Raw genomic sequence first — 113,743 nt, forward strand, 5'->3', positions numbered from 1 at the left:
GCCGTGCGTGCGCAGCAGGCGGATCTCGCCCGCCCGCCCGAACGCGGCCTCGACGCCTTCGAGCGCGAGGTTCACGGCCGTCTCGTATGCGGGCCGCACATCGTCCGGAATGAAATCGTGCGCGAGCAGGTAGTCGCGCGGCTCATAGCCGAACGTCCTGATGTCGAGCACGGGGCGCGCGACATACGGCTGCGTCGCGCCGACCGCATGGATCCGGCCGATGAAGCGGCCGAGCCATTCGAGCGTGTCACTGCGATCGAGATCGGGCGCGCGGCCGCCGCGCCGCTCGAAGATCGAGAAGCGGAAGCCGTCGAACGCATGCAGCGTGCGGCCGTCGAAGGTACGCGCGGGCACCGCCGGAATCTCGCGCGCGGCGAGTTCGGCGACGAACGCGTGCTCTTCGAGGATCGCTTCGTCCGACCAGCGTGCCGGACGGTAGAACTTCGCGACGACCGGCGGCCCGTCTTCGATACCGACCTGATAGACGCGGTTTTCGTAGCTGTTGAGCGCGAGCAGGCGCCCGTCGGTGCGCAGGCCGGCCGGTATCAGCACGCTGTCGAGCGCGTCGAGCACGCACTCGGGCGTGAGTCCGGCGAACGGCGGGCCGGCGGGAGAAGCGGGAGCGGAAGTGACGTCTTTCATGCCCCGCATTGTGCCGCCAGCCGGGCTGAAAGACGAGCGCCCGGTGCGATGGTGGCGCTTAGTGAAGCGCCGCGCCGGCCGGCAGCACGGATTCGCCGGTGTCGATCAGGTCCTCGAGAAAGAACGGCTCGGTGTTGAGTTCCTTGGACTCGCCCGGTACGCCCGCGTACCAGGTCACCATGGCCATGTCGCCCAGGACGCGCTGGACGATGCCGCGCGCGCCCTTCGGCACCGCGATATGGGTAGTGCAGACAATCGACCCGACATGCATGATGGTTCCCCACTCTTGAATCTTGAAACCCGGCCCGCTGGGGGCCGGCAAATGCACGATCCGCGCGCTCTCGTCGGAGCGTTGCGCGTAATCCCATTGTTCACGGTTTATCGAAGCACGAAAAGAAGAAGAAGCAGGCGAAGTGCCGCGAATTCGTCGAATGTCTCCAATCAACCACTGCGCCGGGGTAGACGCTTGCCCGCCCGGTTACCCCCATCATACCCTGTCGAATGTGACTGGCCGCCGAATCCCCGGCATCACCGCGGCGCGTACGTGGCGGACGCGCCGGGTGCACCGTGAATCCGGTATCGGGTCACCCGGCAATTTCGCGCGACTGCGATTGCCGAATCACGCGACGCCGTCATCACCTTCCCCCTGCCTCGAACGCAGCCCGCACAGCAACGGTTGCTTGCGCATCGCCCTCCGACCTTCGCCATGCGATGCGCCACCGACTTGTGTTGCATCCGATGCAGGCCTTGCGGTACCTTTGATGCTCATTCGCGTTCAAGCGCATTCCGACACGATGCATCCGCTCACGTCCGCCCTCGCAAAATCCCGGCCGCAGTTCGACTCGCGGCCGCAGGCGTGCGCGCATCCGTCGGTCCTTCCTCCTCCTGTCGCACCGCCGCTCGTCGGCGCCGCGCCGCCCCCTCCGGCGGCACGCGCCGGCTGACCAGCCGGCTTTTCGTTTCGTCTTCCATTCGCCCGCAGGCCCGCATTCGTGCGTCGTGACGTACGGCGTGTTGCTGCGCGCGCGGATGGAACATTCCGATCCGTTCGACAGGTGGATTCACATGGTTTCGTTCAAACGCGCGCTCGCCGCGCACGGCGCAACGTCGCTCTTCGTGCTGCTGTGGAGCAGCGGCGCGATCTTCGCTGAACTCGGGCTACGTCACGCCTCCGCGTTCGTCTTTCTCACCGCACGTTTCGCACTGGCATCGCTCGTGCTGCTCGGGCCGGCCCTCCTGCGCAAGCGCTGGCTGCCGCCGCGCGGCGAACGGCGCATGGCCGCGCTGAGCGGCTTGCTGATGATGGGCGGCTATTCGATCTTCTACCTGCTCGCGCTCGAACGCGGGATCGCGCCGGGCGTGCTCGCGACGATCCTCGGCGTACAGCCGATCCTCACGCTCGCGATCGTCGAGCGGCGCTGGCAGCCCGTGCGCATCGCGGGGCTCGCGCTGTCGCTGGCCGGTCTCGCGCTCGTCGTGTTCCGCGGCACAGGAGACGGCGGCCTGTCACTCGCGGGCATCGCGTGCGCGCTCACCGCGCTCGTCGCGCTGACCGCCGGCTCGTTGCTGCAAAAGCGCGTACGTGCGGCGCCCGCCGACGTGCTGCCGCTGCAGAATGCGATCGGCCTCGCGCTGTGCGTGGCGATCGTGCCGTTCCGGCCGGTGTCGTTCGACCTGAGCTGGGCCTTCGTGATCCCGCTGCTGTGGCTCGGCATCGTGATTTCGGTGATCGCGCAACTGCTGTTCTACCGGTTGATGCAGCGCGGCGATCTCGTCAACGTGACGAGCCTGTTCTATCTCGTGCCCGTCGTCACCACGCTGATGGATGCCGCGTGGCTCGGCAACCGGCCCGAGCCGCTCGCGCTCGCCGGCATGGGCGCGATCATCGCGGGGCTCGCGCTCGTGTTCCGCGCGCCGGCCGCCCGCGTGCAACCCGACCGCGCATGAGCGGGCGTGCCGCCGCGCCCGCGGGGGCGGCGGCACGCATCGGACACATACGACGAATCCGCAAAAATCGAAAGGCGCGAGAAAGATACGCGCAAGGCGTTCGTCTAACTTGCGGGAAAAGTGCGCGATTCACGGGGCTTTCCGCTGATTTTTAATGGTTCGGATAGCGAAAAGCGCTGCCGGTTGCCTATACTCGAGTTGACCGCCCCGCTCGCAATCGGGCCGGAACCATACTAGAAACACCCGGCATGGGGCCGGAGCAAGCGTGCACGCGCCCGCTCCGGTCGACCTTGGAGACACGCATGACGACCTACTTCACGATCGGCGACTTCATCCTGTTGATTCCGATGGCGCTGGCCGGAGCGCTATTTCTCGGCGCGGTGCCGTGCGCAACTGAATTCCGCCATAACCTGCTGCGCGTGCTGGGTGTCATTCTCGGCGTCGGCGTCGCGGTATTGCTCGTCGAAGGCCTGCCTGCGCTGATCTAGCGGCGCACCATCCGTGCGTGACGTGCATCGCTGCACTGCAGCGATGCGATGGGCTGCGCACAAGCCATTGATACGGCAGGCGATGTTTCGCATGCCGTATCGACTCCCGGTCAGATCGCCTGATCGGTGGACGGCTTTTCCCACAGATTGATGCCGCCTTCCGTCGCGTAACGATCGATCTCCGCGAGCTCTTCCGCCGAGAATTCGAGGTTCTTCAATGCGCCGACGTTTTCACGCACCTGCTCCGCGCGGCTCGCGCCGATCAGCGCGGACGTCACGCGGCCGTTGCGCAATACCCAGGCGAGCGCCATCTGCGCGAGGCTCTGCCCGCGCCGTTCGGCGATCGCGTTGAGCTTGCGCACATGGTCGAGGTTGTCCGCGCTCAGGTGATCCTGCTTCAGCGAGCCGCCGCCCGGCTTGTTAACGCGCGCGTCGGCCGGCACGCCGTTCAGGTACTTCGACGTGAGCAGCCCCTGCGCGAGCGGCGTGAACGCAATGCTGCCCGTGCCGATCTCGTCGAGCGTGCCGAGCAGTTCGGTTTCGACCCAGCGATTCAGCAGGTTGTACGACGGCTGGTGGATCAGCAGCGGCACCTTGTACTGCGCGAGCAGCCCGGCCATCTCGCGCGTCTTCGCCGCCGAGTACGACGAAATGCCGATGTAGAGCGCCTTGCCCTGCTGCACGGCGGATGCGAGCGCGCCCGCCGTTTCCTCGAGCGGCGTGTGCGCGTCGAAGCGGTGCGAATAGAAGATGTCGACGTAGTCGAGCCCCATCCGCTGCAGGCTCTGGTCGAGGCTCGCGAGCACGTACTTGCGCGAGCCGCCGCCGCTGCCGTACGGCCCCGGCCACATGTCCCAGCCGGCCTTCGTCGAGATCAGCAACTCGTCGCGATACGGCCGGAAATCTTCCTTCAGCAACCGGCCGAAGTTGGTTTCCGCGCTGCCGTACGGCGGCCCGTAGTTGTTCGCGAGGTCGAAGTGGTTGATGCCGAGGTCGAACGCGGTGCGCAGGATGTCGCGCTGCGTCGAGATCGGCGTCGAGTCGCCGAAGTTGTGCCACAGGCCGAGCGACAGCGCGGGCAGTTTGAGCCCGGATTTGCCGCAGGTGCGGTATTGCATGTCGGCATAACGTTCGGAAGCTGCTTCGTAGGCCATGAGTCGGTTCCGTCAGGACATCGGGAGAAGGGACGCGCGCCGGCCGCGCTTGCGGCGCGGCGGCGGCGAAGGAGTCATACGACGACTATGGTAGCGAAAGCGGCCGGAACGCGCTCGCCGGCGCGACGATGGACGCGGCCGCGGCCGTCGCCTACACTGCGGCGTCTCGAATCACCGTTTCTGCGAGGTTGGTATGTCCCGGGTCATCTCGGTTGCGCTGCTCGTCGGCGGCGTCGTGCTGCTGTATTTCGGCGGCCAGTCGTTCCATTCGATCAACGACAACGTGTCGCGCTTCTTCACCGGTTCGCCCGCGACGAAGACGATCCTGCTGATCGTGGGCGGCGCCGTCGCATCGTTCATCGGCCTGATCGGCCTCGCGATGCCGGGCGGCAAGCGCTGAGCGCGCAGCCGCGCGATGCACGCACGGCCCCGTCATACGCTCGGGCCGCGCCAAACGCAACGGGCGGCCAGGCCGCCCGTTGTTCCATGCATCCGCGATGCGCTGCATCGCGTCATCACCGCGGCCTTGAAGGCCGCCCGCTGCGCGCCTAGAACGGCACTTCCGATTTCGCTGCCGAGCGCGTGCCGGGCACCGGCCGGTTGCTCGCGCCGTGATACGTGTACACGAGCGAGAACTTCACCTGGTCGGAACGGTTCTGCCCGGCCGAATGCAGCGTGTTGCTGTGGAAGAACACGACGTCGCCCGTCTGCAGCGACGGGCACGTGGCCGCATCGATCATCTTCCGGTTCTCCGGCAGGTCGCTGCGGAAGAACTTCGCATCGTCGAACGCCTCGGGCCCGAATTCGGCCGTATGCGACCCCGGTACGAGCCACAGGGCGCCGTTCTCGTTCGTTTCCGGCCCGAGCGCGAGCCACACCGACACCATGTCCGGACGCTCGAACGACCAGTAGCGGAAATCGCGATGCCAGCCGGTCAGGCTGCCGTACGCGGGATGCTTGGTCATCATGCAGTTGTGATGCGCGCGCGACAGCACCGGTTCTTCGCCGAAATACTCGCGCATCCACGCGCCGATTTCGGGTGCGATCGCGCGCTCGGCGAAGGCCGGATCACGCGAGTACGCGTCGAGCAGCCGCCGCACCGTATGCCCGCCCGGCGCATGCTTGGACTCGGGCGCGCCCGGATAGCGCAGGTCCGCCTCGAACTCGATCGGCTCGGCCGCCTCCCGCAACTGGCGCTCCGCGACCTGCCTGAGCGCCGCGCACTGCTCGTCGCTGACGAGGCCACGCGCGACGACGAAGCCGCGCTCGCGCAATTCCGCGACTTGCGCGCGGATCGATTCCGACTGCAATGGAGACGACATGGGATGCCAGACGCTTATTGTGTGAATGTGACGATTGTAAATCGGCGCCGGATGCCGCGAACAGCACCATTGTCGTGCGCAGGGGCATGCCAATCGCGAATTTGATCCGGCTCAAGGGAACTGTGCGGCGCGGCGCCGGCCTCAGCGACAGGCGGTATGCGGCACACGCCTTGTGGCACAAGGGTTTATCGCGACTTTTGCCCGTCATGAATCCCCTGTAGCCTGTCGCGGCCTGTCAATTCTGGCGGGCGCGGCGCGCAGCGGGCTTCGGTAAGATCCGTTGCGCAATCCGAGGCCGTTCATACCAGTGCGCTCCCAAGGGCGCCATCCATACAAGCGAAGCATCGTTCACATGCCATTCCGTCTGACTTCCCGTCTCAGCCGCGCTGCGAAGCGCGTCGTGCCGCCCGCTCCTGCCCGCTCGCTGCGCCATCACCGCGCACGCACGCAGGCGCTGGCCGAGCGCACGCCCGCCCATAGCCGGCTGGACGGCATCCGTGCGTGGTTCCACGCATTTTTCTCGATGATGAGCACGCAAGCGTTCTCGCGCCGTGCCGGCCTGCGCTCGCTGCTGCAGAAGCCGTCGTCGCTGCGCGCGCTCGCGCTGCGCCGCACGCTCGGCCCGCAGCGCCGCGTCAACCGCCCGCGCCGCCTCGCGGCCAGCAACGGCTGGTTCGGGTTCGGCGCACGCTGAGCACACGCCGGCGGGCACCGCCGCGCGACGATCGCCGTCGCGCCGCTGCCCGCGCCGTTGCCCGATCGCCGCGGCGATCGGAACGCATAAAAAAACCCCGGCAATGCCGGGGTTTTTCATTTGAGGCGAACGACGCTTACGCGACGCGTGCCGTCGGCTCGACGCCGGCCGCTTCGGCCAGCGCGAGCGCCTTGTCGGTCGCTTCCCACGAGAATTCCGGCTCTTCGCGGCCGAAGTGACCGTAAGCCGCGGTCTTCTCGTAGATCGGGCGCAGCAGGTCGAGCATCTTGATGATGCCCTTCGGACGCAGGTCGAAATGCTCGCGCACGAGCTTCGTGATCACCGCATCCGACACGCGGCCCGTGCCGAACGTGTTGACCATCACCGAGGTCGGCTCGGCCACGCCGATCGCGTACGACACCTGGATCAGCGCGCGCGACGCGAGGCCGGCGGCGACGATGTTCTTCGCGACGTAGCGGCCTGCGTATGCAGCCGAACGGTCGACCTTCGACGGATCCTTGCCCGAGAACGCGCCACCGCCGTGCGGGGCGGCACCGCCGTACGTGTCGACGATGATCTTGCGGCCGGTCAGGCCGCAGTCGCCCTGCGGGCCACCGATCACGAATCGGCCGGTCGGGTTCACCAGGAACTTGATGTCGCCCTTGATCAGGTCGGCCGGCAGCGTCGGCTTGATGATTTCCTCGATCACGGCTTCGCGCAGCGCCGGCAGCTCGATGTCCGGTGCGTGCTGCGTCGACAGCACGACGGTGTCGATCGAATCGGGCTTGCCGTCGACGTAGCGGACCGTCACCTGCGACTTCGCGTCCGGGCGCAGCCATTGCAGGCGGCCGTCGCGGCGCAGGCTGGCCTGGCGCTCGACGAGGCGGTGCGACAGGTAGATCGGCAGCGGCATCAGTTCCGGCGTTTCATCGCACGCGTAACCGAACATCAGACCCTGGTCGCCCGCGCCCTGGTCGAGGTTGTCGTCGTGTGCGCGATCGACGCCCTGGGCGATGTCCGGCGACTGCTTGTCGTACGCGACGAGCACCGCGCAACCCTTGTAGTCGATGCCGTAGTCGGTGTTGTCGTAGCCGATGCGCTTGATCGTGTCGCGCGCGATCTGGATGTAGTCGATGTTGGCCGTCGTGGTGATTTCACCGGCCAGCACGACGAGACCCGTGTTGCACAGCGTTTCCGCCGCTACGCGGGAATACTTGTCCTGCTCGAGGATGGCATCGAGGATCGCGTCCGAGATTTGGTCCGCGACTTTGTCCGGATGGCCTTCAGAGACGGATTCGGACGTGAAGAGATAATCGTTTGCCACTTTTTCAGGCTCCTGTGTGGTTACGGTTGGTTTCACGTAGCCAGCTTCGTTGGGCCTGAAGCGGCGACGCTTTAGCGGATTACCAGGACCGGGCAGCGCGTGTCACGCTAACCGGCTTCGCCCCGCAAGTTGTCAGTTAACTCGGCGAAGCCCGTATTATAGCGGCTTTCCTGAATTGTCACAGAGCGCCGCCCGTGCTGCATCTTCCGCTGTCTCACCACCCTGTTTGCAAAGCGCCGGCCAGCCGGTCCCACGGAGGTTTCGCATGCTAGGTCGTCTAGCCACGCACCTCGCCATTGGCTTGCTGAAACTGCTCGCCCTGTTGCCGTACGGCCTGACCGCACGGTTCGGCGATGGTCTCGGCTGGCTGCTCTACAAGATCCCCAGCCGGCGAAAGCGCATCGTACACACCAATCTGAAACTCTGCTTCCCTGACTGGAGCGACGAACGCCGCGAGGAAATTGCCGGGCAGCATTTCCGCCATGCGATCCGCAGCTACGTCGAACGCAGCGTGCAGTGGTTCGGCTCGGAGAAAAAGCTCGCGAAGCTGATCCAGGTCGACAGCGCGGTCGACCTCGACGATCCGGACCTGCCGCCGACGCTGTTCCTCGGCCTGCATTTCGTCGGCATCGAGGCCGGCTCGATCTGGCTGAACCGTTCGCTGCATCGCCGCTGCGGGTCGCTCTACCAGCCGTTCTCGAACGCGGTGCTCGAGGAAGAGGCGAAGAAGGCGCGCGGGCGTTTCGACGCCGAGATGGTCGGCCGCGCGGACAGCGCGCGCGTCGTGCTGCGCTGGCTGCGCGACCGCAAGCCGGTGATGCTCGGCGCCGACATGGACTACGGGCTGCGCAATTCGACGTTCGTGCCGTTCTTCGGCGTGCCCGCGTGCACGCTGACGGCGGTCGGCCGGCTCGCGAAGACGGGCCGCGCGCAGGTCGTGCCGTTCATCGGCGAGGTGCTGCCGAACTACAAGGGCTACCGTCTGAAGGTATTCAAGCCGTGGGATCACTACCCGACCGGCGACGACGATCTCGACGCGCGGCGGATGAATGCATTCCTCGAGGAACAGATTCCGCTGCTGCCCGAGCAATACTATTGGGTCCACAAGCGCTTCAAGACGCGCCCGAACGGCGAGCCGAGCCTGTACTGAGCCATGCTCGCGGGCGCGTTCACGTGCGTGCCCGCGCTCTCGCTATCTTGGGCACGCCTTTCGCGCGCGCCTGCCACAAGTCGTAAGCGGATTGCTGGGCGAGCCACAGATCCGCGCGACCGCCGTTCTCCTCGCCAAGCCACGCCTCGATGCGCAACGCCATTTCCGGCGAGATCCCCGCATGACCATGCAGAATGCGCGACAACGCCGCACGCGTGACGCCGAGTTGCGCCGCGGCCTCGGTGACGGTCAGGCCGAATGCCGGCAGCACGTCGTCGCGCAGCGCTTCGCCCGGATGCGGCGGATTGAAGATGCGAGTCATCGCTTGAATCACCTCAGTGGTAGTCCTGGTAATCGACCAGGACGGCATCGGCGCCGTCGAAACTGAACGTCAGACGCCAGTTGCTGCTCACGCTCACCGCGAAATGGCCGTCCAGTCCACGGGCAAGGCCGTGAAACCGCCAGCCCGGCACGTTCATGTCGAGCGGCCGGCTCGCGACGTCGAGACGTGCAAGCTGGCGTCGTAACCTTGGCGCATGGTCGGGCCGGATGCCGGCCTTGTTCCCGCTCGTGAAAAACGCTTCCAGCCCCTTGTGCTGCCACGACTTGATCATGGATCTCCCACGTTCGAGTCGCGATGCCGACAGCATGGCCCATGCGTATAGCCACACTATACGAATCGCTTGATTGCCTTGTCAATTTGACCTGTACGAAAGTACGCGTCCACGCCATCCCGTGTTTTCGCCAAACCCTGCTGGCACCACGACAGGCCCGTCACACCGCATCAATCTGCCCGTCTATCGCACACGCGACCAGTCGACCGATCGACAGATGCGCCCCATTTCGCCCCCACCCGCCCCCGCCCGCGCAGGACGCCCCTGTCGGCTGCATGTATCATTTGCGGTTGAGATCAGCACGACGAACGAGGCCGCCCGGCATGGCGCGGCGTCGCGCGCGCCGCGCTGACCGCTTGTTCGCCATGGAAATCCGGACCCAGTGAAACTCTCGTTCACCAAGATGCACGGCGCGGGCAACGACTTCGTCGTGCTCGACGGCTATTCGCGCGCGTTGCCGCCGCTCACCGAAGCGCAGGTGCGTGCGCTCGCCAACCGCCACTTCGGCATCGGCGCCGACCAGCTGCTGCTCGTCGAGAAACCGACCGTCGACGGCGTCGATTTCAAGTACCGGATCTTCAATTGCGACGGCGGCGAAGTCGAACACTGCGGCAACGGTGCGCGCTGCTTCGTGAAGTTCGTCAGCGACCGCGGCCTGACCGACAAGCGCAGCGTGCGCGTGCAGGTGATGAAGGGCCTGATCACGCTGACGATGCAGGACAACGGCGAAGTCGTCGTCGACATGGGTGCGCCCGTGTTCACGCCGGCGCAGGTGCCGTTCGACGCAGCGGGCCTCGACGGCCGCACCGAGGGGCGCGACACGCTGTGGCCGCTCGACGTCGGCGGTGCGACGCGCTGGATCTCGACGGTCACGATGGGCAACCCGCACGCGGTGCAGGTCGTCGACGATGCCGAAGCGTATCCGGTGCTCGAAGAAGGCCCGCTGATCGAGCACCACGCGCGCTTCCCGGAGCGCGTGAACGCCGGCTTCATGCAGATCGTGTCGCGCAGCGAAGTGAAGCTGCGCGTGTACGAACGCGCGGCGGGCGAGACGCTCGCGTGCGGCACCGGCGCGTGCGCGGCGGTCGCGGCCGGCATCCGGCGCGGCCTGCTCGATTCGCCGGTGACCGTGCACACGCACGGCGGCACGCTGACGATCAGCTGGGACGGCGCGCGCGACGAAGCCGCCGCGCTGATGATGGCCGGGCCCGCCACGACCGTGTTCGAAGGCGAGATCGACCTGCCCGCCTGACCCTGCAACGTCCTTGATAACTGAACGCTCCCGCCACATGAACGATCGCGAAGTCGCCGACTACCTGCTCGCCAATCCCGAATTCTTCGCGCAGCACGCCGAGCTGCTCGCGACGATCCGCCTCGCGAACCCGCACGGCAAGGCCGCGATCTCGCTGCAGGAGCGGCAGATGGAGATGCTGCGCGACAAGAACAAGCATCTCGAGCGCCGGCTCGCCGAACTCGTGCGCTACGGCCACGAGAACGACAGCCTGTCCGCGAAGTTCAGCCGCTGGACCGCACGCGTGATCGCGGAACGCGATCCGTACGCGCTGCCGCGCACGATCGCCGACGGCATCGCCGAAGTCTTCGACGTGCCGCAGACGGCGCTGCGCGTGTGGGATGTCGCCGACACCTACTCGCAAGCCGACTTCGCGCGCCAGGTCGGCGAGGAAGTGCGCCTGTTCACGAACGGGCTGTCGACGCCGTACTGCGGGGCGAACACGGGCTTCGAGGCCGCGCAGTGGCTCGCGCCCGCGGTCGCCGCCCCGGCCGCGAATGCGGCGGAAGGCGCGGAAGCCGCGTCTTCCGCCGGCGACGGCTCGGCCGCATCGGTCGCGCTGCTCGCGCTGCGTGCGCCGCTCGCCGGCAACGATGCGCCCGCGTTCGGCCTGCTCGTGCTCGGCTCGCCCGACCCGCGCCGCTTCCACGACGGGATGGCCACCGACTTCCTCGCGCAGATCGCGACGCTCGCGAGCGCCGCGCTCACGCGCCTGCTGCCGCACTGATCCTGCCGCACGCGATGACAGACGATCCGATCGCCGCCTACCTGTCGAACCTGAAGCACGTCAGGCAGCTGTCGGAACACACGCTGCGCGGCTACACGCACGAACTCGACGAGCTGAAGAAGCTCGCGAACGGCCGGCCGCTCGACGCGCTGACGGCCGCCGACATGCGCGGCGCAGTCGCGCGCGCACATTCGGGCGGGCTGTCCGCCCGGTCGATCTCGCACCGGCTGTCCGCGTGGCGCGCGTTCTACCGCTGGCTCGCGCAGCGCGTCGAGATGCCCGCGAACCCGGTCGCCGCGGTGCGCGCACCGAAACGCGCGAAGACCTTGCCGAAGGCGCTGTCGGTCGACGATGCATCGGCGCTGATGGACGCGCCGCTCGCCAACACGACCGAAGGCATCCGCGATCACGCGATTCTCGAGCTGTTCTATTCGTCGGGGCTGCGCCTTGCCGAGCTGATCGGTCTCGACGTGATGTACACGCAGGCCGACGGCTACCGCTCGACCGGCTGGCTCGACCTCGCCGAAGCCGAAGTCACCGTGCGCGGCAAGGGCAACAAGGAGCGCAAGGTGCCGGTCGGCCGCAAGGCGATCGATGCGCTGAATGCATGGCTCGCGGTGCGCGGCGAATTCGTGAAGCACGATCCGCATCCGCTGTTCGTGTCCGTGCGCGGCAACCGGATGTCGCCGGGCGTCGTGCGCGAGCGCGTGAAGCGCGCGGCACTCACCGCGGGCATCCCCGCCAACGTTCATCCGCACGTGCTGCGCCATTCGTTCGCCACGCACGTGCTGCAGTCGAGCGGCGACCTGCGCGCGGTGCAGGAGCTGCTCGGCCACGCGAGCGTCTCCGCGACGCAGGTCTACACGTCGCTCGACTTCCAGCATCTCGCGAAGATTTACGACAGCGCGCACCCGCGCGCGAAGAAGCGCGACTGACGCGCGTCCCGTGTTACCCGCCGCGCGCGGCGACCGGCCACGGCCGGCTTCGCGCACGGCCCATTTCGATCTCATCATGCAAACCGTCACCCTCAAGCCGTCCAAGGAAAAATCGCTGCTGCGCCGCCATCCGTGGATCTACGCCAATGCGATCGACCGCGTCGACGGCAAGCCCGCGCCCGGCGCGACCGTGATCGTGCGCGCGCACGACGGCCGCTTCCTCGCGCGCGGCGCGTACAGCCCGCAATCGCAGATCCGCGTGCGCGTGTGGAGCTTCGACGAGAACGAGCCGATCGACCACGCGTTCTTCAAGCGCCGCGTGCAGCGCGCGGTCGCGCACCGCACGACGATGGTGTCGGGCACGGGTGCGGTGCGGCTCGTGTTCGGCGAAGCCGACGGGCTGCCGGGGCTGATCGTCGACTATTACGTCGCGGACACCGCCGAAGCCGGCGCCGCGCCGCGCGGCCAGCTCGTCTGCCAGTTCATGGCCGCGGGCGTCGAGGCGTGGAAGGACGCGATCGTGAAGGCGCTCGTCGGCGCGACGGACTGCCCGAACGTGTACGAGCGCTCGGACGTATCGATCCGCGACAAGGAAGGGCTCGAACAGACGACCGGCGTGCTGGCCGGCGATGCGCCGCCCGCGACGCTGATCTCGACCGAAAACGGCGTGCGCTATCACGTCGACGTACCGAACGGCCACAAGACGGGCTTCTACGTCGACCAGCGCGACAACCGCGCGCTGGTGGCGCAGTACGCGGCCGATCGCGACGTGCTGAACTGCTTCTGCTACACGGGCGGCTTCTCGCTCGCCGCGCTCAAGGGCGGCGCGAAGCGTGTCGTATCGATCGACTCGTCGGGCGATGCGCTCGCGCTCGCGCAGCAGAACGTCGTCGCCAACGGCTTCGACGCCGAACGCGCGACCTGGCTCGACGCCGACGCCTTCAAGACGCTGCGCCGCCTCGTCGACGAAGGCGAGCGTTTCGACCTGATCGTGCTCGATCCGCCGAAGTTCGCGCCGACGCGCGACAGCGTCGATCGCGCGGCGCGCGCATACAAGGACATCAACCTGAGCGGCTTCAAGCTGCTGCGTCCGGGCGGCCTGCTGTTCACGTACTCGTGCTCGGGCGCGATCGACATGGACCTGTTCCAGAAGATCGTCGCGGGTGCGGCCGCCGACGCGAAGGTCGACGCGCGCATCCTGAAGCGGCTCGGCGCGGGCGTCGATCACCCGCTGCTCGCCGCCTTCCCGGAAGGCGAATATCTGAAGGGCCTGCTGTTGCAAATCGTCTGATCGCCCCGATCTACGCGCGTAACCGTCCGCCGGCCGCGCGCGTGCGCCCGGCGGATCCGCGCTCCCGCCTGTCGTTCGGACGACGGGCGAGGGCTTGACAGGTATGTTTCAATGGATGGTTGTGCGCCCCGGCTGGCAAAGCCCCGGGCGCGACGCACATCCTGGTTTTGACCCCGATTCACGAACCACAGGCGATTGACATGGCCACTCCCGTCACCATCCTCACCGGCTTCCTCGGCAGCGGCAAGACGACGCTGCTCAAGCGCATCCTGAACGAACAGCACGGCATGAAGATCGCCGTGATCGAGAACGAGTTCGGCGAAGAGAACATCGACAACGAAATCCTCATCCAGGATTCGAACGAGCAGATCATCCAGATGAGCAACGGCTGCATCTGCTGCACGATCCGCGGCGACCTCGCGCGCACGCTCGGCGAGCTCGCCGCGAAGAAGCGCGAAGGCAAGCTCGACTTCGACCGCATCGTGATCGAAACCACCGGCCTCGCGAACCCGGGCCCGGTCGCGCAAACCTTCTTCATCGACAGCGAGATCGCCGACGATTTCCTGCTCGACGCGGTCATCACGCTGGTCGACGCGAAGCACGCGAACGCGCAGCTCGACGAGCACGAAGTCGTGCAGCGCCAGGTCGGTTTCGCCGATCGCCTGTTCATCACGAAGTCGGACCTGGTCGACGACCAGACGGTGGCCGGCCTCAAGCATCGCCTGATGCACATGAACCCGAAGGCCGCGATCAAGGTCGTGAACTTCGGCGAAGCGGACATCAAGGAAATCTTCGACCTGCGCGGCTTCAACCTGAACGCGAAGCTCGAGATCGACCCCGACTTCCTCGCCGAAGACGATCACGCGCACCACCACCACGATCACGACCATGATCACGATCACGCCAGTTGCGACCACGATCACGGTCAATGCGCGCACGATCACGACCACGGCCACCACCATCACCACCACGCGCACCACGACGACAAGATCAAGTCGTTCGTGTACCGCAACGACCGTCCGTTCGACCCGAACAAGCTGGAAGACTTCCTCGGCGGCATCCTGCAGATCTACGGCGAGCGGATGCTGCGCTACAAGGGCGTGCTGTACATGAAGGGCGTCGACCGCAAGGTCGTGTTCCAGGGCGTGCACCAGATGATGGGCAGCGACCTCGCGTCGAAGTGGCTGCCGGTCGAGAAGAAGACCAACAAGATGGTGTTCATCGGCGTCGACCTGCCGCAGGACCTGATCACCGACGGCCTCGACGCCTGCCTCGCCTGACGCGCGCGGGCAACCGCCGCACACGCCGCCGCGAGGCCGCCTCGCAGGCGGCTGCGGCGGCCGCGGGGCGCCCTTTTCGGGCAGGGTTTCGCCGTCATCGCTTTTTCGCGATTTGCGCGTTATATTTTCTAGATATTGGCGCAGCCGACGGGGATCGACCCGATACGGCGCCCGCTTGCGATTCAGTTACAATACGTGCCCGCTGGAGTACGGCAACAAACAGGCCCGGTTCTTGCTGAACCAGTTTTCCGGGCATCGCAACCGCGCCGGATCGCCAATCCGCCTCCCGGCCGCGGCCGATGCGATGTGCCGCGCAGCACACCGGTTCGCAGCGCGCGCAACTCCGCGCCAGGCCTATCCTGGTATTTGAGAACCGGTTTTCCAGAGGCTTTCGGCCCCGCGGCGGCAAATCGCAAATGATTGCAAGGGCGGTTGCGGGTAATCCCAAAGTGCAGGCAATATCTATCGATTTGCCGCACATTGAAGAAGCAAGCAGATGACGAAGAAACTCTTGACCGAAGCCGAAATCCTGAAGATGAGCGACAAGGATTACATGAATGAGGATCAGCTCGCCTTCTTCAAAAATCGGCTCGAACAGTTGCAGGCGGACATCCTCAAGAATGCAGGCCAGACGACCGAGAACCTGCGCGAGACGGTGATCGTGCCCGATCCCGCCGATCGCGCGACGATCGAGGAAGAGCACGCGCTCGAACTGCGTACGCGCGATCGCGAACGCAAGCTCCTCAAGAAGGTTCAGCAGTCGCTCGCCCGCATCGATTCCGGCGATTACGGCTGGTGCGAGGAAACCGGCGAGCCGATCGGCATTCCGCGCCTGCTCGCGCGTCCGACCGCCACGCTGTCGCTCGAAGCGCAAGAGCGCCGTGAGCTGCGCCAGAAGCTGTTCGGCGACTGATCGAGCGGCGTTCCGCTCAGACACGCTGCTTCCCGAAAGCGCGCGGCCTGCCGCGCGCTTTTTGTTTTTCCGGCACCGGTTCCCCGCCGGCCGCCGGCCGCCGATTTGCCCACCCCGCCTCTTGATATCCCGGCGCCCGCCCTAAAATGAAACGGACGCGCGCCGGGCCGCTTCCCGGCGCACTGCGAGTTACGCGGCGGCGCCTCGCGCCCCCCGACTCTTCCCCGTTTTTCTCAAGGAACGCAGATGGAGCAATTTCACGGCACGACCATCGTTTCGGTCCGGCGCGGCGACAAGGTCGCGCTCGGCGGCGACGGCCAGGTAACCCTCGGCAACATCGTCATGAAGGGTGGCGCGCGGAAAGTGCGGCGGATCTACAACAACCAGGTGCTGGTCGGATTCGCGGGCGGCACCGCCGATGCGTTCTCGCTGCTCGACCGCTTCGAGGCGAAGCTCGAGAAGCACCAGGGCAACCTGACCCGTGCGGCCGTCGAGCTCGCGAAGGACTGGCGCACCGACCGGATGCTGCGTCGCCTCGAGGCGATGCTGATCACGGCCGACGCCACCACCACGCTCGTCATCACCGGCAACGGCGACGTGCTCGACCCCGAAGAAGGCATCTGCGCGATCGGCTCGGGCGGTGCGTATGCGCAGGCGGCAGCCCGCGCGCTCGCGGAGAACACCGAGCTGTCGCCGCGCGAGATCGTCGAGAAGTCGCTCGAGATTGCCGGCGACATGTGCATCTACACGAACCACAACCGCATCATCGAAACGATCGAGTAAGGACCGCACCATGAGCACCATGACCCCTGCCGAGATCGTCTCGGAACTCGACAAGCACATCATCGGCCAGGCGAAGGCGAAGAAGGCCGTCGCGGTCGCGCTGCGCAACCGCTGGCGCCGCCAGCAGGTCGCCGACCCGCTGCGCCAGGAAATCACGCCGAAGAACATCCTGATGATCGGGCCGACGGGTGTCGGCAAGACCGAAATCGCACGCCGCCTCGCGAAGCTCGCGGATGCGCCGTTCATCAAGATCGAAGCGACCAAGTTCACCGAAGTCGGCTACGTCGGCCGCGACGTCGACAGCATCGTGCGCGACCTGATCGAGATCTCGGTCAAGCAGACGCGTGAAACCGAGATGCGCAAGGTGCGCAGCAAGGCGACCGACCAGGCGGAAGACCGCATCCTCGATATCCTGCTGCCGCAACCGCGCGCGGTGGGCTTCGGCGGCAACGCCGAGCACGCGAACGACGACAACAACGTGACGCGCCAGACGTTCCGCAAGCGCCTGCGCGAAGGCCAGCTCGACGACAAGGAAGTCGAGCTCGATCTCGAGCAACCGTCGGCCGGCATGGACATCATGGCGCCGCCGGGGATGGAAGAGATGACCGAGCAGATCCGCTCGATGTTCTCGAACCTCGGCAGCGGCAAGAAGCAGCGCCGCAAGGTGAAAATCAAGGAAGCGCTGAAGCTGCTGACCGACGAGGAAGCGGCGAAGATGCTCAACGACGAGGAAGTGAAGACGAAGGCCGTACAGAACGTCGAGCAGAACGGCATCGTGTTCCTCGATGAGATCGACAAGATCACGTCGCGCAACAACGAAGGCAGCGGCGGTGAAGTGTCGCGCCAGGGCGTGCAGCGCGACCTGCTGCCGCTCGTCGAAGGCACGACGGTCAACACGAAGTACGGGATGGTGAAGACCGATCACATCCTGTTCATCGCGAGCGGCGCGTTCCACCTCGCGAAGCCGAGCGACCTGATTCCGGAACTGCAGGGCCGCTTCCCGATCCGCGTCGAGCTCGACTCGCTGTCGGTGAACGATTTCGAGGCGATCCTCGTCGCGACCGACGCAAGCCTCGTCAAGCAGTACCAGGCGCTGCTCGCGACCGAAGACGTGCAGCTCGAATTCGCCGACGACGGCATCCGCCGCCTCGCGGAGATTGCCTATTCGGTCAACGAGAAGACCGAGAACATCGGTGCGCGCCGGCTGTACACGGTGATCGAGAAGCTGCTCGAGGAAGTGTCGTTCTCGGCCGGCAACCATGCGGGCGAATGCGTGACGATCGACGCGAAGTATGTCGATCGCGCACTCGGCGAAGTGGCGCAGGACGAAGACCTGTCGCGCTACGTGCTGTAACGCGCGCGGCGTCGAATGCGAGACGGGTGGCCCGGCGGGCCGCCCGTTTTCATTGGTGCGCCGGGCGGCAGGCAGCCATGCGCCGCCCGTCCGCCTGCGCGATCGCGCGCCGTATCCCGCGGCACGCGTCGTACGGAATCGCCCCCGCCGTGACGACCACGGCGCGGGGCGCCCCGCTTACTGCCGCACAGGCTTCTTCGCGAGCTTGCGCTGCAGCGTGCGGCGATGCATGTTCAGCGCACGCGCGGTCGCTGAAATATTGTTGTTGTTCTCGGCCAGCACGCGCTGGATGTGCTCCCATTCGAGCCGGTCGACCGACAGCACGACCGGATTCTCGAGCGCTTCGTCGGCCTGCACTTCGGTCGCGTTGGTCTGCAGCGCGGCCAGGATCGACTCGACGTTCGCGGGCTTCGCGAGATAGTTGTCGGCGCCTTCCTTCACCGCCTGCACGGCGGTCGCGATGCTCGCGTAGCCGGTCAGCACCAGGATCCGCGCGTCGGGCTGCAGGTCGCACAGCGGCGCGATCAGGCTCAGGCCCGAATCCTCGCCGAGATGCAGGTCGACGGTGATGAACTGGAACTTGCCGCCCGCGGCGAGCCGCAGCGCCGCCTCCTTGTCGTGCGCCTGCTGGACCGCGTAACCGCGCCGCTCGAGGCCGCGCGCGAGCGTGCCCGCGAACACCTCGTTGTCGTCGATCACCAGGAAATTGTTCTCGCTCATGTGGTTTCTCCGTCTACGTGTTGGTTGAGGCGGCCGCTGCCGCGACGCGCACGACCGGCAGCCGCAGCACGGCCCGCGTGCCGCGCGCGGCGGTCGCACCGGCCGGGCGGCTGTCCGGCGTGCCGGTTGTCCGTTCGGCGCCGCGCTGGCCCGCGCGCTGTGCCGATCCCGCCGCGGCGTGACCATTCGCCGCACTGCCCGCCCGCCCGTTGCCGCCCGCCGCGCGCGGCACGACATCGGACAGTTCGATCTCGCCGCCGAGCCGCGCGGCCGCGCTGAACGCGAGATACAGGCCGACCCCGTGCCCGCCCTGCGTGCTGTCGACCGGCATCGCGCCAAGCGACTCGCGCAGCGAGGCCGGAATGCCGGGCCCGTCGTCGCATACCTCGAATTCGATCTTGTCGGCCGCGCCGGCGTGCGCGACCTTCGCGGCCAGCGTCACGCGCTGCGGGCTCGCGCGCGCGGCGTTGTCGAGCAGGATCGTCAGGATCTGGCCGGCCGCGACCGTGTCGTCGAGCGCGACGCCCGCCGGGCGCGCGCCGAGCAATTCGAACTGCACGTGCGGATGCCGCAGGCGCCAGTGCTCGACGAACGTGTCGAGCCAGTCGTCCACCGGCTGGCGGCTCGCGGGCGCGCTCGCGCGGCTGCGCAGGCGCGCCAGCGCCGACGTGCAGAGCGTCATCTGCTCCTCGAGCACCTTCAGGTCGGCCTCGTAGCGGGCCAGCCCCGGATCGTCGCGGGCCGCGTCGCGCAGCTCTTCGGCGAGCATCGCGATCGTCGACAGCGGCGTGCCCATCTCATGCGCGACGGTGGCGGCCTGCACGCCGAGCGCGACCGCCCGCTCGTCGCGCAGCAGGTGCTGCTGCGCCTCGCCGAGCGCCGCATCGCGCTGGCGCAGCGCATTCGACATGCGCGCGACGAACCACGCGATCAGCCCGACGCTGACCATGAAGTTCGCCCACATCCCGGTACGGTAGTAGTCGAACAGGTTCGCGGGATTGTCCATGTTGAGCGGCACCGAGTCGAAGCCGAGCGCCGCGTAGCACGCGACCGCGAACGCCGCGAGCCAGATCATCAGGTGCCACGGCAGCACGGCCGCCGCGATCGCGAGCGAAGGCAGGTACAGCGACACGAACGGATTGGTCGTGCCGCCCGACAGGAACAGCAGCGCGGACAGCGCGCCGAGGTCGACCCACAATTGGCCGAGCAGCTCGAAATTGGTCTCGGGCCGCGCGCGCAGCACGCGCACCCAGGTCAGCGCGTTGAAAACGATTTCGAGCGCGATGACCATCAGCATCGCCGGCAACGGCAGATGCACGCCGAAATAGGTCTGCACGACGCCGATCGTCACGAGCTGGCCGATGATCGCGAGATTGCGGAGCCAGAACAGGTGACTGAGGTTGACGCGCCCGGTGGTGGTGATTCGTTGCATCCGCGCAGTTTACCCGTTTAGCGGGCGGCGCCTCTAGCGGGGCCGGATCGGCACGCGGCGAACGGGACGCCCCACGTGCGCGGCCGATGCGGTCAGCCGGCCGCGCCGGCCATCCGCTGCGCGATCTCGTCGGCCAGGCACTCGGGGCAGCGGCAGCGTGCGCCGGCCGCGGGCGGCGTACCGCCGGGCAAGACCGGCATCGACGCGCACCAGCATTCGAACGGCTGCGTGCGGGCGCCGCAGTCGAAGCTGCGCCCGCAGTGCGGGCAGCGCGCGCGGCGCGGGGCGGAACGGGCGGCGGCGGCGGAATCGGTCATGGCTAAAGCGCTCGAGCGGGCGGGAAGCCGCCCTACGCGACAAGCATAGCGCGGCGAACGGATTTTGCACGCCGGCCGTTCGGCCGAGGGCCATTTCCAATGCACGCGAACCACCTCGCCGCCACCGCCCGCGCAGCACTGCCCGTCGCGCGGCACACATCGCGCCGCGCCATAGCCGGCGGGCCGCCGCGCGCGGTGCGCGGGCCGCGCCGCCGGTGTTCCGGCCCGTCCAAAAACCCGATGCTGCGCTGCGCCACTCCTGTACAATTCGCCGTGTTTCAACCGTTCCCAGCCAGAGCCGCCGCCATGTCCGAGCCCATCGACCTCTCGCAGATCGCCCCCACGCTGAAAGCAGAAATCCTCGCCGAGGCACTGCCGTACATTCGCCGTTACCACGGCAAGACCGTGGTCATCAAATACGGCGGCAACGCGATGACGGAAGAGCGGCTCAAGCAAGGCTTCGCGCGCGACGTGATCCTGCTGAAACTGGTCGGCATCAATCCGGTGATCGTCCACGGCGGCGGTCCGCAGATCGATCACGCACTGAAGAAGATCGGCAAGGCCGGCACCTTCATCCAGGGCATGCGCGTCACCGACGAAGAGACGATGGAAGTCGTCGAATGGGTGCTGGGCGGCGAAGTGCAGCAGGACATCGTGATGCTGATCAACCACTTCGGCGGCCACGCGGTGGGCCTGACGGGCAAGGACGGCGGCCTGATCCACGCGCGCAAGCTGCTGATGCCGGACCGCGACAACCCGGGCCAGTACATCGACATCGGCCAGGTCGGCGAAGTCGAGGCGATCAACCCGGCAGTCGTGAAGGCGCTGCAGGACGACGCGTTCATCCCGGTGATCTCGCCGATCGGCTTCGGTGAAGACGGCCTGTCGTACAACATCAACGCCGACCTCGTCGCGGGCAAGCTCGCCACCGTGCTGAACGCCGAGAAGCTGCTGATGATGACCAACATCCCGGGCGTGATGGACAAGGACGGCAACCTGCTGACCGACCTGTCCGCGCGCGAGATCGATGCGCTGTTCGAAGACGGCACGATCTCCGGCGGCATGCTGCCGAAGATCTCGTCGGCGCTCGACGCCGCGAAGAGCGGCGTGAAGTCGGTGCACATCGTCGACGGCCGGATCGAGCACTCGGTACTGCTGGAAATCCTGACCGAGCAGCCGTTCGGCACGATGATCCGCTCGCATTGAGCAAGCGCAGCAAGACCGCCACACCCGACTTGCCGGCCCCGCTGCGGCGCCGGCGCGTGTCGCGCAGCCGGCCCCGCGCCGGCGCGCCGGTGTGGCTGTTCGATCTCGACAATACCCTTCACCACGCATCGCACGCGATCTTTCCCGAGATCAACCGCGCGATGACGCAGTACATCATCGATGCGCTGCAGGTCGAGCGCGCCGAAGCCGACCGCCTGCGCACCGGCTACACCGAGCGCTACGGCGCCGCGCTGCTCGGCCTCACGCGCCATCATCCGATCGACCCGCACGACTTCCTGCGCGTCGTCCACACGTTTTCCGACCTGCCGGCGATGGTGCGCGCCGAGCGCGGCCTCGCGCGCATCGTCGCCGCGCTGCCGGGCCGCAAGCTGATCCTGACCAACGCGCCGGAGAACTATGCACGCGCGGTGCTGCGCGAGCTGCGCATCGAGCGGCTGTTCGAGCGCGTGATCGCGATCGAGCACATGCGCGACCGCCGCACGTGGCGCGCGAAGCCCGATCACACGATGCTGCGCCGGACGCTGCGCGCCGCGAACGCACGCATGGCCGATGCGATCCTCGTCGAGGATACGCGCGGCCACCTGAAGCGCTACAAGCGTCTCGGCATCGGTACGGTGTGGATCACCGGCCACCTGCCCGGCCATCTGCCGGTTACCGGACGCCCGCACTATGTCGACCAGCGCATTCGTTCGTTAAAATCGCTGCGACTGGGCACACGATCGGGGCGACAAAAATGCAGCCGACTTACCCGCAGGACCAAGCCGTAAAGGAAGACCAGGCCACATCGTCCCGCGCGCGCCCGAAACCGGGCGAGCGGCGCGTGATGATCCTGCAGACGCTCGCGGCGATGCTCGAGGCGCCGAAACCCGAGAAAATCACGACGGCCGCGCTCGCAGCCCGGCTCGACGTGTCGGAAGCCGCGCTGTACCGGCACTTCACCAGCAAGGCGAAGATGTACGAAGGGCTGATCGAGTTCATCGAGCAGGCGCTGTTCGGGCTCGTGAACCAGATCGTCGCGAAGGAGCCGAACGGCGTGCAGCAGGCGCGCACGATCGCGCTGACGATGCTCAACTTCGCCGCCAAGAACCCCGGCATGACACGCGTGCTGACCGGCGAAGCGCTGGTCGGCGAGGACGAGCGGCTCACCGAGCGCGTGAACCAGTTGCTCGACCGCATCGAGGCGACCGTCAAGCAGTGCCTGCGCGTCGCGCGCACGGAGGCGAACGCGCCGCAGGACGGCGCGACGCCGTTCGTACTGCCGGCCGACTACGATCCGGCCGCCCGCGCGAGCCTGCTCGTCAGCTACGTGATCGGCCGATGGCACCGCTTCGCGAAGGGCGGGTTCCAGAAACCGCCCGGCGAACAGGCCGATGCGCATCTGCGGCTGATCCTGCAGTGAGATGACGCGGGCGCGGCGGCTCCGCCCGCGCCCCGAATCCGCGCGCCGCGATTTCCGCTATACTTTGCCGACTGTCGCCCCTCGGGCGGCAGCCAGACACGCGCCGATTTGCTGACTCGATTGCGGGCGCGCGAACCAGCCAGGGCCTTGATTCGTCCTCGCCCCGGCGGTTCACTACAAATGCGGCTAAAGAGGTCGTCAGCCGCGCATCTCCGACTCCGCGCATCGCCGACACCATTTAGCTGCCCAGTCATAAGGCGGAACGAATGGAATCGATCGGCATCGTCGCTCCACAGACCATGCACTTCGCCGAACCGCTGCGCTTGCAAAGCGGCAGCGTGCTCGGCAACTATCAGCTCGTCGTCGAGACGTACGGCGAACTCAACGCCGCGCGCTCGAACGCGGTGCTCGTCTGCCACGCGCTCAACGCGTCGCACCACGTCGCCGGCGTCTACGCGGACGATCCGCGCAGCACCGGCTGGTGGGACAACATGGTCGGCCCGGGCAAGCCGCTCGACACCAACCGCTTCTTCGTGATCGGCGTGAACAACCTCGGCTCGTGCTTCGGCTCGACCGGCCCGATGAGCGTCGACCCGTCGTCCGGCAAGCCGTACGGCGCGAGCTTCCCGGTCGTCACCGTCGAGGACTGGGTGCACGCGCAGGCGCGCGTCGCGGATGCATTCGGCATCGAGCGCTTCGCCGCGGTGATGGGCGGCAGCCTCGGCGGGATGCAGGCGCTCGCGTGGAGCCTGATGTATCCGGAGCGCGTCGCGCACTGCATCGACATCGCGTCGACGCCGAAGCTGTCCGCGCAGAACATCGCGTTCAACGAGGTCGCGCGCTCGGCGATCCTGTCCGATCCCGATTTCCACGGCGGCGACTACTACGCGCACGGCGTGAAGCCGAAGCGCGGCCTGCGCGTCGCGCGGATGATCGGCCACATCACGTACCTGTCCGACGACGACATGGCCGAGAAATTCGGCCGTGCGCTGCGCCGCGCCGACGGCGCGCTCGACGCGTACAACTTCAGCTTCGACGTCGAGTTCGAGGTCGAGTCGTACCTGCGCTACCAGGGCGACAAGTTCGCCGACTACTTCGACGCGAACACCTACCTGCTGATCACGCGCGCGCTCGACTACTTCGACCCGGCCAAGGCGTTCGACGGCAACCTGAAGGCCGCGCTCGCGCACACGCAGGCGAAATACCTGATCGCGAGCTTCTCGACCGACTGGCGTTTCGCGCCGGCCCGCTCGCGCGAGATCGTGAAGGCGCTGCTCGACAACAAGCGCACGGTCAGCTACGCGGAAATCGACGCGCCGCACGGCCACGACGCGTTCCTGCTCGACGACGCGCGCTATCACAACCTGATCCGCGCGTATTACGAACGAATCGCCACCGAGGTGGGTGCATGAACCAGCAAGCGCTGAATTCCCTGTCCGCACGCGCGGACTTCCGCACGATCGCGCGCTGGGTCGAACCGCGCTCGACGGTGCTCGACCTCGGCTGCGGCGACGGCTCGCTGCTCGCACTGCTGATGGAAGAACTGGACGTGACCGGCTACGGGATCGAGCTGAACGACGCGGGCGTGCTCGCGAGCGCGAAGAACGGCATCAACGTGATCCAGCAGAACCTGGAAGACGGCCTGCGCCTGTTCGAGGACCACAGCTTCGACATCGCGATCCTGTCGCAGACGTTGCAGACGATTCACCAGACGGCCGCGATCCTGCGCGAAACCGCGCGGGTCGGGCGCGAATGCATCGTGTCGTTCCCGAATTTCGGCTACTGGCCGCATCGGCTGTCGGTGCTGAACGGCCGGATGCCGGTGTCGAAGTCGCTGCCTTACCAATGGCACAACACACCGAACGTCCGGGTGCTGACGATCGAGGATTTCGAGGCGCTCGCGCCCGAAGTCGGCGTGACGATCCTCGACCGCGTGGTGCTGCACGAAGGCCAACCGATTCGATGGGGAGCGAACTGGCGTGGTAGTCTTGCTGTCTACCGCGTCAAGCGCAGCTGAGCCGGGGAGCCGTTGACGGACGCCGTCGGCCCGCACGCACGTGCGGCCGAGCCGCTGCGCGACCCGCGCCGCCGCCTGCGCTGCCGCCGCAATCAGTCAACGCTATCCAGTTCCAGTCCATGTCGAAAACGCCACACGAGGCGCCCGCACTCACCGCTCACGAGGATCACCCCGGCTGGCGCGCCTACCTGAACACGCACATGCTGATCTGCGTGTTCCTGGGCTTCACGTCGGGTCTGCCCCTCTTCACGCTCGTCTACCTCGTACAGGCCTGGTTGCGCTCCGAGGGCGTGAACCTGAAGGAAATCGGCCTGTTCGCGCTGATCCAGTTCCCGTACACGTGGAAGTTCCTGTGGGCGCCGCTGATGGACCGCTACGTCCCGCGCCTGCCCGGCTGGCGGCCGGGCCGCCGGCGCGGCTGGCTGCTGCTCACGCAGCTGCTGGTCGCGGGCGCGATCGCCGCGCTCGGCTTCGTGTCGCCGCGCGACTCGATCTGGACGGTCGCCGCGCTCACCACGCTCGTCGCGTTCTTTGGCGCAAGCGCCGACATCGTGATCGACGCCTATCGCCGCGAGCTGCTGCGCGACACCGAGCAGGGCCTCGGCAACGCGATCCACGTGAACGCGTACAAGCTCGCCGCGCTAATCCCCGGCTCGCTGGCGCTGATCCTGTCCGACCACCTGCCGTGGGACGTCGTGTTCGCGCTCACCGGCGCGTTCATGCTGCCGGGCATCCTGATGACGCTCGTCGTGCGCGAACCCGAAGTGATCGGCGCGCCGCCGCGCAACCTGCGCGACGCGATCGTGCTGCCGTTCCGCGAATTCATCCAGCGCGACGGCTGGGCCGGCGCGCTGCTCGTCATCGCGTTCATCTTCCTGTTCAAGATCGGCGACACGATGGCCACCACGCTGTCGACGTCGTTTTTCCTCGACATCGGCTTCTCGCGCACCGAGATCGGCATCGTCGCGAAGACCACCGCGCTCGTCGCGAGCGTGGCCGGCGGGATCATCGGCGGCGTCTGGCTCGTGAAGATCGGCATCGGCCGCGGGCTGTGGATCTTCGGCGCGCTGCAGATGGTGTCGACGCTCGGCTTCGCGTGGCTCGCGCAGCTCGGCCCCGGCTCGCCCGTGCTCGCAGTGCTCTACGACTTCACCGTATCGACGAGCCATGCGATCGCGTCAGTGCTGTCGGTGTTCGGCATCGCGGTCACCCCGCAATTCAGCCCGATGACCGTTGCGCTCGCGCTCGTCTACGGCGTCGAAACCTTCACCACCGGCCTGACGATGGCCGCGTTCGTCGCGTACATCGCGAGCACGACCGACCCGCGCTATACGGCCACGCAGTTCGCGCTGTTCACGAGCCTCGCGTCGGTGCCGCGCACGCTCGCGTCGGCCGCGAGCGGCTTCATCGTCGCGAAGATCGGCTGGTTCGACTACTTCATCGTGTGCACCGCGCTCGCGATTCCCGGCATGCTGCTGCTGTTCAAGATCGCGCCGTGGAACGGGACCGCACGCAATGGCGAGGCCAGCCGTGCGCAGTAACGCCCTGCACCGCCTCGCGCGCGTTGCGGCTTCGTTGAGCGTCGGCGCCGCGGCGCTCGCCGCGGGGTTCGCCCATGCGACCGACACCGCCGCGGGCTCCGCGCCGGCCGCGGCTTCACCGCCGGCAAATTCAACGCCCGCCGCCCCCGCCCAGCCGGCCACCGCCGAACCCGCGCAGCCGACCGGCGCCGCCGCGTCGACGAAGGCGTATGCGCAGACCTCGCAGCAGATCCGCTACGGCGACACCATTGCCTTTCGCACGCTGATTCCGTCGCCGCTGCTCGAGCAGCTCACCGCGAACGAATACGCGCAGATCGTGCAGGCCGCCGCCGACAGCAACCGCCTGCTGCCGGCGAACCAGCCGCGCGTGAAGCGCCTGCGCGCGATCGTCGCGAAGCTCGCGCCGTATTCGGTGAAATGGAACGACCGCGTGAAGAGCTGGGCGTGGGACGTCAACGCGATCCGCTCGCGCGACATTCGCCTGACCTGCCTGCCGGGCGGCAAGGTGCTCGTGTACGGCGGCCTGCTCGACCGCGTCCGCCTGAACGACGACGAGCTCGGCGTGCTGCTCGCGCACGGCATCGCGCATGCGCTGCGCGAACACGCGCGCAGCAACTTCAGCGCGACTTCGCAGACGTCGCTGCGCGCGGCCGCGTTGCCGCCGCTGTTCGGCGTCGGCGAACCGCTGCCGCAGGCACTGAACCTCGGCGAACGCCTGCAGTCGCTCCACTACGACCCGACCGACGAGACCGAAGCCGACGTAATCGGCGGCGACATCGCCGCACGCGCGGGCTTCGATCCGCGCGCGGCGATCACGCTGTGGGACAAGCTCGCGGTCGCGACACGCGGCAACAAGGCAACGGGCTTCATCTACACGCACCCGTACAGCACCGCCCGCCGCCAGGACCTGCTGAACCGCCTGCCGGATCTCATGCCGCTGTACGCGAAGGCGGTGGGCAAGCGCGTCGACACGCTGCCCGACTACGCGGGTATCAGCGCACAGCGCCGCAAGGTCGTGCGGCGCTGAGCGCCACGCGCGGCCGATCGCTACGCCACCCTATGCATCCACGTCCGCCGCGACCGGCCGGGTGCCGCTTTCGCGCATCCAGCGCACCTCGTCACCCGGGCTGCGGCCGAACAGCCGCTTGAACTCGCGGCTGAACTGCGACGCGCTCGCATAGCCGACACGCGCGGCCGCCGTGCCGGCGCCGACCCCGTCCTGCACCATCATCAGCCGCGCCTGGTGCAGCCGCGCGGCCTTCACGTACTGCATCGGCGACGTCGCCGTCACGTGCTTGAACTGCGCATGGAACACCGCGAGGCTCATCCCGGCCTCGCGCGCGAGCGTCTCGACGTCGAGGTCGGCCTTCAGGTCCGCATGGATACGCCGCAGCGCCTTCGCGATACGGCCGAAGTGGTGCTGCTGGACGAGCGCCGCGCGGATCGCGTCGCCCTGCGCGCCGGTCAGCACGCGGTACGCGATCTCGCGCATGATCGCGGGGCCCAGCACGCGCGTGTCGTGCGGCGACGCGAGCGTTTCGAGCAGCCGCAGCACGGCGTCGGCCAGCGGTGCATCGAGCGGCGTCGAATCGACGCCGAGCGGCTCGCTGACGGATGCGCCGAGCGTCTCGTCGAGCAGGATCGCGAGCTCGGCGATCACCGCGAGGTCGATGCGGATCGAGATCGCGAGAAACGGCTCGTCCATGCTCGCGAAGGTCTCGCATTCGAACGGCAGCGGCACCGACAGCACCAGATACTGCTGCGCGTCGTAGACGAACGAGCGATCGCCGAGATAGCCGAGCTTGCGCCCCTGGCACACGACGACGATGCTCGGCTCGTACAGCACCGGCATGCGCGGCGCGGGACGGCTCACGCGAATGAAGCGCACGCCGTCGAGCGCCGCCGGCGTGTCGCCGTCGTTCGGCGCGAGACGCGTGTGCAGCTCGATCATGCGGCGCCGCACATGGTCGTCCGAGTCGGCAAAAAGGGGCTGGAAGCTCATCGGCGCGGTCCTGTCCGGCAAGAAAATCTGGCTCGAAATGTAGCACCTTGAAAGCATTTTGGCGGCCGTTGGCGCGCAATTCGAGAGGAATAGGCAAATCTTCCAGACCTTCGTGTATTTCGCCGCGCCGCCGCGCTCCTTACGATGACGTCCTGCCTCGCCGCATCGCCACATGGTGCGACGGCAGTCTGTTTTGCCGGTTATCCATCCCGGACAAGGAGCCCCCTGCATGAGCACTACCTATGCCTACGCAGCGACCGATTCGCAGTCGCCGCTCGCCCCGTTCGAATTCCAGCGTCGCGCGCTGCGCGACCTCGACGTCCAGATCGACGTCCTCTACTGCGGCGTCTGCCACTCGGACCTGCACCAGGCCCGCAACGAATGGCGCAACACGATCTACCCGGTCGTACCGGGCCATGAAATCGTCGGCCGCGTGACCGCGACCGGCCCGCAAGTCTCGCGCTTCAAGGTCGGCCAGCTGGTCGGCGTCGGTTGCCTCGTCGATTCGTGCCGCACCTGCCCGAGCTGCGCCGAAGGTCTCGAGCAGTATTGCGAGAACGGCTTCGTCGGCACCTACAACGGCCAGGATCGCGTGACGGGCGACATCACGTTCGGCGGCTATTCGACGCAGCTCGTCGTCGACGAGGCGTTCGTGCTGCGCGTGCCCGAGACGCTCGATCCGGCCGGCGCCGCGCCGCTGCTGTGCGCGGGGATCACGACCTACTCGCCGCTGCGCCAGTGGAACGTCGGCCCCGGCAAGAAGGTCGGGATCGTCGGTCTCGGCGGCCTCGGCCACATGGGCGTGAAGCTGGCGCGCGCGATGGGTGCGCACGTCGTGCTGTTCACCACGTCGCCGTCGAAGATCGAGGACGGCAAGCGGCTCGGCGCGCACGAAGTCGTGATCTCGAAGGACGAAGCGCAGATGAACGCGCACCTGAACAGCTTCGACTTCATCCTGAACACGGTCGCCGCGCAACACGACCTGAACCCGTTCCTGCACCTGCTCAAGCGCGACGGCACGATGACGCTGGTCGGCGCGCCGGAGCACGACCATCCGTCGCCGCAGGTGTTCAACCTGATCTTCAAGCGCCGCCGCCTCGCGGGCTCGCTGATCGGCGGGATCGCGGAAACGCAGGAGATGCTCGACTTCTGCGCGGAGCACGGGATCACGTCGGACATCGAAACGATTCCGATGCAGCAGATCAACGCGGCCTACGAGCGGATGCTGAAGAGCGACGTGAAGTACCGCTTCGTGATCGACATGGCGTCGCTCAAGCAGTAAGCGCCGAAGGCGATACGCACGATCGCCGCCCCAAGCGAAACGGGCCGCATGTTCGACATGCGGCCCGTTTTTACATCCGGCTGCTGCGCGCGCGGCGCAGCGCGGAACGTCACTCGCGGAACATCACTTCTTGTAGTCGTAGTCCACCGTCAGCGGCGCATGGTCGCTGAACTTGATGTCCTTGAAGATCGACGTGCTTTTCGCGGTGCCGGCGATACCCGGCGTCGCGATCTGGTAATCGATCCGCCACCCGACGTTCTTCGCATACGCCTGGCCGCGGTTGCTCCACCACGTGTACTGCTCCGGGCGCTGATCGAGCGTGCGGAACACGTCGACATAGCCGACATCGTCGAACAGCTTCGTGAGCCACTCGCGCTCTTCCGGCAGGCAGCCCGAATTCTTCTGGTTGCTCTTCCAGTTCTTGATGTCGATTTCCTTGTGGACGATGTTCACGTCGCCGCACAGGATCACCTCGCGCTTTTTCTTCAGCGCGGCGAGGTGCGGCATGAACTCGTCCATGAAGCGGTACTTCGCCTGCTGGCGCTCTTCGCCGCTCGAGCCGGACGGCACGTACACCGACACGACCGACAGCTTGCCGTAGCGCGCCTCGACATAGCGCCCTTCGGCATCGAATTCGCTGCTGCCGAAGCCGATGATCACGTCATCGGGCTCGCGGCGGCTGTACACGCCCGCGCCGCTGTAACCCTTCTTCTCGGCATGGTGAAAATAGCTCTTGAAGCCGTGCGGCTCGACGAATTCGGCCGGAAGATCATCGGCCGAGACCTTGATTTCCTGCACGCACACGCAATCGGCGTTCTGTTCGCCGAGCCACTCGAAGAAGCCCTTCTTCGCGGCGGAGCGGATGCCGTTCAGGTTGGCGGTAATCACTCGCATCATGTCGGATTCCGTTCAGTTCGATGTTTTTCAGGGGGGCAGCTTAGCGGATCTTCACGCCTTCGAGCTCGGGCTTCGGCGGCGGGAATTCCAGCTTCATGTCGGTCATCGTGCGCAGCAGCAGCTCGGCGATCATCACGTTGCGGTGCGTCTTCGAGTTCGCCGGGATCACGTACCACGGCGCATGCTCGGCGGACGTCGCGGCAAGCGCGTCGCGGTAGGCGGACTGGTACGCGTCCCAGTGCTTGCGCGCGTCGAGATCGGAGATGTCGAACTTCCAGTGCTTGGTCGGATCGTCGATGCGTGCCTGCAGCCGCGCGCGCTGCTCGTCCTTCGAGATGTGCAGGAAGCACTTGATGATCGTCGTGCCGTTCTCGACCAGCATCGTCTCGAAATCGCGGATCTGCCGATAGCGGCGCTCGCATTCCTTCGTGTCGATCAGGTCGAGCACGCGCGGCACGAGCACGTCTTCATAGTGGCTGCGGTTGAAGATCGCGAGCTCGCCCGCGGCCGGCGCCTGCGCATGCACGCGCCACAAGAAGTCGTGCGCGGCCTCGATCGGCGTGGGCGCCTTGAACGACACGACGCGCAGGCCGAGCGGATCGACCTCGCGGAACACCGCGCGCACGGTGCCGTCCTTGCCGCTGGTGTCCATCCCCTGCAGCACGAGCAGCACGCGCTTCTTCTGCTGCGTGTGCAGGCGCTCCTGCTGCACGTCGAGCTCGGTCGACACGACCGACAGCCGTGCGCGGTCGTCGTCCTTCGAACCGGACGAGAACGGCTTCGCGGCCGGGTCGAACGCATCGAGCTTGAATGCTGCGGCTTCCTTCTCGCGCGTGCAGTACGGCACGCGGAAATCGTCGAGCGACGGTTGTTTCGCCATTCGTTCCTCCGTTGGACGCTGTGGTGCATACGATAACGCATCCACCAAAACGCAACGGGCCGCCCCGATCCGGTTCGGGGCGGCCCGTCGTCATGCGCGGTTCAGGCGCGCGGTCATGCTCAGCCGAGCTTCTTCTTCAGCAGCTCGTTGACCTGCTGCGGATTGGCCTTGCCCTTCGTCGCCTTCATTGCCTGGCCGATCAGCGCGTTGAACGCCTTTTCCTTGCCCGCGCGGAATTCCTCGACCGACTTCGCGTTCGCCGCGAGCACTTCGTCGATGATCGCTTCCAGCGCGCCGGTGTCGGAGATCTGCTTCAGCCCCTTCGCGTCGATGATGCGGTCGGCCGCGCCTTCGTCGGTCGCCTTCTCGTCCCAGATCGTCGCGAAGATTTCCTTCGCGATCTTGTTCGAGATCGTGCCGTCGGCGATGCGCTGCAGCACGAGCGCGAGCTGCGCGGCCGAGACCGGAATCGCGTCGATCTCGATGCCGTCGCGGTTCAGCTGCGACGAAACGTCGCCCATCAGCCAGTTCGCGGCGATCTTCGCGTTCGCGGTGCCGGCCTTCGCGACCACGGCCTCGAAGTACGCGGCCATCGCCTTGCTCGACGTCAGCACGCCCGCGTCGTACGCGGACACGCCGTATTCGTCGGCGAAGCGCTGCTGCATCGCGGCCGGCAGCTCGGGCATCCCGGACTGCACGCGCTCGATCCAGTCCTGGCCGATCACGAGCGGCATCAGGTCGGGGTCGGGGAAGTAGCGGTAGTCGTGCGCGTCTTCCTTGCTGCGCATCGAACGCGTCTCGCGCTTGTCCGGATCGTAGAGGCGCGTTTCCTGCACGACTTCGCCGCCGTCCTCGATCAGCTCGATCTGGCGACGCACTTCGTAGTTGATCGCTTCCTCGAGGAACCGGAACGAGTTCAGGTTCTTGATTTCCGCGCGCGTGCCGAACTTCTCCTGGCCGACCGGACGCACCGACACGTTCGCGTCGCAGCGGAACGAGCCTTCCTGCATGTTGCCGTCGCAGATGCCGAGCCACACGACGAGCCCGTGCAGCGCCTTCGCGTAGGCCACCGCCTCGGCCGCGCTGCGCATTTCCGGCTCGGTGACGATCTCGAGCAGCGGCGTGCCCGCGCGGTTCAGGTCGATCCCCGTCATCCCGGCGAAGTCTTCATGCAGTGACTTGCCGGCATCTTCCTCGAGGTGCGCGCGGGTCAGGTTGACCGTTTTTTCGTACGCTTCCTTGCCGGCCTTTTCGTTGGCGGGCACCTGGATCGTGATCTGGCCGCCCTGCACGACCGGAATCTCGTACTGGCTGATCTGATAGCCCTTCGGCAGATCGGGGTAGAAATAATTCTTGCGCGCGAAGATGCTGCGCGGCGCGATGGTCGAGCCGATCGCGAGGCCGAAGCGGATCGCGCGTTCGACCGCGCCGCGGTTCAGCACCGGCAGCACGCCCGGCAGCGCCAGGTCGACCGGGCAGGCCTGCGTGTTCGGCTCGGCGCCGAACTGCGTCGACGCGCCCGAGAAAATCTTCGAGACGGTCGACAGTTGCGCGTGCGTCTCGAGACCGATGACGACTTCCCATTGAGTCATGCTTATACCCCCGCCGGAACTTGCTTGTGCCAGTCGGTCGCGCGCTGGAACGCGTCGGCGACCTGCAGCATCCGGGCTTCGTTGAAATAGTTGCCGATGATCTGCAGGCCGACCGGGCGCTTCGCATTCGCGCCCGCGCCGAAGCCGCACGGCACGCTCATGCCGGGCAGGCCGGCGAGGCTCACCGACAGCGTGTAGATATCCGCGAGATACATCTGCACCGGATCGTCGCCCTTCGAGCCGAGATCCCATGCGACCGTCGGCGACGCCGGGCCCATGATCACGTCGCAGGACTTGAACGCTTCCTGGAAATCGTTCGCGATGATGCGGCGGATTTTCTGCGCCTGCAGGTAGTACGCGTCGTAGTAGCCGTGCGACAGCACGTACGCGCCGACCAGGATCCGGCGCTTCACTTCAGGCCCGAAGCCTTCCGCGCGCGACTTCTTGTACATGTCGAGCAGGTCGCCGTACTGCGCGGCGCGGTGGCCGAAGCGCACGCCGTCGAAACGCGACAGGTTCGACGACGCTTCCGCCGGCGCGATCACGTAGTACACGGGGATCGACAGTTCCGTCTTCGGCAGCGACACGGGCACGAGCGTCGCGCCGAGCGCTTCGTATTGCTTGAGCGCCGCGTCGATCGCCGCGCGCACGTCGTCGGCGAGGCCCGCGCCGAAATACTCGTTCGGCAGGCCGATGCGCAGGCCGGCGAGCGGCTTGCCCGCATCGTTGCCGGCGGCCCACGGCTGGCCGAGGTGGCGCGTGAAATCCTCTTCGTCGCGCTCGAGGCTCGTCGAGTCGCGCTCGTCGAAGCCGGCCATTCCGTTCAGCAGCAGCGCGCAGTCGGACGCGCTCTGCGCCATCGGGCCGCCCTGGTCGAGCGACGACGCGAACGCGATCATCCCGTAGCGCGACACGCGGCCGTAGGTCGGCTTGATGCCGGTCACGCCCGCGAACGACGCGGGCTGGCGGATCGAGCCGCCGGTGTCGGTGCCGGTCGCGGCCGGCGCGAGGCGCGCGGCCACGGCGGCCGAGCTGCCGCCCGAGCTGCCGCCCGGCACCGCGTTCGTGTCCCACGGGTTCTTCACCGCGCCGAACGCCGAATTCTCGTTCGACGAGCCCATCGCGAACTCGTCCATGTTGGTCTTGCCGAGCGTGACCATGCCGGCCGCCTGCAGGCGGGCGACGACGGTCGCGTCGAACGGGCTCTCGTAGTTCGCGAGCATCTTCGAGCCGGCCGTCGAGCGCCAGCCGCGCGTGACGAAGACATCCTTGTGCGCGATCGGCAGGCCGGTGAGCGCGCCGCCCGCGCCGCGCGCGAGCTCGGCATCGGCGGCTTTGGCCTGCGCGAGGGTGAGATCGGCGTCGACGTGGACGAACGCGTTCAGGTCGCGCGCGGCTTCGATCCGTTTCAGGTAGAGCTGCGCGAGCTCGACGGCCGAGCATTCCTTGGCGGCGAGCGCGGCGCGCAGTTCGGTCAGGCTTTTTGCGTGCATTGAGTGGTTTTCCTGGGAATTCTGGGTGGCGCGCGGCGCAGCGGCGGCGGCGCGCTTGTCATCGAATGCTTACTCGATCACCTTCGGCACGAGATAGAGGCCGTCCTGGACGGCCGGCGCCGGACGCTGGTTGTCGTCGCGATTGACGACTTCCGTCACGGCGTCGTCGCGCAGGCGCTGCGCGACTGCCTGGATCTGTTCGATCGGGTGGGCGAGCGGCGCGATGCCGGCGGTGTCGACCGCCTGCATCTGCTCGACGAGGCCGAAGAGTTCATTGAGCTGGCCGAGCATGTGCTCGGCGTCGGCGTCGGCCATTTCGAGTCGCGCCAGGTGCGCGATGCGTTTCACATCGGTCAGGGTCAGGGCCATGCGATCACCGGAAAAACAAGGCTGCGCAGCGCATCAAAAGCAGCGCTGCGGCGGGGGGTTGGAGGGTGCGATCCCACCCTCAAAAATCGGGGCCGAAGCGGCAAAAATACCGCCCGTTTCGATTCAAATACCGTGAAATTATAAGGTATCATTACGCGTTCGACCCAAACCCGGCAGCCTTTTCCCGCACCGTTTCGCCCCGCTTCGGCAGGCCGTGCGTGCATCGTGCGATCCCCGGTAGACATCACTCGCAGCTTCGTGCGCCGCGGCGGCCGCTTCCGCCACGCTTCCCGAGGCTGTTATTTTTTCCGCTGCCGCCCTCAGCGCTCGCTATGCAGGGCCGGCCCAGAGCGAAACAGGATTCTGAATGTTCGGTTTTTTGCGCAGCTACTTCTCCAACGATCTCGCGATCGACCTCGGCACCGCAAACACCCTGATCTACATGCGCGGCAAGGGCATCGTGCTCGATGAGCCCTCCGTCGTGTCGATCCGCCAGGAAGGCGGCCCCAACGGCAAGAAGACCATCCAGGCAGTCGGCAAGGAAGCCAAGCAGATGCTCGGCAAGGTGCCGGGCAACATCGAGGCGATCCGCCCGATGAAGGACGGCGTGATCGCCGACTTCACCGTCACCGAGCAGATGATCAAGCAGTTCATCAAGACGGCCCACGAGTCGCGCATGTTCTCGCCGTCGCCGCGCATCATCATCTGCGTGCCGTGCGGCTCGACCCAGGTCGAGCGCCGCGCGATCAAGGAAGCCGCGCACGGCGCCGGCGCCTCGCAGGTCTACCTGATCGAAGAGCCGATGGCCGCTGCGATCGGCGCGGGCCTGCCGGTGTCGGAAGCCACCGGCTCGATGGTCGTCGACATCGGCGGCGGCACGACGGAAGTCGGCGTGATCTCGCTCGGCGGCATCGTGTACAAGGGTTCGGTGCGCGTCGGCGGCGACAAGTTCGACGAGGCGATCGTCAACTACATCCGCCGCAACTACGGGATGCTGATCGGCGAACAGACCGCCGAGGCGATCAAGAAGGAAATCGGCTCCGCGTTCCCGGGCTCCGAAGTCAAGGAAATGGAAGTGAAGGGCCGCAACCTGTCGGAAGGCATTCCGCGCAGCTTCACGATCTCCAGCAACGAAATCCTCGAAGCGCTGACCGATCCGCTGAACCAGATCGTGTCGTCGGTGAAGATCGCGCTCGAACAGACGCCGCCGGAACTCGGCGCCGACATCGCCGAACGCGGGATGATGCTGACGGGCGGCGGCGCGCTGCTGCGCGACCTCGATCGCCTGCTCGCGGAAGAAACCGGCCTGCCGGTGCTCGTCGCGGAAGATCCGCTCACCTGCGTCGTACGCGGTTCGGGCATGGCGCTCGAGCGCATGGACAAGCTGGGCAGCATCTTCTCGTACGAGTGATCGTCCAGGCAGTTCCCTGACATGACGCAACCGCGGCGTGGCCGGCTCGCTCGTTTAGAACGAACCGCCGCGCCGTTTGCGCGTCTGAGCATCATTTAACCGATCATTCGCGCCCGGCGCCGACCATGGAATACAGTCCGCCGCCCCTCTTCAAGCAAGGTCCGCCCGCGCTCGCGCGGCTCATCTTCTTCGTTGCCCTCGCCATCGCGCTCCTCGTCTCGGACGCGCGCTTCAGCACGCTCGAAATCGTCCGCGGCGCGCTCGGCACCGTGCTCTATCCGCTGCAGCGCGCCGCGCTCGTGCCGCGCGACCTGTTCATGGGCGCGGCCGACATCGCCGTCACCGGCGCGTCGCTGCGCCACGAGAACGACGACCTCCGCAAACGCAACCTGCAGCTGTCCACGCAAGCCAACCAGGCCGCCGTGCTCACGCAGGAGAACGCGCACCTGCGCGCGGTGCTCGAACTGCGCCAGCACATCGCGACACAGTCGACGCCGGCCGAGATCCAGTACGACACGAGCGATCCGTTCACGCAGAAGATCGTGATCGGCCAGGGCTCCCAGCAAGGCATCCAGAACGGCGCACCCGTCGTGAGCGAAAACGGCGTGGTCGGCCAGGTCACGCGCGTGTTCCCGCTGCAGTCCGAAGTCACGCTGGTCACCGACCGCGATCTCGCGATTCCCGTGCAGGTGCTGCGCACCGGCCTGCGCAGCGTGATCTACGGCACGCCGAAGGGCGATTCGCTCGATTTGCGCTTCGTGCCGACCAGCGCGGATCTCGTCGTCGGCGACGAGCTCGTCACGAGCGGCCTCGACGGCGTCTATCCGCCCGGCCTGCCGGTCGCGAAGGTCGTGCGCGTCGACAAGCTCGCCGATACGGCGTTCGCGCGCGTGACCTGCGCGCCGATCGCCGCCGTGCGCGGCGCGCGCCAGATGCTCGTGCTGCATTACCAGAACGACATCCCGCCGCGCCCGGCCGAGCCCGATCCGGCCGCAGACAAGAACGCGAAGGGCAAGAAAGGCGCGAAAGCCGCCGCGAAGGGCGAGAAGAGCGAGAAGGCCGACAAGGCTGACGCGAACGCGAAGCCGGCCGCCGCGGCCCAGCCCGGCGCAAAGCCTGCGGCGCCGGCCGCCCCGGCCAAGCCCGCCGCCACGCCCGCGAAGCCCGCGGCCGGGCAATCAGGAGCCCAGCGATGAATCGCCCGCAATACATCCTGCAGCCGGTCAATCCGTACTTCATCGTCTTCAGCCTCGCCGCCGCGTTCCTGCTGAACCTGATGCCGTGGGGCCGCCTGCCCGGCGTGCCCGACTTCGTCGCGCTCGTGCTGCTGTTCTGGAACATCCATCAGCCGCGCAAGGTCGGGATGGGCGTCGCGTTCGCGCTCGGCATCCTGATGGACGTGCATGACGCGGGGCTGCTCGGCGAGCATGCGCTCGCCTATACGCTGCTGTCGTACGGCGCGATCACGATCCACCGCCGCGTGCTGTGGATGCCGATCGGCGTGCAGGTGCTGTACGTCACGCCGCTCCTGGTCGTCGCGCAGCTCGTGCCGTTCGTGATCCGCCTCGTGATGGGCGCCGCGTTCCCGGGCTGGCGCTACCTGGTCGACGGCTTCGTCGAAGCCGCGCTGTGGCCGATCGCGAGCCACCTGCTGCTGATGCCGCAACGCCGCCCGGTCGATCCGGACGATACGCGCCCCATCTGAGCCAGGGGCCTGCCTTGAATACCCGCCGCCTCCACGCCCGCCGCGCGCCGCGCTCCGGGGCGGCACCGCGCCCGCACTGCGTGCGCGGGCCAGATCGCTCCTAACCGCATGACCGAATTCAACGACACCCAACAGCAGCTCTCGAAGTTCCGCCTGCGCGTCGCGGCGGCGGGCGTGTTCGTGTTCGTCTGCTTCGGGCTGCTCGCGAGCCGCTTCTTCTACCTGCAGCTGATGCAGCACGGCAAATACGCGCTGCAGGCCGAGGAAAACCGCATCTCCGTCGCGCCGATCGTGCCGAACCGCGGGATCATCACCGACCGCAACGGCGTGATCCTCGCGAAGAACTATTCGGCGTACACGCTCGAGATCACGCCGTCGAAGCTCGACGACACGCTCGACAACACGATCGACAAGCTGTCCGAGATCATCCCGATCGACGCGCGCGACCGCCGCCGCTTCAAGAAGCTGCAGGAAGACTCGAAGAACTTCGAGAGCCTGCCGATCCGCACGCGCCTCACCGACGCCGAAGTCGCGCGCTTCACCGCGCAGCGCTTCCGCTTCCCCGGCGTCGACGTGCGCGCACGGCTGTTCCGGCAATATCCGCTCGGCACGACGGCCGCGCACGTGATCGGCTACATCGGCCGGATCTCGAAGCGCGACCAGGATCGCATCGACGCGATGAGCGACGACAACGACAGCGATCAGGAAAACTACGATCCGCGCCGCGACGCGAACAACTACAAGGGCACCGACTACATCGGCAAGATCGGCGTCGAGCAGAGCTACGAGACCGAGCTGCACGGGCTGACGGGCTTCGAGGAGGTCGAGGTGACGGCCGGCGGCCGGCCGGTGCGCACGCTGTCGCGCACGCAGGCGACGCCCGGCAACAACCTCGTGCTGTCGCTCGACATCGGGCTGCAGCAGGTGGCCGAGCAGGCGTTCGCCGGCAAGCGCGGCGCGCTGGTCGCGATCGAGCCGAAGACGGGCGACGTGCTCGCGTTCGTGTCGTCGCCGAGCTTCGACCCGAACTCGTTCGTCGACGGCATCGACCAGCAGACCTGGGACGAGCTGAACAACTCGACCGACAAGCCGCTCCTGAACCGCCCGCTGCACGGCACCTATCCGCCCGGCTCGACGTACAAGCCGTTCATGGCGCTCGCCGGCCTGACGCTCGGCAAGCGCACGCCGGGCTGGGGCTTCCAGGATCCCGGCTACTTCACGTTCGGCGGCCACACGTTCCGCAACGACGTGCGCTCGGGCCAGGGCTGGGTCGACATGAACAAGGCGATCATGGTGTCGAACGACACCTACTTCTACATGCTCGCGCGCGACCTCGGCGTGAACTCGATCGCGAACTTCATGAAGCCGTTCGGCTTCGGCCAGATTACCGGGATCGACATCCAGGGCGAGGCGCGCGGGATCCTGCCGTCGACCGACTGGAAGAAGAAAGCGTTCAAGAAGGCCGCGCAGCAGAAGTGGTTCGACGGCGAGACGATCAGCCTCGGGATCGGCCAGGGCTACAACTCGTTCACGATCCTGCAGCTCGCGCACGCGACCGCGACGCTCGCGAACAACGGCGTCGTGATGAAGCCTCACCTCGTGAAGGAAGTCGAGGATCCGATCACGCGCGGGCGCCGCCTGACCGTGCCGAAGGAAAGCGAAACGATCCCGCTCAAGCAGGCCGACATCGACGTCGTGAAGCGCGGGATGGAGAACGTGATCGAGAACCCGTCCGGCACCGCGTACAAGGTGTTCCGCGGCGCGCCGTACCTCGCCGCCGGCAAGACCGGTACCGCGCAGGTGTTCTCGCTGCAAGGCTCCAACTACAAGGGCCACCTGCTCGCCGAGCACCTGCGCGACCACGCGCTGTTCATCGCGTACGCGCCGGTCGACCATCCGCAGATCGCCGTCGCGCTGGTCGTCGAGAACGGCGGCTGGGGTGCGCAGGCCGCCGGCCCGATCGCGCGCCGCGTGCTCGACTTCTTCCTCGTCGACCGCCAGAACCCGCAGAACGAGGCCGCGGCCGTGGCTGCCGCGGCGTCGGCGACCGAACCCGTCAATGCGCCGGTGATCGGCGACGCGAACAAGCCGGCTGCCGTCGCGGCCGGCTTCACCGCGCTGCCGCAGCCGGTCGTGCCGACCGCGGCCAGCGCGGCGGAAGCAGCATCGGCCGCGGCCGCCTCCGAAGCGTCGGCTGCCGCCAGCGCCAGCGCTGCCACACCGGCCAGCGCCAGTGCCGCTGCGCCGAGGGCCGCGAGCCTGCCGCCGATTAGGCGCCCGCACCGGCCACGCCGGCCCGCCAGCGATGCGCAGCCGCTCGTCGCCACGCCGCGCGACGACAATCACCGTGCAACGGCCCCCGCGAAGGCGGCGGACGCCGGCACCGCTCATTAACGGAGAAAGGCATGCAATTCGACAAGCGCGCCTGGCTCGACAAGATCAAGCAGATGTTCGCGGGCTTCGACCGCCCGCTCGCCCTCATCGTGTTCCTGCTGCTGTGCGTCGGCATCGTCACGCTGTACAGCGCGGCGATCGACATGCCCGGCCGCGTCGAGGACCAGTTGCGCAACATCCTGCTGACGTTCGTGCTGATGTGGGTGATCGCCAACATCCCGCCCACGACGCTGATGCGCTTCGCGGTTCCGCTCTATACGTTCGGGGTCGCGCTATTGATTGCGGTCGCGCTGTTCGGGATGACCAAGAAGGGGGCGAAGCGCTGGCTGAACGTCGGCGTCGTGATCCAGCCGTCGGAAATCCTCAAGATCGCGACACCGCTGATGCTCGCGTGGTACTACCAGCGCCGTGAAGGCGGGCTGCGCTGGTACGACTTCATCGTCGCGTTCGGGATCCTGCTGGTGCCGGTCGGGCTGATCGCGAAACAGCCCGACCTCGGCACGGGCCTGCTCGTGTTCGCGGCCGGCTTCTTCGTGATCTATCTCGCCGGCCTGTCGTTCAAGCTGATCGTGCCGGTGCTCGTCGCGGGCGTGATCGCGGTCGGCTCGATCGCCGTGTTCGAAGAGCGCATCTGCCAGCCCGAAGTGCAGTGGCCGCTGATGCACGATTACCAGAAGCACCGCGTATGTACGCTGCTCGACCCGACTTCCGACCCACTCGGCAAAGGCTTCCACACGATCCAGGCCGTGATCGCGATCGGCTCGGGCGGCGTGCTCGGCAAGGGCTACCTGAAAGGCACGCAGGCGCACCTCGAATTCATTCCGGAGAAGCACACCGACTTCATCTTCGCGGTGTTCTCCGAGGAATGGGGGCTCGTCGGCGGGCTCGTGCTGCTGACGCTGTACATGGCGCTGATCGCACGCGGGCTCTATATCGCCGCGCAGGGCGCGACGCTGTTCGGCCGCCTGCTCGCGGGCTCGCTCACGCTCGCGTTCTTCGTCTATGCGTTCGTCAACATCGGGATGGTGAGCGGCGTGCTGCCGGTCGTCGGCGTGCCGCTGCCGTTCATGAGTTATGGCGGCACCGCGCTCACGACGCTCGGCATCGCGATCGGGATGATCATGAGCGTCGGGCGGCAGCGGCGGTTGATGAAGAGTTGACCGCGCGGCACGCACCGCATAAAGAAAAACGGCGCATCGGCGCCGTTTTTTTTCGACTGCGGATGACAAGCGCGGCCACGCAGTGCCGCGCGGCGCGCGCCCCGGCTCACGGCGGCGGTGCGTGCGCCCCGCCCGGCTCCGCGCCGGCGCCCGATGCCGGCCCCTGCGCCTTCAGCCGCGCACTCAGCTCCTTGAATTTCAGCCCGGCCGTCTCGTCGCCCTGCGCGGCCGCCGCCGCGTAATACGCCCGTGCGATGTTGAGGTTCTGCGCGACACCGTCGCCACCGCGCTCGTAGAACGACGCGGTCACGTACTGCGCGGTCGGCTCGCCCGCGTCGGCGGCCTGCTTGTACCACGTGAACGCCTGCCGGTTGTCGCGCGGCGTGCCGCGTCCGTCGAGGAACTGGTTCGCGAGCGACAACTCGGCCTGCACGTGCCCCTGCTTCGCCGCCCGCAGGAACCAGCGGTGCGCTTCGGCCGGATCGCGCGCGACGAACTCGCCGTCGTCGAACATCCGGCCGTATACATACTGCGCATGCGACATGTTCGCGTCGGCCGCGCGCTTCAGCCAGCGCAGCCCTTCGTCGACGTTCGCGGTCACGCCTTCGCCCGTCAGCAGCATCATCGCGTAGTTGAATTGCGCGAGACGGTCGCCGCGCTCGGCCGCGTCGTGGAACTGCACCAGCGCCGCACGAAAGTCGCCGGCGTTGTAGTCGGCGACCGCCGACTGCGTCTCGTGCGACGGATCGGGCTTCGCCTGCGGCGCGCCCTGCGCGGCAGCCGCGATCCACACGACCCACAGGCCGAGCACCGCGCCGACCTGCCGGCGCCTCCCGATCCCACCCTGCGCGCGCCCACGGCACGCGCCATCGCCACCGTTCATGACCGCACCTCCTGCAGCGCCTGCCGCGTTGCCCGCAACAACCAGCTGACGTCGGCCGACACCGTGATCATCCGGTAGCCGGCCTCGCGATACTGGCGCGCGGCCGCCGTATCGCCCGCGAAGATCCCGACCGCGACGCCGGCCTGCCGGCCGGCCGCGAGCACGCGCGCCATCGCGGTTTCGACGTCCGGGTGACGGATGTCGCCAAGGTGCCCGAGGCTCGCCGCGAGATCGGCCGGGCCGACGAACAGGCAATCGATGCCGGGCAGCGCCGCAATCCGCTCGACTTCATCGACGCCGCGCGCCGATTCGATCTGCACGATCACCGCGACCTGCGCATTCGCCGTCTGCACGTAGTCGCGACGCATGCCGAACGCCGCCGCGCGCACCATGCCCGCGACGCCGCGCAGCCCGTCCGGCGAATCGGGCGACGGATAGCGCGTGAGCCGCACCGCGTGCGTGGCGTCGTCGAGCGTCTCGATGCAGGGAAACATCAGCGTGCGCGCGCCCGCATCGAGCGCACGCTTCACGAGCCACGGCTCACGCGCCGGCACGCGCACGACGGGCTCGCTCGGCAGATGGGCGGCGGCGATCGCGCGCAACTGCGATGCAACATCGCGGCTGTCGTTCGGCGCGTGCTCCATGTCGATGCAGAGCCAGTCGTAGCCGGCATGTGCGAGCGCTTCCGCGACCGACTCGCTGCCGAGCGACAGCCACAGGCCGTACAGCGGCTCGTCGCCGTCGCGCAGGCGTTGTTTGAGGGAATTGGTGAGCGTGCTCATCGATACGGCCTCCTGGACGGAACGGCAAGCGAACGGGACAAGCAACGGGCAAAGCGGAGCGCGACACACCGGGCAGCGAAGCACGGCGGCGCCAGGACCGGGCCCTGGAACGTTGGTCGGCCATGGGCGGCCGATCTGACAGCGCCGACCGCACGACCCGCGCACGGCGGCGTTTTTCGGCGCCACGCAACGATCATAGCGCGGCGTTACGCGAAATGTGGGAACGGACGGGGAGCGAGGCGGGACGGGGCCGCGGGGTGCGGCGTCAGGCAGCCCGCGCCGGGTGGCGGGGCGGCCGGGAAGGCGGGATTAGCGGCCGGGCTGGCGCTCGACGTCGGCCCAGCAGTTCGGCGTTTCGTACAGGCGCACGCGCTCGAGCCGCAGGTTCACGCCGTAGTGCGCGTCGTACACGTTCGCGAGGATGTCGAACGCGATCGCCGCGAGGTTCTCGACGGTCGGAATCCGGTCGATCACGACCGTCTTGTGGTCGGCCATCTGCTCGAGGAACGAGCGCACGACGTCGTCTCGCGCATAGACCAGGAACGCGTGGTCCCACTTGCCGACCAGGTGCTCCATCGCGAGCGCCTTCACGTCGGCGAAATCCATCACCATGCCGCGGTCGGGCGCCCCCTCGGTATCGACGAGATCGCCGCGCAGCGTGACTTCGAGCACATAGCGATGGCCATGCAGGTTCCGGCACTGGCTGCGGTGGTCGGGAATGCGGTGGCCCGCGTCGAATTCGAGTTTTCGGGTAATCAGCACGATGTCAAAAGCCGGGGCTCAGGGAATGTTCAGATATTTGTGGGTCTGCATCGACAGCCGCCACTGCGGATGACGCTTGCACCAGTCGATCGCGAGCTTCGTATTGAGGTCGCGCGACGGGCCGTCCATCGGCTGGACGAGGTAATACTCGAAGTCGAGCTTCGCGTAGTCGGCCAGCCGCTGGTTGTCCTGCGGGATCACGACCTTCAGCTCGTTGCCCTTCGTGACGACGAGCGGCGCGTCGGCCTTCGGGCTCACGCAGATCCAGTCGATCGATTCGAGCACCGGCAGCGAGCCGTTGGTCTCGATCGCGATCTCGAAGCCGGCCGCGTGCAGCGCGTCGACGAGCGGCTGGTCGAGCTGCAGCATCGGCTCGCCGCCCGTGCAGACGACGAAGCGGTGCGCCTCGCCCTCCGGCCACAGGCCGGCGATCGTCGCGACGAGCGCTTCGGCATCCTTGAACTTGCCGCCGTTCTCGCCGTCGGTGCCGACGAAGTCGGTATCGCAGAAGCGGCACACGGCCTCCGCACGATCCTCTTCGCGGCCCGACCACAGGTTGCAGCCGGCGAACCGGCAGAACACGGCCGGCCGGCCCGCGTTCGCGCCCTCGCCCTGCAACGTGTAGAAAATTTCCTTGACCGCGTAAGTCATCGTCCTTCGTCCGGCTCGCGCCGCTCGTTGTCGATCAGAATCCGTTAATCACCAGGCGCTGCCGTTGCCGCTGCATCACAGCGGCGCTTCGGTCACCCGCTCGCCCTTCAGGTAGGCCTCGTAGCCGCGCTTGCGCAGCTTGCAGGCCGGGCATTCGCCGCAGCCGAAGCCCCAGTCGTGCAGTTCCGCGCGCTCGCCCACGTAGCACGTGTGCGTCTCGACGCGGATCAGTTCGACGAGCGCTTCGCCGCCGAGCTGTTCGGCGAGCTGCCAGGTTTGCGCCTTGTCGAGCCACATCAGCGGCGTCTCGAGCACCATGCGCGTATCCATCCCGAGGTTCAGCGCGACCTGCAGCGCCTTCATCGTGTCGTCGCGGCAGTCGGGATAGCCCGAGAAATCCGTCTCGCACATCCCGCCGACCAGCACGCGCAGCCCGCGGCGATAGGCGATCGCCGCGGCGATCGTCATGAACATCAGGTTGCGGCCCGGCACGAACGTGTTCGGCAGGCCGTTGGCCGTCGTCTCGATCTCGATCGTGCGCGTCATCGCGGTATCGCTGATCGCGCCGAGCACCGACAGGTCGATCATGTGATCGTCGCCGAGCCGGTCCGACCAGGCGGGAAAGTCACGCTTCAGCGCTTCGCGCACGCCTTCGCGACATTCGAGCTCGACGCGGTGGCGCTGGCCGTAATCGAAGCCGAGCGTCTCGACCGTCTGGTAGCGTTCGAGGGCCCATGCCACGCACGTGGCCGAGTCCTGCCCGCCGGAAAACAACACGAGCGCGCCGTCTTTAGCGTCTGTCCGAATCACCGTGATACTCCGTGAATGTGTAGGCTCGCGTCGCGCTGCGCCCCGGGGCCGGCTGCCGCCGGGCGGCCCGACGCGTGCCGGCCAGAGCCGGCTCGACCAGTATAGGCAGCGCAATCGGCCGCGAACGCGGCGGAGCGCTTATACCGCCCATCGCGCGGCATCGTTGCCGCGCGCCACGGCGGCGCCACGCTGGCAGCCTGCCGTGCGCATGAAGCGATGCGCTAAGTTATTGAGCGGGCACGGATTTTATCATGCCCTCATGAACACTGCCGGGCACGCCATCCCACGCCACTGGTCACGCAAACCCCACCACAAACGAAAAACCCCAAGAACCTTCCGATTCTTGGGGTTTTAATTCTGGTGGCCTGGGTCGGAATCGAACCAACGACACGCGGATTTTCAATCCGCTGCTCTACCAACTGAGCTACCGGGCCAACGAAGAAGAGAAAGTATATCCACCCTTCGTTACTTGATCAAGTACTTTCACGAAATATTTTATACGGCGCCTTCGGACGGCTTCTTGCCGAGCTCGACGCCGAGCTGCTTGAGCTTGCGATACAGGTGCGTGCGCTCGAGGCCCGTCTTCTCCGCGACGCGCGTCATGCTGCCGTTTTCGCGCGCGAGGTGATATTCGAAGTACGCGCGCTCGAACGCATCTCGCGCTTCGCGCAACGGGATGTCGAACGGGATCGCGGCCGTCTGGCCCGCAAGGCCGAGTGCCGAAGCCATGTCGTCGCCGAGCGTCGGCAGCGCGGCCGCGGACGCCACCGCAGCGGGCCCCGCCGCCTGCCCCGCACCGGCCTTCGCCGCCGCGTTCGCGGACACCGGTGCCGCACCGCGTGCGAGACCGTGCTCGACGGACTTCAGCAGCTTCTGCAGCGCGATGGGTTTCTCGAGGAAATCGAGCGCGCCGATCTTCGTCGCCTCGACGGCCGTATCGATCGTCGCGTGCCCGGACATCATGATCACGGGCATCGTCAGCAGCCCCTGCGCCGCCCACTCCTTGAGCAACGTCACGCCGTCGGTATCGGGCATCCAGATATCGAGCAGCACGAGATCGGGCGCCTGATTCAACCGGTATTCCCGCGCGGCCTGCGCGTTCTCCGCCGCCTCGACGACGTGTCCTTCATCGCTGAGGATCTCCGAGAGCAATTCCCGGATGCCCATTTCATCATCTACCACCAGGATGGTTGCCATTTACGCTGCCTTTGTCTGCTCACTTGCTTTTGTCTTGGCGGGGGCCGCCCCGTCCTGCACGCCCGATTCGGCGCCTGGCGCATCGCTCGCCATCTGCAGGAACAGGATCGACACCTGCGCACCCTCGACGGTCTCGCCGTGCATGCGATTGCGCAGATCGATCCGCGCACCGTGCTCATCGACGATCTTCTTGACCGTGGCCAACCCCAGACCCGTGCCCTTCGCCTTCGTCGTCACATAAGGCTCGAACGCGCGAGTCAGGATGCGCGCCGGAAAACCGGGCCCGTTGTCGGACACGGTAAGACGTACCGCGACGCGCGTTTTGCCCTCGGCGTCGGGATCGCCATATTCTACTGTCTTGGTTTCGATCAACACACGCGGATGCGCCGACTCCGCGACCGAATCCTGCGCATTCTGCAGCAGGTTGTGAATCACCTGGCGCAGTTGCGTCGCGTCACCGCGTATCACCGGCAGCGACGGCGCGAGCTCGGCGACGATCGCGCTCTTGCCTTCGCCCACACCGTACAGCCCGAGCACCTCGCTCGCCAGTTCGTTCAACTGCAGGTTCGAGAGCACCGCCGGCGGCGTGCGCGCGTATTCGCGGAAATCGTCGACCATCCGCTTCATCGCGGCGACCTGATTGACGATCATCGTCGCGCCGCGCTTGAGCACATCGGCATCGGGCGGGGCGAGCTTGTCGGAGAGCTTCATCTGCAGCCGCTCCGCCGACAGCTGAATCGGCGTCAGCGGATTCTTGATCTCGTGCGCGAGCCGGCGCGCGACCTCACCCCATGCAACTGAACGCTGCGCGGAAATCACGTCGGAGATGTCGTCGAACACGACGACGTAACCGGACGTCTGCGGATCGTCGGCCTGCCCCTCGACCGTCGATACGAGGCGCGTGCCGCGCACGAGCAACGTCAGCGGATCGGCTTCGCCCGGCACCTCGATCGCGAACTGCTGCTGCCAGTGGCCGCGATCGCCGCTGCCGCCGTCGGACGCCGCCTCGCGATCGGCAAACGCCTTGCGCACCATCGCGCCGAACCCGGCGGCCACGCCGATCCGGTCGAGCGTCGTGCCGATCAGCGTGTTGAACGGCTGCCGGAAGATCCGCTCGGCGCCGCGATTGGCCGTCGTCAGCCGGAACTGCCGGTCGAGCACGAACACGCCGGCCGTCAGGTTCGCGAGGATGCTCTCGAGATACGTCTTCGAATGCTCGAGCGCGACGCGGTTCTTCTCGACCGCGAGCCGCGCTTCGGACAACTGACGCGTCATCGCGTTGAACGACTGCGTGAGGAAGCCGAGCTCGTCGCGCGTCTTGATCTCGCGCTTCGGCGTGTAGTCGCCTTCGGTGACCTCCTTCGTGCCCTGCGCGAGCAGGAACAGCGGCCGCGCGAGCTGCTGGCCGAGCGCGAGCGCGAGCATCATCGCGATGAAGGTCGCGAGGAACAGCGCAAGCGTCAGCGTGCCGATGTACATCTTGCGCAGCCCCGTGCGGCCCAGCGACTTTTCCTGGTACTCGCGATACGCGCGCTGCACGGCGTCCGCGTTGTGGGCAAGCGTCGGCGGCACCGGCTGCGTGAGCTGCAGGAAGCGTTCCGCCGGCTGCAGCAACGACGTCGATGCATCGGGAATTGGCCGCACGACGCGCAACCGCAGCGCACCCTTCGCGCCGTGCGCGCGCGGGTCGCCGTCGACTTCACCCTCGATCGCCGCGTACGCGCCGTGTTCGCGCGCCTGGTTCAGCATCAGCGGCGTCGGCAGGTCGTCCGGAATCAGTGCCGCGAAATTGCCCGACGCCTGCGCGACGATGTGCAGGTCGGGCGCCGCACCCGAGCCGCCGCGGCTCGGCTCGACGATCGTCGCGTCCTGCACGCCGAACTGGTCGCGCAAGCGCAGCAGCGTGAGCGTCGTGCCGTTGGTGTTCGCATCGACGCTCGCGAGCTGGTCGGACATCAGCCGCGCCTTCGTCTGCAGATCGGACAGCGACGCATCGAGCATCCCGCGGCCGAGGTTCAGGCCGGCCGTCAGCGCCGTCTCGACGTTCACGTCGAACCACGACTCGATACTGCGCGACACGAACTGGTACGACACGATGTAGATGATCCCGCCCGGCACCACGCCGACGAGCGCGAAGAACACCGCGAGCTTCGCGAGCAGCCGCGTGCCGAACTTGCCCTTCCTCAGGCGCACGACGATCATCCCGATCAGCCCGAGCACCACGAGCAGGAACACGAGCGCGACGACGATGTTCGTCGCGTACAGCCACGAGTAGTAGCGGTCGAAGAATTCGGTGTTCGCGCTCGCGGCCGCGAGCAGCACGAGCAGCAGCAGCGCGGTCAGCGCGACGGTCGAGACGATCACGCGAATGAGGAGGCTCTTCCCGCTGGCCGCGCGGCGCACTTTATTTAGCACGTTCGGTCACCGTGAAGTTGAAGCGCTTCCAGTCGGACCCGAGCGTCCAGTCGCGGTTGTTCACGGCATCGACCTGGAACGGCTTCGGCATCAGCGCCGTATCGAGCTGCATCCGCACCGACGCCGTGTAGGTTTCACCGGCGCGCACCTGGTTGCGGTCGATCACGTGCCACGACGTGATGTGCCTGACGACCGCGAGCGCGTCCTTCAGCGACGGGAAACCGAGCTGCAGGCCGCCCGTCGACACGCGATACTCGCGCGTGAGCGGCTGGAACGACAGGCGGATCGTCTGCGTCACCGCCACCGGCTGCTCGTCGAACCAGTACCAGCGCGCACGGCTCAACTCGAAGTCGGTCGTGAAATAAAGCGGAATGCCCTTGTTGACGGCATCCTCGAGGTTCGGGTTCAGTTCGAAATCGAAGCGTGCGTCGAGCGCCCAGCCGCTTCCGTCGGACTGGAGCGACGCGCGCTGCACGGCGATCGACTCGGCATGCGCCGGCCGGACGACGGCCAGGCACAGCGTCAACGCGACCATCAGGACGGCCGCGAGCCGAAGTGGAAAAAGGTGTTTGATCGTCACCGTTTCTGAAACCGCGCGTAGAAAAATCCGTCGTGATCGGTGTTCTGGTCGAGTGCGCCGGCGGCCGCCCCTCCCTGCACTCCGCCCGGCAGCAGCTGGCCGGGGGCGTCCAATCGTACCGCATCTTCACAGGCCGCTTCAAACCAGCGGGCCTGCAGTTCGCCTTCCTCGGGGAAGACCGAACAGGTCACGTAAAGCAGTTCGCCGCCCGGCTTCACGAGCGGCCACAACGCCGCCAGGATGCGGCGCTGTTCCGCGACGAGCGCGGGGATGTCGGCCTCGCGGCGCAGCCAGCGAATGTCAGGGTGCCGACGCACGATGCCGGACGCCGAGCACGGCACGTCGGCAAGGATGCGGTCGAACGGGCGCCCGTCGTACCACGCGTCGGGGGCACCCGCATCGCCGACACGCACGTCCGCTTCGAGCGACAGTCGCACGAGGTTCTCGCCGATCCGTGCCGCGCGCGCGGCGTCGCTTTCCAGCGCGACGACTTCCGCATCGGCCAATTCGAGAATATGACCGGTCTTGCCGCCGGGCGCCGCGCATGCGTCGAGCACGCGCATGCCGTCGCGCGCACCGAGCCATTCGGCGGCGAGCTGCGCGCCGGCGTCCTGCACCGACACGACACCGTCGGCAAACCCCGGAATGCGATCGACCGGCAGCGCCGACGCGAGCCGCACCGCATGCCGGCCGATCGCAGTCGCGTCGATCCCGTTCTCGCGCAGCGTCTCGAGATACGCGTCGACGCTCGCGCGGCGCGCGTTCACGCGCAGCGTCAGCGGCCCTTGCCGCTCGCCGGCCGCGAGGATCGCCTGCCATGCGTCGGGCCACGCGCGCTGCACCGACGCGACCCACCACGCGCGGTAGTTCCAGCGCGCGACGACATCGTCCTGCAGCGCCGCGACGAGCGTGTCGCGCTCGCGCAGGAAACGGCGCAGCACCGCGTTGACCATCCCCTTCGCGAACGCGCATTCGCGGCGCGCGCCGATCACGGTCACAGCCTGGTCGACCACCGTGAACGCCGGATACGCGGCCTCGTCCGCCGGGTCGAGCAGCAGCGCGAACGCACCGGCGAGCACCGCGTGCACGTAGGCGGGCGGCGCCTTGCTGATGAGCCGGCCGATCAGCCAGTCCGCACTGCCGAGACGGCGCATCGTCCGGTAAGCGACGTCCTGCGTCGCCCCGCGCGCGAGCGCCTGCGCACCGGACGGCATCTGCGCGAATACCGCCGACAGCGCCGCCGGCAGCGCGGTGCCGCGCCGCACCGCATCGACCGCCTGCGCGGCCGCGTCGAGTGCGAAGCCGAGCGAATCGGGCGCGAGATGCAGCGCGGACAGGCGCGCCGGGCGGCCGGAAGAAGACGGAGCGGTAGAACGGGTTCGTGTCATCGGAGCAAATTCGGCAAACAAGCGCGGCCAACGGGCACAGCAAGCCAATGCGGCAAACGGCGGGATCGCGGCGCCCGTGGGCTCTGCCATCCCAAACCGGGCATTGTAGCGTGCGATGCTGCAGGCCCTTTGGCCCCTTTACGGCACGCGCAAATGAAACACCCCGCAGCGCGAAGCGTGCGGGGTGGTGTGACGGTCCCCGCGCGGCAACTGCCGCACGGTGTGCCGTGGCTTAGTCGAAGCGGCCGGTACGCGCCATCTCCATCAGGCGCGCGATGCGCTCCTCGGTGGCCGGGTGCGTCGAGAACAGATTCTGCAGGCCGCCACCGTGCAGCGGGTTCATGATCATCATCTGCGCGGTGGCCGGATGCTGCTCGGCCGCCTGGAACGGGATGCCCGCCGCATAGCGATGGATCTTGTCGAGCGCGGTCGCGAGCGATTGCGGATCGCCGGAAATCTGCGCGCCGCCGCGGTCGGCCTCGAACTCGCGAGCCCGCGAAATCGCCATCTGGATCAACGCGCCTGCGATCGGTGCGAGCAGCGCGACCGCGATACCCGCGATCGGGTTGGCCGGCCGGCCGTTCTCGTCGCGCCCGCCGAAGAACATCGCGAAGTTCGCGATGGCCGAGATCGCGCCCGCCATCGTCGCGGTGATCGTCGAGATCAGGATGTCGCGGTGCTTCACGTGCGCAAGCTCGTGCGCCATCACGCCGCGCATCTCGCGCTCCGACAGCACGCGCAGGATGCCCGTTGTCGCGGCGACGGCCGCGTGCTCGGGGTTGCGGCCCGTTGCGAACGCGTTCGGCGCATCCTCGTTGATCAGGTAGACGCGCGGCATCGGCAGGTTCGCGCGCGTGGCCAGCTCGCGCACCATCCGGTAGAACTGCGGCGCCGTGTTCTCGTCGACTTCCTGCGCGTTATACATGCGCAGCACCATCTTGTCCGAGAACCAGTAAGAGAAGAAATTCATGCCGAGCGCGAACAGCAGCGCGATCGTCATGCCCCGCGAGCCGCCGATCATCCCGCCGATCACGATGAACAGGGCCGTGATCGCGGCCATCAGCATCGCCGTTTTGACCCAATTGAACATACCCACTCCTTATCCGTCAGGGAACCCGCCGCGCATCAAAAGGGCGCGGCGTAAAATTGTAAGCGTTTTGTTAGATAAGGTCTTGCCGGAAAAATTCAATCTCACCGTTGCGATGTTGCAAGACGAAGACCGAGGCCGACGAAAGCGCTGCCGACCGTGCGGTCAAGCCATTTCTTGACGCCCGGCTTGCCGGAGAAGCGTGCCGTGACACTGCCCGCGACCCACGCGACGAGGCTGGTCCACACCGTGCTCATCACGACGAACACACCGCCGAGGGTCAGGAACGCCCATGCCTTGTGCGGGCTGTCGGCCGACACGAACTGCGGGAAGAACGACACGAAGAACAGCACGACCTTCGGGTTCAGCACGTTGGTCCAGAAGCCCTGCATGAACAGCTGGCGCAGCGGCTTCGCGGCTTGCGTGGCCGCCGTGCCCGACGGCTCGGCCGCCTGCTTCGCGATGATCATCCGCACGCCCAGGTAGATCAGGTAGGCGGCGCCGACCAGCTTGATCACCGTGAATGCGGCAGCCGACGCCGCGAGCAGCGCGGTCAGGCCGAATGCGCAGGCGAGCGCGTGAACGCAGCAGCCGGCCGAAATGCCGAACGCCGACATCAGCCCCGCGCCGCTGCCCTGCGCGACGCTGCGGCCGACGATATAGGCCGTATCGGGGCCGGGCGTGACGTTCAGCAGGAAGACTGCCAGCACGAAGAAGCCGAAATGGGTGATGCCGAACATGAAAACCTCGAAACCGGGGAGCGCAGGGAAATTCTACGCGCGCCTGCCGCGCCGCGCGACTCGACCATCCGGCCGATTGCGCACGCCCGGCAGGCCGTGTCGAATGGCGGTCAGGCAGCGTCAGGCAACGTCGGTCAGCGCGAAACGCTGGCCCGCGGCGAGCGGCGAGCCGGCCAGGAATTCGCGCGCGGGCAGCCGCTTGCCGCCCGGCTTCTGCAACTGCGTGACGCGCAGCGCACCGCTGCCGCACGCGACGACCACGCCTTCCGGCGCGGCTTCGACGATCGTGCCGGGCGCCGCGTCGCCGCGCGCCGCCACCGGCTCGGCTGCCCACAGCTTGATCGCCGCGCCGTCGAGCGTCGCGACGCCGCCCGGGAACGGATCGAACGCACGCACCTGGCGCGCAAGCACGTCGGCCGGCTTGCGCCAGTCGAGCGCCGCTTCGTGCTTGCCGATCTTTTCCGCATAGGTCACGCCGTCGGCCGGCTGCGGTGTCGCCGGCAGCACGCCGTCGCGCTCGAGCTGCACGAGCGCGTCGACGATCAGTCGCGCGCCTTCGGCGGCGAGCCGGTCGTGCAGCGTCGCGGTCGTCTCGTCGGGCGCGATCGCGATGCGCGCTTCCTCGATCATCGCGCCGGTGTCGAGGCCGATGTCCATCTGCATCAGCGTGACGCCCGTCTCGGCATCGCCGGCCTCGATCGCGCGGTGGATCGGCGCGGCGCCGCGCCAGCGCGGCAGCAGCGACGCGTGAATGTTGATGCAGCCGGCGCGCGGAATGTCGAGCACTTCCTGCGGCAGCAGCAGGCCGTAGGCGGCGACCACCATCACGTCATGCGGCGTCGAGCGCAGCAGCTCGATCGCGTCGGCCGCCTCGGCCGGGTACTTGCCCGCGCGGCGCAGCGACGGCGGTTGCGCGACGGGCATCCCGTGCTCGACGGCATAACGCTTCACCGCGCTCGCCTGCAGTTTCATCCCGCGCCCGGCAGGGCGATCGGGCTGGGTGAGCACGAGCGGCACCGGAAAACCGGCCTCGTGGATCGCGGCGAGGGCAGCCGCGGCGAATTCCGGCGTGCCGGCAAAAACTACGCGCAACGTATGGGTCATGACAGCGTTCGGGGTCGGGCAAGGCGAACGCGCGTTACATCGCGCGTTCGAGTTTCTTCATCTTCGTCTTGATGCGCGTCTGCTTGAGCGGCGACAGGTATTCGACGAACACGCGCCCCATCAGGTGATCCATCTCGTGCTGGATGCACACGGCCAGCAGGCCCTCGCAGTCGAGCTCGAAAGTCTCGCCCTGCTCGTTGAGCGCGCGCACGCGCACATGATCGGGACGCTCGACTTCGTCGTAGATGCCGGGCACCGACAGGCAGCCCTCTTCATAGATCTGCTTTGCATCGCTCGACCACACGATCTCCGGGTTGATGAACGCGCGCAGCTCGTTCTTCTCCTCGGAGACGTCGATCACGATCACGCGCTCGTGCACGTCGACCTGCGTGGCGGCAAGGCCGATGCCCGGCGCCGCATACATGGTCTCGGCCATGTCGGCGACGAGCTTGCGGATCCGGTCGTCGACCTTGTCGACGGGCTTCGCGACCTTGTGCAGCCGCTTGTCGGGGTAATGAAGAATATTGAGTAAAGCCATGGCGTTCGGTATTCGGTGGAGCGGCGTGCCGCATCGGCCATCCGGCCGGCTGGCGCTGCCGCCGGGATGCAATGAAGATGAGGCGGACGCGCGGCGAATCAATGCCGCGGATCACGCCTCCTGCAATTGGCCGGGCGCCTGCGCGCGCGGCCCTGTCGAGTATTTCGGATGATGAAAATTTTATCATGGCGCCACGCGGTCCGCTGGCCACCGCATTCGAGGGGCGCCTCATGTCGCCGCAAGCGCTGAGCCCCTCCGCCGTGCGCGCGTGGCTGCAGCTTGCGCATGCGCCCGGCCTCGCCCCGGCCGCACTGCAGGCACTGCTCGATGCGTTCAGCTCGCCGGACGCGCTGCTGCGTGCGCCCGACCACGCCATCACCGCCGTCACCAGCGCCGCCGCCGCCCTGGCCGTGCGCGCAAGCGAGCGCGGCGATCTCGACGCGCGCACCGACGCCGCGCTCGCGTGGCTCGACGCGCCGGGCAATGCGCTCGTCACGCTCAACGATCCGGCCTACCCGCCGCGGTTGCGCGACCTGCACGATCCGCCGCTGCTGCTATATGTAAAGGGCCGGCTCGACCTGCTGCATGCGCGCAGTCTCGCCGTGGTCGGCAGCCGCCACGCCACGCCGCAAGGGCTCGCGGACGCAACGCACTTCGCACGCGAACTGTCCGATGCCGGGCTGCCGATCGTATCGGGCCTCGCGCTCGGGATCGACGCCGCCGCACATCGTGGCGGGCTCGACGGCCGGTCGGGCACGGTCGCGGTGATCGCGACCGGCGCCGATCTCGTCTACCCGGCGCGGCACCGCGCGCTCGCCCACGAGATCGCCGCGCACGGCGCGATCGTGTCGGAATGGCCGCTCGGCACGCCGGCCCGCGCCGCCCACTTCCCGCAGCGCAACCGGCTGATCGCCGCGCTCGCGATCGGCGCGCTCGTCGTCGAGGCCGCGCCGCGCTCCGGCTCGCTGATCACCGCGCGGCTCGCGAACGAACTGGGGCGCGATGTGTTCGCGATGCCGGGCTCGATCCATGCGCCGCTGGCGCAGGGCTGCCACGCATTGATTCGCGACGGTGCGAAGCTCACGGCGGCGCCGCTCGACGTGCTCGAGGAATACGGGCTGGGTGAATCGAAGGCCGGCACGGCGGGCGGTGCGGCGTGTTCCGGGCATCCGTGCGCGGGCACCGGCAGCCTCCGCGAAACCGAAACCGCCACTCAGCGTGCCGCGGCCGATGTTATCCACAATGGCGATGCCGTTCCGGCCACCGCGTCCGCCCCAGACGAAGCACCGTCGCCGGCGCCACCGCTGCCCGCCACCACCCCAGCCGAGCAGGCCGTGCTTGCCGCATTGGGATACGGCCCCGTCACCTACGAATGGCTCGCCGAGCACAGCGGCCTGCCTGACGACGTACTGCACCGCGCGCTGCTGGCGCTGGAACTGGCCGGCCGCGTCGCCAGCCACCCCGGCGGGCGCTTCACGCGGCTTGACGCAGCGCGCACCTCGCCCGTGGACGGCGTGCTACATTCCCCCGCATAGGGGCGGCCAGGCCGCCGACGATACCCAAGGAAACCCATGCCCGCGCTGAATCTCGACACCGATGCGGATCGGATCGCCGAGCGCCTCGCCGATCCCGGCACGTTGCTCGTCGCCTGCCTGTGCGCCGAGTGGTGCGGCACGTGCCGCGACTACCGGACGGCCTTCGACCAGCTCGCCGACGCGCATCCGGATGCCTGCTTTGCCTGGATCGACATCGAAACGCATGCCGATCAGCTCGACGATCTCGACGTCGAGAACTTCCCGACCATCCTGATCGAAGATACCCACACCGCCCGCTTCTTCGGCACGGTGCTGCCGCATGCGGCGATCGTCGAGCGGATGCTGTCCGACCTGAGCGCGGTACCCGGTGCGCCGCACGCACCGAAATTGCGCAACATCCTGGCCGTCGAAGCCTGAATTCGCGAGCCGGCCGGTGGTTTAGCGCGCGTTTGCGCGCCCCGCCGCGCCGGGCGCTTGCCGCCGTTGCGCCCCCCCTCTATGATGAGCCGCTTTTTACGCGCTGAGCCGCCATTGCTGCGGCGTGTGCTATAAAGCGGTCGTAAAAGGGACCCACAACCGGCGAACCCGGTCTACCAACACACACCTGTCATGTCCAAAGCACTGATCATTGCGGAAAAGCCTTCTGTCGCGAACGACATCGCACGCGCTTTGGGCGGCTTTACCAAGCATGACGAGTATTACGAGAGCGACGATTTCGTCCTTTCGTCCGCTGTCGGCCACCTGCTGGAAATCGCCGCCCCGGAAGAGTACGAGGTCAAGCGCGGGAAATGGAGCTTCGCGCATCTGCCCGTCATCCCCCCGCATTTCGACCTGAACCCGATCGCAAAAAGCGAGTCGCGCCTCAAGGTGCTCACCAAGCTGTTGAAGCGCAAGGACGTCGACCGCCTGATCAACGCATGTGACGCGGGGCGCGAGGGCGAGCTGATTTTCCGCCTGATCGCGCAGCATGCGAAGGCGAAGCAGCCGGTCCAGCGCCTGTGGCTGCAGTCGATGACCCCGCAGGCGATCCGCGACGGCTTCGCGAACCTGCGCAGCGACGCGGACATGCTGCCGCTCGCCGACGCCGCACGCTGCCGCTCGGAAGCCGACTGGCTCGTCGGGATCAACGGCACCCGCGCGATGACCGCGTTCAACAGCAAGGGCGGCGGCTTCTTCCTGACGACAGTGGGCCGCGTTCAGACGCCAACGTTGTCGATCGTCGTCGAACGTGAAGAGAAAATCCGCCGCTTCGTCCCGCGCGACTACTGGGAAGTGAAGGCCGAATTCGCGTGCGCGGGCGGCTTCTACGAAGGCAAGTGGTACGACCCGAAATTCAAGCGCGACGAATTCGATCCGGAGAAGCGCGACTCCCGCCTGTGGAGCCTGCCGGCGGCCGAAACGATCGTCGCCGCGTGCCGCGACCAGATCGGCACGGTCTCCGAGGAATCGAAGCCGTCGACGCAGCTGTCGCCGCTGCTGTTCGACCTGACGAGCCTGCAGCGTGAAGCGAACAGCCGCTTCGGCTTCTCCGCGAAGAACACGCTCGGCCTCGCGCAGGCGCTGTATGAAAAGCACAAGGTGCTGACCTACCCGCGTACCGACGCGCGCGCGCTGCCGGAAGACTACCTGTCGACGGTCCAGTCCACGCTCGAGATGCTCAAGGAGAGCAACAACTACCTGCCGCATGCGAAGCAGGTGCTGGACAAGGGCTGGGTGAAGCCGAACAAGCGGATCTTCGACAACTCGAAGATCAGCGACCACTTTGCAATCATCCCGACGCTGCAGGCGCCGAAGTCGCTGTCCGAGCCGGAGCAGAAGCTGTACGACATGGTCGTGAAGCGCTTCCTCGCCGTGTTCTTCCCGGCCGCCGAATTCCGCGTCACGACGCGGATCACCGAAGTCGCCGGCCATCACTTCAAGACCGAAGGCAAGGTGCTGGTCGAGCCGGGCTGGCTGCAGGTGTACGGCCGCGACGCCGAAGGCGCGGATGCGAACCTCGTGCCGGTGCAGAAGGACGAGAAGGTGAAGACGGACGAAATCGCCGCCGTCGCGCTCGTCACGAAGCCGCCCGCACGCTACTCGGAAGCGACGCTGCTGTCCGCGATGGAAGGTGCCGGCAAGCTCGTCGAGGACGACGAACTGCGCGAGGCGATGGCCGCGAAGGGCCTCGGCACGCCGGCCACGCGCGCGGCGATCATCGAAGGCCTGCTCGGCGAGAAATACCTCGTGCGCGAAGGCCGCGAACTGATCCCGACCGCGAAGGCATTCCAGCTGATGACGCTGCTGCGCGGGCTCGGCGTGAAGGAACTCACCGCGCCCGAGCTTACCGGCGAATGGGAATACAAGCTGTCGCAGATGGAGCGCGGCAACCTCGGGCGCGAAGCGTTCATGCAGGAAATCGCCCGCATGACGCAGCAGATCGTGAAGCGCGCGAAGGAATACGATTCGGACACGATCCCCGGCGATTACGCGACGCTCGAGACGCCGTGCCCGAACTGCGGCGGCCAGGTGAAGGAAAACTACCGCCGCTTCGCGTGCACGAAGTGCGAGTTCTCGATCTCGAAGATCCCGGGCAGCCGGCAGTTCGAGATCGCGGAAGTCGAGGAGCTGCTGCGCGAGAAGACGATCGGCCCGCTGTCCGGCTTCCGCAGCAAGATGGGCCGCCCGTTCTCGGCGATCCTCAAGCTGTCCTTCGACGACGAGACGAAGAACTACAAGCTCGAGTTCGATTTCGGCCAGGACACCGGCGGTGAGGAAGGCGAAGCGCCCGACTTTTCCGCACAGGAGCCGGTCGGCGCGTGCCCGAAGTGCAAGGGCCGCGTGTTCGAGCACGGGATGAGCTACGTGTGCGAGCACTCGGTGGCCAACCCGAAGACCTGCGATTTCCGCTCGGGCAAGGTGATCCTGCAGCAGGAAATCACGCGCGAGCAGATGGGCAAGCTGCTGGCCGACGGCCGCACGGATCTGCTGCCGAACTTCAAGTCGTCGCGCACGGGACGCAACTTCAAGGCCTTCCTCGTGAAGCAGCCGGACGGCAAGATCGGCTTCGAGTTCGAGAAGAAGGAGCCGAAGGCCGCTGCCGCGAAGAAGACGGCAAAATCGGCGACGAAGGATGCCGAAACCGTGACGGAAGGCGCCGAAGAGAAACCGGCACCGGCTCGCAAGACCGCCGCCCGCAAGACGACGGCGCGCAAGACGGGCTCGTGACGGCCTGGCGGCCGGGCTCCCCGGCCATGCCGAACTCTGGCAGGCAGCCATAAAAAAACGCGGATCGATTGCTCGATCCGCGTTTTTCTTTGTGCCGGCGGCAACCGCCGCCAGGCCGTCGTGCCGTTACAGCGGCGACGGCGCCGCAACGCGCGTGCGCGGCGAACGCGGCAGACGCGGCGACAGGTTCGGGTCGGCCGCTTCCGGCTGCTCGGCACGCGTCTCGACACCGATCGGCGCGAGCGCCGAACTCTGCGCGGCCCACTGCTCGCCCATCGTCGCGTCGGTCGAGTGGCTGAAATGCTCGACGAGGTGGTCGATGAACGTCCGCACCTTCGCGGGCAGATGGCGCCGGCTCGGGTAAGCGATGTTGATCTCGACCTGCGGCAGCCGGAAATCCGGCAGCAGCCGCACGAGCGCGCCGCGCGCGATATCGCCGCCGATCAGGTAGCTCGGCAGAATCGCGACCCCCATTCCGAGCAGCGCGAACTGGCGCAGCATCGCGGTGTTGTTCGCGACGATCACATTGGTCGGGCGCACGCGCACTTCGCCGTCCGGCCCCGTGAACACACGCTCGTCACCCCAGTATTCGGTCGGCAGGCTCAGGCTCGGGTGCTCGGCGAGATGCTCCGGATGGGTCGGCACGCCGTGCTTCTCCAGGTAGCTCGGCGTCGCGCACACGGTCATGCAGCCGGTGGTCAGGCGCCGCGTGACGATGCTCGCGCTGCGCATCTGGCGCGTGACGACGATGCCGACGTCGAAGCCTTCCTCGACGAGATCGACCTGCCGGTCGACCAGCGTGAGATCCGGCACCACTTTCGGGAAATTCTCCGTGTACGACTGCAACACGGGCGCGAGGTTGTGCAGGCCGAACACGACAGGCGCAACGATGCGCAACGTTCCGACCGGCTCGTGATTGCGCGCAACGACCATCTGCTCGACGTCCTCGAGCTCATCGAGGATCTGGCGAGCACGCTCCAGATAGACCTGGCCCGACTCCGTCAGGGAAAGGCTGCGCGTGGTGCGGTTCAGCAAACGCGTGCCGAGCCGGCCTTCCAGATCGGCGACGTGACGCGTCGCGACCGCGTTGGAGATATCCATTGCACTCGCGGCCCGCGCAAAACTGCCGAGATCTGCAACCTTGACGAACACGCGCATCGACTGCAAATGATCCATAAACGACTCCTGCCGCTGTTACAACTTCAAAAAGATGAAGCAAATGCGTAATTCTCCTACGACAGCGGAAATGATGCAGAGTTGCTCAACAAGGCCCCGGTTGACGATAAAAATAGTCAAAAATCCTCGCCTTATGCGGATAGTTGATCCAATTATTCTGATTGGAGCAACAATTGGGTGAACCTCGTCGAGTAAGTGGCCGAATCAGGAAGGACGTATTTGATGCGACACAACAGCGCACCCTTCCGCCCGCCGCGCAAGCGGTGCCGGGTCAGGCCGCCGCCAATTGCGGCGGAGCGTAACAACCTGTTAAAAAGACCCCATGAAGGCGGCCGACGTAGCATCATGTCGGCCCCGGCCGGGCGGGACGGGTGCGCGACGTGCGCCGCCGCCACCGCCGCTTTCAACGCGCGACACCCGCTCACCATGAAAATTGCCATCCTCGACGACTACCAGGACGCCGTCCGCAAGCTGAACTGCTTCGAGATGCTTGCCGACCACGACGTGAAGGTCTTCAACAATACGGTGCGCGGATTGGGACAGCTCGCCAGCCGTCTGGCGGAAGTCGAGGCGCTCGTGCTGATTCGCGAACGGACCCCGATTTCGTCACAACTGCTCGCCAAGCTGCCGAACCTGCGCATGATCAGCCAGACCGGCCGCATTTCGAGCCACATCGATCTCGAGGCGTGTACCGACCGCGGCATCGCCGTGCTCGAAGGCACGGGCTCGCCGATTGCCCCCGCGGAACTGACCTGGGCGCTCGTGATGGCCGCCCAGCGCCGCATTCCGCAATACGTCGCGAACCTGAAGCAAGGCGCGTGGCAACAGTCGGGCCTGAAGACGTCGGCGATGCCGCCGAACTTCGGCCTCGGCCAGGTGCTGCGCGGCCAGACGCTCGGCATCTGGGGCTACGGCAAGATCGGGCGGCTCGTCGCCGGCTACGGCAAGGCGTTCGGGATGAACGTGCTGATCTGGGGCCGCGAGCATTCGCTCGAGGCCGCGCGCGCCGACGGCTATACGGCCGCCGAAAGCCGCGAAGCGCTGTTCGAGCAGAGCGACGTGCTGTCGCTGCACCTGCGCCTGCATGACGACACGCGCGGAATCGTGAAGCAGGAAGACCTGATGCGGATGAAGCCGACGTCGCTGCTCGTCAACACGAGCCGTGCCGAATTGCTCGAGGAAAATGCACTGGTCAACGCGCTGTCGCACAACCGCCCGGGGATGGTCGCGATCGACGTGTTCGAGAGCGAGCCGATCCTGCAGGGCTACAGCCTGCTGCGGATGGAAAACGTGATCTGCACGCCGCACATCGGCTACGTCGAGCGCGAAAGCTACGAGCTCTACTTCAGCGCGGCATTCCGGAACATCCTGGCGTTCGACCAGGGCGACATGTCGAGCGTCGTCAACCCGGAAGCACTGACGCCGCGCCGCGTGCGCTGAGCGCCGCGGGCCGCGCCTGCCGCGCGGCCCCGCTTCCTGCTCTTCCTGCTTCCCGTCTTCAGGCGGCCACGCGGCCGCCCGTCATCGCGCCGACGCGCGTGAGGAAATGCTCGCCGTCGCGCCGCCCGAGGTCGTACGCATGCCGCATCTGCGACGGGCTCGTGTAATCCCAACTCGAAATCGGCACCTTGCTCGACGGCTGGACGTACAGCCGTCGCTGCTCGCCGTGCGCGACCGTGAACATCTGCGGGCGCGGGTACAGCCGCGTGACGAGCACCAGCACGTCGCCGGGCGTCGGGTCGAGCGCGTCGACCGGCACGTTGTCGACCATCCCGCCATCCAGCACGGGCCGGCCGCCGCGGCGCAGCACCGGCGTGAACGGCGGCGTGCAGGACGACTGCAGGATCAGGTCGGCGAGATCGTCGACGCGCGTGCAGGCCTGCGCGCGCACGAATTCCGGCCGAAAGCCGAGCGAGCGCCCGAGCGTCGGGTGCAGCGTCTTGCGCACGTACTTCTCGATGTTGTACGCGACGAGCCCGGCGGCCACCGCGCTGCGCGCGCCGAGCCAGCGCGGCACGTGCGACACGCCGATGCGGATCTCCGGCGCAGCGGCAAGCTTCGCGAACGGCTCGCCGTAGATGTCGAGCAGCGCCTGGCAGTAAATCCGGTAATGCGGAAACACGGGCTCGCGCCCGAACAGGTTGCCCCAGTACGCGTTCTTCCGGTTGTGGCGCAGCGCCTCTTCGTAATAGCGCATCACCCAGGCGGCGTCGCGCGTATACAGCATGCACGCGGTCGCCGCGCCGGCCGAGATGCCGGTGATCACGCGCGGGCGCAGGCCGAGCGCCGGCTGGGCGACGTCCCAGAAGCCAGCCTGCCACCAGCAGCGATTGCCGCCGCCCGCAAAGACGATCTGGTCGAACATCGCGCCGCTCAGCTGACGAGCGCGTAGGTCGACGTCGCGTGAACGGCCATCTTGCCGTCCTCGTCGAACAGTTCGACTTCGCCGAATACGAGATTGCGGCCCATCCGCAGCACGCGTGCGGTGACGAGCACGTCGCCCTTGCGCACGGGCCGCATGAAGTTCGTGTTCAGCGATACGGTGGTCATCGGCCGGAACTCGCCGAGCGCGACCGAGATCGCGACCACCATCGCGGTGTCGGCGGCCGCCGTGAACACCTGACCGCAGATGATGCCGCCCGAATGGCGGAATTCGCCGGAAAACGGCAGGCGCAGCGTGACGCTGTCGTCGCCGATCGACACGGGGACCAGACCGAGCGAGCGGACCCAGGGGGCCAGCAGGCGATCCAGCAATTCGCGGACTGCGTTTTCGTCCATCTTCGGGAAGCCCAGAAAGCGTTGCGCGACCGCCGCGCAACACGTGTGGCGTCATCATACCGGGAGCGCGAAAACTGCGATCGCTCGTGATCGGGCCGGCAACTGCCGTCGTGGTGACGAAATATTTTCAGGAAATTTGCAGAAAGGGCTTGCAAGACCCGAAATACCCGTGCATAATCTCTCTTCTGTTGGGGGCGTTAGCTCAGTTGGTAGAGCAGCGGACTCTTAATCCGTAGGTCGAGTGTTCGAGTCACTCACGCCCCACCAGGAATTCCGAAGCCCGGTTAGCGAAAGCTAACCGGGCTTTTTCCTTTTCCGCCGCCGCACGCGCGGCGTGCGCCCTGTCGCAGTACGCCATCGCACGCCTGTTCCACATCGTTTCCGCTAGAATCGTCCGACAAATATCACACGACCGGCGCAGGCACTGCCGTTTGCCCGCCGGCACTGAGAGAACATGGGACGTCAGACATGGAAGCATGTAACCGAGACGCGACCATTCAGAGAGCCTGGTTGCGCCGATATCGGCCGGTCCGTGAGGACACGCCATTCCCCCGATCACACCGGCATCCGCAGTGCGACGCACGAACCGGATCCGGCCATGCCGGGTAAGGACGCACTTGTCGCCATGGCGCTCGGCGTCGTACTGCTCGTACTGGCAGGCGTGCTCGCCGTCATGACCGGCCAGGCGACCGGTCATCTGGTCCGCACGCCGGGCACGGTCGTCCGTATCGTGCAGGACAGCGACGCGATGCGCGCGTACCGGCCGATCGTCGCGTATCTCGCGAACGACGGTCAGCGCCGCGAGGTCGCCGGCAATACCGCGTCGACCACCCCCGCCTACGACATCGGCGAGAACGTCGAGGTCCTGCTCGATCCCGTCCATCCCGAGCGCCCCGCGCTGATCGACGATTTCGCGCAACGCTGGTTTCCGGCGGCGGTGGCGGCGCTGCTCGCCGTCGCGTCGTTCGCGATCGGCGCCCTGCTGATCGCCGGCAAGCGCCACCGCATGCAATCCGATGCGCCGCCCGCCCGGGCCGAGCGCAAGCAGGCGCGACGCCGCTGGGATATCGCGATCGTGCTGATTCCGATCACGATCGGCACGGGCTTCATTGCCGGTGCCGGCGCAGCCGGCCTGCGTCAGTGGCAGATCGCCCACCACTACGCGCGCTCAACCGGCCACGTCGTCGAGATCGCAAAAAATGCGCGATCGGCCCGCTCGCGCACGTCGCTGTATTCGGCGATCGTCGCGTTCACGACCGACAGCGGACGCCGGATCACGTTCGCCCAGGGCGCGGCGGCGTCGCATCCGGGCCTGCAGGAAGGCGAAGCGGTCAACGTGCTGTACGACCCCGTCACCCCCGAGCGCGCGGTCGTCGACCGCTTCTGGGATCGCTGGGGCCTCACGGCCATCCTGCTCGCAATCGGTGCGCCGTTCCTCGCGGCCGGGCTGTTCGTCGCCGCGACGCTGTGGCCGGAGCATCGGTCGCACGAGGTCGCCCCATGATGCTCGCGCGCCGGCCGCACATCGCGTGGCACGACAAGCGGTACGGCGCGCGCGTCACCGCTCCCTGAACGCCTCCACCTTCGCGCGGTTCCCGCATGTGCGCATGTCGCACCAGCGGCGCCCGACGCCGCGGCCGCGATCGACGAAGAACCACGTGCACCGGCCGCACTGCCTCACCCGCGCGAAATCGTCGCTGCGCAGCAGTTGCTCGAAGCCGAGTGCGGCCGCGTCGACCCAGCGCGACGCGGCACGCGCGTCGGGCCGCCACGCGAACCGGCCGTCGACCGCATCGAATGCGCTGCGCCCGATCGCCTCGCGAATCGCGACGGCGAGCCGGTCCGCCGCGCGCGCGCCGGTCGTGCCGCCGCCTCCGGCCGTCAGGTGCGAGATTGCCGTGTAGGCATCCTCGCGAAAGCGATGCAGCGCCGCCAGCGCGTCCGCGTCGTCCTGCCGCGCATGACGCAGCAGCCGCGCCAGATCGGCCGGCGCCAGCAGCCCCGATCGTTCCGCCCACGCATGCACGGCCGGCCAGTCGACGAGCTTGTCCGCGTCGCGCGTCTTGCCCGTATCGGCCACCGTGTTGAGGAAATCGAGCGCCGGATGGCCGCCGACGAAATCGGCTGAACCCCATGCGTGCGCGGCCCGCGCGGACTCGTGTCGAGTAACCATTTATTTTCACCTATCGGTTTCATACCCGGGCAATCAGGAGTAACCTATTAACAACCAAAACAGGTTAGCACGGAGAGGCCGATGCTCGAACTCGCCAACCGCTTCATTTTCGAAGGCCACCGGATTGCCTGGGGAACGATCGGCGAAGGCCCGCCGCTCGTGCTCGTGCACGGCACGCCGTTTTCGTCGCAGGTGTGGCGCCGGATCGCGCCGTGGCTCGCGCGGCGTCATCGCGTGTTCTTCTACGACCTGCTCGGTTACGGTCAGTCCGACATGCCGGACGCGGACGTGTCGCTCGGCCGCCAGAACAGGCTGTTCGGCGCGCTGCTCGACGAGTGGAACATCTCGCGCCCCTGCGTACTCGCGCACGACTACGGCGGCGCAACCGTGCTGCGCGCGCACTTTCTCGACGGCGTCGCCTATGCGGATCTCACGCTCGTGAATCCGGTCGCGATCGCGCCGCAGGGTTCGCCGTTCGTGCGTCATGTCGCGCAGCACGAAGCCGCCTTCATCGGATTGCCCGCGTATGCGCATCACGCGCTCGTGTCGGCGTATCTCGGCAAGGCGGTCGCGCGGCCGCTGAGCGACGACGCGCTGTCGATCTACCGCGCGCCGTGGCTCACGCCCGACGGGCAGGCCGCGTTCTATCGCCAGATCGCGCAGATGCGCCAGCGCTACATCGAGGAAGCCGAGGCCCGTTACGCGCCGCCGGACTTTCCGGTGCGCATCGTGTGGGGCGAGGACGACGCGTGGATTCCGCTCGAACAGGGGCAGGCGCTGGCCGATCGCATCGCACACGGCCAGCTGATTCGGGTGCCGGGCGCAGGCCATCTGGTGCAGGAAGATGCGCCGGAGGCGATCGTCGCGGCGGTGCTCGACGCATCAGGGCAAGGTTGACGCCCGCCGAAGCGCATGTCGCATGTCGCATGTCACGTGTGCCGCGTCAGAACACCGGCACGCCCTGCGCGAGCGTCGAGATGAATTTCGCGGTACGCGGATCGCGCGGATCGCCGAACAGGTCGCGCGACGCACCGGCTTCGACAACGCGGCCTTCCGCGAGAAACACCGCGTCGTGTGCAATCGACGCGGCCAGGCGCAGGTCGTGGGTGGCCATCAGCATCGTCGTGCCTTCCCGTGCGAGCTGGCGCAGCACCTCGACCACTTCGACGGACAGTTCCGGATCGAGCGCGGACGTCGGCTCGTCGCACAACAGCGCCTGCGGCGACGGCGCGAGCGCACGCGCGATCGCGACGCGTTGCTGCTGGCCGCCCGACAGCGCGCCGGGCCACGCGTCGGCCTTGTCGGCGATGCCGACCTTTTCCAGCAGCGCGAGCGCACGTTCGCGGGCCCGCTCGCGCGGCCAGCGCTGCACGGTGACGAGCCCTTCCATCACGTTCTGCACGACGCTCAGGTGCGGAAACAGCTGGAAGTTCTGGAACACCATGCCGGTCTGGCGTCGCACCGCGAACACGGCATCGCGCGCCGGCCGCTGCGCCGGCGAGAAGTCGATGCGGGCGTCGCCGACCGTCAGCGTGCCCGCCTCGGGCACTTCGAGCAGGTTCACGCAACGCAGCAGCGTGCTCTTGCCGCTGCCGGACGGCCCGATCAGCGCCGTCACGCTGCCGGGTTGCAACGCGAGGTCGATCCCTTGCAGCACGCGGTGCGTGCCGAACGACTTGTCGATGCGTTCGAGCCTGATCATCGCAGTTCCGCCTGGAACAGCGCATGACGGCCGAAGCGGATTTCGAGGCGACGCTGCAGCGTGGACAGCACCGAGCTGAGCAGCAGATAGACCAGCGCGGCTTCCGTATAGAGAATCATCGGCTCGTAGGTCACGGCCGCGATCCGCTGCGCGGCCTGGAAGATTTCCGGCACGGTCAGCACGGCCGCGAGCGACGTGTCCTTCACGAGCGAAATGAACGAATTCGACAGCGCCGGCAGCGCGACGCGCGCGGCCTGCGGCAGGATCGCGCGGCGCAGCGCCTGCGGGCGCGTCATCGCCATCGAGTACGCGGCTTCCCACTGCCCCTTCGGAATCGATTCGATCACGCCGCGGATCACCTCGGCGTTGTACGCGCCGACGTTCAGCGAGAAGCCGATCACCGCGGCCGTCAGCGGATCGAGCACGATGCCGACGCTCGGCAGCCCGTAGAAAATTACGAACAGCTGCACGAGCAGCGGCGAACCGCGAAACAGCCAGATGTAGAAACGGACGGCGGCCTGCGCCCAGCGCGGCCCGAACAGCCGCGTGAGCGCCGCGCCGAAGGCGAGCAACAGGCCGATCGCGAACGACGCGAGCGTGAGCGGTACCGTGAACACGAGCCCCGCGACGAGCAGGGGCCGCAGCGATTCCGCCATCAGGTGAAGCCAGGCCGGCATCGTTCAGCCTCGCGTCACGGCTGCGACACGTCGCGGCCGAAATACTTCTGCGAGATCTTCGCGTAGGTGCCGTCGGCCTTGATGTCCGCGAGCGCCTTGTCGATCGCGGCCACCAGCGCGGGGCTGCCCTTGCGCAGCAGCACGCCCGATGCGTCGCTCGCGCCGCCCGTGTCGGTCGCCGCGATCTTCAGCTTCGCGTCCGGCTTGTGCTTGCGGAAATCGAGGTACGACAGCGAATCGTTGATCGTCGCGTCGACGCGCCCCGAGCTCAGCAGGTCGATCGATTCGTTGAAGCCCTGCACGGGCACGACGTCCGCGCCGTGCGCGGCCGCGAGCTTGCCGAAATTGCTGGTCAGCGTGTTCGCCGATTTCTTGCCCTTGAGGTCGTCGAACGAGCGGATCGTCGTGTTGTCCGCACGCACGATCAGCACCGCGCGCGACGTGATGTACGGCGTCGAGAAATCGTATTTCGCCTTGCGCGCGTCGGTGATCGACACTTCGTTGACGACCGCGTCGTAGCGGTTCACGTCGAGGCCCGCGATCAGCCCGTCCCACTTGCCTTCTACGAACTGCGGCTTCACGCCGAGGCGCTGCGCGATCGCGGTCGCGATGTCGACGTCGAAGCCCGTCAGCTTGCCGGTTTCGTCGTGGTACGTGAACGGCGCGTACGTGCCTTCGGTACCGACCCGGAACACGCCGGACGACTTGATCTGCGACAGGTCGTCGGCAGCCAGTGCGCTCGTGACCGAAACGGCCTGCAGCATGGCGACGACCAGGATGGAGCGAAGGAATTTCATGGTGCGGACCCCGAATGATTGGAGGGAATGGTCCCGCGGCACATGTATGCCGTTCGAGAGGTCCGCGAATTCTACCGACGCGTCGAGGCCCGGCAAAAACGCAAATCGGCTATCGATATGAGCGCGACGAATAACGCGCCGGCCAGCCCCCTCATCCCTCAGATGAAATCCGTCGCGATGCAGCGCGGCAATGATCCGACGATTCGTTACCGGCGGTTACAGAAGCGACACCGTGGTATCACCCGTTCGGCATGCGCTACGTACCATGAAGGCAGGTCAACCTGTTGCTCGCGGGCCTTGCCCCGCGAACGGAGTGAACGGCAAATGAAACGCTTCCTGTTCTCCAGTGCCGTCGGACTCGCGGCCGCCTGCCTGTCGGCAGGCGCATTCGCGCACGCCGACGTCGGCGTGTACTTGGGCGTGCCGGGGCCGGTGATCGAGGCGCCGCCGCCTGTCTACTACACGCCGCCGCCCGTCGTGTACGAGCCGGCACCCGCCTATTACGGCCCGTACTACGGCGAATATCGCTATCGCCGCTACCGTCACGACAACGGCTGGCATCGCGGCTGGCGACATCACCACCACGACGACGACGATTGACCGTCGCCTGGCGGCCATCGCGGGCGCATCCGCCCGGGGAATCTCCGCGCGCCGGCCTTCGAGCCGGCGCGCGCGCATCGCGCGTCGCTTACCACGGCAGCGAATACGTCTTCGTATTCGTGAAGCTCTTCATTGCTTCCTGCACGCCCTCCTTGTACCCGAGCCCCGAATCCTTCACGCCGCCGAACGGCGTCAGCTCGAGCCGGTAGCCCGGCACCTCGCGCACGTTCACGCTGCCGACTTCCAGCTCGGTGATGAAGCGCGTGATGTGGTCGAAGCGGTTCGTGCAGACCGATGACGACAGCGCATAGTCGGTGCTGTTCGACATCCGGATCGCGTCGTCGATGTCGCGAAAGCGCATGATCGGCGACACGGGGCCGAAGGTTTCGTACTTCACGAGCGGCATGTCGGGCGTCACGCGATCGATCACCGTCGGCGAATACAGCGCGCCGTTGCGCACGTTGCCGACCAGCAGCCGCGCACCGCGTGCGATTGCGTCATTCACCTGCTGCTCGCAGAACTTCGCGGCCGCTTCGTCGATCACCGTGCCCATGTCCACCGACGGATCGGCCGGGTTGCCGTACGACCACGCCCTGGTTTTCTCGACCACCAGCTCCGTGAAGCGATCGGCCACCGACTCGTGCACGAGCATCCGCTTGATCGCGGTGCAGCGCTGGCCCGAGTTTTTATACGAGCCCGATACCGCAAGCGTGCTCGCTTCGTCGAGGTCGGCATCTTCCATCACGATGATCGGATCGTTGCCGCCGAGTTCGAGCACCGCGCGCCGGTAGCCCATCCGCGACGCAATCGACTTGCCGATCGATACGCCGCCCGTGAACGTGATGAGATCGATCGCCGGGTTCGTGATCAGCTCGTCGGCAATCTCCTGCGGATCACCGGTGAGCACTTGCAGCATCTGCGGCGGCAGGCCGGCTTCGTACAGGATGTCCGCGAACAGGTAGCACGACAGCGGCACCTTCTCCGACGGCTTCACCACGATCCGGTTGTTGGTGGCCACCGACGGCACGATCTTGTGCGCGACCTGGTTCATCGGGTGATTGAACGGCGTGATCGCCGAGATCACGCCGAGCAGCGGATCGCGCTGCGTGTACACGCGGCGCTTCTTGCCGTGCGGAGTCAGGTCGCACGAGAAGATCTGCCCGTCGTCCTTCAGCACTTCCCCGGCACCGAACGTCAGCACGTCGGCCACGCGGCCCGCTTCGTACGTCGAATCCTTGATGCACAAGCCGGCCTCGGCCGTGATCAGCGCTGCAATCTCGGCAGTGCGCGAGCGCACGATGTCGGCCGCACGGCGCAGGATCGCCGCACGATCGTGGCGCGTCAGTGTCGGCCGGTACGCACGTGCGGCGGCAAACGCGCGCCGCACGTCGTCCAGCGTCGCCTTCGGCACGGTGCCGACGAGCTCGCCGTCGTACGGGTTGCGCACTTCGATTACCGCGTCCCGATGAATCCGTTCTCCGTCGATTCGCAGTGCTTCGCGACGAATCTCGCGGACGTCCGTCGATGCTGCAATGGCGTTCATGAGTGTGTCCCCTTACGGATGCGTGCGCATCACTGCAGATGGTTGAGCGCGATGTCGATGATGTCGAAGTTGCGCAGCCGCGCGCGGCCCGAGACGTCGCCGGCGACCGGCTTGCTGAAGATCAGCGGCACGATCTGCTCGGAGATCCCGCCGTGCGAGCGCAGCGGCACGTCGAGACCCGACAGGTCGTGCTTGATGCGCCGCGTGCCGAGCACGACGTCCTGCTTCGAGATCACGATCAGGTCGCCCATCCGTGCCGGCGGCAGCTCGAAGCGCGCGCAACCCTCGGCGCCCGTCAGCACGACCTCGATGCCGTCGACCGCGGCGAGCCGTGCGCGCAGCGCTTCGGCGTCGGCCGTCGCCGGCACGTAGACGGTCGCGAACGAGCCGAGCGCGCCGTGGTGCACGACGTACGGATCGGTGATCGGCAGGATCACGCGCGCCGCATCCTCGCCGAGCCACTCGTCGAACAGCTCCTGCAGGTAGATCACGTTCGGCTCGCCGGTTTCGTCGTCGTGCTTCGCGTTCATCCCGTGGTCGGCCGTGATCGCGACGATCGCGCCGAGCGCGTCGAGACGCTGCAGGTAGGTGTCCATCATTGCGTAGAACGCGTTCGCGCCTTCCGTGCCGGGCGCGCACTTGTGCTGCACGTAGTCGGTGGTCGACAGGTACATCAGGTCGATCGGGCGCGTCTCGAGCAGGCGCACGCCGGCCGCGAACACGAATTCCGACAGGTCCGCGCTGTACACGCTCGGCACCGGCTTGCCAACCAGCTCGAGCACGTTGTCGATGCCGTTTTCCTCGATGCTCGCCTCATCGGCCTTTTCCGACGAGAAGCAGATGCCCTTCAGCCCCTTGCCGAGCAGGCGGCGCAGCTTGTCCTTCGCGGTGACGACCGCGACTTTCGCACCCTGCTCCGCGAAGGTCGCGAGCACGGTCGGTGCGACCAGGTACTTCGGATCGTTCATCAGCACTTCGGCGCCGGTGTCGCGATCGTAGAAGTAGTTGCCGCTTATCCCATGCACCGCCGGCGGCACGCCTGTCACGATCGACAGGTTGTTCGGGTTCGTGAAGCTCGGCACCACGCACTCGCCCTTGAGCGCCGTGCCCGGCTTCAGCAGCGTGCGCAGGAACGGCGCGACGCCGGCCTCGGCCGCTTCTTCCAGATATTCGTATGCGCAGCCATCGACGCAGACGACCACCACGGGCCGGCTCATCCAGTTGTAGCGGCGGCCGTTCACTTCCACGGATACAGGCGTTTCATTCATGACGTTCATTCCTTTCAGGTCGAAGGGGTGAGCCGTCGGCGCCCGCGCCGCGCCGAAGGGAGGTGTTTTCCATGCTTGACATTAAAATTGATGATTTGTAGATTGTCAACAACATGCAGAGAACAGAAAGCAAAACAACGGTGCAGCAAGAGGGCTGGTCTCCACTCATCCGCCGCGTGCCGCGGCGCCACAGTCAAGGGGTCTGAAGATGAACGAAGTGCCGGTAAACAAGCGTTTGAACGCATGGGCGGCGGGCGCGGCCCGTTTCGCGCTGGCCGCGGCGGTCGCGCTCGGCGCGGTGCAGGCGGCGCACGCGAAGACGTCGCTGCTCGTCTATACCGCGCTGGAAGACGAGGCGATGAAGCCCTACAAGGACGCGTTCGAGAAAGCGAACCCCGATATCGAGATCCGCTGGGTTCGCGACTCGACCGGCTCGGTCACCGCGAAGCTGCTCGCCGAGAAGAACAACCCGCGCGCGGACGTCGTGCTCGGCCTCGCCGCGTCGAGCCTGACGCTGCTCGACCTACAGGGGATGCTGATGCCGTACGCGCCGAAGGGCTTCGACCAGCTCACGCGCAAGTACAGCGACGCGAACACGCCGCCGCACTGGGTCGGCATGGACGTGTGGGGCGCGACGATCTGCTACAACCGCGTCGCCGCGCAGGCGAAGGGCATCCCGAAGCCGACGTCGTGGGAAGACCTGACGAAGCCTGTCTATAAAGGCGCGATCGTGATGCCGAGCCCGGTTTCGTCCGGCACCGGCTACCTCGACGTGACCGCGTGGCTGCAGACCTTCGGCGACGACAAAGGCTGGAAATTCATGGACGCGCTCGACAAGAACGTCGCGCAATACGTGCACTCGGGCTCGAAGCCGTGCACGCTCGCCGGCACCGGCGAATTCCCGATCGGCATCTCGTTCGAGTTCCGCGGCCACGAACTGCAGTCGCAGGGCGCGCCGATCGATCTCGTGTTCCCGAAGGAAGGGCTCGGCTGGGACATGGAAGGCACCGCGATCATGAAGACGACGAAGCAGCCCGACGCCGCTAAGAAGCTGGCCGACTTCATGGCGAGCAAGGAGGCGAACCAGATCACCGCGCGCTGGTGGGCGATCGTCGCGTACCCGGGCGTCGCGCGCAAGCTGGCCGGCATCCCCGACAACTACTCGGATCTGCTCGTGAAGAACGATTTCGTGTGGTCGGCGAAGAACCGCCAGTCGATTCTCGATACGTGGCAGAAGCGCTACGGCGCGAAAGCGCAGCAGTAATACCGCGACCCGCCGCGGGGCCGCGCCGCGCGCCGCCCCGCGCCACCCTTTCCATCGTCGAATCCGGCCCCCGGGCCGCCCCAGCATGGAGGCGCGCATGGCACCTTATCTGAGCGTAGAACGCATCGAGAAGCGGTACAACGACACGCAGGTCCTGACCGACATCAACCTGAGCGTGATGAAGGGCGAAATGATCTGCTTCCTGGGGCCGTCCGGCTGCGGCAAGACTACGCTGCTGCGGATCATCGCGGGGCTCGAGACGCAGAACGCCGGCCACATCATGCAGGACGGCCGCGACATCTCGCGGCTGCCGCCGCAACTGCGCGACTACGGGATCGTGTTCCAGTCGTACGCGCTGTTCCCCAACCTCACCGTGTACGACAACGTCGCGTACGGGCTCGTGAACCGCAAGATGAAGCGCGACGCGATCCACGAGCGCGTGCACACGCTGCTCGCGCTGGTCGGCCTGCCCGACAGCCATCGCAAGCATCCGGGCCAGCTGTCCGGCGGCCAGCAGCAGCGCATCGCACTGGCGCGCGCACTCGCCACCTCCCCTGGCCTGCTGCTGCTCGACGAGCCGCTGTCGGCGCTCGACGCGCGGGTGCGCGTGCGGCTGCGCCAGGAGATCCGCGCGCTGCAGCAGCGGCTCGGCGTGACGACGATCATGGTCACGCACGACCAGGAAGAAGCGCTGTCGATGGCCGATCGCATCGTCGTGATGAACCACGGCGTGATCGAGCAGATCGGCACGCCGCTCGAAATCTACCGGCAGCCCGCGTCGCCGTTCGTCGCGGACTTCATCGGCCGCGTCAACACGATTCCCGCCGAAGTCGCGCAGGACGGCTCGCTGCGCGCGGGCGCGGTCGGCCTCGACTGCCGCCATGGCACGGCACGGCCGGCGCAAGGCGCGGCGGTGTCGGTCTACGTGCGGCCCGAGGACCTGCGCATCCGCGTGCCGGGCGAGACGGCCGACAACGTGCTGGCCGGCCGCGTCGAGAAGCTCGAATTCCTCGGCGCGTTCTGCCGCGTGAGCTTCCGGATCGACGGGCTCGACGGCCAGGAGATCGTCGCCGACCTGTCGTATCACGACGTCGACCGCACCGGCGTGCAGGCCGGCGCGCGCATCGACCTCGCGCTCGATCGCGAGCATGTCCGCGTGTTCCCGAGCGCGAAGGAGCGACTGCAATGAGCACCGTCCTGACCGAGCGCCGCCGCGGCGCCTCCGCCCCCGCCGACGTGCGGCAGATCACGCACTGGCACGACCGCATCGCGCAGCTCGCGCTCGTCGCGATGGCCGCGCTGATGTCGATGTTCCTGCTGCTGCCGCTCGCGCTCGTCGTGCAGAAATGCTTCGTCGATGCGGACGGGCGCTTCGTCGGCGCGCACAACTTCGTCGAGTATCTCGAGGACAGCGGCGTGCTGCGCTCGATGCTGCATTCACTGACGGTCGGCGCGCTCGTCACGTCGATCGTCGTGCCGATGGCGTTCACGTTCGCTTACGCGCTGACGCGCTCGTGCATGCCGCTGAAGAACGCGGCGCGCACGATCGCGCTGCTGCCGCTGCTCGCGCCGACGTTGCTGTCCGCGGTGTCGTTCATCTACGGGTTCGGCAACGCGGGGCTGCTCAAGCCGCTGCTGCACGGCCATTCGATCTACGGGCTGCCGGGCATCGTGCTGAGCATGGTGTATGCGTCGTTCCCGCACGTGCTGATGATCCTCGTCACCGCGCTGTCGCTGGCCGACGGCCGGCTCTACGAGGCCGCCGACGCGATGGGCACGAGTCGCATCCGCAAGTTCTTCACGATCACGCTGCCCGGTGCGAAGTACGGCTTGATCAGCGCGACGATGGTGGCGTTCACGATGTGCATCAACGACTTCGGCGTGCCGGTGGTGATCGGCGGTTCGTACAACGTACTGTCGACCGACATCTACAAGCTGATCATCGGCCTGCAGGATTTCAACCGCAGCGCGGTCGTGAGCCTGATGCTGCTGTGTCCGGCCCTCGTCGCGTTCGGCGTCGACTTCTTCATCCGCCGCCGCCAGCAGTCGCAGCTCGGCGCACGCTCGACGCCGTACCAGCCGAAGCCGTCGCGCGGCTTCGACGCCGCGATGCTCGCGTACTGCGGCATCGTGTGCGCGTTCTTCATCGCGGTGGTCGGCATCTCGGTGTTCGCGTCGTTCGTGAAGTTCTGGCCGTACCAGATGAGCGTCGGGCTGCAGCACTACGAGATGGGGCTGATCGGCGCCGGCATCTTCGACGCGTACAAGAACAGCCTGCGGATGGCCGCGACCGTGGCGCTCGGCGGCACGATCGTCGTGTTCGGCGGCGCCTACCTGATCGAGAAGACCCGCGGCGCGCGCTGGCTGCGCGGCTTCATCGCGCTGTGCGCGATCCTGCCGATGGGCGTGCCGGGGCTCGTGCTCGGCATCAGCTACATCTTCCTGTTCAACGCGCCCGGCAATCCGCTGAACGGGCTGTACGGGTCGCTGTGGCTGCTCGCGATCGTCACGGTGGTGCACTACTACGCATCGAGCCACCTGACCGCCGTCACCGCGCTCCGGCAGATCGACAGCGAGTTCGAGGCCGTGTCCGCGTCGCTGAAGGTGCCGTTCTACAAGACCTTCCTGCGCGTGACCGTGCCGGTATGCCTGCCGGCGATCCTGCTGATCGCGCGCTATCTGTTCGTGAACGGGATGACGACGGTCTCGGCCGTCGCGTTCCTCTACTCGCCCGACACGCAGCCCGCCTCGGTCGCGATCCTGAACCTCGACGACGCGGGCCAGATGGGCCCGGCCGCCGCGATGGCCACGCTCGTGCTCGCGACGTCGTCGTTCGCGTGCGTGCTGTTCGCGTGCATCTCGCATCGACTGTTGCGCCGCACGCAGGCCTGGCGCAATCCGCATCGCCGTTGATTCTTTGACCGTATTCACGTGACGTCCCGACTTCATCAAGGAGACACCATGACGCTCGCCGCCCAGCCCATCCTGCTCACCCCTGGCCCCCTGACGACCTCCGACACCACGCGCGACGCGATGCTGCGCGACTGGGGGTCGTGGGACAGCGACTTCAACGCGATCACCGCGCGCTTGCGCGAACGCCTGCTGCAGATCGTGCACGGCGAAGGCACGCACGAATGCGTGCCGCTGCAAGGCAGCGGCACGTTCTCGGTCGAAGCGGCCCTCGGCACGCTCGTGCCGCGCGACGGCCACGTGCTCGTGCCGAACAACGGCGCGTACTGCCAGCGCATCGCAAAGATCTGCCGCGTGCTCGGCCGCCAGCTGACGACGATCGACTACAGCGAGGATCGCCGCGTCGATCCGGCCGACGTCGAGCGCGCGCTCGCCGCCGATCCGACCATCACGCACGTCGCGCTCGTGCACTGCGAAACGGGCGCCGGCGTGCTGAACCCGCTGCACGACATCGCGCAGGTCGTCGCGAAGCACGGCCGCGCGCTGATCGTCGACGCGATGAGCTCGTTCGGCGCGATCGACATCGATGCGCGCACGACGCCGTTCGACGCGGTGATCGCTGCATCCGGCAAATGCCTCGAAGGCGTGCCGGGGCTCGGCTTCGTGATCGCGAAGCGCAGCGCGCTCGAACGCTGCGAAGGCAACAGCCACTCGCTCGCGATGGACCTGTACGACCAGTGGGTCTACATGCAGCGCACGACGCAGTGGCGCTTCACGCCGCCGACGCACGTGGTCGCGGCACTCGACGCCGCCGTCGCGCAATACGTCGACGAAGGCGGGCTCGCGGCACGCGGCGGCCGCTACCAGCGCAACTATCGCGCGCTGATCGACGGGATGCTCGCGCTCGGCTTCCGGCCGTTCCTCGATCCGGCGATCCAGGCGCCGATCATCGTCACGTTCCATGCACCGGACGATCCGAACTACGACTTCAAGCGGTTCTATCAGGAGGTCAAGCAGCGCGGCTACATCCTGTATCCGGGCAAGCTGACCGAGGTCGAGACGTTCCGGGTCGGCTGCATTGGCCACTTCGGCGAAGCCGGCATCCCGGGCGCGGTCGCCGCGATCGCCGACACGTTGCGGGCAATGGGCGTGCGTCGCGTGTCGGCGGAAGCGGCCGCCTGACGTGACGTGATGTAACCCGCCGCATGCACGTTCGCATGCGGCGGCCGTCTTTTTTCGGGCCGTGCACGGCACGGCCCCTTTTCGACGAACCCTCCCATGCGACCCTTCTGGATCGAACAAGCGCTGTTCAACGACGGCGATCTCGCCCCCGCACTGCAAGGTGCGACGCAGGCCGACGTGTGCATCGTCGGCGGCGGCTTCACCGGGCTCTGGACCGCGATCCAGGCGAAGCAGCAGAACCCCGCGCTCGACATCGCGATCGTCGAGGCCGACCTGTGCGGCGCCGGTGCGAGCGGTCGCAACGGCGGCTGCCTGCTCACATGGTCCGCGAAATTCCTGACGCTGCGGCGGCTGTTCGGCGAAGCCGAGGCAATCCGGCTCGTGAAAGCATCCGAAGCGGCCGTGCAGCACATCGCCGATTTCTGCCGCGCGCACGACATCGATGCCGAGCTGCGGCTCGACGGCACGCTGTACACCGCGACGTCGCGTGCGCAGGTCGGCACGCTCGCGCCGGTGCTCGACGCGCTCGCCGCGTGCGGCATCCATAGCTACGAGCCGCTGCCGCCTGCCGAGGTCGCGCGCCGCTCGGGGTCCGCACGCAATCTCAACGGTGTCTACTCGCCGATCGCCGCGACGGTGCATCCCGGCAAGCTCGTGCGCGGGCTGCGGCGCGTGGCGCTCGCGATGGGCATCCGGATCTACGAACGTACGCCGATGCTCGACTTCACGCCCGGGCAGCCGGCCGTCGTGCGCACGCCGTCCGGCAGCGTGCGCGCGGGCAAGCTCGTGTTCGCGATCAACGCGTGGATGGCAAGCCGCTTCCCGCAGTTCGAGCGCACGATCGCGGTCGTGTCGAGCGACATGGTCATCACCGAGAAATGCCCCGAGCTGCTCGAGAAAACCGGGCTCGTGGACGGCGTGTCGGTGCTCGATTCGCGGATCTTCGTCTACTACTACCGCACCACCGCCGACGGGCGGCTGATGCTCGGCAAGGGCGGCAACACGTTCTCGTGGCGCAGCCGCATCGCGCCCGTGTTCGACCAGCGCTCGCCGTACGAGGCGCAACTCACGCAAAGCCTGCGCGAGTTCTTTCCGTCGCTCGCGGGCGTGCCGGTCACCGCGAGCTGGAACGGGCCGTCGGATCGCTCCGTCACCGGCTTCCCGTTCTTCGGCCGCCTCGACGACGCGCGGAACGTGTTCTACGGCTTCGGCTACTCGGGCAACGGCGTGGGGCCGACCTACATGGGCGGGCAGATCCTGTCGTCGCTCGTGCTCGGCCTCGACAACGCATGGACGCGCAGCCCGATCGTGCGCGGCCCGCTGGGCCATTTCCCGCCGGAGCCGATCCGCTATGTCGGTGCGCACGTCGTGCGCAATGCGATCCGCCGCAAGGAGCGCGCGGAGGACGAGAGCCGGCCGCCGGCAGTTGTCGACGCGTGGCTCGCGAAATTCGCGAGCGCGGCGGGGAAAGCCGACAAGGCGTGACGATGCGTCGACCTGCGGGACCTGCATGACCTGAAGACGCAATGAAAAAAGGGACGCGGCGAAGCGTCCCTTTGCGTTGTGCCGTGCGCGGCACCCCGCGCGGGCCTTGCCGGGCGCTTACGCGCGCACGGTCTTCTCCCGCGCCGCCTTCCCCGCCGCCGGCAGCCCCTGCTCGTGCGTGCGGCGCATACGTGCGAGGCCGTGCGTGACGTGCTCGCGCACGAGTGCCACCGCCTGCTCCTCGTCGCCACCCGCGAGCGCCTGCACGATCTTGTCGTGCTCGGCCGCGGACACGGCGATTGCATCCTCTTCGGCCTCGATTGCCGCCTGGCGCAGCAGGCCGAGCTGGCGCACGAGCCGGCGGTAGGTATCGGTGAGATGCGTATTGCCGACGCCGACGACCATCGCATCGTGGAACTGCACGTTCAGCTCGGTATAGCGCGTGACGTCGTGCGTCTTCGCGGCGTCCTTCATCGACTGGATGATGCCCTTCAGCACCTTCAGCGTGTCGGGCGAGATACGCTTCGCGAGCGCGCGCGCGACCGACTCGTCGAGCATCGCGCGCACTTCGTAGATCTCCTCGGCTTCGCGCAGCGGCACGACGCGCACCGTCACGCCGCGGTTCTTCTCGTTGCGCAGCAGGCCGGCCTGCTCGAGCGCGCGGAATGCTTCGCGCACGGGGCCGCGCGACACGTTCAGCTTGGTCGCGATCTCGACTTCGTTGAGCTTCTCGCCGGGCGCATATTCGCCGGAGACGATCGCGCGCTCGAGCATGTCCTGGACGATCATCGCGAGCGACTGGCTTTGCAGGAGTTCGATAGCGCTGAGCGCGTTCGGGGCTGTCATGGTCGGGCAGGCAGCAAGGCTGCGGTAGAGAACGAGGGCGCCATATCGGCGAATGATCCTTGTATACCCTCGGCCCGTCACATTGTCAACAGTTTTCAGTTTCCAAAAGCCAATTCCGCCTGCCGGAATGCAACCGACGTGCAACCGGCAGGCCGCGGCCGCGCGGCGGGCTGACCTCACCCGCCTCGCGCGACGCGCGGCAGCCGTCAGGCCGTCGGGTGCTTCACCGGCCCCGGATCGCTTTGGCTCGGCCGCCCCGTCTCGACGTGGCCCGCGAAGCGGCGCACGACCTTGTCGTCGCCGCCGCGCAGCGTCGTCGCGGTGATCGTCAGATCGTACCAGCCGTGGCTCGACGACAGCTCGAAGTGATCCTCGATGCGCTCGCCCGGCTCCAGCGTGTAGGTCCGCGCATGCTTGTGGCTGTATGCGTTGTCGACCGTCACGCGGCACGTCGCGCGCCCGCTGTTGCGCAGTTGCAGGTACACGTGGCGGTTGCGCACGTCGTAGCCGATCCGCGCTTCGGGGTTCGCGTGGCGGCCGTCCGCCGCGAGCCGCGTGTTGCCCTGGAACTCGCACAGATAGCCGTTCGGGCCGTAGGCCGCGAGATGGTAGTCGCCGCGCGCGGCTGACGTGTTCCACGTGTCGACGAAGCGGTCGTGCGCGGACACCGCATAGCGGCGCGGCGGCGTCGTCGGGTTGCGGCGGTCGTACACGTAGAACGCGGCCCCTGCGTCACCGGTGTTCGCGAAGTCGAGCGACACGCTGTCGTCGTGCCCGCTCACGCGGCTGTGCACGAACAGCTCGTACGGCAGCGCACGTGCCGGACGCGTGCCGGGCTCCTGCGTCGGCATCGACTGCTGCGCGGGCACCTGGTACGCCTGGCCGGCCGTCGCGATGTGCTGCGGCACCGTGAAGCTGACCGTGCGCGTGTCGGGGCGCGCGGAAAAGTCGAAGGCCGACGTCAGGTCGCCGCAGATCGACCGGCGCCATGCGCTGATGTTCGGCTCCTTCACGCCGAAACGCGCTTCGAGGAAACGCAGCACCGACGTATGGTCGAACGTCTCCGAGCACACCCAGCCGCCCTTCGTCCACGGCGAGATGATGATCAGCGGCACGCGCGGCCCGAGGCCGATCGGCTGGATGCCGCCCGGGTCGGCGCCCGGCACGAGCGGGCTCATTTCGCCCGGGTACTTGTTCAGGTCGAGCAGCTCGTCGCCGAGATTCGACAGCAGGTTCGACGACACGATGCCCTGGCCGCCCACGCCGCTCGTGACCGGCGGCACCGGCGGCACGACGTGGTCGAACAGCCCGTCGTTCTCGTCGTAGTTCAGGATGAACACCGTCTTCGCCCACACTTCCGGGTTCGACGTGAGCGCCTCGAGCACCATGTTGATGTAGAACGCGCCGTCGGTCGGCGACGCCTGCGGGTGCTCGCTGTACTTGTACGGCGACACGATCCACGACACCTGCGGCAGCCGGTTCGCCTGCACGTCGGCCTTCAGCTCGGCGAGCGTATGGTCCGACGCGCCCTTGTCGACCAGCGGGCCGCTCGCGCCTTCCTTCACCTGGAAGCGCTTGAAGAACATCAGCGAGTTGTCGGTGTAGTTGTCGGTCGGGTCGCCCGGGATGCCCGTGCCGCCCTGGTACACCTTCCAGCTGATCTTCGCGTTCTCGAGGCGTTCCGCGTAGGTCGTCCACGTGTAGCCGTTCACGTCGTCGCGCTCGCCGATGCCCGGGCCGTTCGGCGGGTTGCCGTAGATGTTGCGCGGGTCGACCGTGCCGGTCCACAGGTAGATGCGGTTCGGTGCGGTGTCGGCGTGCGCGGAGCAGAAGTACGAATCACAGATCGTGAACGCGTCGGCCAGTGCGTAGTGGTACGTGAGATCCTGGCGCTTCAGGTAGCCCATCGTCAGCACGTCCTGCTTCTGGTTCACCCACTGGTCCCACTGGCCGTTGTTCCAGGACAGGTGGCCGCTGCTCCAGCCGTGGTTGGTGCCCGGCTGGAATTCGGTCGTCTGCTTCGGATCGAGGTAGAACGGCAGCACGTACGGCGCCGACGGATCGAGGCCGCGCGAATGGTAGTTCTTCGTGAACACCGACGCCGGCGGCTGCTGCCACACCGGTGCACCGCTCGGCAGCAGGTGCGGGCGCGGGTCGTTGAAGCCGCGCACGCCGCGCAGCCCGCCGAAATAATGGTCGAACGAACGGTTTTCCTGCATGAAGATCACGACGTGTTCGACGTCGCGGATCGTGCCCGTGCGATAGGCGGCCGGCATCGCCAGCGCATTGCGGATCGCGGGCGGGAAGCCCGCGTAGGCGGCCATCGCGCCGGCCGACTGCGCGGCGAGGCGCAGGAAATCGCGTCGATTGTTCGAGGACATGAAGAGAACCCTGTTGTCGGTAGAAATGGGGGCGCCAGTCGAGCGGGGCCGGCGGTTTGCGTCGCCGTTATTACCCCGCATCGGCGTGTCCCGCCCGTGACCGGTTACCGCAGGTTTCTTTGGGTTACCCACAGGAATTTTTTCGAAGCGGCGCACGACGCGCCTTTCATCCGGCCGACATACGCGTGCGCTACGCTGACGCGCGATACAGAGGGGAGAAGCCGAGTCGTGTTCGATCAGCTGAAGGCGTTCCACGCGACCGTCCGGCAGGGCAGCATCACGCGCGCCGCGCGCCACCTGGGCGTGAGCCAGCCGACGATCGCCGCGCAGATCCGGCAGGTCGAGCAGGTGTACGGCGTCGAGCTGTTCTACCGCAGCGGCCGCAAGCTCGAAGTCACCGAGACGGGCATCGAGCTGCTGCCGCTCGTCGAGAAGATGATCGCGCTCGAGGCGCAGGCCGACATCATGCTGCGCAACGTCGGCGGCCTGTTCGAAGGCCACCTGCGGATCGGCGCGACGGGGCCGTACTACATCATGGACGCGGTCGGCCGCTTCTCGAGCGCGCATCCGTCGATCGCGCTCACGTGCCGGATCGGCAACTCCGAGGAGATCCTGCAGGCGCTGCAGGAATTCCGCATCGATCTCGCCGTCTCGTCGCAGCGCAACGATGCCGACGGCCTCGAACGCAAGGTGATCTCGACCGACCCGCTCGTGCTCGTCGTGCATCGCAACCATCCGCTCGCGCGCTTCGACGCGATCGAGCCGGCGCAACTCGCCGACGTGCGGCTGCTGATTCGCGAGGAAGGCTCGGTCACGCGCCGCTGCACGGAGACGATTCTCGAGGCGGCCGGTGTCGCAGCCGTCTCGGTGGCCGAGATCGGCAGCCGTGAAGCAATTCGCGAAGCGATCCTGCACGGCGTGGGCGGCAGCCTGTTTCCGCTCGGCGAGGCCGAACGGCATCCGGATTTGCGCGTGATCGCGCTGCGCGGCGTCGACACGACGATCGACGAATACGTGTACTACCTGAAGGCGCGCCGCCAGAGCCCCGCGATCGACGCGTTCCTCGCCTGCATCCTGCCGGCCGGCAGCGGCACTGCCGGGACGGATGAAGCAGGACGAACGGCGCGGCGGGCGAACGCACGCTGAACTGCCGCGCGTTCGCCGGTTCCGCACGTGACTGGCGCTTCTCCCGCGCCTTCCCTCGCTTTTCCTCGTGCCTTCCTTCTGTCGTCGCGCTCACCTCACTTCGGCAGTGCCGGAATCATCCACGTCAGCACGTGCTGCTGCAGGAACACCAGCACACCGAGCAACAGCGTGAGAATCACGCTGTGCCAGAAGGTGCGCGCGAACACGACACCTTCCTGTCCTTTCAGGTCCGTCGTCGATACCCCCGTTGCGATGTTCTGCGGCGAGATCATCTTGCCCATCACGCCGCCCGACGAGTTGGTCGCGGCCATCAGCACCGGATCGAGGCCGAGCTGCCGCGCGGCGACGACCTGCAGGTTGCCGAACAGCGCATTGCCCGACGTGTCGCTGCCGGACAGGAACACCGCAATCCAGCCGAGCGATGCGGACACCAGCGGGAACAGCGCACCGGTCGACGCGACCCCGGTGCCGAGCGTGTAGCTGATCCCCGAGTAGTTCAGCAGGTACGCGAGCCCGACGATCATCATCACCGTGACGATCGCGATCCACGTTTGCCGCCAGGTCTTGACCACGCAATCGAAGAAATCGCCCACGCCGGTGCGTGTCAGCGCGGCCGTGATGATCGCCGAGAGCAGGATCGCGGTGCCCGTGCCGAGCGGCTGGAAGTCCCAGATCGCCGCATACGGCTTGTGATACAGCGACACGAACACCGCGTTGTGCAGGCCCGGCCACTTGATCTTCACGTCGCCGATTGCCGCGATGTTCGCGTGCACCCATACGATCACGACCACCGACACGACGAGCCACGGCAACCAGCCGCCGAAGCCCGCGCGCGCGGCGCCGGCCGTTGCCGGCACGCTGCGCGCGAGCGCGTATTGCGGATCGGGCTGCGGCTTCCACAGCTGCAGGAAACCGATCGTGACGATCAGCGACGTGAGCGACGACAGCACGTCGGTGAGCTGGTAGCCGAGGAAGTTCGACGTGACGAACTGCGCGATCGCGAAGCTGCCGCCCGACACGAGCAGCGCGGGCCACAGCTTCGAGATCGAGCGCAGCCCGCCGTACGCGCCGACCACGTAGAACGGCAGCAGCAGCGCGAAGAACGGCAGCTGGCGGCCGACCATCTGCGCGAGGGTCGCGGGCGGCAGCGACGTGACCGCGCCGAGCACGGTGATCGGCACGCCGAGTGCGCCGAACGCAACCGGCGCCGTGTTGAACAGCAGCGTGTAGGTGAGCGCTTCGAGCGCGGGGAAGCCGAGCGCGATCAAGAGGGCGCTCGTGATCGCGACCGGCGTGCCGAACCCCGAGATCCCTTCGAGCAGGCAGCCGAACGAGAACGCGACGACGAGCAGCACGAGGCGGCGGTCGTCGGGCAGGTTGTCGAGCATCCACTGCCGGAACTGGTCGAAGCGGCCCGACTTCACCGCGATGTTATACAGCAGCAGCGCGTTGAAGACGATCCACATCACCGGCACGACCGCGAGCGCCATGCCCGCGCCGACCGCGTTGAACGCGAGCCCCGCCGGCATCCCCCATGCGCCGATCGCGACCGCGAGGCCCGCGACGAGCCCGGCGAGCGACGCCTGCCAAGCGGGGCGGCGCAGCACGCCGAGCGCGATCAGCGCGACCGCGATCGGGATCGCGGCGACGAGGAAGGACAGCAGCAGCGAGTGGGCGACCGGCGTCAACGGCTGTGCGAAGACGATGCCGGGCGGTAGGGCGTCGGTGGGGTTCATCGTGTCTCCAGAGTCGACCCGAGCTCGCAACGGGATGCCCCGGGTTCGGTACAAGGCGATGTCCTGCGGTCACGACAACAATCAGGCGCTTGCGCACGCAACGACGTTGCACGGCCAACCGATCAGTCGCTTAAAAGAGGTTAGGAGGCGCGCGGCGCTTGTACAAGGGGGACAAGCCCGATCCGTGCCGACCCGATATGGGCCAGCCGCCGCATGCTGACCGGCAGCGGGCAACCCGCTGTCGTATTCGACAGAAAGCCCGCCGCGAGCGGCTCCCCCGCGCAATGTTGCACATGCGGCAAAGGTGCCTGACGACGCGCGGGATGTTTCGTTTGGCGTCCGAAGCCTAGACTGGTCGCATCGATTCCGCCCGCGCCGGCCACGGCAGGCACGGCGCCGGAACCTCACGGAGTGAACACGATGAAGACGATGAAACGGGCGGCATGCGCCTCGGTGCTGATCGGCGCGGCCTTCGCCGCTCACGCGCAGGCCGCGTCGACGCTGACGCGTGCCCAGGTCCGCCAGGAACTCGTGGAGTTGCAGGCCGCCGGCTACCGGACGAGCCTCGCGAGCAGTCCCGACTTTCCCGACCACATGCAGGCGATCATGCGCCGTGCCGCACAGGCACGCGGCGAGGACACCGGCTACGGCAGCGAAGGCGGGGCAAACGTGGAATCGGGCAAACCGGCGCTGCCGCACGCGATCGACCGCGGCACCTACGCGCATCACTGACGGCAGATTCGACCGGACCGCGCGCACAACGGTGCGCCGTGACCAGCGACGGAGAGACGCATCGCGCACCGCGCCGACCGACGCGATGCACGTGCGCAGACATCACACGCTGAAGCGGTTCAGCGTATAAGCGCGATAGGCGGCGACGAACGCGTCGAACGATCCGGCCTCCTTCGCTTCGAGCTCGGCCTGCTCGGCCAGCGATTTCGCGGCGAGCGCCTGCTCGGTGCGCAGCGTCTCCGCCGACGGCGGACGCGCACGGAAATGCGCGGCATGCGCTTCGCTCTGCGCCAGCGCGAACCCGAGGAACGACTGGCCGCGTTCACGCATCGTGCGCAGCACGCGCGCGGACGGCGTGCGCTCCGGATCGGCGAGCTTCTCGCGTTGCGCGGCGATTGCGCGCACATGCTCGTCGCCGCCGCGGATCTCGTCGAGACGACGACCGGCGGTTTCGATATCGGCCATCAGGTCGTCCGCCCATGCCTGCAGCGTGACCGGCTGGCCGTCGCGCTGCAGCGTGAGCCCCGGCTTGCGCCCTTCCATCGTCACGCTGCCGAAGTTCGCGTTCGCTTCCTTGTACGCGGGGCAGTCGAGCGCCGGGCTCTCGTCGAGCGCGCACGCGAGCAGGAACGCGTCGATGAAGCGCGCGGTTTCCAGTGCGATGCCGGTCGGCTCGAACGGATCGATGTCGAGACAGCGCACCTCGATGTACTGCACGCCGCGCGACGCGAGCGCATGCAGCGGCCGCTCGCCCGAATACGTGACGCGCTTCGGCCGGATCGTCGAGTAGAACTCGTTCTCGATCTGCAGCACGTTCGTGTTGATCTGGATCCACTCGCCGTCGCGATGCGTGCCGATCGCCTCATACGCCGGATACGGCTCGCTCACGGCCTTCGACAGCGCGTCGAGATAGCCGGGCAGCGTGTTGTAGTCGACGTGCAGCGCGGCCTGGGCAGTCGTGTTCGAGTAGCCGAGATCGCTCATCCGCAGGCTCGTTGCATACGGCAGGTACAGCGTATCGGCATCGAACGTGTCGAGCTTGTGCGGCTTGCCGCGCAGGAACTTCGTGTCGAGCGCGGGCGACGCGCCGAACAGGTACATCAACAGCCAGCTGCGGCGGCGGAAGTTGCGGATCTGCGCGAGATAGCGCTCCGACTGGTAATCGACGAGCGTGGCCGTCGAGCCCTCTTCCGCGTGCAGGCGCCGCCACACTTCCTCGTGCAGCGAGTAGTTGTAGTGGATGCCGGCGATGCACTGCATCGTGCGGCCGTAGCGATACGCGAGACCGCGCCGGTACACCGTCTTCAGACGGCCGATGTTCGACGTGCCGTAGTTAGCGATCGGGATCTGGTCATCGGCCGGCAGCAGGCCGGGCATCGAGTCGTTCCACAGCATCTCGTCGCCGAGCGACGCATAGACGTAGCGATGCAGATCGTCGAGACGCTCGAGCGTGATCGCGGCGTCGCCTTCCGCGGGCGTGATCAGCTCGATCAGCGCCTCGGAATAGTCGGTCGTCAGCGCCGGATGCGTGAGCGCCGAACCGAGCGCGCGCGGATGCGGCGTGAACGCGATCATCCCGTCGCGCGTCACGCGCAGGCTTTCCTTTTCGATGCCGCGCAGGCCGTCGGGCAGATGCTGCCGCGTCGGGCCCGAGCTCAGCGCGTCGAGGCGATTCAGCAGCAGTTCGGACTGGCGGTGAGTCATGGTGTTCGACATGGAGACGCAAGTGCGTGACGGCCGCGCGCAGAACGCCGCGCGCGGCCGGCTGGATTGTTGGTCGCTTCGTTGGTAGCGGGCACTTTAACATCTCGCCGAAACACGCGCTTGAGGTGGCGCGGGGCACGGTGTGCGGGCCGGAGCGGGCCGCCGGGCGGGCCGGTCACGGCGGTCGCCGCATCTGCGACCGGTTCCATGCGGCGGCAACGGGCACGCCGGTTATGCGAATTCGTCGGACGGAACGTGATGCGCGAACGGGTGGCGGCAGGTGCAACCCTGCCGCTGAACCGATCGCGGAAAGCGGGGTGAGTGGGCATCGCGCGTACGGCATCCGGCCGACGACGGATGCGCTGAATTGCCGTGACGGCCGGTGCGGTGTCCGGTGTCCGGTGTCCGGTGTCCGGTGTCCGGTGTCCGGTGTCCGGTGTCCGGTGTCCGGTGTCCGGTGTCCGGTGTCCGGTGGTTAGCCTACGCAGGTCGGCATGACCTGCGCAACGGGTTGCATCGCGGCCTCGCCAGGTCGCACCCGGCCGCGGGCCACAGCGATCACCCGCCGCGCGCGCCGCCCGCCCGGTCGGCCACCTCATTCCACAAATGCAGCGCCGCGTACGCGCGCCACGGCCGCCAGCCTTCGGTGCGGTGCTTCTGGGTCGCGAGCCGGTCGAGCGCCGGATCGCGTGCGGCGATCGACTGCATCAGCACAAGATCGGAGGCCGGCCACGCGTCCGGATCGCGCCATGCGCGCATCGCGATGTATTCGACGGTCCACGGGCCGATGCCGGGCAGATCGAGCCACGCACTGCGCAGCGTCGCGAGATCGGCGTGCTCGCGATCGACCGGCACGTCGCCGGCCGCCACCGCGCGCGCCACGCCCGTCAGTGCCGCCACCCGCTTGCCGGGCATCCCGATCTTGTCGAGATCGCACGCGGCCAGCGCATCGGGCGTCGGGAAACGCCACGCGGGCATGCCGTCGTCCTCCTGAACCACTCGTTCGCCGGCCCGTTCGACGAGCCGGCCGACGATCGTCGTCGCGGCCTTCACGCTCACCTGCTGGCCGACGATCGCGCGCACGGCCAGCTCGAACCCCGACCATGCGCCCGGCACACGCAGCCCCGGCGCGGCCTCGACGAGCGGTGCAAACCACGGATCGCGCGCGAGCCCGTTGCCGATGGCGGCCGGATCGGCGCCGAGATCGAACATCGTCGCGACGCGCATGGCGAACGCATCATCGACATGGCGCGCGACCGCGCCTTCGACCGTCGCGACCAGGCAATGCTTGCGCGGATGTTTCGCGACCGTGAGCCGGCCGGCATCGCCGTGCAGGTCGACGATGCGGCGATACACACCGTCCGCCACCTGCTCGACACCCGGAATCGCGCGCCCGCTGAAGAAGCGCAGCACGCGCGCCCAGTCGTAAGGCGCATTGAAGCGCAGTTCCATTTGCGCGGACGGCGGCACATGGCCGCCGTTCACGATGGAGGTGATGGTTGTTTTTGCGATGCTCAAACTGCGCTGCCCTCCGCAACGGATTCGGTTTGATCGTCGTGCACATGACGCGCTTCGGATGCGAGCAGCGTCGCCTTGCGGCGCACGCCCCAACGATACCCGGAAAGCGCGCCGCCCTTCTGTACGACGCGGTGGCACGGGATCGCGAGCGCGACCGGGTTCGATGCGCACGCGGATGCAACAGCGCGCACCGCGCGCGGCGCACCGAGCGCCTCGGCGATCTCCGAGTAGCTGCGCGTTTCGCCGTACGGAATATGCGTCAGCGCCTCCCACACGCGCTGCTGGAATGCGGTCGGCGCGATGTCGAGCGGCAGGTCGAACGCGTGCCGTGTGCCATCCAGATACGCGCGGATCTGCGTGACGAACGGCGCGAGCCGTGCCGACGCTTCGACCAGCTCGGCACGCGCGAACGCATCCTTCAACTCGCCGACGAGCGCGGCCGGCTCGTCGCCGAACGCGATCCGGCAGATGCCCTGCTCGGTCGCGGCGACGAGCACGGTGCCGAGTGACGTCGATGCGGTCGCATAGTCGATCCGCAACCCCGCGCCCTGCCGGCGAAACGCCGACGGCGCCATCCCGAGCTCGCGCGGCACCGACGCATAAAGCCGCGACGGGGAGTTGAAGCCCGCGTCGACGGCCGCCTGCGTGACCGGCTGCCCGCTTTGCAGCGCCTGCCGCAGCGCCGCGCCGCGCTGCGCGGCCTGGTACTGCCGCGGTGACACGCCGACCACGCGCTTGAAGAGCCGCTGAAGGTGAAACGGGCTCACGTGCACGGCATCGCTCAACTGCTGCAGCGTGAGCCGTTCGGCATGCGCGTCGAGCACCGCGCACGCGCGGTTGACGATCTCGAGCTCGCGCGGCAGCCCCTCCGGCTGGCAACGCTTGCAGGGCCGGAAGCCGGCCGCACGCGCAGCGGCCGTATCGGCGAAGAAGGACACATTTTCGCGACGCGGCAGCCGCGACGCGCAGGTCGGGCGGCAGAACACGCCGGTCGTGCTCACGGCGTAGAAGAACGCGCCGTCCGCATGCGGATCGCGCTCGGTGACGGCGCCCCAGCGGGCATCATCGGTCGGATAGGCGGTTTTCATCTGAACCTCGCACTCTCTAGTGTAGATGGTGCCTACTCTAGACATCGGCACGTGCCGTCGCGCCCTGAATCTTGCTCTGTGATTCGCTCCGGATAATCGGGTCGCATCAACTGAAAATAAATCCGACAAAACGCGCGCGCCGGCTGTTCCGGCGCGGTTTTCGTCATTGTCCCGTCACCATTTTGCTGCAGTGCGGATGCGACAAATCGCCGTCCTGACGTTTTTTTGCATTCGGAATATTGCGTCGCACCATCGCCGTGTGTATAGTTGGAACTGTCTCCTCCATGTCTCCTCCTGATATGGATTAAGCCCGTTCCGCTCTGCGTGAACGGGCTTTTTTTCGTCCGTCGATTGTGCCGCGTTCCGGCCGGCGGCGCAGGCGCGATGCGTCTACACTCGATGCTCGTGGACTGCGAAGGAGAGCCTTGCCCATGAAACCGACCATCCGCGCGATCGATCACATCGTGCTACGCGTGACCGACATGGCCGCGATGACGCGTTTTTACTGCGACGCCGTCGGCTGCCATGTGGAGAAGGAACAGCCCGATCTGGGCCTCGTGCAACTGCGCGCCGGCGACGCGCTGATCGACCTGCTGACGGTCGGCGGCCCGATCGACCGTCCCGACAGCGGCCCGCCCGGCACGGGACGCAATCTCGATCACCTGTGCCTGCGCGTCGAGCCGTTCGATCCCGACGCGTTGACCGCCCATTTCGCCGCGCATGGCGCGCGGCCGGGCGCGCCTGCGGAGCGCTACGGCGCCGGCGGCTACGGGCCGTCGATCTACCTGTTCGACCCCGAAGGCAACATGCTCGAATTCAAGGGGCCGCCGGCCGCGATCGGCTGAACGCGGCCGGCACGCGGGCCGTCACGCGTCCGCGCGCGCCTTCAGCACCGTCCACTCGACCGCCACCGGATCGTGGTCGGCGCTCGAGATCCACGCGGCGCCGTCCTGCACCGTGCATTGCAGGCGCATCGTGCGCTCCGCGAGTTTCCCGAGCGCGGCCGCGACACCGTCGTTCAGCGACAGCACCTGCACGTTGCGCAGCCGCTCGACCTTGCTGCGCACGCCCTGCCACCAGATATCCGACGTCTTGCCGCCATATGCGATCACCGTGACCTGCCCGGCACGGCCGGCCGCCTTCGAGATGCGCCGCTCGTCGGGCTGGCCGGCTTCGATCCAGACGTCGATCGCGCCGGTCAGGTCTTTCTGCCACAGATCGGGCTCGTCGACGTCCGACAGCCCCTTGCAGAATTCGAGCCGCTCGTGCGCGAACAGCGCGAACGCGACGATGCGCACCATCATCCGGTCGTCGGTTTCGGACGGATGGCGCGCCACCGTCAGCGCGTGATCGGCGTAGTAATGCCGATCCATGTCGGCGATTTGCAGTTCGGCTTTGTAGATCGTGGATTTCAGCGCCATGCGGAGTCGGCCCGGGCGGGCATTCGGTTCGGTCGGGCCGTGATGATACCGAATGCGGGCCGTGCGGCGCGTGTCATGCGCCACCCACAGCGCAACGGCCCGGCGTGGGCCGGGCCGTGTTCGGTTCGCGCCGCCGGCTCATCGGGCCGGCGCGCTCGCGCGTCGTGTGACGGCGCGGTGAATGGACGGTTACTGCTTGACGAAGCGCGAATCGGTCCAGAGACCCTGCTGGTCGCTGTTGTCGGCGCTGACGAACTGCACGTCGCCCTGGTCGACCGACACCACGCGGAAGCGCTGGCCTTCCGGCACCGACAGGCACCGGTAATCGTCGAAGTATTGCTGCTTCGCCTGCGACTTGCCGTCACGTTCGTGACTCAGTACGGAGTCCAGATTGTCTTTCGACAGGCAGCCCCATGCGTTCTTCGTCAACTGGATTTCCTGCTTCGGCTTGACGGCCGAATCGCCGCCGGCTTGGGCAATCGACACCGCGCAAAATGCGCCGACGAGGGCAAAAAGGATACCGGTACGTTTCATCATGTTCTGTCTCCAGGCTTGCGGGCACCAGGCTTGGGTTAGCTATGTGTTTAAAGGTGATCGTGAACCCGCGTTTTTCACTTTAGAAGACCGGCAAGCGATAGCAAGCACATTTGTTGTGCGACCGCAATAGCGGCGGATTGTCGCACCCCGTGCGCAGCCTGTTTTTCTCACCCCGCGCAGACATGCCGACGCGCACTGCCCGACGCACAGGCTCGCGCCGCCGGACGGAAAGCGTTACTCAGCAAGACTTTCATCAAAGTTACAATGCGGCGATTGAACGGTTTGGATAATCCATTTCGCTATCCGGATCATTTTGATGCGCTGCACATAAAGTCATCCGAAACGATTCGACTTTACCGCAACGCGGAATCGCATTTACCTGATACAAGAAAAATGCCAGGTATAAGCGCATCCGTATTTATCCGTACTTCGCCCCATGGTTTCAGCGCCCGCGAAAGCCCGCCGCAAGCGCCTTTCGCCAGCGTGTTTACCCTGCCTTATTCTGGGTAGCTTGCTGGCGTTCGAAATAATCGCGCTGAAAAATGCACATGCGATAAGCGTTGTGATACGCGCCGTTTCCGAAAAATTCTTCCTTCAATTCGGCCTCGTGCTGGAATCCGCATTTCTCGTACACGTGAATCGCCGCCGCATTCGACGTATCGACGATCAGGTACAGCTTGCGCATGTTCAGCACCTTGAACGCATATTCGATCGCAAGACGCGTCGCCTGGCCCGCATAGCCGCGCCCCTGGCGTTGCGGCGCGATGATGATCTGGAACTCGCCGCGTCGATGGATGTAGTCGAGCTCGATCAGCTCGACGAGGCCGACCAGTTCGTCTTGCGCATCGACCGCGACGAAACGGCGCTCGCGCTGGTCGTGCACGTGGCGGTCGTACAGTTGTGACAGTTCCGAGAAGGTTTCGTACGGCTCCTCGAACCAGTAGCGCATGATCTTGGCGTCGTTGTTCAGCTCGTGGACGAAGCGCAGGTCCTGGCGCTCAAGCGGCCGCAATGCGAGCGTGTTGGTATCGTTCTGGAGTTGCATGTTCATGTCCTTTTTGATGCCGGCGCACGTGCGGCAAGGCCGCATCCGGGCCTGTTTCGCACTGTAAGAAGTTGAACGCGGGCGAAGTTCAGAGCCTAGAATGGGAGCAAGGGTTCCTGCCACCGCAAGGAGGCTATCGTGTTCGAGCAAGTCATACTCGGAATATTCCTCGTGCTGCCGCTCGTGATCGTCGCGGCGCTGTTTTCCGACGAACTTTGGCAGGAACATCGGCGCCAGCATCCGCGCGACGAAAACGCACCGCACATCGACTGGAAGCATCCGTGGCGCCGCGTGCGACGCGGGCATTGAGTCGATTGCCGTTCATCCGCGAGGCGTGCCGGCCCGGCCGCCCTGGCATGTGAATGCGTGACGTGCCCTGTCAAGCCCTCGAATTTCGCCTCGATCCGATTCCCACTTGATCCGCTCACCCCGCGAGACGCCGCCGTGAACGACCTGCCCGCCCAACCTCCGCACGACATTCCCAGCGAAACGATCGACCTGCAGATCGCCGACGTGCTGGCGGCCGTCCGCTACCCGGCCAACAAGGATGCGATCGTCGATGCCGCGCGCGACGCCGGCGCCAGCAACGAGGTGCTGTCGATGCTCGACGGCCTGCCCGAACAGGACTACGCGGACGTCAACGCCGTCACCCAGTGGGTCGCCGGTAACTTCGGTCCCGGCCTCGGGGTTTGAGCGCGCACCCATAACGCGATAGGATCAGGCCGCACCGGTCGCGCAGCGGCCGGTTGCCTGTCGCCCGGCGCAAGACCGGGTGTTTCCGCCTACGTGCCCGGGGAACTCCATGGAAGGCATCCTGATCCAGCACACGACACGCCGTCAGCTCTGGTTCGGCGCCCTGACGGCGCTCGTCATCGTGCTCGCGCTCGGGATCGCCGCGCCGCACACTAACGTCGAGCTGCCGGCCGTCGAGCCGTTCATGCCGATGTGCGCGCTCACCGTGTTCACCACCGCGAGCATCGCGGCGTTCTTTCTCGGCGCGCAGTTCACCGTGACGCGCCAGCCGGTGCTCGGCGCGCTCGGCGGCGCCTACGCGTTCACCGCACTCGCCGTCGCATTGCAGCTGCTCACCTTTCCAGGCGTGTTCGCGCCGCACGGGCTGTTCGGCGCGCAACCGCAAAGCGCCGCGTGGATGTGGATCTTCTGGCATGCCGGCTTCCCCGGTTTCGTGATGGTCGCGCTGCTCGCGCGCGAGCGGCTGGCGCGCGCCCCGATCGGCGCGCAGCAGACACGCAGGTGGACGGTCGCGCTGATCGGCGGGCCGGCTGTCGTCGCCGGGCTACTGTGCCTGTTTGCACTGAACGTGTCGCTGCCGCCCGCGTTTCATCCGCCGGGCGACGCGGCCGTGCTGCCCGTCAACGCCGTCGCGCTGATCGTGTGGCTGCTCAATGCGCTGGCGCTCGTGGCCGTGCTGGCCACCGGCCGGCTGCGTACGACGCTCGACCTGTGGCTCGCGATCGCGGTACTCGCGTGCCTCACCGACACGACGCTGAACCTGATGAGCACCCATCGCTTCACGGTCGGCTGGTATCTCGCGCGCGTGTTCAGCATGTTCACGCCCGGCGTGCTCGTGTGCGTGCTCGCGTGGGAAGTGACGATGCTGTACCAGCGGCTGTTCGAGGCGCACGCGACGCTGATCCGTTCGTCCGCACGCGACGGCCTGACGGGCGCCTTCAACCGCATGCATTTCAACGATCATTTCCACACGCTGTTCCTGCAGGCGCGACGGCAAGGCGAACCGCTGTCGCTGCTGATGGTCGACGTCGACCGCTTCAAGGCGTACAACGACGCGTTCGGCCACGTGAAGGGCGACGCGTGCCTGATCGCGGTCGCGAATGCGCTGGCTGGCGCGGTGCGGCGGCCGGCGGACATGGTCGCGCGTTACGGCGGCGAGGAGTTCGCGATCGTGCTGCCGAACACGGGGGCGCGTGGGGCGCGGCTGGTCGCCGAGGAAGCGCGCGAAGCGGTGCTGCGGCTCGATCTCGCGATGCCGACCGCACCCGCCGGACGCGTGAGCGTGAGCGTCGGCTGCGCGACCGTGTCGGCCGACGATCTGTCGACGCCCGATGCATTGATCGAAGCCGCCGATGCCGCGCTGTATCGTGCGAAGGATACGGGGCGAAACAGAGTCGTCACCGCCTGAAAACGTCTGCGGTTTCAGGGATTCTTCGGGGATTTGTTACGGTCATTGTGACCGGAATAATCCGCCGTTACGGATTGCGAAGCAGGGAAACGATCGCTTACAGCCTGGGCCGGAGCCGCTCGCTATGCTGGGTTTCATATTGAACCCATGCAGGTGAACGCGATGAAGAAGACCCTTTTGCTGATTGCCGGTGTCGCCGTGCTGTTGAGCGGCTGTATCGTGGTGCCAGATGGTGGCGGGTATTACGGGGATGGGTATTACCACCATCATCGTCATTGGGATTGAACGTCCGGCCTCGCATCGACGGGCATCCCCATTTCGTCATCAGGCTTGATACCGACGCAGGATCGGCCTGATGACAGCGACAACAAAGGCCCCCCCTGCCCGTGTTAACATGCCCCGCTGCATATCGATTCAAGGGCCTCCATCGTGGCGAAATTTTCAACCGGCAATCCAACGCCTCGTATCGCGACACGCGATCGCGACGTTCGAACCGCTGTCATGAAAAAGGTCCTTGCACAGCCGCTGTCGAATCCCAACGTGCTCGTCGTAGAAGAGCTGGGGCTCGAGCACGGCGCATGCAGGGTCGACATCGCGGTGATCAATGGCGTCATTCACGGGTATGAGCTCAAAAGCGATACCGATACACTGCACCGTCTCCCGCTGCAGATCGACGCCTACTCGCGCGCGCTCGACAAGGCGACGCTCGTCGTGAGCGAACGGCACTTCGTCGAAGCGACGAACCTGCTTCCACCGTGGTGGGGCATCAAGGTGTCGCATGTCGGCCCGCGCGGAGCGGTTCACGTCGAGACCGAGCGCGCCGCGTCAATGAACCCCGACATCTCTCCCTTCCATGTCGCCCACCTTCTGTGGCGTGACGAAGCGCTGGCCATTCTGGAAGCCCTTGAAACCGACAAGAAGGCGCTGCGCGGCAGCAGACAAGCGCTGTATACGCTGCTCACGCAACACCTTTCTCCGTCGTCGCTCCGCGCGCAGGTCAGGGAAGCGTTGAAGCGCCGAACAAGGTGGCGACATCCCTCACCACCTTCGTGACATGATGGTTGCTCCCGACCATCGGCCAGGTTGATGCGCCGCCGGTACTTCCCGTGCCGCTCGCGCAGTGCTCGATGAATTGATCGCCGTGTGAGTAAGCGCCTCCCATGAAAATCGGAGGGCTGGCGGACACGATGCTCCGGCAAATGTCCGCGTACTGTGCGCGCCCATGTTTCTTGACCTGCACGCCCATCGCGATGAACCACTTATCGTCGATGGTGTACTTCACCTTTGCAGTCGGATCGAGCATGCGTGGATCGATGAGTTCGGTCTCCGGATGCGCCACGGCGTAGTCGCCGAAAGTCGGCACGCGTGTGCCGGCAGGCAGCATTCCGACAAGTGCTTTGTAGCCAAGCCAGTCATGACGCTTGATCAGGCCGGACGGTCGATACGACGCCGACGGCAAGGTCTGCGGGAACGACGTCCCGGCAATCGTGACGGATCGCCAATCTTCGAGCTTGGGCAGTTGGTCGAGCAACCCCTTCCACACCAATGCCTGCATCTTCGGGCTGGTTGCGATGTCGGCCGCGCAATCGAGTACGAGATCGCACGCGTCTTCTCCTATTCCGATTCCGTCCAGCAACGCATTCACCTCCGCACACATCGAAATACCGAAGTCGTCCGGCGTCAGTCGAAGGCAGGCTCCCCGTCCATCGCGCTCGACAATCGCCCTGACGGCGGCCACGTAAGCTTCGGAACGCCCCAATCCAAACACCGGAGCCGGCATGGCTCCGGCGGCTCGCGCCAGATCGAAGATATGGGCAAGATGATGTGTGCCGCTCTCGACACATGCGTCGCCGTCGATAAAGGGAGAATCGACAAAACACCGTCGCGTGTCCCATTTTTGCTTGAGTCGCGTGCCAAACTTGCTCAAGTGCTCGTCGAGGCTCTTGGCTGGTGCTTCAGCTTCAAAGTCCCACGCCTCCGTCGGCACCTCGAACAACGGTGTCACCCAATCCATGACGGTCGCCGTCAATCTGGACAGCGCAAGATATTCCCCTTGACGCCATTTCAATACTGGAACGTAGTGGTTGTGATCGAACATGCTTTCCTCAAAATAGAACTCGTCAAAGTTGAGCACTCCCGCCACTCCGACACGAATGGCGTCATTTGAGGATTACAGCATCGATTCAATATCGCAAGAGCCGCCACGGGATTTGTCCAATCTGCGCCGGATATCCAAATAAATCGATACCCTAAATTGATACATATTCCGCATCATCGGACAAATACATTGAGAACAATCTGCATCGTCGAAAAGTCATCTTCGCCGTCGCCGCCCGGCGCGTATTGCCAGTCAAAGCATGCCGAGCACATCGAGCGGCTGACACGCAACCCAAGATATTGATTTTTGTCTCATGAAGGATGACGACAAATAGGCAATCAGTCGATTGCATCGGAAAATGTCATAAACCGTATATTTTTATCATCGGCACACGCGAGCACGCTTCATGATCGGCACAAGGGCGTCGCCTCTCAGGTGTTTTATTTTTAAAAATAATACGGCCCTTTATTTCCCGATACAAAACCTGCTGAAAATAACCCCCAGCAGATCGTCCGAAGTGAATTCCCCGGTAATCGCATTGAGCTGTTCCTGCGCGAGTCGAAGCTCTTCGGCAAACAAATCGAGCGACTGCGCCCTCTGCTCCGCATGATCCGCCGCCTGCGCCAGATGCTCCTGCGCGGCCCGCAGCGCAATCAGATGCCGCTCGCGCGCGAGATACACCCCTTCCGCCCCGGCCTGCCACCCAGCAATCCGCAGCAACTCCGCGCGCAGCATGTCGATCCCGTCGCCGCGCTTCGCCGACAGATGCACCTCGGTCAGATCACCTTCCGCCGCCGGATGCTCGACGCACGCCGGCACACCGGTCAAGTCCGTCTTGTTCAGCACACGCACCACCGGCACGCCGCCGGGAAACCGCGCCGCGATCGTCTCGTCATCCGCCGTCATTCCCGTGCGCGAATCCAGCAGATGCAGCACGACATCCGCCCGCTCGATCTCGCTCCACGTGCGCGCAATGCCGATGCGCTCGACCTCGTCCTCCGTCTCGCGCAACCCGGCCGTGTCGATGATGTGCAGCGGGATCCCTTCGACCTGGATCGTCTGCGCGACCTTGTCGCGCGTCGTGCCTGCGATCGGCGTGACGATCGCCAGCTCCGCGCCAGCCAGCGCATTCAGCAACGACGACTTGCCGACGTTCGGCTGCCCCGCCAGCACGACCGACAGCCCTTCGCGCAGCAGCGCTCCCTGCCGCGCATCACCCAGCACGTGCACGAGCTGCGCGCGGATCTTCGCGAGCTTGCCGCGCGCGTCGGCCGCTTCCAGGAAATCGATCTCCTCTTCCGGAAAATCGAGCGTCGCCTCGACCAGCATCCGCAGCGTGATCACGTCGTCGACGAGCGCATGGATCTGCCGCGAGAACGCGCCGTCGAGCGAACGCCCGGCCGAACGCGCGGCGGCTTCGGTGCTCGCCTCGATCAGGTCGGCAACGGCCTCGGCCTGCGCGAGGTCGAGCTTGTCGTTCAGGAACGCACGCCGCGTGAATTCGCCGGGCTCCGCGAGCCGCAGCCCGAAACCGCGCCCCGCATCGAGGCAGCGCTGCAGCAGCAGCTGCATCACGATCGGCCCGCCGTGCCCCTGCAGCTCGAGCACATGCTCGCCGGTGTACGAATGCGGCGCCGGGAAGTACAGCGCGATCCCGCGGTCGAGCGGCGCGCCGTGCTCGTCGAGGAACGGCACGTAGCTCGCGTGGCGCGGGGCGAGCTTCTGCCCGCACAACGCGTCGATCAGCGGCAACGCGGCCGCCTCGCCGCCGCGCCCGAACGACACGCGGACGACCCCGATGCCACCCCGGCCGGCAGCAGTGGCAATGGCGACGATCGGATCGGAATCGGTAGCGAGCATGGGAATCGGATAGATGGGATGAATCGGGTAATCAGCGAATATGGTGCGCCCGCGCAACACTTCGGGAATCGGAACGCCGGCATTGTAGCGTGCCGGCACACACGTCACCGGCCGCCGCGCAGGATTCGGACACGCTCGAATTTATCCCGCCGGGGATAAGCCGGGTATCAGCCCGGCGCCATGTCGCAGCCACCGTTTCGGACGAGTATGCCTGCTGGAGCGGCCTAACGCTGCGGCCCTCAATTCCACCACCCACCCCGATCAAGACCGGGATTCGTCTGAACGAGCTATGTTTAGCTCAAATGGTTGTCTGGGACACGACGGTGGAATTGCACAATCTCCCCCATGCCGACATCCGAAGAAAAAGCCGCGTTCTCGGAACGCCTGAAATTCGCCCTGCGGCGCAGCCCGGAGAAGGTCACCGGTGCGACTGAGCTGGCGAACCGATTCAATCTGCGTCACCGCGGAGCACAGCCCGTTTCGCCGCAAACCGCGCACAAGTGGCTGACGGGCCGCACGATCCCGACGTCGGACAAACTCGTCACGCTCGCCGAATGGCTGCGCGTCGAAGTCCACTGGCTGCATTACGGCCCGTCGCCGAGCGTGATCGAACACCCGACGCCGCAACCGCTGCCGCGCGACGAGCGCTATCCGCCGACGCCCGAGACGATCGAACTCGCGTCGAAGATCGAAGCGCTGTCGCCGCACCACCGCTACCTCGTACAGGAACTGGTCGAGCAGTTCTACGGCGACTCGGGTGAAGCAAAGAAGGGCTGAACCCCCGCTACCGGACCCGCACAAAGCAAAAAGCCGCATGGGCGAACCATGCGGCTTTTTTTCGTGCATCGCGGGGCGAACGCGCCGCCCCGCGTGTGCCACGGGCGTCAGGCCGGTTTCTTCTTGGCCCCGCCGAGCTTGCGCGTGATGTAGTACTGCTGTGCGATCGACAGCACGTTGTTCACGACGTAGTACAGCACGAGGCCGGCCGGGAAGAAGAAGAACATCACCGAGAACGCGATCGGCATGAACTTCATCATCTTCGCCTGGACCGGGTCCGGCGGCGTCGGGTTCAGGCTCGTCTGCACGTACATCGAGACAGCCATCAGCACCGGCAGGATGAAGAACGGATCGCGTTGCGACAGGTCGTGAATCCACAGCACCCACGGCGCGCCACGCATTTCGACCGACGCGAGCAGCACCCAGTACAGCGAGATGAACACCGGGATCTGGATCACGACCGGCAGGCAGCCGCCGAACGGATTGACCTTCTCGGTCTTGTACAGCTCCATCAGCGCGGCGTTCATCTTCTGCGGATCGCTCTTGAAGCGTTCGCGCAGCGCCTGCATGCGCGGCGTGATTTCCTTCATGCGCGCCATCGACTTGTAGCTCGCCGCCGACAGCGGGAAGAACACGGCCTTGATCAGGATCGTCAGCAGCACGATCGACCAGCCCCAGTTGCCGATGTAGCCGTGAATCTTCTCGAGCAGCCAGAACAGCGGCTTCGCGATGATCGTCACCCAGCCGTAGTCCTTCACGAGTTCCAGGCCCGGCGCGATGCCTTCGAGCATGCGCTCTTCTTCCGGACCGGCGAACAGGCGGGCCTGCACGTCGGCCGACTGGCCCGGCGCAATCGCGGCAACCGGCTGCTTCACGCCGACGCGGTACAGCGCCGGATCGATCTTTTCAGCGTAGATGTCGCGCTTCACGCCCTGCTGCGGAATCCAGGCCGACGCGAAGTAGTGCTGCACCATCGCGACCCAGCCGTTGTCGGCAGACTTCTCGAAGTTCGCCTTGTTCTTGTCGAGGTCGCTGAAGTCGATCTTCTGGAAGTGCTTCGCATCCGTGTAGACCGCCGGCCCAAGGAACGTGTGCGAGAACATCGGCGTTTCGACGGCCGTGTTGTCGCGCACCAGTTCCATATAGACCGTCGGCGTGACCGGTGCCGTGCCGACGTTGTCGATCTTGGTGTCGACGCCGATCACGTAGCTGCCGCGCGTGAACGTGTAGGTCTTCACGACCTTCACGCCGCCCTTCACCGGCGATTCGAACGACAGCTTCAGCGCGTTCTGGTCACCCGTCAGCGACGTCGTGCCCGGGTTCAGCTGCGTGTAGACGTCGTTGTGGTTCGGGAAATCGCCGCCGAGCAGGCCCGAGCGTGCGAGATACGTGTGGCCGGCCGTGTGGTCGAACAGCGTGATGTACAGGTCGGGCTGCTTGCCGTCGCCCTGCTTCTTCAGCGTCAGCTTCGCGAGCGTGCCGCCGCGCGTGTCGATTTCGCCGTCATACACGTCGGTCGAGAACTTCACGAGCTGCGCCTGGGCGGCCGGTGCCGTCGTCGACGGTGCGGCGCCGGCTGCGGCGGCAGGCACTTCACCTGCGGTCGTCGTCGTCGCGCCCGTGCCCGATGCACCGCCGGCAGCGGCCGCGGGGGCCGTCTGCGTGGCACTCGGGAAGAACATCGACGGGCGTCCATGGTCCCGCTGCCAGTTGTCGTACAGCATGACAGCTGACATGAAGAAGATCACCCATAGGACGGTGCGTTTGATATCCATGCGTTGTCTCAGAGTCGATGGGACCGCGCGTCGGCTTCGCCGCGAGCGCGAGTGTCGGAGTTGGGCGGCGGGACGAGGTCGATGCCGCCCGCGGAAAACGGATGGCATCGGCACACGCGCCTGACGGCGAGATACGTGCCGCGCGCGGCGCCATGATACTGGATTGCCTCGCGCGCGTAATCCGAACAGGAAGGATAAAAACGGCAACGGTTGCCGAGCATCGGGCTCACGGCAACCTTGTAGAAGCGCAGCAAGGCGATCAATACCGTTTCCATACCTTGGGCGACGCCGTTCGGCGCCGCGTCAAAACCGGCCGGGCAGGCGCGAACGCCGCACCGGGCACGGATGCGTCACTCGGACGCGGGCTTCGACGCACGGCGGGCGATCTCCCGGACTGCCCTGTCGAGCAGTTCGCGAATCTCGGCCGCGCACATCGCCGCGAGCGGGGCGGAAGCCGCGCTCGGCAGCGCTTTCTTGTCGAAGCGCGTGTGCTGCCGCAGCAGCAGGTCGTAACCGGCGAATTCGGCCCGGCGCAGGCGAAACTGATCGCGCGCCAGCCGCTTCACGAGGTTGCGGGTCACCGCACGCGGCGCATACTTCTTGCCGACGACGAGCCCCAGACGCGCGGGCTGACCGGTCGGCTTGCCGTAAATCACGAAGTGCGCGGAGCGCCGCCAGGGACGCAAACGAAAAACGGATGAAAATTCATCCGTTTTCAGAAGTCGCGCAGCTTTCGGGAAGGCGGCTTTCGTCTGCGACGGATTCGCACCCGGCTCGACGGCACCTTCCGCAGGACTGCGGACGGCGGACACAGCGCGCAACCTGCCTTAGATGGCGAGGCGCTTGCGGCCCTTCGCGCGGCGAGCGTTGATGACCTTGCGGCCACCTGCCGTCTTCATGCGGACACGGAAGCCATGGGTGCGCTTGCGGCGCGTCACGGACGGTTGGTAAGTACGTTTCATGATGTTCTCACTTGTTCGAGAATGTCGAAATTCAGGGGACCGCGTGCCCTTAACCGGAGGCATTCGGGCGAACGCAATCGCCGGGAATACAGGATTGGTTTTCGCGGAACCCGCTATTTAAACCGTTTTTCCGTTGACGGTCAATACTTTAGGAGTCGATCGCCTGTGCCGACCCCGAGCGATCCGGCCCCGCGCCCCACACAACCGGCCTGTGGATAACTCACGCTGTGGCCGCGTTTGGCGGTAGAATCTCGCCTTATCTCCAAGAATCCCGCACGCCGCTTCGGCTCGCGCCTGCCCCTCCAAGACTGTGACGCAGGCGTCCGAGGCACGCTCGCACGACCGCTTCGGGCCTTGTTGCGCCACCGCGACAAGGGCGCCGGCGAGCCGCGCTGTGCATGCAAAAAACGACAGTTACTTGATGAACGATTTCTGGCAACACTGTTCCGCACTGCTGGAGCGCGAGCTGACGCCCCAGCAGTACGTGACGTGGATCAAACCCTTGGCCCCGGTGGCCTTCGATGCGTCGGCGAACACGCTGTCCATCGCCGCGCCGAACCGCTTCAAGCTGGACTGGGTCAAGAGCCAGTTTTCGGGACGGATCTCCGATCTGGCCCGCGAATTCTGGAGCGCGCCGATCGAAGTCCAGTTCGTCCTCGATCCCAAGGCAGGCATGCGCAGCACCCCCACCGGTGCGGCACCGGCCGCCCCGCGCGCGCCGCTGGCACCGAGCGGCCCCGCCGCGACGGTGGCTGCGATCGCCGCCAACCTGGCCGCGAATGCCGGCACTGCGCCCAGCGCACCGGCCGACGTGCCGATGACGCCGTCGGCCGCCGCCGCGCACCACCTGAACGCCGACGACGCCGACATCGACCTGCCGAGCCTGCCCGCGCACGAAGCGGCTGCCGGCCGCCGCACATGGCGCCCGGGCCCCGGTGCCGCGCCCGCCGCCGGCGGTGAAGCCGATTCGATGTACGAGCGTTCGAAGCTGAACCCCGTGCTCACGTTCGACAACTTCGTGACCGGTAAGGCGAACCAGCTCGCACGCGCCGCCGCGATCCAGGTCGCGGACAACCCCGGCATCTCGTACAACCCGCTGTTCCTGTACGGCGGCGTCGGCCTCGGCAAGACCCACCTGATCCACGCGATCGGCAACCAGCTGCTGCTCGACAAGGCCGGCGCACGGATCCGCTACATCCACGCCGAGCAATACGTGTCGGATGTGGTGAAGGCGTACCAGCGCAAGGCATTCGACGACTTCAAGCGCTACTACCACTCGCTCGACCTGCTGCTGATCGACGATATTCAGTTCTTCTCCGGCAAGTCGCGCACGCAAGAGGAATTCTTCTACGCGTTCGAGGCGCTGGTCGCGAACAAGGCGCAGGTGATCATCACCAGCGACACGTATCCGAAGGAGATTTCGGGTATCGACGATCGCCTGATTTCGCGCTTCGACTCGGGCCTCACCGTCGCGATCGAGCCGCCCGAGCTGGAAATGCGCGTCGCGATCCTGATGCGCAAGGCGCAGTCGGAAGGCGTGAACCTGTCGGAAGACGTCGCGTTCTTCGTCGCGAAGCACCTGCGCTCGAACGTGCGCGAACTCGAAGGCGCGCTGCGCAAGATCCTCGCGTATTCGAAGTTCCACGGCCGCGAGATCTCGATCGAGCTGACCAAGGAAGCGCTGAAGGACCTGCTGACCGTGCAGAACCGGCAGATTTCGGTCGAGAACATCCAGAAGACCGTCGCCGACTTCTACAACATCAAGGTCGCGGACATGTACTCGAAGAAGCGTCCCGCGAACATCGCGCGGCCGCGGCAGATCGCGATGTATCTCGCGAAGGAACTCACGCAGAAGAGCCTGCCGGAAATCGGCGAGCTGTTCGGCGGGCGCGATCACACCACCGTGCTGCACGCGGTGCGCAAGATCGCCGACGAGCGCAGCAAGGACGCGCAGCTCAACCACGAGCTGCACGTGCTGGAACAGACGCTGAAGGGCTGAGCGCGACGCGCGCTTGATAATTCGGCCTCCGCCCCAATTTAAGGGGGGCGGTTCGGTTTTGAGGCACAATACTGGTTTGACCGCCCCGGTGGTGGCGGGCCAAGAGCCCGGCCGGCGGGGCGCTGCGAGGCTGCTGCGCTGCAGGCCGTTACTCAACGAAGGAACTCTATGCAACTGGTCAAGACCGAACGAGACACCCTCCTCAGGCCGCTGCAAACGGTCAGCGGCATCGTCGAACGCCGCCATACGTTGCCGATCCTCGCCAACCTGCTGATCACCAAGAACGGCTCGGACGTTTCGTTCCTGTCGACCGACCTGGAGCTGCAGATCACCACGCGCGCCGATTTCGGCGTCGGCGGCGACCAGGTCGCGACCACCGTCGCCGCGCGCAAGCTGCTCGACATCCTGCGCGCGATGCCTGACGGCCAGGTCACGCTGTCGCTCGCCGACAAGCGCCTCACCGTTCAATCCGGCAAGAGCCGTTTCGCACTCCAGACGCTGGCGGCCGACGAGTTCCCGACCGTCGCGCAGGCGAAGGATTTCGGCGCCACGCTGACCGTCCCGCAGAAGTCGTTCCGCCAGCTGCTCGGCATGGTGCACTTCGCGATGGCGCAGCAGGACATCCGCTACTACCTGAACGGCATGCTGCTCGTCGTCGACGGCGACCAGCTGATGGCCGTGGCCACCGACGGCCACCGCCTCGCGTTCTCGTCGATGAAGCTCGAAGGCGGCACGTTCGGCCGCCAGGAAGTCATCGTGCCGCGCAAGACGATTCTCGAGCTGCAACGCCTGCTCGAAGACATCGACGACACCGTCACCATCGACATCGCGCAAACCCAGGCCAAGTTCACGTTCGGCCAGGTCGAGCTCGTGTCGAAACTCGTCGAGGGCAAGTTCCCCGACTTCCAGCGCGTGATCCCGAAGGCGCACAAGAACACGTTCGAGATCGGCCGTGAAGAGCTGCAGCGTTCGCTGCAACGCGCGGCGATCCTGACCTCGGACAAGTTCAAGGGCGTGCGCTGCATCATCGCGCCGGGCCAGCTGAAGATCATGTCGACCAACGCCGATCAGGAAGAGGCGCAGGAAGAACTGGAAATCGCCTACCAGGGCGATACCGTCGACATCGGCTTCAACGTCACGTATCTGCTCGACGTGCTCGCGAACCTGAAGGTCGACACCGTGCAGGTGAGCCTCGGCGACGCCAGCTCGAGCGCGCTGATTACCGTGCCCGAGAACGACGAGTTCAAGTATGTCGTGATGCCGATGCGCATCTGACGCGCGCGACATCACGACACACACCAGGGGGCGGCAAGCCCCTTTGGCGTTTTTATGGCGAACCGACAACCCGCCCTTTTGGTGCCTTTTCGGCACTTAGGGCGGGCCAGGAAACTGGAGCGGCCCGGCGATTTCTCGCTGAAACGCACCGCGCCGCCACGAGAGTGGCCCCGCAGAACCGGAAGATATCCATGAGTGAACAGCACAATTCGCAACCCGATAACAGCAGCTACGGCGCCTCGTCGATCCAGATCCTCGAAGGTCTGGAAGCGGTGCGCAAGCGCCCCGGGATGTACATCGGCGACACGTCGGACGGCACCGGTCTGCACCACCTCGTGTTCGAGGTGCTCGACAACTCGATCGACGAAGCGCTGGCCGGGTACTGCAACGACATCCACGTGACGATTCACGCCGACAACTCGATTTCCGTGACCGACAACGGCCGCGGGATTCCGACCGACGTGAAGATGAACGACAAGCACGAGCCGAAGCGTAGCGCGGCGGAAATCGTGATGACCGAGCTGCATGCCGGCGGCAAGTTCGACCAGAACAGCTACAAGGTGTCCGGTGGCCTGCACGGCGTGGGTGTGTCGTGCGTGAACGCACTGTCGAGCTGGCTGCGCCTCACGGTGCGCCGTGACGGCAAGAAGCGGTTCATGGAGTTCCATCGCGGCGTTGCGCAGGATCGCGTGCTCGAGGTGGTCGATGGTGTCGAAGTGTCGCCGATGCTCGTGACGGGTGACACCGAGAACCGCGGCACCGAAGTGCACTTCATGGCCGATCCGACGATTTTCGGTACGGTCGAGTATCACTACGACATCCTCGCGAAGCGGATGCGTGAACTCTCGTTCCTGAACAACGGTGTGCGGATTCGCCTCACCGATCTGCGTTCGGGCAAGGAGGACGATTTCGCGTTCGCCGGCGGTGTGAAGGGCTTCGTCGAGTACATCAACAAGACGAAGACCAACCTGCACCCGACCGTATTCTTCGCCAACGGCGAGAAGGATGGCGTGGGCGTCGAAGTCGCGATGCAGTGGAACGACAGCTACAACGAGAACGTGCTGTGCTTCACGAACAACATTCCGCAGCGCGACGGCGGCACGCACTTGACCGGCCTGCGCGCCGCGATGACGCGCGTCATCAACAAGTACATCACCGACAACGAAATCGCGAAGAAGGCGAAGGTCGAGACGACCGGCGACGACATGCGCGAAGGGCTGTCGTGCGTGCTTTCCGTGAAGGTGCCGGAGCCAAAGTTCAGCTCGCAGACTAAGGACAAGCTGGTTTCTTCCGAGGTTCGTGCGCCGGTTGAAGAAGTCGTCGCGAAGGCGCTGGAAGAGTTCCTGCTGGAAACGCCGATCGACGCGAAGATCATCTGCGGGAAGATCGTCGAGGCTGCTCGTGCGCGTGATGCGGCACGGAAGGCGCGTGAGATGACGCGCCGCAAGGGCGTGCTCGACGGCGTCGGCCTGCCCGGCAAGCTCGCGGACTGCCAGGAGAAAGACCCGGCGAAGTGCGAAATCTACATCGTCGAGGGTGACTCGGCAGGTGGCTCGGCGAAGCAAGGGCGTGACCGGAAGTTCCAGGCGATCCTGCCGCTGCGCGGCAAGGTGCTGAACGTCGAGAAGGCGCGCTACGACAAGCTGCTGTCGTCGGAACAGATCGTCACGCTCGTGACCGCGCTTGGGTGCGGGATCGGCAAGGAAGACTACAACCTCGACAAGCTCCGCTACCACCGCATCATCATCATGACCGACGCGGACGTCGACGGTGCGCACATCCGGACGCTGCTGCTCACGTTCCTGTATCGCCAGATGCCGGACATGATCGAGCGCGGCTATGTGTATATCGCGCAGCCGCCGCTTTACAAGATCAAGGCGGGCAAGGACGAGCGGTATCTGAAGGATGACGTGGAGCTCAACGCGCATATGCTGCGGTTGGCGCTGCAAGGGTCGGAGCTGGTGCCGGGTGAGAATGCGGCGGCGATTTCCGGCGATGCGCTTGGGGAGCTGGCGCGGTCGTATCTGCTGTCGCAGAGCGTGATCGAGCGGTTGAGCCGGTTGTATGACCCGGCCGCGCTGGAAGCGGTCATGGACGGGGTGGTGATCGATCTTTCCAATGAGGCTTCGACGGAGGCTTCGGCTAAGGCGCTGCACGCTGCGTTGCATGATGAAGCGCTGAAGAACGAAGTGCGTGTGGTGCCTTCGTATGACCCGGTTCGCGAACAGCGGTCGCTGCATGTCGAGCGTACGCATCACGGCAACGTGCGGGTTTCGGTCATCGACCAGGAATTCCAGCACACGGCGGATTATCAACAGCTCGTGACGACGGCGAATACGTTCAAGGGGCTTATTGGGGAAGGTGCGGTCATCAAGCGCGGTGAGCGCAGCATGGCAGTGGCGGACTTCAAGAGCGCGATGAAGTGGCTGCTGGCGGATGCTGAGCGCAACGTCTCCAAACAACGCTATAAGGGGCTCGGCGAGATGAACCCCGAGCAGCTGTGGGAAACGACGATGGATCCGGCCGTGCGGCGTCTGCTGCGTGTGCAGATCGAAGACGCGATTGCGGCGGATGGGATCTTTACTACCCTCATGGGGGATGATGTGGAGCCGCGGCGGGCGTTTATCGAGTCGAATGCGTTGCGGGCGGGGAATATCGACGTTTAACGTAGCCTTAGGTGGCGTAGTGCGCCAAAAGCTGGAGGTTGACATACGAATACTCCGAATAGCTTAGCGTCGCGCTCGCAATGCGAAGGGCGAGAACTTGTCCCTTCTCCGCTCCACCGAGGATATATTTTAAGAAGCTCAACAAAATCCTGTAACCCGCGTAGCTTCAAGGCTCCGCGGGTTTTTTATTTCCCTTTTCGTCCGATGAGACTCATTGACGTTCGGGGTAACTGGGGACCAGGTTAGGGGCAACCACAAATTGCAAAATGGAGTTGCCCCCATGGCGCCTCTTACCGACGCTGCAATTCGCGTCGCGAAGATCGCAGAGAACCCTCTCTTGCATACTTGATGCTGATGGGGACCGTCCATAGCAACACAACAACCAAGTTGCCTCCTAATAACCGGCATCGCGGGATCATTGCGGGCAAGCCCCTCGCCAATCGGTGCGGCCGTACACTGGCACCGCGAATTGCGAAAAATGACAACTCGCGGAGAGAAACGTCAATCTACTCCCATCATTTGGATTTCCGACGATTCGTAACCACACCGCTGGTGCCAAGAACTTGACTTACCTGGTTGGCGCGTCTTGATGACCTCGCCACATGCACGACGGCCGTACCCACGAGGGTATCGGATCGAATTGCCCAACGCGCATGACACGATCTGTTAGATCAGCAAGCTCAGATGCAGCAGCGGTTGCTGTTTGGGCAGCGCCGCCGATTCGTCCTCGCATGGCTTTTGTAAGACTCGCGAACTCAATGTTCTGAACCTTCCGGAGCACCTAAACAATGCAAGGGAGCAATACGCACATCGTTGTAAAGTTGCGGATCGCCCTCCCAAACGAGATCGACGCCCGCCCCGATGGCGACTTATCCAGATAAGTACGCCCACGATCAGCCAGCACCGGGGCCGGCTTCAGGTACACCGCGCACGAAAGCACCTAGCTCTGTACTTGGTTCGCTCTACCCATGCGCGTCGACGGCTACGCCGATGGCCGAGCACGTTTTGGCACCGGTCAGGGCCATAACCGCGCCTAAAGCGATACCTGCAATCGCGCCAGTGGCAGCGATGAACTTCGTAGCACAGTCGAGGCTTTCCGTTCGCGGTAATGGTTACGGTGGCGGGAAGCGGTCAAGAAACCTCCTTGTTGGACAAGGCCCTATTGCATTCATTTATTGCTACAAAATCAACATTATTTGAGTAAAATTTCACAAAACTTGTAAATTTCAGCGCATTCGACTCGTGCATTGACATATATGCCTGAAATACCCACTGCTTGCGTAGCAGCTTGATTGCCCGGAAAATCTGGCTCGATCCGCGCACTAGTGGAAATTGCCGTTACCAATCCGTTTGACTTTCATAGAACCCGTCAAAAATGACCAATAGCCAGCCAAAGAGCTTCGTAACTTCTGACGAAGTCTTCGAGGTCTCTGGAGCAACGCCAAACTTTCGCACTGAGCTTGCCGCACAACTTGCCGAGCTGGTACCCGAAGCCATTGCTGATGGCAAGGTCGATGTTGAGAAACTGAAAGAACTGCTCGACGGCGATGCAGCTGAGGAAGGTGAGCGCTTTGGCCTGTTCTGGCCGGGTAAGCGACGCGCACTGCGTGCGGCGCAGGAACCGACCACCGCGACGCTGAAACCGGACTTCATGAACTCGAAGAACTGGAATACGACGCAAAACGTATTTATCGAAGGTGACAATCTCGAAGTACTGAAGATCCTGCAAAAGCACTACCACAACAAGATCAAGCTGATTTACATCGATCCGCCATACAACACGGGCAAGGATTTCGTGTATCCGGACAATTATGCAGAAGGCTTGAAAACATACCTCGAGTGGACAAATCAGGTAAATGAGGAAGGCAAGAAGCTGTCCAGTAACAGCGAGACTGAAGGACGCTATCACTCGAATTGGTTGAGCATGATGTACCCACGCCTGAAGTTGGCGCGGAACCTCCTCACCGACGATGGTGTAATTCTGATTTCAATTGACGATCACGAGCAAGATAACCTGAAAAAACTCTGCAACGAGGTATTCGGCGAAGGGAACTTCATCGCAAGTATGATTTGGGAAAAAGGGCGCAAGAACGACGCCAAACTTCTATCCGTTGGTCATGAATACATTCTCGTTTACGCGAAGTCCGCCGCTCGACTGAAAGAGTTGGGTGTTCGTTGGCGCGAGGAAAAGCCCGGTGCAAGGGAAATTTGGGAGCAGTATCTGCGCCTCCGCACTCTGCACGGCCAAAATAACCGCGCCATTGAAGCTGATTTGCAAGCATGGTACGCGGGATTGCCCAAATCTCACCCATCAAAAAAATGGAGCCGATATAAGCGTGTGGACGTTCACGGCCCATGGCGGGATCGCGATATTTCTTGGCCGGGCGGAAGCGGACCCCGCTATGATGTACTTCACGAAATAACGAAAAAACCATGCAAAGTCCCAGAGCGTGGGTGGATCTACGCCACGCCAGAAGAAATGCAGCGTCAGATTAAATTGGGGTTGGTAGAATTCCGCAAGGATCATACTGAGCCGCCATTTCGAAAAGCCCACATCCGTCCAATTCCTGGAGAAGTTGATGGAGTAAATGCTTCCGATGAGAGTAATAGTGACGACGCTGAAACTGGAAGTGAGGAAGAATTCGCGAATCAGGTACGAGGTTCTTATTTCTACAAGCAGTCTCAGGTTTCCGTGAAAGCCTTACGAACTCTCATGGGAGCAAAGGTCTTCGACAACCCTAAAGATTATGAAGAAATTGGCAGACTCATCAACTATGTAACTGTTGGCGACGTCAACGCGATTATTTTGGACTTTTTTGCCGGCTCATCCTCTACTGCGCATGCCGTCATGGCGTTGAACGGAGAGGACGACGGCAAACGGCGTTTCATCCAAGTGCAGTTGCCCGAACCCACGCCAGAATCTTCAGAGGCGCGTAAAGCTGGATTCAAGACCATCGCGGAAATCTCGCGCAAACGCATCGAACTAGCTGGCGAGAAAATCAAGAGCGATCTAGCTAACAACGCTGTGGATACAGGTTTTCGCGCATACAAACTTTCCGACACCAACTTTGCCAAATGGCGAGTGAGCAGCGACATCGCCGCGAGCGTGCTTGAACAGCATTTGCTTGACCTGCGCGACAGTGCAGCGGATGGCGCTAGTGCGGACGATCTCCTCATCGAAATCTTGCTCAAGCTCGGTTTTTCGCTCACAGCAGTAATCACACCGCTCGAAATTGCTGGGTTGAACGTGCGCCGAATCGGGGACAATCAGTTGCTCGCATACCTCGACGAGCGTACCAAGCCGACGTTGGAACAGTTGCGTGCATTGGTGGCAACTGCCCCGAAACGTCTGATCATGTTGGAGGACGCCTTTCGCGGTGACGACGAACTGAAGACTAACCTCGCCCAGCTTTGCAAGAGCAAAGGCATAGAAATGTGGACCGCGTGATGAGCAGCGTATTCCGGAGTTCCAGCTTCCAGTTCGACTCACACCAGCAATACCAACTTGACGCTATCAATGCCGTAGTCGACCTATTCGACGGCCAGCCGAAAAGCGTGGACGCTCTAATCACTACTTTGCATATAGAGGCGCGTGTTAAAGACCGAGGTGTCCAGTCTTCGCTCGATATGGACGTCATGCAGGAAGTTGGCGCGATTGGTAATGCTCTTGTGCTGGATCAGGCGACAATTCTAGCCAATCTACAGCAGGTACAAGACCGCAACGGGCTAGAAGTCCGTGATCAACTCGCCGATGAAAAGCTCGATTTCGATATTGAGATGGAAACGGGCACTGGAAAAACGTATGTGTATCTGCGAACGATATTCGAGTTGGCAGAGAAATACGGCTTCACTAAGTTTATCATCCTCGTACCATCCGTAGCCATTCGGGAAGGTGTCAATACCAGCCTCCGTCTGATGCGCGAACATTTTCGCGACTTGTATCCGGCACATCCCTTTGATGCTTCGGTTTATAGCGGAAAAAACGCTGAGGAGGTACAGGGGTTTGCCACCTCGACCAATGTGCAGATTTTGGTGATGACAATCGATTCGGTTCGCGGTGACGCCAACAGCAGGATCATCCACCAGTATCGCGACAAACTTAACGGTCTGCGTCCGATTGATTATTTGAGGGCCACGCGTCCCATAATCGTAATGGACGAACCGCAGAACATGGAATCGGAACTGTCGCGGTCTGCTGTGGGCGAGCTGGAACCAGCGTTTACATTGCGCTATTCAGCCACGCACAAAAAACAGCGCAATGTCATTTACCGGCTCGATCCGGTGGATGCTCATGATTTGGGGCTGGTGAAGCAAATCGTTGTGGCGGACGTCGCTCAGCAGGGCGCGGACGCCATGCCGTACATCAGGTTGGTTGAGGTAAAACACACGTCAAGCTGGCAAGCAAAGCTCGAATTGGCTTGCCGCAAAGCTGACGGCTCACTGGTCCGCGCAATCAAGACGGTGAAGCCGCACCGTGAGCTCGCTGATGTGAGTGGAAACTCCGCTTACGACGGCTTATGGATCAACGAAATGCGGCTGGCCGATGGGGATGAGCCGGCTTCCATCGAATTAACCAATCATGGCATGCTGTCTGAAGGGGAAGCCATCGGCGGTGCCAGTGGTGCGATTTACAAGGAGATGATCCGCGAGACCATTCGCGAACATTTGCAGAAGGAAGTCAGGCTACGCGCCAGAGGTATCAAGGTGTTGAGCCTATTTTTTGTCGATAAGGTCGCTAGCTTCCTTGGCGACGGTACGAATAACGAGTCCGCAAATGGAGAATTCGTCCAGTGGTTCGATGAAGTATTTATCGAGGAGCGCAGCAAGAATAAGCGTTATATGGAATTGTTGCCTTACGAACCACGCGAACTGCGTCGGGCATACTTTTCGCAACTGAAGAAAAAGGGTGGAAAAGTCGAATTTCAGGACTCCACCGGTGTAACGAAAGCCGATGACGATGCCTACGAGCTCATCATGCGCGACAAACAGCGCCTTCTCGATGAAATCGAGCCTGTACGCTTCATTTTTAGCCATT

105 protein-coding genes and 2 tRNA genes (2 of these 107 cut by a window edge) are annotated in these 113,743 nt (G+C 66.0%); 53 read left to right on the forward strand and 54 right to left on the reverse strand.

All coding sequences use genetic code 11. The features are described 5' to 3' along the window. Together CFB40_RS16880 and CFB40_RS16885 are read right to left on the reverse strand one after the other, a co-directional pair. On the reverse strand, nucleotides 1-642 hold the 5' portion of the coding sequence (locus tag CFB40_RS16880) for a serine/threonine protein kinase (protein WP_373452679.1). Its footprint begins 381 nt before the window's first position; the window shows 642 of its 1,023 coding nt (coding positions 1-642); it begins with the start codon at nucleotides 640-642; its stop codon lies off the left edge, out of view. Between the two features lie 58 nt (nucleotides 643-700). Then, the gene (locus CFB40_RS16885; protein WP_011353523.1) at nucleotides 701-913 is read right to left on the reverse strand and encodes a hypothetical protein; all 213 of its coding nucleotides are present in this window, start codon (nucleotides 911-913) and stop codon (nucleotides 701-703) included. Between the two features lie 794 nt (nucleotides 914-1,707). Between CFB40_RS16885 and CFB40_RS16895 the strand changes: the two genes are divergently transcribed. Together CFB40_RS16895 and CFB40_RS16900 are read left to right on the forward strand one after the other, a co-directional pair. Beyond that, nucleotides 1,708-2,589 carry a DMT family transporter gene (locus tag CFB40_RS16895; protein WP_089431902.1) on the forward strand — a complete coding sequence of 294 codons (882 nt, stop codon included), beginning with the start codon at nucleotides 1,708-1,710 and terminating at the stop codon, nucleotides 2,587-2,589. Between the two features lie 302 nt (nucleotides 2,590-2,891). After that, nucleotides 2,892-3,077 (forward strand): hypothetical protein, encoded by a 186-nt coding sequence (locus tag CFB40_RS16900; protein ID WP_011353526.1) that lies wholly within the window; start codon nucleotides 2,892-2,894, stop codon nucleotides 3,075-3,077. 110 nt (nucleotides 3,078-3,187) lie between these two features. Here CFB40_RS16900 and mgrA read toward each other — a convergent pair whose 3' ends face one another. Further along, the gene (mgrA, locus tag CFB40_RS16905; protein ID WP_089426561.1) at nucleotides 3,188-4,231 is read right to left on the reverse strand and encodes an L-glyceraldehyde 3-phosphate reductase; all 1,044 of its coding nucleotides are present in this window, start codon (nucleotides 4,229-4,231) and stop codon (nucleotides 3,188-3,190) included. Between the two features lie 193 nt (nucleotides 4,232-4,424). On the opposite strand from mgrA, the gene CFB40_RS16910 reads away from it, so the two are divergent. Then, on the forward strand, nucleotides 4,425-4,631 hold the full coding sequence (locus tag CFB40_RS16910) for a DUF3185 family protein (protein WP_011353528.1): 207 nt from the start codon (nucleotides 4,425-4,427) through the stop codon (nucleotides 4,629-4,631). A gap of 148 nt (nucleotides 4,632-4,779) precedes the next feature. On the opposite strand, the gene CFB40_RS16915 is transcribed toward CFB40_RS16910, so the two are convergent. Beyond that, nucleotides 4,780-5,553 (reverse strand): phytanoyl-CoA dioxygenase family protein, encoded by a 774-nt coding sequence (locus CFB40_RS16915; RefSeq protein WP_089431836.1) that lies wholly within the window; start codon nucleotides 5,551-5,553, stop codon nucleotides 4,780-4,782. Between the two features lie 352 nt (nucleotides 5,554-5,905). Here CFB40_RS16915 and CFB40_RS16920 point away from each other — a divergent pair, with 352 nt between their 5' ends. After that, nucleotides 5,906-6,247, forward strand: coding sequence for a hypothetical protein (locus tag CFB40_RS16920; RefSeq protein WP_089426563.1), 342 nt, complete (start codon nucleotides 5,906-5,908; stop codon nucleotides 6,245-6,247). 136 nt (nucleotides 6,248-6,383) lie between these two features. Here the strand turns inward: CFB40_RS16920 and metK are convergent, their stop codons facing one another. Then, complete coding sequence (gene metK, locus CFB40_RS16925; RefSeq protein WP_006482984.1) at nucleotides 6,384-7,571, reverse strand: methionine adenosyltransferase; 1,188 nt, start codon at nucleotides 7,569-7,571, stop codon at nucleotides 6,384-6,386. A 265-nt stretch (nucleotides 7,572-7,836) separates the two neighbouring features. On the opposite strand from metK, the gene lpxL reads away from it, so the two are divergent. Further along, nucleotides 7,837-8,721 carry a lauroyl acyltransferase LpxL gene (lpxL, locus tag CFB40_RS16930; RefSeq protein WP_089426564.1) on the forward strand — a complete coding sequence of 295 codons (885 nt, stop codon included), beginning with the start codon at nucleotides 7,837-7,839 and terminating at the stop codon, nucleotides 8,719-8,721. Nucleotides 8,722-8,740: 19 nt separating this feature from the next. Here lpxL and CFB40_RS16935 read toward each other — a convergent pair whose 3' ends face one another. Beyond that, nucleotides 8,741-9,043, reverse strand: a complete 303-nt coding sequence (locus CFB40_RS16935) for a HigA family addiction module antitoxin (RefSeq protein ID WP_046544200.1) — start codon at nucleotides 9,041-9,043, stop codon at nucleotides 8,741-8,743. A gap of 13 nt (nucleotides 9,044-9,056) precedes the next feature. After that, a complete protein-coding gene (locus CFB40_RS16940; RefSeq protein ID WP_089431837.1) occupies nucleotides 9,057-9,335 on the reverse strand; it encodes a type II toxin-antitoxin system RelE/ParE family toxin in 279 nt (92 codons plus the stop codon). 382 nt (nucleotides 9,336-9,717) lie between these two features. On the opposite strand from CFB40_RS16940, the gene dapF reads away from it, so the two are divergent. The 8 genes from dapF (at nucleotide 9,718) to hslU (ending at nucleotide 17,909) form a co-directional block, all read left to right on the forward strand. After that, nucleotides 9,718-10,587, forward strand: coding sequence for a diaminopimelate epimerase (gene dapF, locus CFB40_RS16945; protein WP_089426566.1), 870 nt, complete (start codon nucleotides 9,718-9,720; stop codon nucleotides 10,585-10,587). A gap of 37 nt (nucleotides 10,588-10,624) precedes the next feature. Beyond that, nucleotides 10,625-11,353 (forward strand): DUF484 family protein, encoded by a 729-nt coding sequence (locus CFB40_RS16950; protein WP_089426567.1) that lies wholly within the window; start codon nucleotides 10,625-10,627, stop codon nucleotides 11,351-11,353. A gap of 14 nt (nucleotides 11,354-11,367) precedes the next feature. Next, entirely contained in the window at nucleotides 11,368-12,288 is a 921-nt protein-coding gene (gene xerC / locus CFB40_RS16955) for a tyrosine recombinase XerC (RefSeq protein ID WP_089426568.1), read from the forward strand. 76 nt (nucleotides 12,289-12,364) lie between these two features. After that, complete coding sequence (locus CFB40_RS16960; protein ID WP_089426569.1) at nucleotides 12,365-13,579, forward strand: class I SAM-dependent rRNA methyltransferase; 1,215 nt, start codon at nucleotides 12,365-12,367, stop codon at nucleotides 13,577-13,579. Between the two features lie 200 nt (nucleotides 13,580-13,779). Further along, entirely contained in the window at nucleotides 13,780-14,859 is a 1,080-nt protein-coding gene (locus CFB40_RS16965; RefSeq protein WP_089431838.1) for a CobW family GTP-binding protein, read from the forward strand. 496 nt (nucleotides 14,860-15,355) lie between these two features. Next, the gene (gene dksA / locus CFB40_RS16975) at nucleotides 15,356-15,772 is read left to right on the forward strand and encodes an RNA polymerase-binding protein DksA (protein ID WP_006477498.1); all 417 of its coding nucleotides are present in this window, start codon (nucleotides 15,356-15,358) and stop codon (nucleotides 15,770-15,772) included. 246 nt (nucleotides 15,773-16,018) lie between these two features. Continuing rightward, a complete protein-coding gene (hslV, locus tag CFB40_RS16980; RefSeq protein ID WP_011353540.1) occupies nucleotides 16,019-16,555 on the forward strand; it encodes an ATP-dependent protease subunit HslV in 537 nt (178 codons plus the stop codon). Between the two features lie 10 nt (nucleotides 16,556-16,565). After that, a complete protein-coding gene (gene hslU, locus CFB40_RS16985; protein WP_089426571.1) occupies nucleotides 16,566-17,909 on the forward strand; it encodes an ATP-dependent protease ATPase subunit HslU in 1,344 nt (447 codons plus the stop codon). Between the two features lie 177 nt (nucleotides 17,910-18,086). Here the strand turns inward: hslU and CFB40_RS16990 are convergent, their stop codons facing one another. The 3 genes from CFB40_RS16990 to CFB40_RS17000 form a co-directional block, all read right to left on the reverse strand. After that, nucleotides 18,087-18,629: a response regulator transcription factor gene (locus CFB40_RS16990; protein WP_021156278.1), complete on the reverse strand. Its 543-nt coding sequence runs from the start codon at nucleotides 18,627-18,629 to the stop codon at nucleotides 18,087-18,089. A gap of 13 nt (nucleotides 18,630-18,642) precedes the next feature. Then, a complete protein-coding gene (locus CFB40_RS16995; protein WP_089431839.1) occupies nucleotides 18,643-20,061 on the reverse strand; it encodes an ATP-binding protein in 1,419 nt (472 codons plus the stop codon). A 92-nt stretch (nucleotides 20,062-20,153) separates the two neighbouring features. Beyond that, nucleotides 20,154-20,378 (reverse strand): cysteine-rich CWC family protein, encoded by a 225-nt coding sequence (locus tag CFB40_RS17000; RefSeq protein WP_089431840.1) that lies wholly within the window; start codon nucleotides 20,376-20,378, stop codon nucleotides 20,154-20,156. Between the two features lie 306 nt (nucleotides 20,379-20,684). Between CFB40_RS17000 and argB the strand changes: the two genes are divergently transcribed. From argB to CFB40_RS17045, 7 genes are all read left to right on the forward strand, one after another. Beyond that, nucleotides 20,685-21,584 carry an acetylglutamate kinase gene (gene argB, locus CFB40_RS17010; RefSeq protein ID WP_006490510.1) on the forward strand — a complete coding sequence of 300 codons (900 nt, stop codon included), beginning with the start codon at nucleotides 20,685-20,687 and terminating at the stop codon, nucleotides 21,582-21,584. Then, entirely contained in the window at nucleotides 21,581-22,372 is a 792-nt protein-coding gene (locus CFB40_RS17015; RefSeq protein ID WP_089426575.1) for a pyrimidine 5'-nucleotidase, read from the forward strand. The genes argB and CFB40_RS17015 overlap by 4 nt, the downstream gene beginning before the upstream one ends. After that, nucleotides 22,339-23,004: a nucleoid occlusion factor SlmA gene (slmA, locus tag CFB40_RS17020; protein WP_089431841.1), complete on the forward strand. Its 666-nt coding sequence runs from the start codon at nucleotides 22,339-22,341 to the stop codon at nucleotides 23,002-23,004. Before CFB40_RS17015 ends, slmA begins: the two co-directional genes overlap by 34 nt. A 266-nt stretch (nucleotides 23,005-23,270) precedes the next feature. After that, nucleotides 23,271-24,416: a homoserine O-succinyltransferase MetX gene (metX, locus tag CFB40_RS17030; protein ID WP_089426577.1), complete on the forward strand. Its 1,146-nt coding sequence runs from the start codon at nucleotides 23,271-23,273 to the stop codon at nucleotides 24,414-24,416. Then, complete coding sequence (metW, locus tag CFB40_RS17035; protein ID WP_006755281.1) at nucleotides 24,413-25,021, forward strand: methionine biosynthesis protein MetW; 609 nt, start codon at nucleotides 24,413-24,415, stop codon at nucleotides 25,019-25,021. Before metX ends, metW begins: the two co-directional genes overlap by 4 nt. A 119-nt stretch (nucleotides 25,022-25,140) precedes the next feature. Continuing rightward, entirely contained in the window at nucleotides 25,141-26,562 is a 1,422-nt protein-coding gene (locus CFB40_RS17040; protein ID WP_089426578.1) for an AmpG family muropeptide MFS transporter, read from the forward strand. Next, a complete protein-coding gene (locus CFB40_RS17045) occupies nucleotides 26,552-27,589 on the forward strand; it encodes a M48 family metallopeptidase (RefSeq protein WP_089426674.1) in 1,038 nt (345 codons plus the stop codon). The genes CFB40_RS17040 and CFB40_RS17045 overlap by 11 nt, the downstream gene beginning before the upstream one ends. Before the next feature lie 30 nt (nucleotides 27,590-27,619). Here the strand turns inward: CFB40_RS17045 and CFB40_RS17050 are convergent, their stop codons facing one another. Beyond that, nucleotides 27,620-28,564 (reverse strand): AraC family transcriptional regulator, encoded by a 945-nt coding sequence (locus CFB40_RS17050; RefSeq protein ID WP_089426579.1) that lies wholly within the window; start codon nucleotides 28,562-28,564, stop codon nucleotides 27,620-27,622. 229 nt (nucleotides 28,565-28,793) lie between these two features. Here CFB40_RS17050 and CFB40_RS17055 point away from each other — a divergent pair, with 229 nt between their 5' ends. Beyond that, nucleotides 28,794-29,846, forward strand: coding sequence for an NAD(P)-dependent alcohol dehydrogenase (locus tag CFB40_RS17055; protein ID WP_089431842.1), 1,053 nt, complete (start codon nucleotides 28,794-28,796; stop codon nucleotides 29,844-29,846). A gap of 123 nt (nucleotides 29,847-29,969) precedes the next feature. On the opposite strand, the gene CFB40_RS17060 is transcribed toward CFB40_RS17055, so the two are convergent. The 5 genes from CFB40_RS17060 to gatC form a co-directional block, all read right to left on the reverse strand. Further along, complete coding sequence (locus CFB40_RS17060; protein WP_089431843.1) at nucleotides 29,970-30,743, reverse strand: exodeoxyribonuclease III; 774 nt, start codon at nucleotides 30,741-30,743, stop codon at nucleotides 29,970-29,972. Nucleotides 30,744-30,783: 40 nt separating this feature from the next. Next, nucleotides 30,784-31,623 carry a polyphosphate kinase 2 family protein gene (locus CFB40_RS17065; RefSeq protein WP_089426582.1) on the reverse strand — a complete coding sequence of 280 codons (840 nt, stop codon included), beginning with the start codon at nucleotides 31,621-31,623 and terminating at the stop codon, nucleotides 30,784-30,786. 119 nt (nucleotides 31,624-31,742) lie between these two features. Further along, nucleotides 31,743-33,215, reverse strand: a complete 1,473-nt coding sequence (gene gatB / locus CFB40_RS17070; RefSeq protein WP_089431844.1) for an Asp-tRNA(Asn)/Glu-tRNA(Gln) amidotransferase subunit GatB — start codon at nucleotides 33,213-33,215, stop codon at nucleotides 31,743-31,745. A 2-nt stretch (nucleotides 33,216-33,217) separates the two neighbouring features. After that, a complete protein-coding gene (gene gatA, locus CFB40_RS17075; RefSeq protein WP_089426584.1) occupies nucleotides 33,218-34,708 on the reverse strand; it encodes an Asp-tRNA(Asn)/Glu-tRNA(Gln) amidotransferase subunit GatA in 1,491 nt (496 codons plus the stop codon). Nucleotides 34,709-34,777: 69 nt separating this feature from the next. Continuing rightward, nucleotides 34,778-35,077 (reverse strand): Asp-tRNA(Asn)/Glu-tRNA(Gln) amidotransferase subunit GatC, encoded by a 300-nt coding sequence (gatC, locus tag CFB40_RS17080; RefSeq protein ID WP_089426585.1) that lies wholly within the window; start codon nucleotides 35,075-35,077, stop codon nucleotides 34,778-34,780. A 367-nt stretch (nucleotides 35,078-35,444) separates the two neighbouring features. Here gatC and CFB40_RS17085 point away from each other — a divergent pair, with 367 nt between their 5' ends. The 5 genes from CFB40_RS17085 (at nucleotide 35,445) to rodA (ending at nucleotide 41,747) form a co-directional block, all read left to right on the forward strand. Next, the gene (locus CFB40_RS17085) at nucleotides 35,445-36,488 is read left to right on the forward strand and encodes a rod shape-determining protein (RefSeq protein ID WP_004189550.1); all 1,044 of its coding nucleotides are present in this window, start codon (nucleotides 35,445-35,447) and stop codon (nucleotides 36,486-36,488) included. Between the two features lie 125 nt (nucleotides 36,489-36,613). Continuing rightward, entirely contained in the window at nucleotides 36,614-37,684 is a 1,071-nt protein-coding gene (gene mreC, locus CFB40_RS17090) for a rod shape-determining protein MreC (protein WP_089431845.1), read from the forward strand. Continuing rightward, nucleotides 37,681-38,193, forward strand: a complete 513-nt coding sequence (gene mreD / locus CFB40_RS17095) for a rod shape-determining protein MreD (protein WP_009687274.1) — start codon at nucleotides 37,681-37,683, stop codon at nucleotides 38,191-38,193. The genes mreC and mreD overlap by 4 nt, the downstream gene beginning before the upstream one ends. A gap of 108 nt (nucleotides 38,194-38,301) precedes the next feature. After that, a complete protein-coding gene (gene mrdA / locus CFB40_RS17100; RefSeq protein ID WP_089431846.1) occupies nucleotides 38,302-40,587 on the forward strand; it encodes a penicillin-binding protein 2 in 2,286 nt (761 codons plus the stop codon). An 11-nt stretch (nucleotides 40,588-40,598) separates the two neighbouring features. Continuing rightward, nucleotides 40,599-41,747 carry a rod shape-determining protein RodA gene (rodA, locus tag CFB40_RS17105; protein WP_089426588.1) on the forward strand — a complete coding sequence of 383 codons (1,149 nt, stop codon included), beginning with the start codon at nucleotides 40,599-40,601 and terminating at the stop codon, nucleotides 41,745-41,747. 106 nt (nucleotides 41,748-41,853) lie between these two features. Here rodA and CFB40_RS17110 read toward each other — a convergent pair whose 3' ends face one another. From CFB40_RS17110 to def, 14 genes are all read right to left on the reverse strand, one after another. Then, on the reverse strand, nucleotides 41,854-42,630 hold the full coding sequence (locus CFB40_RS17110) for a tetratricopeptide repeat protein (protein WP_089426589.1): 777 nt from the start codon (nucleotides 42,628-42,630) through the stop codon (nucleotides 41,854-41,856). Further along, entirely contained in the window at nucleotides 42,627-43,412 is a 786-nt protein-coding gene (locus tag CFB40_RS17115) for an HpcH/HpaI aldolase family protein (RefSeq protein ID WP_089426590.1), read from the reverse strand. The genes CFB40_RS17110 and CFB40_RS17115 overlap by 4 nt, the downstream gene beginning before the upstream one ends. Nucleotides 43,413-43,721: 309 nt before the next feature. Then, a complete protein-coding gene (queD, locus tag CFB40_RS17120; RefSeq protein WP_011353563.1) occupies nucleotides 43,722-44,174 on the reverse strand; it encodes a 6-carboxytetrahydropterin synthase QueD in 453 nt (150 codons plus the stop codon). Nucleotides 44,175-44,192: 18 nt separating this feature from the next. Further along, nucleotides 44,193-44,825 carry a 7-carboxy-7-deazaguanine synthase gene (gene queE / locus CFB40_RS17125; protein WP_011353564.1) on the reverse strand — a complete coding sequence of 211 codons (633 nt, stop codon included), beginning with the start codon at nucleotides 44,823-44,825 and terminating at the stop codon, nucleotides 44,193-44,195. A gap of 75 nt (nucleotides 44,826-44,900) precedes the next feature. After that, nucleotides 44,901-45,635: a 7-cyano-7-deazaguanine synthase QueC gene (gene queC, locus CFB40_RS17130; protein ID WP_089426591.1), complete on the reverse strand. Its 735-nt coding sequence runs from the start codon at nucleotides 45,633-45,635 to the stop codon at nucleotides 44,901-44,903. 358 nt (nucleotides 45,636-45,993) lie between these two features. Further along, nucleotides 45,994-46,069: transfer RNA gene (locus CFB40_RS17135), tRNA-Phe, on the reverse strand. A 61-nt stretch (nucleotides 46,070-46,130) separates the two neighbouring features. Continuing rightward, nucleotides 46,131-46,832, reverse strand: coding sequence for a response regulator transcription factor EsaR (esaR, locus tag CFB40_RS17140; RefSeq protein ID WP_021163978.1), 702 nt, complete (start codon nucleotides 46,830-46,832; stop codon nucleotides 46,131-46,133). After that, a complete protein-coding gene (gene esaS, locus CFB40_RS17145) occupies nucleotides 46,833-49,247 on the reverse strand; it encodes a sensor histidine kinase EsaS (protein ID WP_089426592.1) in 2,415 nt (804 codons plus the stop codon). It lies immediately after the preceding gene. Beyond that, a complete protein-coding gene (locus CFB40_RS17150) occupies nucleotides 49,237-49,827 on the reverse strand; it encodes a DUF4390 domain-containing protein (RefSeq protein ID WP_039353770.1) in 591 nt (196 codons plus the stop codon). Before CFB40_RS17150 ends, esaS begins: the two co-directional genes overlap by 11 nt. Beyond that, nucleotides 49,824-51,215: a 16S rRNA (cytosine(967)-C(5))-methyltransferase RsmB gene (rsmB, locus tag CFB40_RS17155; RefSeq protein ID WP_089426593.1), complete on the reverse strand. Its 1,392-nt coding sequence runs from the start codon at nucleotides 51,213-51,215 to the stop codon at nucleotides 49,824-49,826. Before rsmB ends, CFB40_RS17150 begins: the two co-directional genes overlap by 4 nt. A gap of 232 nt (nucleotides 51,216-51,447) precedes the next feature. Next, on the reverse strand, nucleotides 51,448-52,305 hold the full coding sequence (gene htpX / locus CFB40_RS17160; RefSeq protein WP_011353570.1) for a zinc metalloprotease HtpX: 858 nt from the start codon (nucleotides 52,303-52,305) through the stop codon (nucleotides 51,448-51,450). A gap of 101 nt (nucleotides 52,306-52,406) precedes the next feature. Continuing rightward, on the reverse strand, nucleotides 52,407-53,042 hold the full coding sequence (locus CFB40_RS17165; RefSeq protein ID WP_089431847.1) for a LysE family translocator: 636 nt from the start codon (nucleotides 53,040-53,042) through the stop codon (nucleotides 52,407-52,409). A 120-nt stretch (nucleotides 53,043-53,162) separates the two neighbouring features. Beyond that, entirely contained in the window at nucleotides 53,163-54,146 is a 984-nt protein-coding gene (fmt, locus tag CFB40_RS17170; RefSeq protein WP_089426595.1) for a methionyl-tRNA formyltransferase, read from the reverse strand. Nucleotides 54,147-54,180: 34 nt separating this feature from the next. Continuing rightward, a complete protein-coding gene (gene def, locus CFB40_RS17175) occupies nucleotides 54,181-54,684 on the reverse strand; it encodes a peptide deformylase (RefSeq protein ID WP_089431848.1) in 504 nt (167 codons plus the stop codon). 185 nt (nucleotides 54,685-54,869) lie between these two features. Between def and dprA the strand changes: the two genes are divergently transcribed. The 3 genes from dprA (at nucleotide 54,870) to CFB40_RS17190 (ending at nucleotide 59,426) form a co-directional block, all read left to right on the forward strand. Next, nucleotides 54,870-56,219 carry a DNA-processing protein DprA gene (dprA, locus tag CFB40_RS17180; RefSeq protein ID WP_179255281.1) on the forward strand — a complete coding sequence of 450 codons (1,350 nt, stop codon included), beginning with the start codon at nucleotides 54,870-54,872 and terminating at the stop codon, nucleotides 56,217-56,219. Nucleotides 56,220-56,255: 36 nt separating this feature from the next. Further along, a complete protein-coding gene (locus tag CFB40_RS17185; RefSeq protein ID WP_039353754.1) occupies nucleotides 56,256-56,636 on the forward strand; it encodes a thioredoxin family protein in 381 nt (126 codons plus the stop codon). Between the two features lie 192 nt (nucleotides 56,637-56,828). Continuing rightward, entirely contained in the window at nucleotides 56,829-59,426 is a 2,598-nt protein-coding gene (locus CFB40_RS17190) for a DNA topoisomerase III (RefSeq protein WP_089426597.1), read from the forward strand. A gap of 126 nt (nucleotides 59,427-59,552) precedes the next feature. Here the strand turns inward: CFB40_RS17190 and CFB40_RS17195 are convergent, their stop codons facing one another. Continuing rightward, nucleotides 59,553-60,602, reverse strand: a complete 1,050-nt coding sequence (locus CFB40_RS17195; RefSeq protein WP_089426598.1) for a LysR family transcriptional regulator — start codon at nucleotides 60,600-60,602, stop codon at nucleotides 59,553-59,555. A 426-nt stretch (nucleotides 60,603-61,028) separates the two neighbouring features. Here CFB40_RS17195 and CFB40_RS17200 point away from each other — a divergent pair, with 426 nt between their 5' ends. Continuing rightward, nucleotides 61,029-62,042, forward strand: a complete 1,014-nt coding sequence (locus CFB40_RS17200) for a D-2-hydroxyacid dehydrogenase family protein (protein ID WP_089426599.1) — start codon at nucleotides 61,029-61,031, stop codon at nucleotides 62,040-62,042. 58 nt (nucleotides 62,043-62,100) lie between these two features. On the opposite strand, the gene CFB40_RS17205 is transcribed toward CFB40_RS17200, so the two are convergent. Then, nucleotides 62,101-62,967, reverse strand: a complete 867-nt coding sequence (locus tag CFB40_RS17205) for a patatin-like phospholipase family protein (RefSeq protein ID WP_089431850.1) — start codon at nucleotides 62,965-62,967, stop codon at nucleotides 62,101-62,103. A gap of 8 nt (nucleotides 62,968-62,975) precedes the next feature. Next, nucleotides 62,976-63,380 (reverse strand): PaaI family thioesterase, encoded by a 405-nt coding sequence (locus tag CFB40_RS17210; RefSeq protein WP_059232891.1) that lies wholly within the window; start codon nucleotides 63,378-63,380, stop codon nucleotides 62,976-62,978. Between the two features lie 191 nt (nucleotides 63,381-63,571). On the opposite strand from CFB40_RS17210, the gene CFB40_RS17215 reads away from it, so the two are divergent. Beyond that, a tRNA-Lys gene (locus CFB40_RS17215) sits at nucleotides 63,572-63,647 on the forward strand. Nucleotides 63,648-63,834: 187 nt separating this feature from the next. After that, a complete protein-coding gene (locus CFB40_RS17220) occupies nucleotides 63,835-64,884 on the forward strand; it encodes a DUF3592 domain-containing protein (RefSeq protein WP_089431851.1) in 1,050 nt (349 codons plus the stop codon). A 54-nt stretch (nucleotides 64,885-64,938) separates the two neighbouring features. Here the strand turns inward: CFB40_RS17220 and CFB40_RS17225 are convergent, their stop codons facing one another. Further along, on the reverse strand, nucleotides 64,939-65,553 hold the full coding sequence (locus CFB40_RS17225) for a CGNR zinc finger domain-containing protein (protein ID WP_089431852.1): 615 nt from the start codon (nucleotides 65,551-65,553) through the stop codon (nucleotides 64,939-64,941). An 81-nt stretch (nucleotides 65,554-65,634) separates the two neighbouring features. On the opposite strand from CFB40_RS17225, the gene CFB40_RS17230 reads away from it, so the two are divergent. Then, nucleotides 65,635-66,450, forward strand: coding sequence for an alpha/beta fold hydrolase (locus CFB40_RS17230; protein WP_089431853.1), 816 nt, complete (start codon nucleotides 65,635-65,637; stop codon nucleotides 66,448-66,450). A gap of 46 nt (nucleotides 66,451-66,496) precedes the next feature. Here the strand turns inward: CFB40_RS17230 and CFB40_RS17235 are convergent, their stop codons facing one another. Genes CFB40_RS17235 through CFB40_RS17245 form a run of 3 tightly spaced genes read right to left on the reverse strand, consistent with a single transcriptional unit; the run spans nucleotide 66,497 to nucleotide 68,729 of the window. Continuing rightward, complete coding sequence (locus CFB40_RS17235; protein WP_089431854.1) at nucleotides 66,497-67,255, reverse strand: amino acid ABC transporter ATP-binding protein; 759 nt, start codon at nucleotides 67,253-67,255, stop codon at nucleotides 66,497-66,499. After that, nucleotides 67,252-67,932 carry an amino acid ABC transporter permease gene (locus CFB40_RS17240; RefSeq protein WP_089426605.1) on the reverse strand — a complete coding sequence of 227 codons (681 nt, stop codon included), beginning with the start codon at nucleotides 67,930-67,932 and terminating at the stop codon, nucleotides 67,252-67,254. Before CFB40_RS17240 ends, CFB40_RS17235 begins: the two co-directional genes overlap by 4 nt. Before the next feature lie 14 nt (nucleotides 67,933-67,946). After that, a complete protein-coding gene (locus tag CFB40_RS17245) occupies nucleotides 67,947-68,729 on the reverse strand; it encodes an amino acid ABC transporter substrate-binding protein (RefSeq protein WP_043185191.1) in 783 nt (260 codons plus the stop codon). Nucleotides 68,730-69,053: 324 nt separating this feature from the next. On the opposite strand from CFB40_RS17245, the gene CFB40_RS17250 reads away from it, so the two are divergent. Then, nucleotides 69,054-69,329 carry a hypothetical protein gene (locus CFB40_RS17250; RefSeq protein WP_089431855.1) on the forward strand — a complete coding sequence of 92 codons (276 nt, stop codon included), beginning with the start codon at nucleotides 69,054-69,056 and terminating at the stop codon, nucleotides 69,327-69,329. Between the two features lie 88 nt (nucleotides 69,330-69,417). On the opposite strand, the gene phnY is transcribed toward CFB40_RS17250, so the two are convergent. Then, entirely contained in the window at nucleotides 69,418-70,872 is a 1,455-nt protein-coding gene (phnY, locus tag CFB40_RS17255; protein ID WP_089431856.1) for a phosphonoacetaldehyde dehydrogenase, read from the reverse strand. Between the two features lie 29 nt (nucleotides 70,873-70,901). Beyond that, nucleotides 70,902-72,140, reverse strand: coding sequence for a phosphonoacetate hydrolase (gene phnA, locus CFB40_RS17260; protein WP_047852694.1), 1,239 nt, complete (start codon nucleotides 72,138-72,140; stop codon nucleotides 70,902-70,904). 208 nt (nucleotides 72,141-72,348) lie between these two features. On the opposite strand from phnA, the gene CFB40_RS17265 reads away from it, so the two are divergent. The 5 genes from CFB40_RS17265 (at nucleotide 72,349) to CFB40_RS17285 (ending at nucleotide 78,981) form a co-directional block, all read left to right on the forward strand. Next, nucleotides 72,349-73,404: a putative 2-aminoethylphosphonate ABC transporter substrate-binding protein gene (locus CFB40_RS17265; protein WP_089426608.1), complete on the forward strand. Its 1,056-nt coding sequence runs from the start codon at nucleotides 72,349-72,351 to the stop codon at nucleotides 73,402-73,404. 97 nt (nucleotides 73,405-73,501) lie between these two features. After that, nucleotides 73,502-74,593 (forward strand): putative 2-aminoethylphosphonate ABC transporter ATP-binding protein, encoded by a 1,092-nt coding sequence (locus tag CFB40_RS17270; protein WP_089426675.1) that lies wholly within the window; start codon nucleotides 73,502-73,504, stop codon nucleotides 74,591-74,593. After that, on the forward strand, nucleotides 74,590-76,317 hold the full coding sequence (locus CFB40_RS17275; RefSeq protein WP_089431857.1) for a putative 2-aminoethylphosphonate ABC transporter permease subunit: 1,728 nt from the start codon (nucleotides 74,590-74,592) through the stop codon (nucleotides 76,315-76,317). Before CFB40_RS17270 ends, CFB40_RS17275 begins: the two co-directional genes overlap by 4 nt. Before the next feature lie 48 nt (nucleotides 76,318-76,365). Continuing rightward, nucleotides 76,366-77,496 carry a 2-aminoethylphosphonate--pyruvate transaminase gene (locus tag CFB40_RS17280; RefSeq protein WP_089426610.1) on the forward strand — a complete coding sequence of 377 codons (1,131 nt, stop codon included), beginning with the start codon at nucleotides 76,366-76,368 and terminating at the stop codon, nucleotides 77,494-77,496. Between the two features lie 96 nt (nucleotides 77,497-77,592). After that, on the forward strand, nucleotides 77,593-78,981 hold the full coding sequence (locus CFB40_RS17285; RefSeq protein ID WP_089431858.1) for an FAD-dependent oxidoreductase: 1,389 nt from the start codon (nucleotides 77,593-77,595) through the stop codon (nucleotides 78,979-78,981). Between the two features lie 117 nt (nucleotides 78,982-79,098). Here the strand turns inward: CFB40_RS17285 and CFB40_RS17290 are convergent, their stop codons facing one another. After that, nucleotides 79,099-79,827 carry a phosphonate utilization associated transcriptional regulator gene (locus tag CFB40_RS17290; RefSeq protein ID WP_089426612.1) on the reverse strand — a complete coding sequence of 243 codons (729 nt, stop codon included), beginning with the start codon at nucleotides 79,825-79,827 and terminating at the stop codon, nucleotides 79,099-79,101. A 206-nt stretch (nucleotides 79,828-80,033) separates the two neighbouring features. Beyond that, on the reverse strand, nucleotides 80,034-82,208 hold the full coding sequence (locus CFB40_RS17295; protein ID WP_089431859.1) for a phosphocholine-specific phospholipase C: 2,175 nt from the start codon (nucleotides 82,206-82,208) through the stop codon (nucleotides 80,034-80,036). Nucleotides 82,209-82,436: 228 nt separating this feature from the next. On the opposite strand from CFB40_RS17295, the gene CFB40_RS17300 reads away from it, so the two are divergent. Continuing rightward, nucleotides 82,437-83,354, forward strand: a complete 918-nt coding sequence (locus CFB40_RS17300) for a LysR family transcriptional regulator (protein ID WP_089426614.1) — start codon at nucleotides 82,437-82,439, stop codon at nucleotides 83,352-83,354. A gap of 95 nt (nucleotides 83,355-83,449) precedes the next feature. Here the strand turns inward: CFB40_RS17300 and CFB40_RS17305 are convergent, their stop codons facing one another. Next, nucleotides 83,450-85,090, reverse strand: coding sequence for an L-lactate permease (locus CFB40_RS17305; RefSeq protein WP_089431860.1), 1,641 nt, complete (start codon nucleotides 85,088-85,090; stop codon nucleotides 83,450-83,452). Nucleotides 85,091-85,510: 420 nt separating this feature from the next. Here CFB40_RS17305 and CFB40_RS17315 point away from each other — a divergent pair, with 420 nt between their 5' ends. Next, entirely contained in the window at nucleotides 85,511-85,822 is a 312-nt protein-coding gene (locus CFB40_RS17315; RefSeq protein WP_089431903.1) for a DUF4148 domain-containing protein, read from the forward strand. Nucleotides 85,823-85,924: 102 nt separating this feature from the next. On the opposite strand, the gene gshA is transcribed toward CFB40_RS17315, so the two are convergent. From gshA to ada, 3 genes are all read right to left on the reverse strand, one after another. Next, nucleotides 85,925-87,538 (reverse strand): glutamate--cysteine ligase, encoded by a 1,614-nt coding sequence (gene gshA, locus CFB40_RS17320; RefSeq protein WP_179255282.1) that lies wholly within the window; start codon nucleotides 87,536-87,538, stop codon nucleotides 85,925-85,927. A gap of 546 nt (nucleotides 87,539-88,084) precedes the next feature. Next, complete coding sequence (locus CFB40_RS17330; RefSeq protein WP_089431863.1) at nucleotides 88,085-89,044, reverse strand: DNA-3-methyladenine glycosylase family protein; 960 nt, start codon at nucleotides 89,042-89,044, stop codon at nucleotides 88,085-88,087. Continuing rightward, nucleotides 89,041-90,132 (reverse strand): bifunctional DNA-binding transcriptional regulator/O6-methylguanine-DNA methyltransferase Ada, encoded by a 1,092-nt coding sequence (gene ada / locus CFB40_RS17335; protein ID WP_046544148.1) that lies wholly within the window; start codon nucleotides 90,130-90,132, stop codon nucleotides 89,041-89,043. Before ada ends, CFB40_RS17330 begins: the two co-directional genes overlap by 4 nt. Before the next feature lie 431 nt (nucleotides 90,133-90,563). Between ada and CFB40_RS17345 the strand changes: the two genes are divergently transcribed. Further along, on the forward strand, nucleotides 90,564-90,977 hold the full coding sequence (locus CFB40_RS17345) for a VOC family protein (protein ID WP_089431864.1): 414 nt from the start codon (nucleotides 90,564-90,566) through the stop codon (nucleotides 90,975-90,977). 21 nt (nucleotides 90,978-90,998) lie between these two features. Here CFB40_RS17345 and CFB40_RS17350 read toward each other — a convergent pair whose 3' ends face one another. From CFB40_RS17350 to speG, 3 genes are all read right to left on the reverse strand, one after another. Then, a complete protein-coding gene (locus CFB40_RS17350; protein ID WP_039364653.1) occupies nucleotides 90,999-91,553 on the reverse strand; it encodes a YaeQ family protein in 555 nt (184 codons plus the stop codon). Nucleotides 91,554-91,742: 189 nt separating this feature from the next. Continuing rightward, the gene (sap1, locus tag CFB40_RS17355) at nucleotides 91,743-92,090 is read right to left on the reverse strand and encodes a surface attachment protein Sap1 (RefSeq protein WP_011353606.1); all 348 of its coding nucleotides are present in this window, start codon (nucleotides 92,088-92,090) and stop codon (nucleotides 91,743-91,745) included. A gap of 487 nt (nucleotides 92,091-92,577) precedes the next feature. Then, a complete protein-coding gene (gene speG / locus CFB40_RS17360; RefSeq protein ID WP_089426678.1) occupies nucleotides 92,578-93,135 on the reverse strand; it encodes a spermidine N1-acetyltransferase in 558 nt (185 codons plus the stop codon). A 138-nt stretch (nucleotides 93,136-93,273) separates the two neighbouring features. On the opposite strand from speG, the gene CFB40_RS38675 reads away from it, so the two are divergent. The 5 genes from CFB40_RS38675 to CFB40_RS17375 all read left to right on the forward strand — a co-directional run bounded on the left by CFB40_RS38675 (nucleotide 93,274) and on the right by CFB40_RS17375 (nucleotide 96,349). After that, nucleotides 93,274-93,444 (forward strand): hypothetical protein, encoded by a 171-nt coding sequence (locus tag CFB40_RS38675; RefSeq protein ID WP_039364617.1) that lies wholly within the window; start codon nucleotides 93,274-93,276, stop codon nucleotides 93,442-93,444. A 135-nt stretch (nucleotides 93,445-93,579) separates the two neighbouring features. Then, the gene (locus CFB40_RS17365; RefSeq protein WP_089426620.1) at nucleotides 93,580-93,828 is read left to right on the forward strand and encodes a DUF2795 domain-containing protein; all 249 of its coding nucleotides are present in this window, start codon (nucleotides 93,580-93,582) and stop codon (nucleotides 93,826-93,828) included. 109 nt (nucleotides 93,829-93,937) lie between these two features. Beyond that, on the forward strand, nucleotides 93,938-95,296 hold the full coding sequence (locus tag CFB40_RS17370; RefSeq protein ID WP_089431865.1) for a GGDEF domain-containing protein: 1,359 nt from the start codon (nucleotides 93,938-93,940) through the stop codon (nucleotides 95,294-95,296). Nucleotides 95,297-95,458: 162 nt separating this feature from the next. Continuing rightward, nucleotides 95,459-95,581: a hypothetical protein gene (locus CFB40_RS39095; RefSeq protein ID WP_256976788.1), complete on the forward strand. Its 123-nt coding sequence runs from the start codon at nucleotides 95,459-95,461 to the stop codon at nucleotides 95,579-95,581. Between the two features lie 216 nt (nucleotides 95,582-95,797). Further along, nucleotides 95,798-96,349, forward strand: a complete 552-nt coding sequence (locus CFB40_RS17375) for a sce7726 family protein (RefSeq protein ID WP_089431866.1) — start codon at nucleotides 95,798-95,800, stop codon at nucleotides 96,347-96,349. Here CFB40_RS17375 and CFB40_RS17380 read toward each other — a convergent pair. Then, nucleotides 96,294-97,430 (reverse strand): beta family protein, encoded by a 1,137-nt coding sequence (locus CFB40_RS17380; protein WP_256976790.1) that lies wholly within the window; start codon nucleotides 97,428-97,430, stop codon nucleotides 96,294-96,296. The two genes, CFB40_RS17375 and CFB40_RS17380, sit on opposite strands and share 56 nt — an antisense overlap. A 429-nt stretch (nucleotides 97,431-97,859) precedes the next feature. After that, on the reverse strand, nucleotides 97,860-99,254 hold the full coding sequence (mnmE, locus tag CFB40_RS17385; protein ID WP_089431905.1) for a tRNA uridine-5-carboxymethylaminomethyl(34) synthesis GTPase MnmE: 1,395 nt from the start codon (nucleotides 99,252-99,254) through the stop codon (nucleotides 97,860-97,862). A gap of 345 nt (nucleotides 99,255-99,599) precedes the next feature. Between mnmE and CFB40_RS17390 the strand changes: the two genes are divergently transcribed. Then, nucleotides 99,600-100,031 carry a helix-turn-helix domain-containing protein gene (locus CFB40_RS17390; protein WP_089426622.1) on the forward strand — a complete coding sequence of 144 codons (432 nt, stop codon included), beginning with the start codon at nucleotides 99,600-99,602 and terminating at the stop codon, nucleotides 100,029-100,031. Between the two features lie 107 nt (nucleotides 100,032-100,138). Here CFB40_RS17390 and yidC read toward each other — a convergent pair whose 3' ends face one another. The 4 genes from yidC to rpmH form a co-directional block, all read right to left on the reverse strand. Next, nucleotides 100,139-101,806 carry a membrane protein insertase YidC gene (gene yidC / locus CFB40_RS17395; protein WP_089426623.1) on the reverse strand — a complete coding sequence of 556 codons (1,668 nt, stop codon included), beginning with the start codon at nucleotides 101,804-101,806 and terminating at the stop codon, nucleotides 100,139-100,141. Between the two features lie 8 nt (nucleotides 101,807-101,814). Then, entirely contained in the window at nucleotides 101,815-102,081 is a 267-nt protein-coding gene (gene yidD, locus CFB40_RS17400; protein ID WP_006750110.1) for a membrane protein insertion efficiency factor YidD, read from the reverse strand. A 75-nt stretch (nucleotides 102,082-102,156) separates the two neighbouring features. Then, a complete protein-coding gene (gene rnpA / locus CFB40_RS17405; RefSeq protein WP_039364627.1) occupies nucleotides 102,157-102,618 on the reverse strand; it encodes a ribonuclease P protein component in 462 nt (153 codons plus the stop codon). Between the two features lie 15 nt (nucleotides 102,619-102,633). Further along, the gene (gene rpmH / locus CFB40_RS17410) at nucleotides 102,634-102,768 is read right to left on the reverse strand and encodes a 50S ribosomal protein L34 (RefSeq protein WP_004198824.1); all 135 of its coding nucleotides are present in this window, start codon (nucleotides 102,766-102,768) and stop codon (nucleotides 102,634-102,636) included. 421 nt (nucleotides 102,769-103,189) lie between these two features. Between rpmH and dnaA the strand changes: the two genes are divergently transcribed. The 5 genes from dnaA to CFB40_RS17435 form a co-directional block, all read left to right on the forward strand. Continuing rightward, nucleotides 103,190-104,767: a chromosomal replication initiator protein DnaA gene (gene dnaA, locus CFB40_RS17415; protein WP_218829599.1), complete on the forward strand. Its 1,578-nt coding sequence runs from the start codon at nucleotides 103,190-103,192 to the stop codon at nucleotides 104,765-104,767. Nucleotides 104,768-104,935: 168 nt separating this feature from the next. After that, on the forward strand, nucleotides 104,936-106,042 hold the full coding sequence (gene dnaN / locus CFB40_RS17420; RefSeq protein ID WP_039364632.1) for a DNA polymerase III subunit beta: 1,107 nt from the start codon (nucleotides 104,936-104,938) through the stop codon (nucleotides 106,040-106,042). A gap of 191 nt (nucleotides 106,043-106,233) precedes the next feature. Next, on the forward strand, nucleotides 106,234-108,708 hold the full coding sequence (gene gyrB, locus CFB40_RS17425; RefSeq protein ID WP_089431868.1) for a DNA topoisomerase (ATP-hydrolyzing) subunit B: 2,475 nt from the start codon (nucleotides 106,234-106,236) through the stop codon (nucleotides 108,706-108,708). Nucleotides 108,709-110,083: 1,375 nt separating this feature from the next. Continuing rightward, a complete protein-coding gene (locus CFB40_RS17430) occupies nucleotides 110,084-112,156 on the forward strand; it encodes a site-specific DNA-methyltransferase (protein WP_089431869.1) in 2,073 nt (690 codons plus the stop codon). Then, nucleotides 112,156-113,743, forward strand: partial view of a restriction endonuclease gene (locus CFB40_RS17435; RefSeq protein ID WP_089431906.1) — the 5' portion only. 1,409 nt of this gene lie beyond the right edge of the window; the window shows 1,588 of its 2,997 coding nt (coding positions 1-1,588); the start codon lies at nucleotides 112,156-112,158; the stop codon falls past the right edge of the window. Before CFB40_RS17430 ends, CFB40_RS17435 begins: the two co-directional genes overlap by 1 nt.

It is taken from the genome of Burkholderia sp. AU31652 (assembly GCF_002223155.1).
Classification (GTDB): domain Bacteria; phylum Pseudomonadota; class Gammaproteobacteria; order Burkholderiales; family Burkholderiaceae; genus Burkholderia.

Coding starts and splice junctions, on each gene's coding strand:
- CFB40_RS16885 (WP_011353523.1), bottom strand. CDS start 913: ATGCATGTCGGGTCGATTGTCTGCACTACCCATATCGCGGTGCCGAAG.
- CFB40_RS16895 (WP_089431902.1), top strand. CDS start 1,708: ATGGTTTCGTTCAAACGCGCGCTCGCCGCGCACGGCGCAACGTCGCTC.
- CFB40_RS16900 (WP_011353526.1), top strand. CDS start 2,892: ATGACGACCTACTTCACGATCGGCGACTTCATCCTGTTGATTCCGATG.
- mgrA (WP_089426561.1), bottom strand. CDS start 4,231: ATGGCCTACGAAGCAGCTTCCGAACGTTATGCCGACATGCAATACCGC.
- CFB40_RS16910 (WP_011353528.1), top strand. CDS start 4,425: ATGTCCCGGGTCATCTCGGTTGCGCTGCTCGTCGGCGGCGTCGTGCTG.
- CFB40_RS16915 (WP_089431836.1), bottom strand. CDS start 5,553: ATGTCGTCTCCATTGCAGTCGGAATCGATCCGCGCGCAAGTCGCGGAA.
- CFB40_RS16920 (WP_089426563.1), top strand. CDS start 5,906: ATGCCATTCCGTCTGACTTCCCGTCTCAGCCGCGCTGCGAAGCGCGTC.
- lpxL (WP_089426564.1), top strand. CDS start 7,837: ATGCTAGGTCGTCTAGCCACGCACCTCGCCATTGGCTTGCTGAAACTG.
- CFB40_RS16935 (WP_046544200.1), bottom strand. CDS start 9,043: ATGACTCGCATCTTCAATCCGCCGCATCCGGGCGAAGCGCTGCGCGAC.
- CFB40_RS16940 (WP_089431837.1), bottom strand. CDS start 9,335: ATGATCAAGTCGTGGCAGCACAAGGGGCTGGAAGCGTTTTTCACGAGC.
- CFB40_RS16950 (WP_089426567.1), top strand. CDS start 10,625: ATGAACGATCGCGAAGTCGCCGACTACCTGCTCGCCAATCCCGAATTC.
- xerC (WP_089426568.1), top strand. CDS start 11,368: ATGACAGACGATCCGATCGCCGCCTACCTGTCGAACCTGAAGCACGTC.
- CFB40_RS16960 (WP_089426569.1), top strand. CDS start 12,365: ATGCAAACCGTCACCCTCAAGCCGTCCAAGGAAAAATCGCTGCTGCGC.
- CFB40_RS16965 (WP_089431838.1), top strand. CDS start 13,780: ATGGCCACTCCCGTCACCATCCTCACCGGCTTCCTCGGCAGCGGCAAG.
- dksA (WP_006477498.1), top strand. CDS start 15,356: ATGACGAAGAAACTCTTGACCGAAGCCGAAATCCTGAAGATGAGCGAC.
- hslV (WP_011353540.1), top strand. CDS start 16,019: ATGGAGCAATTTCACGGCACGACCATCGTTTCGGTCCGGCGCGGCGAC.
- hslU (WP_089426571.1), top strand. CDS start 16,566: ATGAGCACCATGACCCCTGCCGAGATCGTCTCGGAACTCGACAAGCAC.
- CFB40_RS16990 (WP_021156278.1), bottom strand. CDS start 18,629: ATGAGCGAGAACAATTTCCTGGTGATCGACGACAACGAGGTGTTCGCG.
- CFB40_RS16995 (WP_089431839.1), bottom strand. CDS start 20,061: ATGCAACGAATCACCACCACCGGGCGCGTCAACCTCAGTCACCTGTTC.
- CFB40_RS17000 (WP_089431840.1), bottom strand. CDS start 20,378: ATGACCGATTCCGCCGCCGCCGCCCGTTCCGCCCCGCGCCGCGCGCGC.
- argB (WP_006490510.1), top strand. CDS start 20,685: ATGTCCGAGCCCATCGACCTCTCGCAGATCGCCCCCACGCTGAAAGCA.
- slmA (WP_089431841.1), top strand. CDS start 22,339: ATGCAGCCGACTTACCCGCAGGACCAAGCCGTAAAGGAAGACCAGGCC.
- metX (WP_089426577.1), top strand. CDS start 23,271: ATGGAATCGATCGGCATCGTCGCTCCACAGACCATGCACTTCGCCGAA.
- metW (WP_006755281.1), top strand. CDS start 24,413: ATGAACCAGCAAGCGCTGAATTCCCTGTCCGCACGCGCGGACTTCCGC.
- CFB40_RS17040 (WP_089426578.1), top strand. CDS start 25,141: ATGTCGAAAACGCCACACGAGGCGCCCGCACTCACCGCTCACGAGGAT.
- CFB40_RS17050 (WP_089426579.1), bottom strand. CDS start 28,564: ATGAGCTTCCAGCCCCTTTTTGCCGACTCGGACGACCATGTGCGGCGC.
- CFB40_RS17055 (WP_089431842.1), top strand. CDS start 28,794: ATGAGCACTACCTATGCCTACGCAGCGACCGATTCGCAGTCGCCGCTC.
- CFB40_RS17060 (WP_089431843.1), bottom strand. CDS start 30,743: ATGATGCGAGTGATTACCGCCAACCTGAACGGCATCCGCTCCGCCGCG.
- CFB40_RS17065 (WP_089426582.1), bottom strand. CDS start 31,623: ATGGCGAAACAACCGTCGCTCGACGATTTCCGCGTGCCGTACTGCACG.
- gatB (WP_089431844.1), bottom strand. CDS start 33,215: ATGACTCAATGGGAAGTCGTCATCGGTCTCGAGACGCACGCGCAACTG.
- gatA (WP_089426584.1), bottom strand. CDS start 34,708: ATGCACGCAAAAAGCCTGACCGAACTGCGCGCCGCGCTCGCCGCCAAG.
- gatC (WP_089426585.1), bottom strand. CDS start 35,077: ATGGCCCTGACCCTGACCGATGTGAAACGCATCGCGCACCTGGCGCGA.
- CFB40_RS17085 (WP_004189550.1), top strand. CDS start 35,445: ATGTTCGGTTTTTTGCGCAGCTACTTCTCCAACGATCTCGCGATCGAC.
- mreC (WP_089431845.1), top strand. CDS start 36,614: ATGGAATACAGTCCGCCGCCCCTCTTCAAGCAAGGTCCGCCCGCGCTC.
- mreD (WP_009687274.1), top strand. CDS start 37,681: ATGAATCGCCCGCAATACATCCTGCAGCCGGTCAATCCGTACTTCATC.
- mrdA (WP_089431846.1), top strand. CDS start 38,302: ATGACCGAATTCAACGACACCCAACAGCAGCTCTCGAAGTTCCGCCTG.
- rodA (WP_089426588.1), top strand. CDS start 40,599: ATGCAATTCGACAAGCGCGCCTGGCTCGACAAGATCAAGCAGATGTTC.
- CFB40_RS17110 (WP_089426589.1), bottom strand. CDS start 42,630: ATGAACGGTGGCGATGGCGCGTGCCGTGGGCGCGCGCAGGGTGGGATC.
- CFB40_RS17115 (WP_089426590.1), bottom strand. CDS start 43,412: ATGAGCACGCTCACCAATTCCCTCAAACAACGCCTGCGCGACGGCGAC.
- queE (WP_011353564.1), bottom strand. CDS start 44,825: ATGACTTACGCGGTCAAGGAAATTTTCTACACGTTGCAGGGCGAGGGC.
- esaR (WP_021163978.1), bottom strand. CDS start 46,832: ATGGCAACCATCCTGGTGGTAGATGATGAAATGGGCATCCGGGAATTG.
- rsmB (WP_089426593.1), bottom strand. CDS start 51,215: ATGACACGAACCCGTTCTACCGCTCCGTCTTCTTCCGGCCGCCCGGCG.
- htpX (WP_011353570.1), bottom strand. CDS start 52,305: ATGTTCAATTGGGTCAAAACGGCGATGCTGATGGCCGCGATCACGGCC.
- CFB40_RS17165 (WP_089431847.1), bottom strand. CDS start 53,042: ATGTTCGGCATCACCCATTTCGGCTTCTTCGTGCTGGCAGTCTTCCTG.
- fmt (WP_089426595.1), bottom strand. CDS start 54,146: ATGACCCATACGTTGCGCGTAGTTTTTGCCGGCACGCCGGAATTCGCC.
- def (WP_089431848.1), bottom strand. CDS start 54,684: ATGGCTTTACTCAATATTCTTCATTACCCCGACAAGCGGCTGCACAAG.
- dprA (WP_179255281.1), top strand. CDS start 54,870: ATGGCGCCACGCGGTCCGCTGGCCACCGCATTCGAGGGGCGCCTCATG.
- CFB40_RS17185 (WP_039353754.1), top strand. CDS start 56,256: ATGCCCGCGCTGAATCTCGACACCGATGCGGATCGGATCGCCGAGCGC.
- CFB40_RS17190 (WP_089426597.1), top strand. CDS start 56,829: ATGTCCAAAGCACTGATCATTGCGGAAAAGCCTTCTGTCGCGAACGAC.
- CFB40_RS17195 (WP_089426598.1), bottom strand. CDS start 60,602: ATGGATCATTTGCAGTCGATGCGCGTGTTCGTCAAGGTTGCAGATCTC.
- CFB40_RS17200 (WP_089426599.1), top strand. CDS start 61,029: ATGAAAATTGCCATCCTCGACGACTACCAGGACGCCGTCCGCAAGCTG.
- CFB40_RS17205 (WP_089431850.1), bottom strand. CDS start 62,967: ATGTTCGACCAGATCGTCTTTGCGGGCGGCGGCAATCGCTGCTGGTGG.
- CFB40_RS17210 (WP_059232891.1), bottom strand. CDS start 63,380: ATGGACGAAAACGCAGTCCGCGAATTGCTGGATCGCCTGCTGGCCCCC.
- CFB40_RS17220 (WP_089431851.1), top strand. CDS start 63,835: ATGGGACGTCAGACATGGAAGCATGTAACCGAGACGCGACCATTCAGA.
- CFB40_RS17225 (WP_089431852.1), bottom strand. CDS start 65,553: ATGGTTACTCGACACGAGTCCGCGCGGGCCGCGCACGCATGGGGTTCA.
- CFB40_RS17230 (WP_089431853.1), top strand. CDS start 65,635: ATGCTCGAACTCGCCAACCGCTTCATTTTCGAAGGCCACCGGATTGCC.
- CFB40_RS17235 (WP_089431854.1), bottom strand. CDS start 67,255: ATGATCAGGCTCGAACGCATCGACAAGTCGTTCGGCACGCACCGCGTG.
- CFB40_RS17240 (WP_089426605.1), bottom strand. CDS start 67,932: ATGCCGGCCTGGCTTCACCTGATGGCGGAATCGCTGCGGCCCCTGCTC.
- CFB40_RS17245 (WP_043185191.1), bottom strand. CDS start 68,729: ATGAAATTCCTTCGCTCCATCCTGGTCGTCGCCATGCTGCAGGCCGTT.
- CFB40_RS17250 (WP_089431855.1), top strand. CDS start 69,054: ATGAAACGCTTCCTGTTCTCCAGTGCCGTCGGACTCGCGGCCGCCTGC.
- phnY (WP_089431856.1), bottom strand. CDS start 70,872: ATGAACGCCATTGCAGCATCGACGGACGTCCGCGAGATTCGTCGCGAA.
- phnA (WP_047852694.1), bottom strand. CDS start 72,140: ATGAATGAAACGCCTGTATCCGTGGAAGTGAACGGCCGCCGCTACAAC.
- CFB40_RS17265 (WP_089426608.1), top strand. CDS start 72,349: ATGAACGAAGTGCCGGTAAACAAGCGTTTGAACGCATGGGCGGCGGGC.
- CFB40_RS17270 (WP_089426675.1), top strand. CDS start 73,502: ATGGCACCTTATCTGAGCGTAGAACGCATCGAGAAGCGGTACAACGAC.
- CFB40_RS17275 (WP_089431857.1), top strand. CDS start 74,590: ATGAGCACCGTCCTGACCGAGCGCCGCCGCGGCGCCTCCGCCCCCGCC.
- CFB40_RS17280 (WP_089426610.1), top strand. CDS start 76,366: ATGACGCTCGCCGCCCAGCCCATCCTGCTCACCCCTGGCCCCCTGACG.
- CFB40_RS17285 (WP_089431858.1), top strand. CDS start 77,593: ATGCGACCCTTCTGGATCGAACAAGCGCTGTTCAACGACGGCGATCTC.
- CFB40_RS17290 (WP_089426612.1), bottom strand. CDS start 79,827: ATGACAGCCCCGAACGCGCTCAGCGCTATCGAACTCCTGCAAAGCCAG.
- CFB40_RS17295 (WP_089431859.1), bottom strand. CDS start 82,208: ATGTCCTCGAACAATCGACGCGATTTCCTGCGCCTCGCCGCGCAGTCG.
- CFB40_RS17305 (WP_089431860.1), bottom strand. CDS start 85,090: ATGAACCCCACCGACGCCCTACCGCCCGGCATCGTCTTCGCACAGCCG.
- CFB40_RS17315 (WP_089431903.1), top strand. CDS start 85,511: ATGAAGACGATGAAACGGGCGGCATGCGCCTCGGTGCTGATCGGCGCG.
- gshA (WP_179255282.1), bottom strand. CDS start 87,538: ATGTCGAACACCATGACTCACCGCCAGTCCGAACTGCTGCTGAATCGC.
- ada (WP_046544148.1), bottom strand. CDS start 90,132: ATGAAAACCGCCTATCCGACCGATGATGCCCGCTGGGGCGCCGTCACC.
- CFB40_RS17345 (WP_089431864.1), top strand. CDS start 90,564: ATGAAACCGACCATCCGCGCGATCGATCACATCGTGCTACGCGTGACC.
- CFB40_RS17350 (WP_039364653.1), bottom strand. CDS start 91,553: ATGGCGCTGAAATCCACGATCTACAAAGCCGAACTGCAAATCGCCGAC.
- sap1 (WP_011353606.1), bottom strand. CDS start 92,090: ATGATGAAACGTACCGGTATCCTTTTTGCCCTCGTCGGCGCATTTTGC.
- speG (WP_089426678.1), bottom strand. CDS start 93,135: ATGCAACTCCAGAACGATACCAACACGCTCGCATTGCGGCCGCTTGAG.
- CFB40_RS17370 (WP_089431865.1), top strand. CDS start 93,938: ATGGAAGGCATCCTGATCCAGCACACGACACGCCGTCAGCTCTGGTTC.
- CFB40_RS39095 (WP_256976788.1), top strand. CDS start 95,459: ATGAAGAAGACCCTTTTGCTGATTGCCGGTGTCGCCGTGCTGTTGAGC.
- CFB40_RS17375 (WP_089431866.1), top strand. CDS start 95,798: ATGAAAAAGGTCCTTGCACAGCCGCTGTCGAATCCCAACGTGCTCGTC.
- mnmE (WP_089431905.1), bottom strand. CDS start 99,254: ATGCTCGCTACCGATTCCGATCCGATCGTCGCCATTGCCACTGCTGCC.
- CFB40_RS17390 (WP_089426622.1), top strand. CDS start 99,600: ATGCCGACATCCGAAGAAAAAGCCGCGTTCTCGGAACGCCTGAAATTC.
- yidC (WP_089426623.1), bottom strand. CDS start 101,806: ATGGATATCAAACGCACCGTCCTATGGGTGATCTTCTTCATGTCAGCT.
- yidD (WP_006750110.1), bottom strand. CDS start 102,081: ATGGAAACGGTATTGATCGCCTTGCTGCGCTTCTACAAGGTTGCCGTG.
- rpmH (WP_004198824.1), bottom strand. CDS start 102,768: ATGAAACGTACTTACCAACCGTCCGTGACGCGCCGCAAGCGCACCCAT.
- dnaA (WP_218829599.1), top strand. CDS start 103,190: ATGAACGATTTCTGGCAACACTGTTCCGCACTGCTGGAGCGCGAGCTG.
- dnaN (WP_039364632.1), top strand. CDS start 104,936: ATGCAACTGGTCAAGACCGAACGAGACACCCTCCTCAGGCCGCTGCAA.
- gyrB (WP_089431868.1), top strand. CDS start 106,234: ATGAGTGAACAGCACAATTCGCAACCCGATAACAGCAGCTACGGCGCC.
- CFB40_RS17430 (WP_089431869.1), top strand. CDS start 110,084: ATGACCAATAGCCAGCCAAAGAGCTTCGTAACTTCTGACGAAGTCTTC.